101 protein-coding genes and 2 pseudogenes (2 of these 103 cut by a window edge) are annotated in these 115,343 nt (G+C 54.0%); 50 read left to right on the top strand and 53 right to left on the bottom strand.

Annotated features, from left to right (window positions below; translation table 11 throughout):
• The 8 genes from GW591_RS06950 to GW591_RS06915 all read left to right on the top strand — a co-directional run.
• Nucleotides 1–99 carry the final stretch of an ABC transporter permease gene (locus GW591_RS06950; RefSeq protein ID WP_013575674.1) on the top strand. The gene continues 609 nt to the left of window position 1, outside the view, so only the last 99 of its 708 coding nucleotides appear in the window; its start codon lies beyond the left edge, outside the window; the stop codon is at nt 97–99.
• Between the two features lie 34 nt (nt 100–133).
• On the top strand, nt 134–1,018 hold the full coding sequence (locus GW591_RS06945; RefSeq protein WP_119261693.1) for an ABC transporter substrate-binding protein: 885 nt from the start codon (nt 134–136) through the stop codon (nt 1,016–1,018).
• On the top strand, nt 1,015–2,559 hold the full coding sequence (locus GW591_RS06940; RefSeq protein ID WP_112198449.1) for an HAL/PAL/TAL family ammonia-lyase: 1,545 nt from the start codon (nt 1,015–1,017) through the stop codon (nt 2,557–2,559). Before GW591_RS06945 ends, GW591_RS06940 begins: the two co-directional genes overlap by 4 nt.
• The gene (locus GW591_RS06935; protein WP_013575671.1) at nt 2,556–3,758 is read left to right on the top strand and encodes a CaiB/BaiF CoA transferase family protein; all 1,203 of its coding nucleotides are present in this window, start codon (nt 2,556–2,558) and stop codon (nt 3,756–3,758) included. Before GW591_RS06940 ends, GW591_RS06935 begins: the two co-directional genes overlap by 4 nt.
• A gap of 15 nt (nt 3,759–3,773) precedes the next feature.
• The gene (locus tag GW591_RS06930; protein ID WP_112198448.1) at nt 3,774–4,667 is read left to right on the top strand and encodes a 3-hydroxyacyl-CoA dehydrogenase family protein; all 894 of its coding nucleotides are present in this window, start codon (nt 3,774–3,776) and stop codon (nt 4,665–4,667) included.
• Nucleotides 4,664–5,434 carry an enoyl-CoA hydratase gene (locus tag GW591_RS06925; RefSeq protein ID WP_013575669.1) on the top strand — a complete coding sequence of 257 codons (771 nt, stop codon included), beginning with the start codon at nt 4,664–4,666 and terminating at the stop codon, nt 5,432–5,434. Before GW591_RS06930 ends, GW591_RS06925 begins: the two co-directional genes overlap by 4 nt.
• Nucleotides 5,435–5,503: 69 nt before the next feature.
• Nucleotides 5,504–6,253: a histidine utilization repressor gene (gene hutC / locus GW591_RS06920; RefSeq protein WP_015689984.1), complete on the top strand. Its 750-nt coding sequence runs from the start codon at nt 5,504–5,506 to the stop codon at nt 6,251–6,253.
• 99 nt (nt 6,254–6,352) lie between these two features.
• A complete protein-coding gene (locus GW591_RS06915) occupies nt 6,353–7,411 on the top strand; it encodes an NAD(P)-dependent alcohol dehydrogenase (protein WP_013575667.1) in 1,059 nt (352 codons plus the stop codon).
• Between the two features lie 60 nt (nt 7,412–7,471).
• Here the strand turns inward: GW591_RS06915 and GW591_RS06910 are convergent, their stop codons facing one another.
• Both GW591_RS06910 and GW591_RS06905 read right to left on the bottom strand, forming a co-directional pair.
• Nucleotides 7,472–8,398 carry a DMT family transporter gene (locus tag GW591_RS06910; RefSeq protein WP_119261689.1) on the bottom strand — a complete coding sequence of 309 codons (927 nt, stop codon included), beginning with the start codon at nt 8,396–8,398 and terminating at the stop codon, nt 7,472–7,474.
• Nucleotides 8,395–8,982 carry a TetR/AcrR family transcriptional regulator gene (locus GW591_RS06905; RefSeq protein ID WP_166860392.1) on the bottom strand — a complete coding sequence of 196 codons (588 nt, stop codon included), beginning with the start codon at nt 8,980–8,982 and terminating at the stop codon, nt 8,395–8,397. Before GW591_RS06905 ends, GW591_RS06910 begins: the two co-directional genes overlap by 4 nt.
• 206 nt (nt 8,983–9,188) lie before the next feature.
• Between GW591_RS06905 and GW591_RS06900 the strand changes: the two genes are divergently transcribed.
• Nucleotides 9,189–9,620 (top strand): CopD family protein, encoded by a 432-nt coding sequence (locus tag GW591_RS06900; RefSeq protein WP_134705671.1) that lies wholly within the window; start codon nt 9,189–9,191, stop codon nt 9,618–9,620.
• Between the two features lie 47 nt (nt 9,621–9,667).
• On the opposite strand, the gene GW591_RS06895 is transcribed toward GW591_RS06900, so the two are convergent.
• Both GW591_RS06895 and yahO read right to left on the bottom strand, forming a co-directional pair.
• Nucleotides 9,668–9,814: a hypothetical protein gene (locus tag GW591_RS06895; protein ID WP_013575663.1), complete on the bottom strand. Its 147-nt coding sequence runs from the start codon at nt 9,812–9,814 to the stop codon at nt 9,668–9,670.
• Between the two features lie 70 nt (nt 9,815–9,884).
• Nucleotides 9,885–10,163: a DUF1471 family periplasmic protein YahO gene (gene yahO / locus GW591_RS06890; RefSeq protein ID WP_013575662.1), complete on the bottom strand. Its 279-nt coding sequence runs from the start codon at nt 10,161–10,163 to the stop codon at nt 9,885–9,887.
• A gap of 494 nt (nt 10,164–10,657) precedes the next feature.
• Here yahO and gntK point away from each other — a divergent pair, with 494 nt between their 5' ends.
• The 10 genes from gntK to efeB all read left to right on the top strand — a co-directional run bounded on the left by gntK (nt 10,658) and on the right by efeB (nt 22,000).
• Entirely contained in the window at nt 10,658–11,197 is a 540-nt protein-coding gene (gntK, locus tag GW591_RS06885) for a gluconokinase (RefSeq protein ID WP_015689980.1), read from the top strand.
• On the top strand, nt 11,194–12,531 hold the full coding sequence (gntU, locus tag GW591_RS06880) for a gluconate transporter (RefSeq protein ID WP_166860390.1): 1,338 nt from the start codon (nt 11,194–11,196) through the stop codon (nt 12,529–12,531). Before gntK ends, gntU begins: the two co-directional genes overlap by 4 nt.
• Nucleotides 12,532–12,547: 16 nt before the next feature.
• A complete protein-coding gene (edd, locus tag GW591_RS06875; protein ID WP_166860388.1) occupies nt 12,548–14,362 on the top strand; it encodes a phosphogluconate dehydratase in 1,815 nt (604 codons plus the stop codon).
• A 27-nt stretch (nt 14,363–14,389) separates the two neighbouring features.
• Nucleotides 14,390–15,028, top strand: coding sequence for a bifunctional 4-hydroxy-2-oxoglutarate aldolase/2-dehydro-3-deoxy-phosphogluconate aldolase (locus tag GW591_RS06870; RefSeq protein ID WP_112198389.1), 639 nt, complete (start codon nt 14,390–14,392; stop codon nt 15,026–15,028).
• Nucleotides 15,029–15,219: 191 nt separating this feature from the next.
• Nucleotides 15,220–16,380, top strand: a complete 1,161-nt coding sequence (locus GW591_RS06865) for a ceramide glucosyltransferase (protein ID WP_112198390.1) — start codon at nt 15,220–15,222, stop codon at nt 16,378–16,380.
• Nucleotides 16,381–16,387: 7 nt separating this feature from the next.
• The gene (locus GW591_RS06860; RefSeq protein WP_166860386.1) at nt 16,388–16,957 is read left to right on the top strand and encodes a DedA family protein; all 570 of its coding nucleotides are present in this window, start codon (nt 16,388–16,390) and stop codon (nt 16,955–16,957) included.
• Nucleotides 16,954–17,631, top strand: coding sequence for a glycosyltransferase family 2 protein (locus GW591_RS06855; protein WP_166860384.1), 678 nt, complete (start codon nt 16,954–16,956; stop codon nt 17,629–17,631). The genes GW591_RS06860 and GW591_RS06855 overlap by 4 nt, the downstream gene beginning before the upstream one ends.
• Before the next feature lie 227 nt (nt 17,632–17,858).
• Nucleotides 17,859–19,487 (top strand): iron uptake transporter permease EfeU, encoded by a 1,629-nt coding sequence (efeU, locus tag GW591_RS06850; protein ID WP_121019288.1) that lies wholly within the window; start codon nt 17,859–17,861, stop codon nt 19,485–19,487.
• 14 nt (nt 19,488–19,501) lie between these two features.
• Nucleotides 19,502–20,725 carry an iron uptake system protein EfeO gene (efeO, locus tag GW591_RS06845; protein ID WP_119261686.1) on the top strand — a complete coding sequence of 408 codons (1,224 nt, stop codon included), beginning with the start codon at nt 19,502–19,504 and terminating at the stop codon, nt 20,723–20,725.
• Nucleotides 20,726–20,728: 3 nt separating this feature from the next.
• Nucleotides 20,729–22,000 (top strand): iron uptake transporter deferrochelatase/peroxidase subunit, encoded by a 1,272-nt coding sequence (gene efeB, locus GW591_RS06840; RefSeq protein ID WP_015689974.1) that lies wholly within the window; start codon nt 20,729–20,731, stop codon nt 21,998–22,000.
• A 168-nt stretch (nt 22,001–22,168) separates the two neighbouring features.
• On the opposite strand, the gene GW591_RS06835 is transcribed toward efeB, so the two are convergent.
• Nucleotides 22,169–22,621, bottom strand: coding sequence for a GNAT family N-acetyltransferase (locus GW591_RS06835; RefSeq protein ID WP_013575652.1), 453 nt, complete (start codon nt 22,619–22,621; stop codon nt 22,169–22,171).
• Between the two features lie 793 nt (nt 22,622–23,414).
• Here GW591_RS06835 and GW591_RS06830 point away from each other — a divergent pair.
• Nucleotides 23,415–23,690, top strand: a complete 276-nt coding sequence (locus GW591_RS06830) for a hypothetical protein (RefSeq protein ID WP_013575650.1) — start codon at nt 23,415–23,417, stop codon at nt 23,688–23,690.
• A gap of 599 nt (nt 23,691–24,289) precedes the next feature.
• Here GW591_RS06830 and GW591_RS06825 read toward each other — a convergent pair.
• The gene (locus GW591_RS06825) at nt 24,290–25,699 is read right to left on the bottom strand and encodes an MFS transporter (protein ID WP_166860382.1); all 1,410 of its coding nucleotides are present in this window, start codon (nt 25,697–25,699) and stop codon (nt 24,290–24,292) included.
• Between the two features lie 94 nt (nt 25,700–25,793).
• Here GW591_RS06825 and GW591_RS06820 point away from each other — a divergent pair, with 94 nt between their 5' ends.
• Nucleotides 25,794–26,498 carry an ArsR/SmtB family transcription factor gene (locus tag GW591_RS06820; RefSeq protein ID WP_015689970.1) on the top strand — a complete coding sequence of 235 codons (705 nt, stop codon included), beginning with the start codon at nt 25,794–25,796 and terminating at the stop codon, nt 26,496–26,498.
• 799 nt (nt 26,499–27,297) lie between these two features.
• Here GW591_RS06820 and GW591_RS06815 read toward each other — a convergent pair.
• The 5 genes and pseudogenes from GW591_RS06815 to GW591_RS24070 all read right to left on the bottom strand — a co-directional run.
• The gene (locus GW591_RS06815) at nt 27,298–27,516 is read right to left on the bottom strand and encodes a DUF7661 family protein (RefSeq protein WP_013575645.1); all 219 of its coding nucleotides are present in this window, start codon (nt 27,514–27,516) and stop codon (nt 27,298–27,300) included.
• A 55-nt stretch (nt 27,517–27,571) separates the two neighbouring features.
• Nucleotides 27,572–28,090: a ClbS/DfsB family four-helix bundle protein gene (locus tag GW591_RS06810; protein WP_013575644.1), complete on the bottom strand. Its 519-nt coding sequence runs from the start codon at nt 28,088–28,090 to the stop codon at nt 27,572–27,574.
• A 193-nt stretch (nt 28,091–28,283) separates the two neighbouring features.
• Nucleotides 28,284–28,571: pseudogene (locus GW591_RS06805) on the bottom strand (DNA mismatch repair protein MutT); the annotation flags it as partial.
• Nucleotides 28,550–28,861, bottom strand: coding sequence for a PTS sugar transporter subunit IIB (locus tag GW591_RS06800; RefSeq protein WP_119261682.1), 312 nt, complete (start codon nt 28,859–28,861; stop codon nt 28,550–28,552). The pseudogene GW591_RS06805 and the gene GW591_RS06800, both read right to left, overlap by 22 nt.
• A gap of 271 nt (nt 28,862–29,132) precedes the next feature.
• Nucleotides 29,133–29,207, bottom strand: a pseudogene (locus tag GW591_RS24070) (glyoxalase); the annotation flags it as partial.
• 218 nt (nt 29,208–29,425) lie between these two features.
• Here GW591_RS24070 and GW591_RS06790 point away from each other — a divergent pair.
• The gene (locus tag GW591_RS06790) at nt 29,426–30,175 is read left to right on the top strand and encodes a hypothetical protein (RefSeq protein WP_166860380.1); all 750 of its coding nucleotides are present in this window, start codon (nt 29,426–29,428) and stop codon (nt 30,173–30,175) included.
• A gap of 122 nt (nt 30,176–30,297) precedes the next feature.
• On the opposite strand, the gene GW591_RS06785 is transcribed toward GW591_RS06790, so the two are convergent.
• Nucleotides 30,298–31,134, bottom strand: a complete 837-nt coding sequence (locus tag GW591_RS06785; protein ID WP_013575642.1) for a MipA/OmpV family protein — start codon at nt 31,132–31,134, stop codon at nt 30,298–30,300.
• A gap of 206 nt (nt 31,135–31,340) precedes the next feature.
• Between GW591_RS06785 and GW591_RS06780 the strand changes: the two genes are divergently transcribed.
• The 3 genes from GW591_RS06780 to GW591_RS06770 are packed head-to-tail and all read left to right on the top strand — an operon-like array spanning nt 31,341 to nt 33,894.
• The gene (locus GW591_RS06780; protein WP_013575641.1) at nt 31,341–32,018 is read left to right on the top strand and encodes a response regulator; all 678 of its coding nucleotides are present in this window, start codon (nt 31,341–31,343) and stop codon (nt 32,016–32,018) included.
• Nucleotides 32,018–33,406, top strand: coding sequence for a sensor histidine kinase (locus tag GW591_RS06775; protein WP_112152427.1), 1,389 nt, complete (start codon nt 32,018–32,020; stop codon nt 33,404–33,406). Before GW591_RS06780 ends, GW591_RS06775 begins: the two co-directional genes overlap by 1 nt.
• Nucleotides 33,407–33,456: 50 nt before the next feature.
• Entirely contained in the window at nt 33,457–33,894 is a 438-nt protein-coding gene (locus GW591_RS06770; protein ID WP_173362073.1) for a hypothetical protein, read from the top strand.
• A 219-nt stretch (nt 33,895–34,113) separates the two neighbouring features.
• Here the strand turns inward: GW591_RS06770 and GW591_RS06765 are convergent, their stop codons facing one another.
• Nucleotides 34,114–34,557, bottom strand: coding sequence for an Lrp/AsnC family transcriptional regulator (locus GW591_RS06765; RefSeq protein WP_013575638.1), 444 nt, complete (start codon nt 34,555–34,557; stop codon nt 34,114–34,116).
• A 124-nt stretch (nt 34,558–34,681) separates the two neighbouring features.
• On the opposite strand from GW591_RS06765, the gene GW591_RS06760 reads away from it, so the two are divergent.
• The 3 genes from GW591_RS06760 to GW591_RS06750 all read left to right on the top strand — a co-directional run bounded on the left by GW591_RS06760 (nt 34,682) and on the right by GW591_RS06750 (nt 36,367).
• Nucleotides 34,682–35,242, top strand: coding sequence for an RBBP9/YdeN family alpha/beta hydrolase (locus GW591_RS06760; protein WP_013575637.1), 561 nt, complete (start codon nt 34,682–34,684; stop codon nt 35,240–35,242).
• A 60-nt stretch (nt 35,243–35,302) separates the two neighbouring features.
• Complete coding sequence (locus tag GW591_RS06755) at nt 35,303–36,052, top strand: alpha/beta fold hydrolase (protein ID WP_166860377.1); 750 nt, start codon at nt 35,303–35,305, stop codon at nt 36,050–36,052.
• Between the two features lie 105 nt (nt 36,053–36,157).
• A complete protein-coding gene (locus GW591_RS06750; RefSeq protein ID WP_013575635.1) occupies nt 36,158–36,367 on the top strand; it encodes a DUF6434 domain-containing protein in 210 nt (69 codons plus the stop codon).
• A gap of 296 nt (nt 36,368–36,663) precedes the next feature.
• On the opposite strand, the gene GW591_RS06745 is transcribed toward GW591_RS06750, so the two are convergent.
• The gene (locus GW591_RS06745; protein ID WP_013575634.1) at nt 36,664–37,416 is read right to left on the bottom strand and encodes an SDR family NAD(P)-dependent oxidoreductase; all 753 of its coding nucleotides are present in this window, start codon (nt 37,414–37,416) and stop codon (nt 36,664–36,666) included.
• Between the two features lie 176 nt (nt 37,417–37,592).
• Between GW591_RS06745 and GW591_RS06740 the strand changes: the two genes are divergently transcribed.
• The gene (locus tag GW591_RS06740) at nt 37,593–38,450 is read left to right on the top strand and encodes an AraC family transcriptional regulator (protein ID WP_121019622.1); all 858 of its coding nucleotides are present in this window, start codon (nt 37,593–37,595) and stop codon (nt 38,448–38,450) included.
• Between the two features lie 68 nt (nt 38,451–38,518).
• Here GW591_RS06740 and GW591_RS06735 read toward each other — a convergent pair whose 3' ends face one another.
• Nucleotides 38,519–39,397: a LysR family transcriptional regulator gene (locus tag GW591_RS06735; protein ID WP_081481099.1), complete on the bottom strand. Its 879-nt coding sequence runs from the start codon at nt 39,395–39,397 to the stop codon at nt 38,519–38,521.
• 130 nt (nt 39,398–39,527) lie between these two features.
• Here GW591_RS06735 and gstA point away from each other — a divergent pair, with 130 nt between their 5' ends.
• Entirely contained in the window at nt 39,528–40,133 is a 606-nt protein-coding gene (gene gstA / locus GW591_RS06730; protein ID WP_121019309.1) for a glutathione transferase GstA, read from the top strand.
• A 564-nt stretch (nt 40,134–40,697) separates the two neighbouring features.
• Here the strand turns inward: gstA and GW591_RS06725 are convergent.
• The gene (locus tag GW591_RS06725) at nt 40,698–41,270 is read right to left on the bottom strand and encodes a cytochrome b/b6 domain-containing protein (protein WP_013575630.1); all 573 of its coding nucleotides are present in this window, start codon (nt 41,268–41,270) and stop codon (nt 40,698–40,700) included.
• 460 nt (nt 41,271–41,730) lie between these two features.
• On the opposite strand from GW591_RS06725, the gene GW591_RS06720 reads away from it, so the two are divergent.
• Nucleotides 41,731–43,359, top strand: a complete 1,629-nt coding sequence (locus GW591_RS06720; protein ID WP_126124907.1) for a dipeptide ABC transporter ATP-binding protein — start codon at nt 41,731–41,733, stop codon at nt 43,357–43,359.
• Here GW591_RS06720 and GW591_RS06715 read toward each other — a convergent pair.
• From GW591_RS06715 to GW591_RS06685, 7 genes are all read right to left on the bottom strand, one after another.
• Nucleotides 43,352–44,221 (bottom strand): sulfurtransferase, encoded by an 870-nt coding sequence (locus tag GW591_RS06715; RefSeq protein WP_166860374.1) that lies wholly within the window; start codon nt 44,219–44,221, stop codon nt 43,352–43,354. The genes GW591_RS06720 and GW591_RS06715 overlap by 8 nt on opposite strands.
• Complete coding sequence (locus GW591_RS06710; RefSeq protein WP_166860371.1) at nt 44,214–45,212, bottom strand: ornithine cyclodeaminase; 999 nt, start codon at nt 45,210–45,212, stop codon at nt 44,214–44,216. Before GW591_RS06710 ends, GW591_RS06715 begins: the two co-directional genes overlap by 8 nt.
• A gap of 1 nt (nt 45,213) precedes the next feature.
• Nucleotides 45,214–46,212: a 1-aminocyclopropane-1-carboxylate deaminase/D-cysteine desulfhydrase gene (locus GW591_RS06705; RefSeq protein ID WP_112198620.1), complete on the bottom strand. Its 999-nt coding sequence runs from the start codon at nt 46,210–46,212 to the stop codon at nt 45,214–45,216.
• A 63-nt stretch (nt 46,213–46,275) separates the two neighbouring features.
• Entirely contained in the window at nt 46,276–47,658 is a 1,383-nt protein-coding gene (locus tag GW591_RS06700; protein WP_166860367.1) for a M20 family metallopeptidase, read from the bottom strand.
• Complete coding sequence (locus GW591_RS06695; RefSeq protein WP_013575624.1) at nt 47,655–48,569, bottom strand: ABC transporter permease; 915 nt, start codon at nt 48,567–48,569, stop codon at nt 47,655–47,657. Before GW591_RS06695 ends, GW591_RS06700 begins: the two co-directional genes overlap by 4 nt.
• Before the next feature lies 1 nt (nt 48,570).
• Entirely contained in the window at nt 48,571–49,416 is an 846-nt protein-coding gene (locus tag GW591_RS06690) for an ABC transporter permease (protein ID WP_013575623.1), read from the bottom strand.
• Nucleotides 49,413–50,906: an ABC transporter substrate-binding protein gene (locus GW591_RS06685; protein WP_015689958.1), complete on the bottom strand. Its 1,494-nt coding sequence runs from the start codon at nt 50,904–50,906 to the stop codon at nt 49,413–49,415. Before GW591_RS06685 ends, GW591_RS06690 begins: the two co-directional genes overlap by 4 nt.
• A 187-nt stretch (nt 50,907–51,093) precedes the next feature.
• Here GW591_RS06685 and GW591_RS06680 point away from each other — a divergent pair, with 187 nt between their 5' ends.
• Nucleotides 51,094–51,759 (top strand): GntR family transcriptional regulator, encoded by a 666-nt coding sequence (locus GW591_RS06680; protein WP_013575621.1) that lies wholly within the window; start codon nt 51,094–51,096, stop codon nt 51,757–51,759.
• 65 nt (nt 51,760–51,824) lie between these two features.
• Here GW591_RS06680 and GW591_RS06675 read toward each other — a convergent pair whose 3' ends face one another.
• The gene (locus GW591_RS06675; protein ID WP_166860363.1) at nt 51,825–53,336 is read right to left on the bottom strand and encodes an anion permease; all 1,512 of its coding nucleotides are present in this window, start codon (nt 53,334–53,336) and stop codon (nt 51,825–51,827) included.
• 577 nt (nt 53,337–53,913) lie between these two features.
• On the opposite strand from GW591_RS06675, the gene GW591_RS06670 reads away from it, so the two are divergent.
• Nucleotides 53,914–56,691: a flavocytochrome c gene (locus GW591_RS06670; RefSeq protein WP_166860359.1), complete on the top strand. Its 2,778-nt coding sequence runs from the start codon at nt 53,914–53,916 to the stop codon at nt 56,689–56,691.
• Between the two features lie 73 nt (nt 56,692–56,764).
• Here the strand turns inward: GW591_RS06670 and GW591_RS06665 are convergent, their stop codons facing one another.
• Nucleotides 56,765–57,652: a LysR family transcriptional regulator gene (locus tag GW591_RS06665; protein WP_153375494.1), complete on the bottom strand. Its 888-nt coding sequence runs from the start codon at nt 57,650–57,652 to the stop codon at nt 56,765–56,767.
• A 105-nt stretch (nt 57,653–57,757) separates the two neighbouring features.
• On the opposite strand from GW591_RS06665, the gene GW591_RS06660 reads away from it, so the two are divergent.
• The gene (locus GW591_RS06660; protein ID WP_166860354.1) at nt 57,758–58,402 is read left to right on the top strand and encodes an NADPH-dependent F420 reductase; all 645 of its coding nucleotides are present in this window, start codon (nt 57,758–57,760) and stop codon (nt 58,400–58,402) included.
• A 133-nt stretch (nt 58,403–58,535) separates the two neighbouring features.
• On the opposite strand, the gene GW591_RS06655 is transcribed toward GW591_RS06660, so the two are convergent.
• The 7 genes from GW591_RS06655 to GW591_RS06625 all read right to left on the bottom strand — a co-directional run bounded on the left by GW591_RS06655 (nt 58,536) and on the right by GW591_RS06625 (nt 63,751).
• Nucleotides 58,536–59,213, bottom strand: a complete 678-nt coding sequence (locus tag GW591_RS06655; RefSeq protein WP_126124904.1) for a DUF1989 domain-containing protein — start codon at nt 59,211–59,213, stop codon at nt 58,536–58,538.
• Nucleotides 59,214–59,226: 13 nt separating this feature from the next.
• On the bottom strand, nt 59,227–59,892 hold the full coding sequence (locus tag GW591_RS06650) for an amino acid ABC transporter permease (protein ID WP_037034084.1): 666 nt from the start codon (nt 59,890–59,892) through the stop codon (nt 59,227–59,229).
• Nucleotides 59,892–60,545: an amino acid ABC transporter permease gene (locus GW591_RS06645; protein WP_013575612.1), complete on the bottom strand. Its 654-nt coding sequence runs from the start codon at nt 60,543–60,545 to the stop codon at nt 59,892–59,894. The genes GW591_RS06650 and GW591_RS06645 overlap by 1 nt, the downstream gene beginning before the upstream one ends.
• A gap of 3 nt (nt 60,546–60,548) precedes the next feature.
• On the bottom strand, nt 60,549–61,196 hold the full coding sequence (locus GW591_RS06640) for an urea carboxylase-associated family protein (RefSeq protein WP_166860351.1): 648 nt from the start codon (nt 61,194–61,196) through the stop codon (nt 60,549–60,551).
• Nucleotides 61,180–61,809 carry a DUF1989 domain-containing protein gene (locus tag GW591_RS06635; RefSeq protein ID WP_121019318.1) on the bottom strand — a complete coding sequence of 210 codons (630 nt, stop codon included), beginning with the start codon at nt 61,807–61,809 and terminating at the stop codon, nt 61,180–61,182. The genes GW591_RS06640 and GW591_RS06635 overlap by 17 nt, the downstream gene beginning before the upstream one ends.
• Before the next feature lie 3 nt (nt 61,810–61,812).
• The gene (locus tag GW591_RS06630) at nt 61,813–62,649 is read right to left on the bottom strand and encodes a transporter substrate-binding domain-containing protein (RefSeq protein ID WP_013575609.1); all 837 of its coding nucleotides are present in this window, start codon (nt 62,647–62,649) and stop codon (nt 61,813–61,815) included.
• Between the two features lie 250 nt (nt 62,650–62,899).
• Nucleotides 62,900–63,751 (bottom strand): MurR/RpiR family transcriptional regulator, encoded by an 852-nt coding sequence (locus GW591_RS06625; RefSeq protein ID WP_013575608.1) that lies wholly within the window; start codon nt 63,749–63,751, stop codon nt 62,900–62,902.
• A 139-nt stretch (nt 63,752–63,890) separates the two neighbouring features.
• On the opposite strand from GW591_RS06625, the gene GW591_RS06620 reads away from it, so the two are divergent.
• The gene (locus GW591_RS06620) at nt 63,891–64,892 is read left to right on the top strand and encodes a bifunctional helix-turn-helix transcriptional regulator/GNAT family N-acetyltransferase (protein WP_119261669.1); all 1,002 of its coding nucleotides are present in this window, start codon (nt 63,891–63,893) and stop codon (nt 64,890–64,892) included.
• On the opposite strand, the gene GW591_RS06615 is transcribed toward GW591_RS06620, so the two are convergent.
• Both GW591_RS06615 and GW591_RS06610 read right to left on the bottom strand, forming a co-directional pair.
• On the bottom strand, nt 64,838–66,388 hold the full coding sequence (locus tag GW591_RS06615) for a putative bifunctional diguanylate cyclase/phosphodiesterase (RefSeq protein ID WP_119261668.1): 1,551 nt from the start codon (nt 66,386–66,388) through the stop codon (nt 64,838–64,840). The two genes, GW591_RS06620 and GW591_RS06615, sit on opposite strands and share 55 nt — an antisense overlap.
• Before the next feature lie 303 nt (nt 66,389–66,691).
• Nucleotides 66,692–67,330: a nitroreductase family protein gene (locus GW591_RS06610; RefSeq protein ID WP_013575605.1), complete on the bottom strand. Its 639-nt coding sequence runs from the start codon at nt 67,328–67,330 to the stop codon at nt 66,692–66,694.
• A 343-nt stretch (nt 67,331–67,673) separates the two neighbouring features.
• On the opposite strand from GW591_RS06610, the gene GW591_RS06605 reads away from it, so the two are divergent.
• The 3 genes from GW591_RS06605 to GW591_RS06595 all read left to right on the top strand — a co-directional run bounded on the left by GW591_RS06605 (nt 67,674) and on the right by GW591_RS06595 (nt 78,264).
• Complete coding sequence (locus GW591_RS06605; RefSeq protein WP_166860347.1) at nt 67,674–76,223, top strand: GH36-type glycosyl hydrolase domain-containing protein; 8,550 nt, start codon at nt 67,674–67,676, stop codon at nt 76,221–76,223.
• 161 nt (nt 76,224–76,384) lie between these two features.
• Nucleotides 76,385–77,083 carry a response regulator gene (locus tag GW591_RS06600; protein WP_013575603.1) on the top strand — a complete coding sequence of 233 codons (699 nt, stop codon included), beginning with the start codon at nt 76,385–76,387 and terminating at the stop codon, nt 77,081–77,083.
• On the top strand, nt 77,080–78,264 hold the full coding sequence (locus tag GW591_RS06595) for a sensor histidine kinase (RefSeq protein ID WP_112198683.1): 1,185 nt from the start codon (nt 77,080–77,082) through the stop codon (nt 78,262–78,264). The genes GW591_RS06600 and GW591_RS06595 overlap by 4 nt, the downstream gene beginning before the upstream one ends.
• Before the next feature lie 74 nt (nt 78,265–78,338).
• Here GW591_RS06595 and GW591_RS06590 read toward each other — a convergent pair whose 3' ends face one another.
• From GW591_RS06590 to ychF, 3 genes are all read right to left on the bottom strand, one after another.
• Nucleotides 78,339–80,546, bottom strand: coding sequence for a TonB-dependent receptor (locus GW591_RS06590; RefSeq protein ID WP_112152453.1), 2,208 nt, complete (start codon nt 80,544–80,546; stop codon nt 78,339–78,341).
• A 210-nt stretch (nt 80,547–80,756) separates the two neighbouring features.
• Nucleotides 80,757–81,104 (bottom strand): HNH nuclease YajD, encoded by a 348-nt coding sequence (gene yajD / locus GW591_RS06585; RefSeq protein ID WP_013575600.1) that lies wholly within the window; start codon nt 81,102–81,104, stop codon nt 80,757–80,759.
• A 174-nt stretch (nt 81,105–81,278) separates the two neighbouring features.
• The gene (gene ychF / locus GW591_RS06580; RefSeq protein ID WP_112198685.1) at nt 81,279–82,370 is read right to left on the bottom strand and encodes a redox-regulated ATPase YchF; all 1,092 of its coding nucleotides are present in this window, start codon (nt 82,368–82,370) and stop codon (nt 81,279–81,281) included.
• Between the two features lie 218 nt (nt 82,371–82,588).
• Between ychF and GW591_RS06575 the strand changes: the two genes are divergently transcribed.
• From GW591_RS06575 to GW591_RS06555, 5 genes are all read left to right on the top strand, one after another.
• A complete protein-coding gene (locus tag GW591_RS06575) occupies nt 82,589–84,070 on the top strand; it encodes a SulP family inorganic anion transporter (RefSeq protein WP_112198686.1) in 1,482 nt (493 codons plus the stop codon).
• A 212-nt stretch (nt 84,071–84,282) separates the two neighbouring features.
• A complete protein-coding gene (locus GW591_RS06570) occupies nt 84,283–86,241 on the top strand; it encodes an SPFH domain-containing protein (protein ID WP_112198687.1) in 1,959 nt (652 codons plus the stop codon).
• On the top strand, nt 86,238–87,272 hold the full coding sequence (gene hflC, locus GW591_RS06565; protein ID WP_166860343.1) for a protease modulator HflC: 1,035 nt from the start codon (nt 86,238–86,240) through the stop codon (nt 87,270–87,272). Before GW591_RS06570 ends, hflC begins: the two co-directional genes overlap by 4 nt.
• Nucleotides 87,269–88,312 carry a protease modulator HflK gene (hflK, locus tag GW591_RS06560; protein WP_166860341.1) on the top strand — a complete coding sequence of 348 codons (1,044 nt, stop codon included), beginning with the start codon at nt 87,269–87,271 and terminating at the stop codon, nt 88,310–88,312. Before hflC ends, hflK begins: the two co-directional genes overlap by 4 nt.
• Before the next feature lie 11 nt (nt 88,313–88,323).
• Nucleotides 88,324–90,228 (top strand): heavy metal translocating P-type ATPase, encoded by a 1,905-nt coding sequence (locus GW591_RS06555; RefSeq protein ID WP_131637703.1) that lies wholly within the window; start codon nt 88,324–88,326, stop codon nt 90,226–90,228.
• Between the two features lie 91 nt (nt 90,229–90,319).
• Here the strand turns inward: GW591_RS06555 and pth are convergent, their stop codons facing one another.
• Nucleotides 90,320–90,910 carry an aminoacyl-tRNA hydrolase gene (gene pth / locus GW591_RS06550; RefSeq protein ID WP_166860339.1) on the bottom strand — a complete coding sequence of 197 codons (591 nt, stop codon included), beginning with the start codon at nt 90,908–90,910 and terminating at the stop codon, nt 90,320–90,322.
• 292 nt (nt 90,911–91,202) lie between these two features.
• Here pth and ychH point away from each other — a divergent pair, with 292 nt between their 5' ends.
• Nucleotides 91,203–91,481 carry a stress-induced protein YchH gene (gene ychH / locus GW591_RS06545; RefSeq protein WP_013575592.1) on the top strand — a complete coding sequence of 93 codons (279 nt, stop codon included), beginning with the start codon at nt 91,203–91,205 and terminating at the stop codon, nt 91,479–91,481.
• A 122-nt stretch (nt 91,482–91,603) separates the two neighbouring features.
• Here the strand turns inward: ychH and prs are convergent, their stop codons facing one another.
• The 3 genes from prs to lolB form a co-directional block, all read right to left on the bottom strand.
• Complete coding sequence (gene prs / locus GW591_RS06540) at nt 91,604–92,551, bottom strand: ribose-phosphate diphosphokinase (protein WP_013575591.1); 948 nt, start codon at nt 92,549–92,551, stop codon at nt 91,604–91,606.
• 162 nt (nt 92,552–92,713) lie between these two features.
• Nucleotides 92,714–93,577 carry a 4-(cytidine 5'-diphospho)-2-C-methyl-D-erythritol kinase gene (ispE, locus tag GW591_RS06535; RefSeq protein ID WP_166860337.1) on the bottom strand — a complete coding sequence of 288 codons (864 nt, stop codon included), beginning with the start codon at nt 93,575–93,577 and terminating at the stop codon, nt 92,714–92,716.
• A 1-nt stretch (nt 93,578) separates the two neighbouring features.
• On the bottom strand, nt 93,579–94,202 hold the full coding sequence (gene lolB, locus GW591_RS06530) for a lipoprotein insertase outer membrane protein LolB (RefSeq protein WP_013575589.1): 624 nt from the start codon (nt 94,200–94,202) through the stop codon (nt 93,579–93,581).
• A 262-nt stretch (nt 94,203–94,464) separates the two neighbouring features.
• Here lolB and hemA point away from each other — a divergent pair, with 262 nt between their 5' ends.
• The 6 genes from hemA to kdsA all read left to right on the top strand — a co-directional run bounded on the left by hemA (nt 94,465) and on the right by kdsA (nt 99,882).
• The gene (gene hemA, locus GW591_RS06525; protein WP_013575588.1) at nt 94,465–95,727 is read left to right on the top strand and encodes a glutamyl-tRNA reductase; all 1,263 of its coding nucleotides are present in this window, start codon (nt 94,465–94,467) and stop codon (nt 95,725–95,727) included.
• Between the two features lie 32 nt (nt 95,728–95,759).
• Nucleotides 95,760–96,842, top strand: coding sequence for a peptide chain release factor 1 (prfA, locus tag GW591_RS06520; RefSeq protein ID WP_013575587.1), 1,083 nt, complete (start codon nt 95,760–95,762; stop codon nt 96,840–96,842).
• Entirely contained in the window at nt 96,842–97,711 is an 870-nt protein-coding gene (gene prmC / locus GW591_RS06515; RefSeq protein ID WP_013575586.1) for a peptide chain release factor N(5)-glutamine methyltransferase, read from the top strand. The genes prfA and prmC overlap by 1 nt, the downstream gene beginning before the upstream one ends.
• Before the next feature lie 19 nt (nt 97,712–97,730).
• Nucleotides 97,731–98,120, top strand: a complete 390-nt coding sequence (locus GW591_RS06510; RefSeq protein ID WP_013575585.1) for a SirB2 family protein — start codon at nt 97,731–97,733, stop codon at nt 98,118–98,120.
• Between the two features lie 2 nt (nt 98,121–98,122).
• Nucleotides 98,123–98,932, top strand: a complete 810-nt coding sequence (gene sirB1 / locus GW591_RS06505) for an invasion regulator SirB1 (RefSeq protein WP_013575584.1) — start codon at nt 98,123–98,125, stop codon at nt 98,930–98,932.
• Between the two features lie 95 nt (nt 98,933–99,027).
• The gene (gene kdsA, locus GW591_RS06500) at nt 99,028–99,882 is read left to right on the top strand and encodes a 3-deoxy-8-phosphooctulonate synthase (protein ID WP_015689950.1); all 855 of its coding nucleotides are present in this window, start codon (nt 99,028–99,030) and stop codon (nt 99,880–99,882) included.
• A gap of 63 nt (nt 99,883–99,945) precedes the next feature.
• Here the strand turns inward: kdsA and dauA are convergent, their stop codons facing one another.
• From dauA to GW591_RS06440, 12 genes are all read right to left on the bottom strand, one after another.
• A complete protein-coding gene (gene dauA, locus GW591_RS06495; RefSeq protein WP_037034063.1) occupies nt 99,946–101,613 on the bottom strand; it encodes a C4-dicarboxylic acid transporter DauA in 1,668 nt (555 codons plus the stop codon).
• Between the two features lie 421 nt (nt 101,614–102,034).
• Nucleotides 102,035–102,742, bottom strand: coding sequence for a GNAT family N-acetyltransferase (locus GW591_RS06490; protein ID WP_013575581.1), 708 nt, complete (start codon nt 102,740–102,742; stop codon nt 102,035–102,037).
• 889 nt (nt 102,743–103,631) lie between these two features.
• Nucleotides 103,632–104,954 carry a c-type cytochrome gene (locus GW591_RS06485; RefSeq protein ID WP_166860335.1) on the bottom strand — a complete coding sequence of 441 codons (1,323 nt, stop codon included), beginning with the start codon at nt 104,952–104,954 and terminating at the stop codon, nt 103,632–103,634.
• A gap of 22 nt (nt 104,955–104,976) precedes the next feature.
• Entirely contained in the window at nt 104,977–106,581 is a 1,605-nt protein-coding gene (locus GW591_RS06480) for a GMC family oxidoreductase (protein ID WP_013575579.1), read from the bottom strand.
• Nucleotides 106,574–107,143, bottom strand: coding sequence for a sugar dehydrogenase complex small subunit (locus GW591_RS06475; protein ID WP_119261658.1), 570 nt, complete (start codon nt 107,141–107,143; stop codon nt 106,574–106,576). The genes GW591_RS06480 and GW591_RS06475 overlap by 8 nt, the downstream gene beginning before the upstream one ends.
• Before the next feature lie 78 nt (nt 107,144–107,221).
• The gene (locus tag GW591_RS06470; RefSeq protein WP_013575577.1) at nt 107,222–107,698 is read right to left on the bottom strand and encodes a GlcG/HbpS family heme-binding protein; all 477 of its coding nucleotides are present in this window, start codon (nt 107,696–107,698) and stop codon (nt 107,222–107,224) included.
• 417 nt (nt 107,699–108,115) lie between these two features.
• Entirely contained in the window at nt 108,116–110,095 is a 1,980-nt protein-coding gene (aegA, locus tag GW591_RS06465; protein ID WP_166860333.1) for a formate-dependent uric acid utilization protein AegA, read from the bottom strand.
• 209 nt (nt 110,096–110,304) lie between these two features.
• Nucleotides 110,305–111,858, bottom strand: a complete 1,554-nt coding sequence (locus GW591_RS06460) for a serine hydrolase domain-containing protein (protein ID WP_166860331.1) — start codon at nt 111,856–111,858, stop codon at nt 110,305–110,307.
• A gap of 83 nt (nt 111,859–111,941) precedes the next feature.
• Nucleotides 111,942–112,715 (bottom strand): ABC transporter ATP-binding protein, encoded by a 774-nt coding sequence (locus GW591_RS06455; protein WP_166860329.1) that lies wholly within the window; start codon nt 112,713–112,715, stop codon nt 111,942–111,944.
• A complete protein-coding gene (locus GW591_RS06450; RefSeq protein WP_131637695.1) occupies nt 112,712–113,542 on the bottom strand; it encodes an ABC transporter ATP-binding protein in 831 nt (276 codons plus the stop codon). Before GW591_RS06450 ends, GW591_RS06455 begins: the two co-directional genes overlap by 4 nt.
• On the bottom strand, nt 113,542–114,468 hold the full coding sequence (locus GW591_RS06445; RefSeq protein WP_013575572.1) for an ABC transporter permease: 927 nt from the start codon (nt 114,466–114,468) through the stop codon (nt 113,542–113,544). Before GW591_RS06445 ends, GW591_RS06450 begins: the two co-directional genes overlap by 1 nt.
• Nucleotides 114,465–115,343, bottom strand: the 3' portion of a protein-coding gene (locus GW591_RS06440; protein ID WP_013575571.1) for an ABC transporter permease. 135 nt of this gene lie beyond the right edge of the window; 879 of the gene's 1,014 nt are visible here — the last part of the coding sequence; its start codon lies beyond the right edge, outside the window — the gene reads right to left on this strand; its stop codon occupies nt 114,465–114,467. The genes GW591_RS06445 and GW591_RS06440 overlap by 4 nt, the downstream gene beginning before the upstream one ends.

Raw genomic sequence — 115,343 nt, 5'->3', positions numbered from 1 at the left:
GATGTGTTTTTCTCTTTTTTAATTCGTTTCATTGTTTCACCAGGATTACGGCAGCGTGAACGCCGCCGTAAAAAAACAATTCCTTTATCGAATAACTGAATTATCTACTTACTCATTCCGGAGCCTGACAAAAATGAAATTGAAAAATCTGCTCGCCGTTGCCCTGTTTTCTGCTGCCGTCGTGCACGCCCCTGCCGCTTTCTCCGCTGAGACGGGTGGCACCATTATTATCGGTTCGGCGGACTTCCCGGAAAGCCAGCTGATTGCCACTATTTATCAGCAGGCGCTGGCGGCGAAAAACGTCAAGGTGGAAACCAAACTTAATATCGGCAGCCGTGAGGTGTATATGCCTGCGCTGCTTGACGGCTCAATCAACCTGATCCCGGAATACAGCGGTGCCACGCTGAGTTATCTCGACGAAAAAACCCAGGCGCATTCTGCTGAAGATGTGGCGGCGGCGCTGGCGAAAGCGCTGCCTGAGAAAATCAAAATGCTGGATATTTCATCAGCGCAGGACAGCGATGTGCTGGCAGTGACTGAAAAAACTGCCAAAAAATACAATTTGAAAGATATCAGTGACCTGGCGCCGGTGGCGAAAACGCTGGTACTGGGTGGTCCGGCTGAATGGAAAACCCGTCGTGAAGGTGTGAAAGGGCTGAACGAAGTCTACGGCCTGACCTTTAAGAACTTCAAAGTGCTCGACGTCGCGGGTCCGCTGACGCTGTCAGCACTGACCAACAATCAGATTCAGGTCGCGGATATGACCTCAACCGATCCGGCGATGAAAACCAAGAATCTGGTGGCACTGGAAGATTCCAAACACTTATTCCCGGCGCAAAACATTGTGCCGCTGATTGCAAAAGACAAAGCCAGCGAGGTGGTTGAAACCACGCTGAACAATGTGTCCAGGCAACTGACCACCAGCGATTTGATCGTGATGAACGGCAAACTGGCGAATTTCGAAAGCGTGGATGCTGTGGCAAAAGAGTGGCTGACCGGGCACGGGCTGAATAAATGATGACGCGCACTGTCATCTTGGGCACGGCGGAAACCTCCGTCCGTGACATCGCCGATATCGCTTACGGGGCGCAGGTGCTGCCGGACCCGTCAGCATCGGACGCCATGCTGATCGTGCACGAGAAAATCAGGCAGGCGATTGATAACAATAAAGTGATTTACGGCCTGACCACCGGCGTGGGCGACCTGGTCACTCAGCGCCTGTCGCCGGAGCAAATTTCCGACGTGCAACTCAATATGCTGAAAAGCCATGCCTGCGGTACAGGGCCGGTTCTGGCGCAGCATGAAGTGCGGGCGATGATGGCGGTGATGATGAAATCCCTGTTGCAGGGATTCAGCGGCGTCAGCCCGGCGCTGGTGCAGACGATGGCCGATATGCTCAATAAGGGGGTGACGCCGTGGTCACCCGCCAAAGGGTCGGTCGGCTATCTGATTGCCACCGCACATATCGGGCTGTCAGTGTTCGGCTATGGAAAATCGTTCTATCAGGGCGAACTGTTACCGGCACGGGAAGCCCTGGAACGGGCGGGGATTGCCGTGCGCATTCCCGGCCCGCGCGAAGGCCATGCACTGGTCAGCGGTACGTATGAAATCACTGCGCTGGGTTGTCTGGCGGCGGAAACTTTCCGCGAATTGCTGCCGGTGGCGGATGCCGCGGGTGGCATGAGTCTGGAAGTGCTGAAGGGAAACATCCGCGGGTATGACGCCCGCCTTCATGCGCTGCGCCCGCACGACGGTCAGCAGGAAACCGCGCGGATTTTGCGCAGTTTACTGCGTGACAGTGAGATCCTCGATAAATACCGTGATTTTCGCGTGCAGGACGCGCTGAGCCTGCGCTGTATTCCGCAAATGCACGGCGCGGCGCGGGATGTGCTGAGTTATTGCCTGAAAACGCTGACCACGGAAGTGAATTCTGTCACGGATAATCCGGTGTTTATGGTCGAAGACGGCGAGCTGAATGTACTGCCGGGGGGCAACGGGCACGGTGCGCCGGTGGCGCTGTGTCTGGATGCGCTGGCGATTGCCATTGCGCAACTCAGCACCGGTTCGCAGGCCCGTTCTGACCGCCTGACGAACAGCCATCTCAGCGGATTGCCGGCTTTTCTGGTGGCCAATGGCGGGGCGCATTCAGGGATGATGATCCCGCCGTATGCAGCGGCCGCGCTGGCAGGGGAAAACCGTGCGCTGGCAGCACCGGCCAGTGTGCATACCGTGTCCACCTGTGCCGGACAGGAAGATCACATTTCCATGGGCGTGACGGCGGCACGCAATGCTATTGATGCCGTTGAAAATGCCATTGATATCGTGGCGATAGAAATCCTGTGTGCCACGCAGGCGGTGGAATTCCACCGGCCACTGCGCGCCTCGGCGGGCACGGAAACCGTGCTGTCTCTGGTGCGTGAGCAGGTGGCCTTCCGGCAGAGTGACGAGGAAATGTATCCGGATATGCTGGCCATCCGCCAGCTCATCAAACAGGGCGATATCTTGCGCGCGCTGACACCTTTGATTTTCGCAGACACCGTTGAGGGAGAAACCGCATGAGTGTATCAGCGACATCCCGGCCGCTGGAAGGGATCAAAGTGCTCGACCTTTCCCGCGTGCTGGCCGGGCCTTACTGCGCTTCGCTGCTCAATGATTTGGGTGCGGAAGTGATCAAAATTGAAATGCCGGGTAAAGGCGACGATTCCCGTGATTTCACTCCGCATGTTAATGGCGAAAGCACCTATTTCATGCTGCTTAATCACGGCAAAAAAAGCCTGACGCTGAACCTCAAATCACCGCAAGGCCGGGCCGTGCTGGAGCAACTGATCGAAAGTGCGGATGTGCTGGTGGAAAATTTCCGGCCCGGTGTGACCACCCGCCTGGGCATTGATTATGACGCCGTAAAGAAGATCAATCCGAAGCTGGTGTATGCGAGTATTTCCGGTTTTGGGCAGCAGGGACCGCTGGCGCATAAAGCCGCTTACGATCATGTGATCCAGGCGATGGGCGGCATTATGCAGGTCACCGGCTGGGCGAACGGCGAACCGACGCGGGTGGGGGATGCGATTGGTGATGTGGTGTCGGGTCTGTACTGTTCGTGGGGCATTCTGGCGGCATTGCTGCAACGGGGCATTACCGGCCTCGGGCAACATGTGGATGTCGCGATGCTTGATGCGATGGTGTCGATGCAAATGGTCTCGCTGACACAACTGCTGGGCGGTATGCCGCTGGCCGGGCGACTGGGCAATGCACATCCGATCAGCGCCCCCATGGACAGCTACCGTGCGGCAGACGGTTATCTGGTGATTGCCGTCGCCAATGACAGCCTGTTCCTCCGTCTGGCACAGGCCATTGGCAAACCGGAAATCGTACAGGATGCGCGCTTTGCGACGGATCCGCAGCGCCTGAAACATCAGTACGAATTACGGGTGCTGATTGAAGAGTGGTTGCACGACAAAACGGTGGCCGGGGCGCTCGCCCTGCTCGATGCCGGTGGTATTCCCGCCGCACCGGTCTGGGGGCTGGATGAACTGCTGCAAAGCCCGCATGCCGCCGAACGCGGATTACTGCATCAGGTGATGCATCCGGTCGCCGGTGAAATCAGTATCTTACCGCAGCCCGTGAAGCTGAGCGGCATGAACCAGCTACCCGATTTAATGCCGCCACAGCTTGGCGAGCACACCCGCGCCATTCTCAGTGCACAACTGGGGCTGTCTTCGCAGGAGATGGACACACTTGCGCAACAGGGCGTCATTTAACCGGAGGCAGATAATATGGAACCAACGCAGGTTGCAGTCATTGGCGCGGGCACGATGGGCGCGAGGATTGCTGCGGTATTTGCCGCCAGCGGCTTTAAGGTGGCGCTTTATTCACGCACTGAAAACTCGCTGCACAATGCGGCCAAAGTGATCGACAGTATCGACGCCGGGCTGACGGCGTCGGTCACGTTTACGACGTCCATGGCGGAATGTCTGAAAGGCGCGAAGATTGTTTCGGAGAATATCGCTGAGGTGCTGGCGCTTAAGCAGCAGATTTTCCAGGAGATCGAAAAACATGTCAGCGACGACTGTCTGCTGACCACCAACACCTCCAGCGTCCCGGTCGGGCAGATTGCCAGCGTACTGGCGGTGCCGTCGCGCTTTATCGGCCTGCACTGGTTTAATCCGGCGGATGTGATGCCGATGGTGGAAATTGTCTGCGGACCGCAAACCCATGAAAATACGCGTCAGCAGGCCGATGCGCTTTGTCAGCAACTGGGTAAACAGACGGTGACCATTCATAAAGAAGCGCCGGGTTTTATCGTCAACCGGTTGCAATACGCCATGCTGCGTGAGGCGTTGCATCTGGTCACAGCCGGAATTGCCAGCATCGAAGACGTGGACTTCGCTGTACAAAGTACGCTCGCCCCGCGCTGGTCGGCGATGGGGCCGCTGAAGCTGATGGATTTTGCCGGACTGGACACGGTGAAAAATGTCGCCGCGATATTACTGCCAGCCTTATCGCGCGACGAGGAGCTGCCGCCGTGGTTGCTGGCGCAAATTGAGCAGGGCAATCTGGGCACCAAAACCGGCGCCGGGTTTTATCCGTGGACGGCGCAGGCTATTGAAGAAGGTCTCGCGCACCGAAACGCCACAATCCTTGCCATCAGCGGGATGCAAAAACCATGAGCGAACTTATCCGCTGTGAACGTCATCAGGGCGTGGCGCATATCATTCTTAACCGGCCGGAAAAACTTAATGCGCTGAGTGCAGAAATGCTGACGCAATTGCTGGAGAAAATGCGCGAACTGGACGGTGATAAACAGATCCGCGCGATGGTGATTTCCGGCTCCGCGCGTGCGTTTGCTGCGGGTGCCGATACCGGCACGCTGGCCACCGCCTCAGCGATAGCCCTTTACACCAGCGGTTTCAGTGAAAAGTGGGATCAGATTGCCGCCATTGAAACGCCGGTTGTCGCGGCGTTATCCGGTTATGCACTGGGCGGCGGGCTGGAACTGGCGTTGCTGTGCGATATCGTGATTGCCGATGACACGGCCATCATCGGGCTGCCGGAAACGCACATCGGGATTATCCCCGGCGCGGGTGGCACGCAGCGGCTGGTTAAATCGGTGGGGAAATCACTGGCGATGGAAATCATCCTCGCCGGGCGAAAAATCACCGCCACAGAAGCGCTGGCCGCCGGACTGATCAGCCGTGTCACCACGCCGGAAACGTTAACGGAACAGGCGTTAAAGATTGCGCAGAATATTTCCCGTGCCGCACCGCTCGCCGTTAAGATGGCCAAAAAAGCCGTGCTGGCGAGTTTCGATATGGGCTTAACGGCGGGCATCAGTTATGAACGTTCGTTGTCGGCCCTGATTGCGGCCAGTGACGACCGCAGCGAAGGCATGCGTGCACTGGCGGCGAAAGAGCAGGCGGCGTTTACCGGCAAATAACGTCCGGTAAATAACGTCCGGTGAAATACGCCAGCCGCCGTGCGCCGTGCGACATACAAGGCAGGAATGATGTCATCAAACAGAACGCTATCAGAAGTCATTGCGGATGCCGGAGACGAGCCTTCTCCGCTGTATAAGCAGGTGAAACAGGGGATCATTAATCAGATCCTGCACGGACACTGGCAACCGCATCAGCGCGTGCCGTCAGAAAGTGAACTGGTCGCCGAGCTGGGGTTCAGCCGGATGACCATAAACCGGGCACTGCGCGAGTTAACCACGGAGGGCTATCTGCTGCGTTTGCAGGGCGTCGGCACCTTTGTCAATGAAATGAAAGCGTTCACGCCGATGCTGGAAGTGAATAACATTTCTGACGAAATTAAGAGCCGCGGGCACTTTCATACCTCCCGCGTGTTGCAACTGGGTAAGCAAATTGCCGGTGACAGCATGGCGATGAAATTTATGCTGCTGCCCGGCGTGGTGTTGTTTCATTCGGTGATTGTGCATTACGAAAATGACATTCCGGTGCAACTGGAAGACCGGCTGGTGAATCCGGACATCGCCCCCTTGTATTTACACCAGGATTTCACTAAAACCACGCCTTTCGCCTATCTGACCCAACTGGCACCGCTGACGGCGGGCGAACATACCATTGAAGCGGTGATGGCCAGCCACGACGAACAGCGCCTGCTGAATATTCATCAGACCGAGCCGTGCCTGCAAACCCTGCGCCGCACCTGGCATCATGAAAAAGTGGTGACCTGCGCACGGTTGTTGTATCCGGGCGGGCGCTACAAAATGTTTGGCAGCTTTAAGAAATAAACTGAACAGGATCAGGCAAGGATTCAGGAGGACTGTGGCTTGTGACTTCGGCGGTAAATTCTATAGTTAACGGGTCATTAACGACTCAGGAGTTTACTGATGAAAACTGTTGGATTTGCTGCTTACGATCCTAAAAAACCGCTGGCGCCGTTTACGTTTGAACGCCGCGGCCTGCGTGATAACGATGTCGCAATGGAAATTCTGTATTGCGGCGTTTGCCATTCCGATTTACATACCGCAAGAAATGACTGGGGCTGGAGCTATTATCCGATTGTTCCCGGCCATGAAATCGTCGGACGTGTCACCAGTATCGGTAAAGGCGTCACCCGCTACAAACCGGGCGATCATGTTGCCGTCGGTTGCATGGTAGACAGTTGTCAGGAATGCGATCAGTGTAAAAAAGGTGAAGAACAGTTGTGCCGCGAAGGTAACACCGGGACTTACGCCGGTTATGATCGTTTCACCAAAGAGCCGACGCAGGGCGGATACTCCAAGCATTTAGTGGTGCGCGAGGAGTTTTGTCTGCGTATGCCGGAAGGGTTAGATCTCTCCAAAGCCGCGCCGCTGCTGTGCGCCGGTATCACCACCTGGTCGCCGCTGAAAACCTGGAACGTCGGGCCGGGCAGCCGTGTGGGCGTGATTGGTCTGGGCGGTCTGGGCCATATGGCGGTCAAACTGGCGGTCGGTCTGGGTGCAGATGTTACGGTGGTGAGCCGTTCAAATGCCAAAGAAGCCGATGCGCTGGAATTAGGTGCAAGCCGTCTGCTGGTCAGCGCCGACAGTGACGCGATGGCGCAGGCACACGATCATTTTGATTTGATCATCGATACCGTGCCGGTCAAACATGACGTCACGCCGTACCTGCCGTTGCTGGATGTGGACGGTACGCTGGTGCTGGTCGGGCAGGTCGGGCCGATGGAAGAATTCAACACCGTACCGCTGTTGTTAGGCCGTCGTCGCGTGGCCGGTTCGCCAATCGGCGGCATCCGTGAAACGCAGGAAATGCTCGACTTCTGTGCTGAGAAAAACATTCTGCCGGATTGTGAAATGATCCGCATGGATGAAATTAACGAAGCGTTTGAGCGTATGGAAAAAGCCGATGTGCGCTATCGTTTTGTGATTGATATGGCTTCCCTGACCGCGCCTGCGGCGGTGTAATCTGCCGCAGCAATGAAGACAAAAATGGCTCCTGCGGGTACTCCTGCGGGAGCCATTTTTTCAGGCAGAAACCGGTAAGGTTGCGCGTCTTTTCAGCGGCACGGTGATAAAAATCAGGCAGGCAACCACCAGCCCGATACCTGTCCAGCCCAGCGGCGGCAGGCGTTCGCCCACAATCACCACCGCCAGCACGGCGGCGACCGCCGGTTCCAGCAGGGTGATGGTGGTGGCCATGCTGGCCGGAATGCGTGCCAGGGCATAACCAAAACAGACATAACCGACAAACATCGGGATAAGCGCCATGTACGCGCCGACCGCGGCGTTATTCCATGACGCCAGAAGGGGCGCGCCGGTCACCCACAGCACCGGCATCAGCAGTAAACCGCCCAGCCCGAACGTGGCGCCCATTGCTGCGCGGGAAGGGACGCCGCGCTGCATTAAATGACGCGCCGCCCAGGCATAAAGCGCGTAGGTCAGTCCGGCAATCAGCCCGAGTACCACACCGGCTATCGCGTGGTCGCCCTGACCGGCGGTGGAGTGACTGCCACTTTCACCGACGCAAAGTAACACCATACCCGCCACGCCAATGGCGGCGCCGGTCATCCAGCGGCGGGTGAGACGTTGTCCGTCGAGATAATATTCAATCAGTGCGGATAACAGCGGCGCAGAACCGAGGGAAATCACGGTACCGACCGTGACGCCCGCCAGGTGCATCGAGGCGTAAAACGCCAGCGGATAAACTGCGACCGCCAGTGCGCCGGTAAATAACATGCGTGCGTTGTTCACCAGAGTTACCCGGCTGGTGACTATCCTTCTGGCGGAAATCAGCGCCTGCAACAATCCGCCCAGCCCCATGGCCACTGCGCCGATCGCCAGCGGGCTGACGTCGGGCGCAAATGTCGCCGCCGTGCCGGTCGATCCCCACAGAACGGAAGCAAATACCACGGCGAGTACGCCCGTCATGCGTTCACGAGGCGTTATCGTCATGGCGCCTCCATCATTGAGGTCGCCATGTCCATCGCCTGACGGACACATTGACCGTTGCCTTCCAGACCTGCACGCGAAATCGCGCCTTCCAGTAAAAATGAAAAATGCCGCGCCATCAGGCGGGCTTTGGCCTCGTCAGTGGGGAACAGTTCGAGAAGATGCGCAGTCACGATAGCTTCAACATGTTCTTTATGCCCGCGCACGGCCTGCCTGCCGGGCGCTCCGGCGGGCAGTTCGGCGGCGGCATTCAGTAACCCGCAGCCACGAAAGCCGTGTTCATAGGCAAATTCAGCGTGATCGTCATACGCCTGAAACACGGCGAGCACTTTTTCTTTCGGTGTTTTAGCTTTTTCAACACGCCGGGCGTACAGCTCCAGCCATTCGTCATGACGTATTTCAATGTACGTCGCGACCAGTTCGGCCTTGGATTCGAAATTGTTGTAGAGGCTTTTTTTGGCGACACCGGCACGTTTGATGATTGCGTCAATCCCGGTCGCAGCAATGCCGTTGTTATAAAACAGAACCCGGGCGGCACCGAGAAGCCGGTCGCGGGCGCTTTCAGGAGAGGAGTCTGTGGTGGACATCTTTTTTACTCGTGTTGTTCATCTTGCTTGTAGGTATACCAGTCTACCTACTCAATGTAAACACCGGCTGAGAATAAGAAAAAGTGACGACTTAACCGTGCCTTTCGTGTGGGAAACCGCCATAATCCGCTAAAAGTTGTGGAGAGACAGCAGGTTGAGGTCATCTGCGGCAGGCAGAATTATTGTTAACTTCCGGAGGGATAAAAATGCTTCATGAATGGCTCAACGCCTTGCACGTGATTGCGGGCGTATTGTGGATTGGCGGCATGCTGGCGATGGCGCTGGTATCGATGGCCTGTTCGCGGACATCCGGTACTGCGGGAAGTGCAGGGCAGACGTTGTTACTGGAAACCGTGCGCAAATGGACGCGCAGTGTCACCAGCCCGGCGATGATCCTGTTGTGGGTGGCGGGCATCGTGATGATCGTCAGTTATGGCAAATTCCCCCATGCCTGGCTGCTGATAAAAATGGTGGTGGTGCTGGTTCTCTCCGCGCTGCACGGGCTGCTTTCCGGCGATTTACGTCGTCGCGCCACCGGTCAGCCGGTGAAAGATTTCGCGCTGGTGCGCAACGCCAGCGCGGTAATTATTGTCGGTGTGATCCTCATTGGTATTTTGGCGATAATCAGGCCTTTCTGACATCCGGTTTCCCGCAAAACTCAATCCACGTGAAAGCGTGGATTTTTTTATGACTCGCCGTTCACCAGCGCAATCAGGGTGCAGGGCACCGGCGGAATATTGCCTTCCTTTAAAATTGTCAGCGAATGGTTTTCGCGCACGGCAAACGATCCCAGCCCGATAATAACCAGCATCAGCGGAGCCGACAGCAGCATAATCGTCCATTAAAAAGCCCGCAAATTTGCAGGCTTCTTTTTATTGCTTATTGTGCAGAAAACAAAATACTTATTTTTTCTTATAAACGTCAGCAGTACCGTGAATTTTATTGTTGGTATTACCGGAGGTTAATACAAATACATCGCCGCCTTTTTTATCGGCTTTCTTAGAAAGATCTTCAATGGCGCCGGACTGCGAGGTTTTATTTGAGGTGGTCACAGAGCCGACTTTGGTATACTCAGAAGCCACTTTTTCAAAATCTATTTTCTTCATTAATTCAGCAGAATAAGTGCTGAAAGAGACACAGCCCATCACAGCCACTGCCAGCAGAGCTTTAGATATTTTCATGTAATCCTCAGATTTTAAATTGCCCAGTAAATTGAAGGAAAGTAATAGAAAGCTGTTTATTTAGTGAAACCCTGTTAATCAATAACTCACTGTTTAAAAGAGTGAGTTATCACTGCCATTTAGTAATAGACAAGGAAGTCAATAATTACAAGGAGGGAAGAAAAAATTAAGCAACCGGTGCGGTTTTTAGTCTTTTGTGCCGGAGGTTTTGTACACAGTAATAGCAATCACATACTTTTCGTTTCGCCTGCGCATGTTATCCATCTGTTAACCCCCGTCCGAAATATGTTTCATTGCTAATAATTAACTTTGAAGCAGATCACATTTATGCTTTTCCCCTGCACGGGCAGATTGTCACGCGTGAAAAAGCCTCTGATAATGTTACCGATAACATGTTACCGGTAACATTGCGGATAAACATGAACAGTGTGGACATAACGAATAAAACCACTGACCCGTCTTTCGCGTTTTTTAACCAGTCGAGGAGCGCAACCGTGAACAATGATCAGAACCGAATTTATGTGTTTATGGGCGTATCAGGCAGCGGAAAATCAGCCGTCGCCAACGCCGTGGCACACCAGCTTTCCGCCGGTTTTCTTGACGGCGATTTCTTACATCCCCGCAGTAATATCCTGAAAATGGCCGCCGGTGACGCCCTCAATGATGACGACCGCGCGCCGTGGCTGGCCGCCCTCAATGATGCCGCGTTTGCCATGCAGCGTACCAATAATGTGTCGGTCATCATCTGCTCGGCATTGAAAAAACGTTACCGCGATCGTCTGCGCGCAGGTAACGCCAACCTGTCTTTCATCTATTTACAGGGTGAATTCCCGGTCATCGAAGAACGCATGGCCGCACGCAAAGGGCACTTTTTTAAATCGCAGATGCTGATCTCACAGTTTGCAGCACTCGAACAACCTGGCGCTGAAGAAAGTGACGTGATCACCATCGGCATTCATCAGCCGCTTGATGCGGTGATTGCAGAGACCCTGCAACACATCCGTAGTTTTCAGCAACAGGAGCATTGCGCGTGAATACAGTAACTTTAGTCGGTACTGCAGCAGGCTCCGTGTTGCTGCTGCTTTTTCTGGTGATGAAAGTGCGTATGCACGCGTTCGTCGCGCTGATGCTGGTGTCGATTGCCGCCGGGATTTTCTCCGGCATGCCGGTCAATACCATTGCCGACACCATGCAGAAAGGCATGGGCAGCACGCTGGGTTTTCTGGCGATTGTGGTGGCGCTGGGGGCGATGTTCGGCAAGATCCTGCATGAAGTCGGCGCACTTGACCAAATTGCGGCCCATTTACTGAATCGTTTTGGCAAAAACAAAGCCCATTATGCTCTCGGGATTGCCGGGCTGGTTTGCGCCTTGCCGCTGTTTTTCGATGTGGCGATTGTGCTGCTGATTGGCATCGTGTTCGCGGTGGCGCGCCGTACTGACGGCAACATCGTCAGGCTGGCGATCCCGTTATTTGCCGGTGTCGCGGCAGCGGCGTGTTTCCTGCTTCCGGGGCCGGTCCCGATGCTGCTGGCGTCGCAGATGAATGCCGATTTTGGCTGGATGATCGCCATCGGTCTGGTGGCCGCGATTGCCGGCATGCTGGTCGCCGGTCCGCTGTACGGCAATTTTATCAGCCGTCATGTCAGCTGGCCGATGCCTGTTGAAGAAAATGCCCCGACGCTCAACAAAGATAACCTGCCGTCATTCGGTTTCAGTCTGGCGCTGATTTTGTGTCCGCTGGTGTTGGTGGGAATGAAAACCATCGGCGCACGCTTTGTCACGGCGGGTACGCCATTGCACGACTGGCTGGAGTTTATCGGCCATCCGTTTACCGCCATTCTGATTGCCTGCCTGATTGTCATTTACGGGCTGGCAAAACCACGCGGCATGACCAACGAACAGACGCTGGCCATTTGCTCAGCCGCCGTTCAGCCCGCCGGGATCATCCTGCTGATGACCGGTGCGGGTGGCGTATTCAAACAAATTCTGGTGGATTCCGGCGTCGGCCCGGCCATTGGTGACGCGATGATCGGCACCGGCTTACCGATTGCCGTGGCCTGTTTTGCACTGTCAGCAGTGGTACGGGTGATTCAGGGTTCAGCCACCGTGGCCTGTCTGACCACTGTCGGGCTGGTATTGCCGGTAACCCATCAGATGGGGCTCAACGGCGGTCAGCTGGCCGCACTCGCCATCTGCATTACCGGCGGTTCCATTGTGCTCAGCCACGTGAACGATGCCGGTTTCTGGTTATTCGGCAAGTTCACCGGTGCCAGCGAACTGCAAACGCTGAAAACCTGGACGGTGATGGAAACCCTGCTCGGCACGACTGGCGGGATCATCGGCATGATTGCTTTCACGATGCTTTAAGAAAGGGGACAACATTATGATTAACAACACCGTGGCCCGTGTCACGCAGCGGATCATCAACCGTTCCGCATCCACCCGTGAAGCCTATCTGGCGCGTATGAATGCTGCCCGTTCGCAAACCGTTCACCGCGCGCAACTGGCCTGTGGCAATCTGGCGCATGGCTTTGCCGCCTGTCAGCCGGATGAGAAGAATTCCCTGAAAAATATGGTGCGCAGCGATATCGCCATTATTACCGCCTACAACGACATGCTGTCGGCGCATCAGCCCTACGAGCATTACCCGCAACGCCTGAAAGACGCACTGAAATCGGTGGGTGCGGTCGGTCAGGTGGCGGGCGGCGTACCGGCAATGTGTGACGGTGTCACGCAAGGGCAGGACGGCATGGAGTTGTCGCTGATGAGTCGCGACGTGATTGCCATGTCGGCGGCCATCGGCCTTTCACACAACATGTTCGACGGGGCGTTGTATCTGGGTATCTGCGACAAAATCGTGCCGGGCTTAGTGATGGCGGCGCTGTCATTCGGCCATCTGCCTGCGGTGTTTGTGCCCGCCGGGCCGATGAGTACCGGTTTGCCGAACAAAGAGAAAGTGCGTATCCGTCAGCTTTATACCGAAGGCAAAGTAGACCGTCAGGCATTACTGGAAGCGGAAGCCGCGTCGTATCACGGCATCGGCACCTGTACATTTTACGGCACCGCCAACACCAATCAGATGGTGATGGAAGTGATGGGGCTGCATCTGCCGGGTGCATCGTTTGTGCCGCCGGATTGCGCGCTGCGTGATGCACTGACCGACTCGGCAGCACGTCAGGTCACCCGTCTGGCCGAAACCACCGGCAACTATCAGCCGCTCAGTCAGATGGTGAATGAGAAAACCGTGGTGAACGGCATTGTTGCGCTGTTAGCCACCGGCGGTTCCACCAATCTGACCATGCACATGGTCGCTATGGCGCGTGCGGCAGGCATTGTCATCAACTGGGATGACTTCTCTGAGTTGTCCGATGCGGTGCCTTCGTTATGCCGTATCTACCCGAACGGCCCGGCGGATATCAACCAGTTTCAGGCGGCGGGCGGCGTGCAACTGGTAGTGCGCGAATTGCTGAAAAATGGCCTGTTACATCAGGATGTCAACACCGTGGCTGGTTTCGGATTAGACCGTTACACGCAGGAGCCGTGGCTGGAAAACGGCGAACTGGCATGGCGCGAAGGCGCAGAGCATTCGCTCGACACAAACGTCATTGCCAGCGTGCAACAGCCGTTTGAGCATCACGGCGGCACAAAAGTGTTGTCGGGTAATCTCGGGCGTGCGGTGATGAAAACCTCGGCGGTGCCTGCGGATAATCAGATTATCGAAGCCCCTGCGGTGGTATTTGAAAGCCAGCATGACATTGTTCCGGCATTCGAGGCCGGTAAGCTGAACCGCGATTGTGTGGTGGTGGTGCGTTTTCAGGGGCCGCAGGCCAATGGCATGCCTGAGCTGCATAAACTGATGCCGCCGCTTGGCGTATTAATGGATCGCGGATTCCGTGTCGCACTGGTCACCGACGGTCGTTTGTCCGGCGCTTCCGGCAAAGTGCCTTCTGCTATCCACGTGACGCCGGAGGCTTTCAGCGGCGGCATGTTAGCAAAAGTGCGTGACGGCGACATTATTCGCGTCAACGGGCGAACCGGCGAACTCGAATTGCGTGTTGATGCTGACGAACTGGCTGAACGAAAAGCGTATCAGCCTGATCTGAGCGCAGAACATATCGGTTGTGGCCGTGAGCTGTTCAGTGCCTTGCGCAGCCAGCTTTCCGGCGCGGAACAGGGCGCCTGCTGCATTACTTTTTAATTTATCGAAACGGATGAGAAGACAAGAATGAAAAACTGGAAAACAAGCGCAGAACACATTCTGACGGCGGGGCCGGTTGTGCCGGTCATCGTTATCAATAAACTGGAACAGGCGGTTCCGCTGGCGAAAGCGCTGGTGGCCGGTGGTGTTCGTGTGCTGGAAGTGACGCTACGTACCGCCTGTGCGATGGACGCCATTCGTGCCATTGCCAGCGATGTGCCGGAGGCGATTTTGGGCGCGGGTACTGTGCTGAATGCGCAGCAACTGCAAGATGTCACCGACGCTGGCGCACAGTTTGCCATCAGTCCGGGGCTGACAGACGAATTGCTTGCCGCCGCGACCGCCGGTTCCATTCCGCTGATCCCGGGTATCAGTACCGTTTCTGAACTGATGCTGGGTCTGGATCACGGTCTGCGCGAATTCAAATTCTTCCCGGCGGAAGCTAACGGCGGGGTGAAAGCATTGCAGGCGATCGGTGGTCCGTTCCCGCAGGTGCGTTTTTGCCCGACAGGCGGGATTTCACTGGCGAATTACCGCGATTATCTGGCGCTGAAAAGTGTGCTGTGCATCGGCGGATCCTGGCTGGTGCCAGCCGATGCGCTGGAAAGCGGTGATTACGATCGTATTACTGCACTTGCCCGCGAAGCTGTGGCAGGGGCGAAATAGGTTTTAGCCGTTCGAAATAATAGCGATAAAAACCCACGTGAGTACGGATGCCCGTACTCACTCCTTTATTTCTTCCGCAGTGCCCCGTTTCCCCTTTAAGAATTCCTTAACGTAACGCCTGTAGGATGGCGTTTTGACTGCCGGAAGTCTGGAATTCTCATCGCAGATATTTTGAATGAAGGGGCATCGTCATGGTATTGAACACCGCAGTGATCGCCGCACTGGGCAGTGTACTGATCACCCTCCAGTTTTCCTCTCTGTTGATCGCCTGGTGGCGAATGCGCCGCGGTATCCTGCGCGATGAAGCGCATGAAACCTCGGAATTTATCGTGCTGGTCAGGCCTTTGTGCGGATATAACGCCTTTGAAGAGGAAACACTGCGCTCCAGTTTTTATCAGGACTATCCCGCTTACGAAATTGTGTTCTGCGTGGCGTCACGCTTTGATCCGGTGATCCCGCTGGTGGAAAAGCTGATGGCTGAATTCCCTGATAAGCCTGCACGCCTGCTGACTGGCGATGACAAAATATCCGCCAATCCGAAGGTGAACAATCTTAATAAAGCCTGGAGTCATACCACCGCAGGCGTGGTGGCCATGGCAGACAGCAACCTGTTGTTACCGCCGGATTATCTGCGTTCACTGATGAATACCTTTGACAGTCAAACCGGACTGGTGAGTTCTCCGGCAGTCGGGATGATCCCGGAGAATTTCTGGGGTGCCGTGGAAGCCGCCATGCTGAACACGCATCAGGCGCGCTGGCAGTATTTGTCGGATTTTCTCGGTAACGGCTTTGCGCAGGGGAAAACGTTGTGCTGGCGGCGCGAGGTGCTTGATAATGGCGGCGGAATGGCGGCACTGGGTAGTGAGCTGGCGGAAGATGTCGCCTCAACCAAACTGGTGCGCCGCGCCGGGCTGAAAGTCCGTTTACCCGCACAGCCTTTTGCGCAGCCCATCGGGCATCGCAGTCTGGAAGCGGTCTGGAGCAGACAACTGCGCTGGGCGCGTATCCGCCGTGCCGGTTTTTTCTGGCTGTTTGTGCCTGAAATTATCATTGGTTTCTTGCCCGTGCTGGCGGCGGTGCTGTGGCTGACTGCCCGCGGTGATTTGCCACTGTTTGCTCTGCCGGTGCTTTTTGTGCTGTGGTATGGCGGTGAATGGGGGCTGGCCAAAGCGCTCGGCTGGCCGCATCAGCTGAGAGATATTCTGGCAATGTGCATCCGCGATATCCTGCTGCCCGCCTTGTGGTTATGGTGCTGGACCGGGCGCGGCTTTACGTGGCGGGGCACTGTTTTAGGTGAAAGGCACGTAGATAAAAAACACCCCGCATCTGCCAGCCAGCCGTCGGGGAAATAAGGACAGTATGTTTTCTCTTGAAACACTCGAAACGCTTATCAGAGCCCACGGCCTGCTGATCATGACGCCGCTGGCTATCCTTGAAGGGCCGGTAGTGACGGTGATTGCAGGCTACTTCGTTCGTCTCGGCTATTTCAGTTTGTCCGCCATGTTGACCGTGGTGATGGTCGGGGAAGTGCTCGGGGATATTATTTTTTACTCGCTCGGGCGCTGGGTGATCAAAGCTGACGGCCAACCGCCCGCCTGGCTGGCCCGTCTCGGGCTGACCCAGCCGCGACTGGAAAAAATGGTGAAAAGTTTTGACCGCAAAGGCGGGCGGTTGCTGGTGCTGGCCAAACTGACTCATTCCGCTGGCGCACTGGTGCTGACCGGCGCGGGCATGGCGCGCATGCCGCTGGTGCCTTTTCTGTTCTATAACATCATCGCGGCTGTTCCCAAGAGCCTGTTTCTTCTGGGTATCGGCTGGATGTTCGGCGATATCATCGCACAGGTGAACAACTGGATAGCCTGGGTATCCCTGGGTTTGTTCATCCTGCTGGCCGTCACCGGTGTTATCTGGCTTAAGTCTAAACAATGATCACGGTGAGTTGCATTATTCCGGCACACAATGAGGGCAGCCGCATCGGCAGGGTGCTGGATGTGGTGCAGAACCATCCTTTACTGCGGGAGATTATCGTGGTGGATGATGGCTCCGCCGATAACACCGCACAAATCGCGCAGGGTAAGAACGTCAGGGTGATCAGCCTGCCTGAAAATCGCGGTAAAAGTTATGCCGTTGCCGAAGGCATTGCCGCAGCAACGGGCAGCCATCTGCTGATGCTGGATGCGGATCTTGTCGGGCTGAGTTATGACGATATAACCGCGCTCATCAGGCCGGTGATGGCGCATCAGGCGGAGGTCTCGATAAGCCTGAGGGGCAACAGCCCGTGGATCTGGCGGTTTATCGGGCTGGATTATATTTCCGGTGAACGGGTGTTTGCGCGCGAGTTAGTCGCGCAGCATCTCGCAGCCATCCGCCGGTTACCGCATTTCGGGCTGGAAGTCTGGATTAATCAGCAGTGGATTGCCGCCGGATTGCGCGTGCAGGTCGTTAGCTGGCAGGGCGTTATCAGCCCGTATAAAGCCGCTAAAATGGGCTGGTTGCGCGGATTAAAGGCCGATGTGTCGATGATGCGCGATATATTCCGTACCATCAGTTTGCGTGAATCCGTGCGGCAAATTATCTGTCTTAAGCGCAAAAGTCAGGTCTGAACAGGACAGAATATCAGTCAGCATTTTCTGTACTGTTGTCAGCCAGCGGCTATTTTTTAGTGAATTTTTTATTTGGTTACAAATAAACCACGCTTTACATCATATTCATATTTCTCCAGCACTCTGTTGCAAATCCTCATACTCCATTTCTTCCCTGGCGTTCAGTCAACTGATATCAATTATCATTAATGATTTGATAATGCGTCTTGTTGCCTGGAGTTTGCCCTTTGTTAGCCACATTTATTATCGGTCTTCGTGAAGGTCTGGAAGCGGCGCTTATCGTCGGGATCATTGCGGCATTCTTACGCAAAAACGGTAAAAGCCTTTTCGCGATGTGGATGGGCGTCGGGCTGGCGCTGATGCTTTCGGTGATGGTCGGCGTGGCGCTGGAGATGACCGAACGCGCGTTACCGCAGGCAAGTCAGGAAGGAATGGAGTCGGTGATCGGCCTGATCGCTGTTTTCTTTGTCACTGGCATGATCATGTGGATGAACACCCACGCTCACACCATGAAAAATGAGCTGGAAAGCGAAGCCGCGCAGGCGATAAGCCAGTCAGGCGCCCGGGCGCTGGCGAGTATGGCTTTTCTCGCCGTGCTGAAAGAAGGCTTTGAAACCAGCGTGTTTCTGCTCGCCACATTCTCGGTAGCGCAGTCAGCCATGTGGGCGGCGGCCGGCGCGGTAACCGGCCTGCTGGTGGCGGTGGGCATCGGCTGTGGCATTTATTTCGGCGGCATCCGCATCAATCTCTCGCGCTTTTTCCGCTTCACGGGGTTGTTCCTGATCCTGGTCGCAGGCGGATTAATCATTAACGCGTTGCTGACAGCACACGAAGCGGGCTGGCTGAATATCGGGCAGCAGCGCGTGGCGGATCTCGCCTGGCTGGTGCCGCCGGGCACTGTCCGCTCAGCGCTGATTACCGGCGTGCTGGGCATTCCGCCGGATCCGAACCTGATCCAGACTGTCGCCTGGCTGCTCTACATTGTCATTGTGTCGCTGCTGATTTACTGGCCTGCACACCGCCGTCCCTCCGCGATTAACGGTGCGCGGCTGCGGCTGGCATTTGCCGGTGTGATGGTCGTGTCAGCAGTGGGATTGCGCCTTTTTTACCCAAACTACACACTGCAACTGCCTGCCAGCGCACCGCTGGTAAGTAATGACACCCGGAACACCGCACCGGCGGGTGAGGTAAAACTGTTGTCTGATACGAACGGCTATCAGCTGAATGTGACGCCTGCGGACGGCAACGTGAGGGTGACCGTTCTGCCCGCCAGCGCCGCCATTGCCGGTCATCATGGCGGCCTGCAAACCCGCGAATGGCAAACCAAATCTCGCTTTACGCCTGCGGATGCGCCTGCCGTTCTGACGCTTGATCAACTGGTGGCATTCTATGGCAACCGTATTCCCATTGGTCTGAATCCGGCGATGCATCCGGGGCCTTATCAGGCGCAGTGGTCGGTCAGTTGCACTGTTCAGGCCTCTGTGGCGCAGGGCGTGTTGCTGGGGGCCAGTGCCCGGGCAGATGAGCTGATCACGCTTTCCGGCAGCGGCCTGCAATCCCCGCGAACCATCACCGTTCGTCATCCGACGGCGGCCGCTTCAGCCTGCAACTGGCAGGTGAGCGGGGCGTATCAGCAGACCGTTTCTGATGCCCTGCAACAACTGCAAATCGCACAAGATACCTACCGTTTCTGGGCATATATGTTGCCGGTCATTCTGGCCGCGCTGGCCCTGATTTTTGTTTTCTCAGCACGACGGGTTCTCCTGAAACACCGTAATGAAAGGCTGGCCGCTGCGGGTGAATACAGCCTGTCATTCGGTTCTCAACTACACACCAATTTGCCAAAAAATAAATAAAGGAAATGAAATTCATGCGTAAACCGAATTTTAAGAAAAAAGAATCTCTGATGACCACGGCGGGCCTGGCGGCGTTGCTGATGTTTTCAGTGGAAGCACCGGCTGATGCGGCGCAGGCAGCGGTAAAAAATGGCGTTTCACAAGTGAATATCACCATGACCGGAGACAACGGCGGTACGTGTGTGGTTGACCATAATTCAGCGAAAGCGGGGCCGGTGACGTTCAATGTGGTGAACAAAACGGCAACCGCCATCACGGAATTAGAGCTGCTGAGCAATGATCGTATTCTGGGCGAAAAAGAGAATCTGGCACCCGGCCTGCCGACGGTGAAATTCACCCTGACTCTCGACGGCGGCAAATATCAAATCTATTGTCCGGGCGCGCAACATGAAATGACCGACTTTACCGTCACCGGCAAAAGCGCCACACAACCTGCGGGCAGCGCCGGGACCATTCTGGCGCAGGGTACCAAAGATTACGCCACTTATGTGAATGGCGTGGTGGATGCGATGGTGGTCGGTGTGAACCGCCTGAAAGCGGATATTGATGCGGGAGATCTTGCTACAGCGAAAGCCGATTACGCGAAAGCGCGTCCTTTCTACGAACGTATTGAATCTGATGTGAGCGGGTTTGTATTGCCGGGCTTCAAAGCGACGGACAACGCCGGTAACCTCGATTATCTGATCGACATGCGTGCGTCTAACCTTGACCCGAAAGCAGGCTGGCATGGATTCCACGCCATTGAGCGTGACCTGTTCGGTCAGGGTAAAATCACGAATGAAACCAAACAGCTGGCTGCCGAATTACAGAAAAACGTCGCACAGCTCGACACCCTGACCAAAGCGCTGACTTACAAACCTGAAGATCTGGCGAACGGTGCCGCAGATCTGCTGGAAGAAGTGCAGAACACCAAAATCAACGGTGAGGAAGAAGCCTTCAGCCACTTCGATCTGGTTGATTTCGCGGGTAACGTAGAAGGTGCGCAACAGGCGTTCGCTTACCTGCAACCGGGGCTGGAAAAAATCGATCCGGCGCTGACCAGACAGGTTGCCGCGCAGTTCGCTGCCGTGCACGTTATGCTGGAAACCTATCGTGATCCTTCAGTCCCCGGCGGTTACAAATATTACACCGCAGAACTGAAAGCCTCTGATGCTGCTAAATTGAGCCGTACTATTCAGGCGTTGCAAGAACCCCTGTCTAAGATTGGTGAGAAAGTCGCGGCGAATAAAGGAGCCTGAGGAATGAGCGATAAACACCAACCGGCCAGGGAGGCCGGTAAGTTCTCCCGGCGTGATTTGCTCAAAGGTGCAGTGGCGGGCGCAAGTGCGCTGGCCATTCCTGCGGTCAGCCATGCGCACGGACAGACCGCCGCCCGTGACCCGGAAGATAAGGTCGATCTTTCACGTGAACACCTTTTTTACGGCACCGGCGGCCAGGCGGGGATCAGCACGCAGCCTCAGCGCCACATCATGTACATGACGTTTGATCTCACCACCACCAGCCGTCAGGATTTGCAGGTGTTGCTGGCGCGCTGGTCATCGGCGATTGCCCAACTGATGAAAGGTGGCACCATCGGTCAGATTGAGCCTCTGCGTAACAGTGGCGTCGGAATGGATACCGGCGAGGCGTTAGATCTGGGTCCGGCGTCACTGACCGTCACCGTTGGCCTCGGCCCGCGCGTGTTCAGCGAAACCTTTGGACTGGTGAAACAAAAACCGTTGCTGATGCGTGAACTGATGCAGCTCCCGAGCGATGACTTACAACCTGAAGTGACCGGCGGTGACCTCTCGCTTCAGGCCTGTGCGGATGATCCGCAGGTGGCCTATCACGCCATTCGTGATTTGGCGCGTATCGCCAAAAGTACCGGCGCTGCGCAGACCCGCTGGACGGTCATGGGCTTTGGCCGTGCGTCAGCCGGTAAAGGCCAGTCCACACCGCGCAATTTATTCGGCTTTAAAGACGGCACCCGCAACATCACCGAAAAAGCAGATTTTGACAAATATGTCTGGATCAACGATGGCGGTCCTGCGTGGCAGCAGCAGGGCACCTATCAGGTGGTACGCAAAATCAAGATGCACATTGAAAGCTGGGATACTGACCGCGTCAGCGACCAGAACAATGTGTTCGGCCGCCATAAAGTCTCCGGCGCGCCGCTGACCGGCACCAGAGAGTTTGATACGCCGGACTTTAAGAAAACGGCTGCGGACGGCAACTTAATTATTCCGGCCACTGCGCATATCAGCCTGGCCGCGCATGAAAATAATGGGGGGATTAAAATCCTGCGTCGTTCATATAACTACACGGACGGACTGAATAATATGGCCCAGCTCGATGCCGGTTTGTTATTCATCAGCTATCAGAAAGATCCGGCGCAGTTTGAAGCGCTTCAGAACCGTTTAGGCGCATCCGACGCGATGAATGAATATATTTCACATATCGGATCGGGTATTTTCTTCGTACCACCGGCACCGAAGGAAGGCGAGTATATTGGTGCTGATATGTTTAAGGTGTAAGCCCGCCGGAAGCACATACACTAAAAACCAGGCCAGCGCATTTGCTGGCTTTTTTGGCGTTATGCCGGGGGAGCGCCCTCGTTGTCATCTGAAAACCTTTACGTTCGCTTCCCGCGCATAATCGCGCGGAGCTTTGTGCCAGGCGGACGTCAGATCCGCTAGATACAATCAGCGCAATGGCTTTGAGAAACAGACAGCTTCAGTCCTGCCTATGTATGGGCCGTAATTCTCAATACGGATATAACCATTTTTCTCGTAGAAATTTACAGCCCGATAGTTCATGTGTCGGGTTTCCAGCCTAAGTTCTGTATATCCCATCTCTTTTGCAGATTTTTCAAGAAAAGTGAGTAAGGCACCGCCAATCCCTGACACACTTCGGTCTGAAAACATTCTTTTAAGCTCGGCGATATTTTGCGTTAATGGCCGTATAGCACCGCATCCTATAGCTTTGCCATGAGAATTCTTTGCTAATGCCCATAAAGCTTTGTCATCACTCATTGCTTCAACGGTGAAATTGCTTTTGCCATTATCACCAGTAATAGCGGCAAGTTCTGCTGACAGCATTTCGATTAAGCGATGAGATTCTGAAGAAAATGGATCTGATTTCTCTACTGTTATCATGGTTATACCCTGCAGGATGAGTGTGACCAACATAAAGCATTCTGTTAAGGAAAGCATCAGCCAAAACGGGGGATGGGACAACACTGTTTCCAAACTATCCCGAGGGTATCATGCCTGCTGCTCGCTCAACGTTGCCTGTCATGCCTGCTTAAAAAACAGGCTTAACGTAGGGTGTTGTCCGTTTTCCAGGCAGGCCCTACAAGAGCAGAGTTAGATCATTTGCGTTGAATCTCATAACTGCTGATTTTAAATTCACACGTAATCATTTCCCTTTATGTTTATTAAGTTTTTTTGACAAAGCAATCAATCTCCATATTGAATTTAGCTTTTACAATAACTGGAAGAACGGGTTGGAAAAAGATTATTTAACTGCCCACATAAACAATACATAAACAAAAAATAAAAATCGAAAAGAAATCACCTGCTCAACAACAATAAAAAAGTTGAAAGGAAATATAGTATTACATTATTAAATAAAGATATTACAAGTCGGTTGCTATATTTATTTTGCAAGATCATTAGGCATTCTTTTACCAGAAATAATAACCCCAACTTTTGACAATGAGGTTTTAATTATGAAAGTAAGTAGAATTGCAGCGTTGTTATTTATCTCCTTTACGGGTTTATCCAGAGCAGCGGAACCACTCCACCACTTCAATACATCTTCTGTTGACCATCTGATTATTCTTGCAGGCGATGGCGGAGCGGGTGGCGACTAAGATCATATAAATCCCATACTGCCAGATCACACGATCTGGCAGTTTTTATAACACGCAGTTGAGGAGACTTCTTTGTGAATATGAATCTTAAATTAGTAGCATTTTTGTTTTGTACTGAGTTTTGCTTGTCGGGTGTAGTACATGCTGAAAATGCGATAACGCCGAACAGTACAGCTACAATCCCTGTGTCAGCAGACCAGGCCAGTTCCCTTAAGGTAGTGACGGTAAAATGCGGGCATTCTGGTAAAGATGGGCAGCCAGGTAAGGATGGTAACAATGGGCAGGGTGGTAAAGGCGGTAAAGGCGGTGCGGCTGGTAAAGGCGGCGCGGCCGTCCCATGTAGCAATTAAGGTAAGCGCTCTCAGGCGAATAGTGTTTTTCCAAAAAGGTGCTGCTTATGCGTCTGAAACTAATCTATATATTTACAGCTCTCGTTTACTTGGCGTCAACATCGTTCGCCCATGCGGACGCATCGTCCAAATGGCCATCAACGCAACACAACGTTAATGGGTTCGTTCTGGTTGATGGTTCTCCCGGGGCAAATGGAGGGGACGGCGGGAACGGATGAACCAAGGTACGTTGCCCAGATGCGAACGAGATTATCAGGAAAATAAACTGCATGGTTCTTTTGCTCCTGTAAGAATCCCGCATAATCGTTCAATCCGCTTTTTAGAGGTTTTCTGTCATACGGATGAAGTGACCTTTAAAGCGAATGTCGCCTTCTCGCTCACAGTTGCCCTCTTTACTGTTAGGGCAACTGAGTGGCAGAAGCGGAAATATAAGTACATTACTGTGCACCAGTTTTGCATAAGTATGTGCTCATCACATCGCGTCAGAAGACTGTACCACTGGTGTATCTGAGCTCCTTGAATGTCCACTCATCGCGCTCGCAAATCACTTAATCAAGCTCACAAGAAAGACGGGGTTCGTCAGCAATCTGACCACGCTTTCACGGCGTATTCTTTTTATGTGTTGAATTCCTGCTTAGGATGATGATCCATAACAGACCGCCGAGCATTGAGAAGGCTATGCCGAGGCAGACGGCAACGTAAATACCCGCAGCGAGAGGTTTTACAGCGCTAAGTAATCCGCCAAAGATGGCGACTCCCAGCGCTGCTCCCGTTTGTCGGCTGGCGTTGAGTACCCCGGCGACAATTCCCGCCTGCTCTTTGACTATTGAGCCCATGACAGCTGCCGTGGCGACCGGTGTAATAACTCCTGCGGCAAGACCGAGAGCCGGAAAGCAAACCGCCACCCGCCAATAGGGTGCATTTTCTCTTAATATCAATAATCCTGCGAATCCGGCGACGTAGAGTCCGCAGCAGCCTGCTATCAGCCAAAAGGGGCCAAACAGGCGGTTAAGTTTTCCGGCGCTAAAACTGCCCAACGTGACCAGCAAGGTCAAGGGAAGAAAAGCGAGACCCGCGTCCAGCGATGACCAGCCGCGCACGGTTTCGAAGTACAGGCTGAGCAGGAAAAACAGCCCGTAAAACACTAACCCTGAAATAAGCGAGACGGTGACCGAGGCCGAAAAATCAGCAAGACGAAATAGCGTCATCGGCAGCATCGGCTGGCTGATTGTGCGCTCGGTAAAGATGAAAAGCCCCCAGGCCATGACCGCCACCAGTAATCCTCCGCAAATCCACGGGTCAAGCCATCCTCGATGGCCCCCTTCAATCAGTACGGCAATAGACGAGCCCAGCGCGATAATGGCGAATAACTGCCCTGCAATGTCCATCGTTCTCTCGTTGGCAGAGATTTTTATCGCAGGAATGCGCGTTGCCAGCACAATCCCGATCAGTGCGATTGGAACATTGACCAGGAAAATACTTCGCCAGCCTAAGAGTTGGATCAGCAATCCGCCAAATAACGGGCCGGCAGCCATCGCAATTCCACCGCATCCGGCCCAGATACCTATGGCTTTAGCGCGCTCCTGAGACTGTGGAAACTCACTGTTTATCAAAGCAAGAGAGGCGGGGACCAGCAAGGCTGCACCGATGCCCTGCAATATCCTCGAAAAGATCATAGAGGACAATGTTGATGAAAAGCCGCATCCCGCCGAAGCAAGTGCAAACAGCAGGAGGCCAGTCAGATAAACGTTTTTTGCCCCCAGTTTGTCACCCAAAGCACCACCGCTGAGCAGCAAACTGGCGAAAGTGACGGTGTAGGAACTGACGACCCATTGTAGTCCGCTAATAGTCGAGTGCAGAGCGGCTGCCAGCGGTGCAAGTGCAACGTTCACAATCGAGGTATCAAGAATCACGATGATGTAACTGATACTGGTTGCAGTTAACAACCATTTTTGAGCCGTAGAAGAGTTGTTCATTGGTAGAGGCAATTGTCCGAATAGGGGATTCATTGACTATACCTTGCGCACGCTAAATAATGGTTCGAGCCGTATCGAACTATCAACTCTCTGGTAAACACTGACTTCACTTTCAATGGCGCGCAGAATGAACCAATTTCATATTTCAGTCGTGGCACATCTCATCGCCGAGCCGGTGCGTTCGATAATGCTAATTAACCTGTCTGGTGGCGAAGCGCTTTCTGCCAGCGCTCTGGCCGAGGCGGCCAGCATTACAGCGCAGACCGCCAGTTTTCATCTCGCAAAACTGCGTGATGGCGGGCTGATTACCGTAGAGTCTGTGGGGCGCTATCGTTATTATCGCTTAGCCGGGCCGCATGTTTCCCAGCTCTTAGAAAATCTGGCCTCTGTCGGGCCAGTCACTTCTCAGTGGCAAACTACACCGAATCCTTCAGCGAAGGCGCTTCGTTTTGCGCGCTGTTGTTACGATCATTTAGCCGGGCAAATCGGCGTGGTCATTTCACAGGGGATGCTCAACCGGGGACTGATTGCCATGCAAGAAGATCGACAGTACGTACTGACTGTTCAGGGGCATCTCTGGTTTGAACAGCAAGGCGTGGAAATCAGTGCAGATCGCGCAGGAAATAACCGAATGTGCCTCGACTGGACCGAGCGACAGTATCACCTCGCAGGACCTCTTGGTTCCGCTCTGCTGGAGGCTTTTATCGCGTGGAAGTGGCTGAACTGCTCGAGTAAATCAAGGGCGTTGAATGTCACCGTGTCGGGGTGGAAAGCCTTAGAGCAACATTTTGGAATTCGCCAGCAGCAAGGGCTCCTCTTTGCGGAAGAATAATGCCCCTTTATTTCCTTTGCCAATAGCGAAAGTAAACGTCTTTGATTTCCACGACCTTGGCTAGCAGCCATGGCTGTTGGGATTTTACATTGCACTGCTGACTTCGATTTCGACAAATCCGAACCAATGCTTTCAGGGCATGAAAGTCTATATCTCGCTCAGAGCCGACGTTTCCAACGTAATGGGCCGGTTTGTGCCAAAAGCCGACGTTGCAGAATTTCGGCATTTGATGCTAGTTAGTATCCTAATTTCTAATCAACCTCTTCATCATAGGAGTGAGTAAATTGAAAATTGATTGGCATAGCTCATTACTGACCAGTGCCACTAGCATTGATAAAAACTACCAGGACCTGGTCAGGGATTGATTGTCCTCTAATATCATAGACGACCCGGCAAGTTCGAATGTGCGATGGAAGCTGTGATAGTCCGTAAGATATTCTGGCAATATTGTACGCAATACTGAGTCTTATAGATTCCGGGGATGCCAGGCTGTGGCTGGCTACAAGTAGAAACTCTCCATGTTCATCATTAATAAACTCTGGGGTAAACATCACACCTCCCTTTTATTACCTTCGCCTATTTCTGTCAATTGAATGCCTTTTCATCAAAAAATTATCATAGCAGGTATCCTGACCGAAAAACGATGTCCGCTTCTCACTGTGCCGGAGGCGGACATGACAAGCAGCACAGCGTATTAGTTGTCGATGGTGAGGAGGCGATGTCCGGATGGCGTGACAAAATATCTCTATTAGTGAATGCTCCGGTTAAGCGGGATACTTACGCATGCAAGCCAGATTTCTTATTCGACACGCTTCACCTCCGGATGACGCTCTGTTGCCGCCTCATGTAAAATGTCATCAAGCCAACCTGGAATTTCTGCCTCTGTCAGATCGTTCGGAATTGCGATGTCGTAAAGCCGGGAAAATTTTCGCTCTGTCAGGTCTGCGCGGAATACAAGCCAGCGCTCCCCCTCACGTTTGATCCCAAGGTGTCGTCCAAAAACGTTGTAGATCAGCATTATTAATCTCCTGGCATTTTCATCAAAGTAAAGGTGACAAATTCACAGAGTTTTTTTATTTTAAGCTGATACTATTATTTTTCGCCCATTTCCTTAATCTGCCATTAGCATTGGCATAGGGAGATGATGTGTTAAATGAGATCATTCGCCCCATAGTCCATTTTGTGTACCATGGTTTAGCATACAAAGCGTCATCAGTGAGCCCATCAATAAGTTTCACTATTTCATCTTTTACTTCCTCGAGCTCAGTAATTAACGCGTTATAATCCAATTCGCTATAATCAGAGTAAAATTTTTGCGCCAGAAGCCCAAGTTGATTCCACTTAAAACCGGTTTCTGGAAAATTAACAGGCAATCCTTTCCCGTCGGAAGTGATCCACTTTACAACCAGAGTGTTCCACCCGAGCAGATAGGAAACCAGATCGCGAACACTCATTTCCGTGCCCTTGCAGTGTCCATCCATTGAGTTATCTAAGGTGAGTTCGGGGGGGATGGCATTAAGATAACTGATTAATTTATTGAAATTTTTATCGATTGCTAAAAGCAATTCAGATTTTGTTTGCGGCACATTCATACAGCGTTACCCCGCACTTCAGAAGAGATCCATAAAGACGCCATGTGCTGTTTAAATATCAATCAATTATGTACTTCCTGGCACGAAAGGGGAAGTCCCTGTAAACAGCTCTCTCTTTGTTCAAGGCACATGAATCACCAGAGGTTTGAGGCTATCAGGGGCTGCGACAGCAGCCCTGTGCCAGAGGCGGAAATCAAGGTATTTTCGATACATTAAATACTAGGGAGTCGGTTAACTTGCTTTCAAGTATGTTAATGATCAAATCGAGTGGGAAGATTATTTCATCGGTATGTCTGAGCTCTTCTATTGTCCACCAGTAATGATCGCGAATAACATTTTTTTCGTTGCTACTCCACCTTGAGCGATCAATATCTGATTTATTTGTATTAATAATAAAGAAATGCTCTTTAGCAAGAACAGTCTCCCCACCTGGTAGCATCATTGTGAAGGTTCTGGATGCTATCTGCGGTCCTGCATCTGTTCCATCACAAACGCTAAAACTTTCTCCGCGTTGAGTGACGCATAGGGCAGACTTTCAATAATTGCAATTGAACGAGAGTCCCCGACAATTTTTTCAATCTCGGAGACCTTGTACTGAATGTGTGGCGCAATCAGAAAACCGTCGAAAGCGGGAGCTACACTGGCAAAATTATCCAGACCCACAGCGCTAATAATGAGATTGTAGTCCTTTTTTTCTGCCAGCAACTGCATCCTTTTGGCGAGAGAATTTGCTGTATTACCAAACAAACAACATATCAGAAGCTTTTTCATATTTTTACCTCCTGAGAATTGTTCACAGAATAATACTCGACATGCTCATAAAACGAGCTCTGCATCTTATTTGCATGACAAATCTCCAGCAGAGTTGATGTAACTCAGGAAAGACGAACCTGCCGTATTGTTGGACTGACGGGATGCATCTGGATCTTTTGTGCAGCCGCTTGTCTACGACGTTTCGTCATTGGGCCTTTTGTCAGCTGTTCGCTCGAAGCAGCCTGATGGGCTTCACCTACAGCAGTTTGGTGCCTAAAGCGGACATTGATTAACCCCGGAGCCAGGGGGTGAAAGTAAATCCGGTAAGCAACCCTTCAGGGCTGAGTAGCCGAGTGACTGTTTGCGCTCATAGTTCTGTGCAATCACTTTAGTTTTTTATTCAAAAAAATTGATGAAAAACACATTCACTTACATTTGTTTACTTAAAGCAGGCGATTTTAGAGAATACATTACACAAAGAAAATGTGGCTATCCTCCTGCCGTAAAGAAACAAAAAAATACGTGTCAAAATGATTTGCATATTTAATTTTCCATTTATGTTGTGAAAAGGAATTCAAAATAATGAGACATGTCCATTTTAGTATTTTTTCCATTTTTAATCATCAAGTGATGGCTTCAGCATTTTTGATTGTCTTTTTATTTTCCCCGGCACCATGTGGAGCATATGAGGAGATCGATCTCCCGGACGTGAAGGCTCTTTTAGATCCTCCTGAAATATATAGCAGGGGGGATGTGCTTTATTATAATGGAAAAATTACAGACACTTCTTACGTTGCTGTTTTGAATCTAACCATAAATCATGACATCAAAAAAATATCTATAAATAGCATTGGTGGTGATGCCAGAAATGCTATGGAGATAGGTGACTACATCTACAAAAATGGCCTCAGTGTTGATGTACGTAGTGTTTGCGCTTCTGCCTGTGCTAACTATATTTTCCCGGCCGGGAAGAATAAATATCTAGGTAATAATTCATATCTTCTGTGGCATGGTGGTGTCAACGGCCCTGAGAGAGAAGTAACAGTATCAGGAAATATTTCTAAAGATGATTTTTTTATACTTCAGGAATTTAAAAAATTAAAAAATGATGACATTGCATTCTATAGAAGAATTGGTGTGAACATCAGGGTGTCATTTTGTCCGCAATTAAAAGATGACTATAAAGAAAGATTTCCGGAGAAATGGTTTTCATACCCTCCGGAAGACTTGGAAAAATTTGGTATAAAAAACATTCACTACGCCATTTCAGCTTCTCAATGGGTTCTCTCCATGAGAAATAAGCACGTTATTTTTGCCAGTTACTGTAATTAGGAGAAACAACAATGCTTGAGCTTTCTTTAAGTGAAATCCTTACGTCCTTTGTGAGTACCGCCCCATCATCTGTATCGGGGCGGATCGAGTGTGTATTTATTGACAGTGCAATCGAACTACGTTCAGAAGCTATATGTCACTTTCAAGCTTCCAGTGGGCGATGCTTTTCGTTGAACAATCGGGCTGTTGCGTGCATCACCAGCCAACTGCGTAAAGCCTGTTGCGGCAACCACGCTCCAGTCTTGGTTGAACTTGTGTGTCCAGTCCATATTCAGTGAATAGGCATAAATCCCGGAACCGGCATCATATTGACTAAACCCCGATGCGGCTGACTGTGATGAACTTACCCCGTAGTAAGTTTGCATATAGTTGCCTGTTCCCCAACTGCTGGTCAGCGCCATCGTCACGGTATTTTCCGATGAGCTATAAAGCGGGCTGATAATGCCGAAATGCAGGGCCGCGCCATTGTCCCGCTGAGAAAACGGCACCTCAGCCTGCAATTGCAAATGAAGCCAGTCGGTGACCTTATACCCCAGACCCAATGCCCCGATAGCCGAGCCTTTGATATCGCCCATACCCCGCAAGTCGTCACTGCCATCGCTCAGTGAGTCGCTGTCCACGTCATGATCCTTACGGCCTGCGCGATAGCTCAGCGCAGTACTGTAATCCAGCTTGCCGGTGCTGTTGCCGTAACCGATACCCCGCGTGGTACTCACGAAGAACCCATTATGCATCGAGTAATCAAGCACCAGGGCTGTCGTGACGCGGTTTTCATCCGAACCAGAATAAAGTGGCGTAACATCCACGCCTCCTCCCAACGTTAAGGCGTTACCCTGTTGTGGTTCTGCCGCAAGTGTTGGGGTGGCCAGTAACGCCAGCAGCGCGCCCGGCAGCATTTTTATCAGGGTGCGTCCTGAGAGTGAATAGGGGAACTTATGACGCAGTTCGAAGTTGCTCATTAAAGAAGTCCTTATGGATTCAAACGATTACGATACAAGCGGGTTTTAAACGCCAGAACGCTCAGTTTGAATACGCACCCTAAAGTTCTCATGAGCTAAAAATGAAGAAATACTTAAGCACGTACCGGTGACACAAACCTGATAAATTTCCTGATACCGTTTTTTTCTTCAGACGTTCTTCATTCACTGTTGATAACGTAACTATTGTGAAAATTCTCCTCATCGAAGACGACCTGGATCTCGGCAACGGCGTACGTATTGCCCTTGCAGATCAAGGATTAGATGTCATATGGGTTCGCCGCAAAGTGGATGCGCTGCATCAACTCGATGCCTGCGTGCCGGAACTTGTGTTGCTCGACCTCGGACTGCCCGACGGCGATGGCATGAGCCTGATGGCGTACTTGCGCCAGCAGCTCAAGGGGATCCCCGTCATCATTCTGACCGCGCGAGGCACCCTGCAGGATCGCCTGTGCGGGCTGGATGCCGGTGCTGACGACTATCTCGTCAAACCTTTTGTTCTCGCCGAGTTGTTGGCCAGGGTAAGAGCACTTGCGCGACGCAGTTACGGTTTTGAGAATGAGGTGATAGAAATTCGTGGGTTATCTCTCCACGTGCCGACTCGTCGCGTGACAGTGAGCGCGCGGAATGTTGAGTTGACGGCAAGTGAATACGCGCTGCTTGAAACTTTAATGATGCGCACTGATCGCGTGCTTACACGAAGGTTTCTGGAAGAAAGGATATTCGGCGCAAAAGAAAATATGAGCAATGCACTCGATGTGCATATGGGTAATTTACGTCGCAAAATCGGCGACGGTTATGTCCGAACGGTGAGGGGCGTAGGGTATGTCATTGATACCGTACCGATTCAGAAAGGGGCTGGTTGATGCGAAATTTTTGGCGCCACCTGAGAACTCCAACGCTCGTACGGCGAATTATGATCGCCCAGATGCTACTGCTTACACTGCTTTGGTGTCTTTTTCTGACCTACATTTTGTGGGAGAACTTGCGTAGCCCCCCGATGCTAACGGGCAGCAATACCTACGAAACCATTCTTACATTGGTTGATCGTATGGATGATCGCCCGCAGGATCGCAACGCGGTGCTGGAAAAGTTCAGCACCGCGTTGCGGGAAGGTTATGGCGGAGGTGAAGATCCGAAACTGTCAATCAGCCTAATCGTTCGGAAGAATAAAGAGATAATTTATTCATCTGATGGCGCTCCGTCAGGGGTGACAAACACCCTGTATGGGAAAATTCAGAGCATTCAGAGTGAAGGTCGCACCTGGACTAGCCGTACTCTCAAGTCCGGGAGATCCGATGCGGAGGTAACACTTGTCACGCCTGCCGGAGGCTGGAACTTTTTTATATACCTGAACTCGCGTGGATACTACATATTGCCGCTACTGGTGTGCATTCCTTTTCTTTTGTTTCCCGCGTGGCTGTCAATCCGTATTGCAATGCGACCCTGGAACAAGGTGATAAATGAAATTTCCTTACGAACTTCAGAAGATCTCTCTCCCTTAAAAGAAGTGCCAAAGCACATGGAGCTTCGCCAAATGGTGGACGCTACTAATCTATTTCTTGCCAGGGTACAAGAGAGTTCTGATAGGGAACGGGTTTTCATTGCAGATGCCGCTCACGAACTGCGTACCCCCCTGGCTGCGATGCGAATCAATGTGGAGGCGTTGCAGTCCTATGTAAGCAGTAATAATCAACAGGAGTTGCTGGCAGGGATTATTCGCAGCAATAGCCGTGCAGCGCGTCTTGTCAATCAGTTGCTACTGATGATGCACAGCGAAGTGCGTATTGACACTGTTATGGAGCCTGTGCCGCTGACAACGCTCATACAAGAGCGAATGGCTGCACTGGCACCGCTGGCGGCTGAGCGCAGGATTGAGCTCGAATTCTACTCTGATGATGAAGTCTGGATCACAGGCGTCAGGGAACGCCTGATGTCGCTGATTGATAATTTAATTGAAAATGCCGTGAAGTACAGCCCTGAGGGCGGACGGGTTGAGGTAGATGTACGATCACTTGATAAATCTACTCAGCTGCGTGTTTCAGATGCAGGGCCCGGCATTCCATTTGAATTGAGGGAGCGCGTGTTCGATAGGTTTTTTCGCGATCCCAATCAGATACAAAGCGGGAGTGGACTGGGGCTTGCCATAGTCAAAGCGGTTGCGCAGCAACACAACAGCAGCGTATGCCTGAGTACGTCTGCAGAAGGTGGGCTCATGGTTACTGTTGACTTTCCAAACCACAAGTCCGCCTGAAAGAAAACATGATTTTGATACCAGCCCAGCGGAGGGCCTCTGTCAGAACAATGGAGTTGAAATTGAAATATTTGACGCTGTCTACACTATTATTTTCTATCTCAATCAGCGGGTGCGCCATAACCGTCAGCGAATTAAAAAGCAGTCAATCATCCTATGACGGCAGCTTCACGAGCAAGACGGAGCCCTCCGATACCTATCGAACCTTAAGGCACATGGCAAGGCAGTGCCTGGAATATGAGGCATATTCAGGAAATCCGGTCATCGTATTAAGCGAGTTTGACGGTGAGCGCAATGAAGGTGAGATCAATCAAAAGCTCCTTGCGCAGGGACTGTTGATTAACAACACGCTAATTGAAATAGAAAGACATGATGGGGACAAAGCACAGGTCAGCCTATACACAACCAAGAACATCTTGAGTGTGGGCATCAGGTCGCCAAATATAAGTGATATCAAGCGCTGGGCTGACGGCGATAGATCTTGCTAGAACGACACTCTCGTCAATACCGTGAAGCATCTCAGGCCATATGACTTAATCCCCCGTTGATTTACACACCGCGATTTAAGTAATGCCTTCATCAGTAATGAGAACAACTGCGAACGTCTGCTGTTCGCTCTCAGCAGCCTGATGGGCCTCACCTACAGCAGCTTGGTGCCTAAATCGGACCTTGCTAATATCCTGCCATGTCGATCAAATGTGAGCCGGTCACCCCGGGCGCACAGGCACCTGTTTACGCACTGCGTTAGACAGAACTAACGATGTGGTCACTGAACCATGAACCGCCAGGGCATCGACAACGGCTTCCAAATCAGCCGGTTGAGAAAAAACACAACGCACGATGAAGCAGTCCTCTCCTGTGATCCTGTCAGCTTCTATCACCTCAGGGATATCGTTAAATAACGCCAGATAGTGTTTGATGTATTGGTGGGTTGTGCGTACTCGCAGGATCGCCTGTAATCCCAGTCCAATCTCTCGCAAATTGACGCGTGCGCCGTATCCTTCAATGACGCCTGCACTTTCGAGTTTTTTGACCCGTTCGCTCATCGCTGGCTGCGAAAGGCCAATGCATTTGCCCAGAGAGGCCAGACTCTGACGTGCGTTCATTTGAAGTGCTTCCAAAATTTGCCGGTCTTTGTTGTCAAGCTCCATGCTAATCCTTTGCTCAAAATGTAGATGAATCATCGGTTAATCGGGCTGTATTTCGATGACTTGCCATTCAGGAACGATGTGTCATTCGCCTACATTATGTGAACACCTCTTTGGGAATCAAGACATGACATCTCCAATATTGCTTCTTCCGGGAATTGGCAACTCGGGCTCAGGACACTGGCAAACGCTATGGACACAAACTGACGCGTCAATGACCCTCATTTCGGGACAAGACTGGGATCATCCGGTTTGCGAAGAGTGGGTCGAAAATTTAGAAACTGCCGTCAGAAAGACCGGGCCAGACGTCATTTTAGTCGCCCATAGTCTTGGCTGCCTGCAGGTTGCAAACTGGGCACAATATAGCCGCACGGTGGTGAGAGGCGCGTTGCTGGTCGCGGTACCCGATCCCACACGCGATGTGTTTCCAGAAGAGGCTAAGGGGTTTAGTGTTCCCCGGAGTGAAAAGCGTTTCGCATTTCCGAGCATGATGATTGCCAGTTCCAATGACCCTTATGCCGATATCCATTACAGCCAGTGCTGTGCCGATGCCTGGGGCAGTAGTCTGGTCAATATCGGTGAGCGAGGGCATATCAACGCAGCCAGCGGACTCGGTGACTGGCCTCAGGGGCGTGCATGGTTAAAAGAGCTTATTGGCATGTCCATAAGCGCCTGCGGATATAAATAAATCCACTTAAAGGCTCGTTAAACACAAAAAATTCACGCCACACCTGTTACGGAAAGCTAAATGAACAATTCGTCCAACACGCCTGTCATATTTATCAACGGCTTAATAGGTACTTTGAATGATCCGAAATTTCACAGACCGCTGGGCGATCGGCCCGTTATTGCTCCTGACCTTAACGGCTACGGCGCACGCAGCGATATACCTGTAGAGAAAATAAACATCTGGGGGCAGGTGAAACGGATTTATGAGGTGATCCAGGCCGAATATCAGGGATCCGCCGTGAGCCTTGTGGGTCATTCTGTCGGGGGCGCTGTGGCCTACGCGTTTGCGCATAAATATCCCGAATGCGTTAAGGAGATTGTCAGTGTAGAAGGCAACTTCTCTCTTAAAGATGCGTTCTGGACATCCACCATCGCGAAAATGACATTAACGCAAGTCGAATCCATGTTGGCGGAGATGCAAGGTTCGCCAGAAACCTGGCTGGAGGGCTCCGGAATCGATCCGCAGTCTGACAAAATACAAATCGCGACAATCTGGCTTAAACATCAGCCAGCTTCAACGCTGCTTGCCATGGCCCGGTCAGTTGTCGAGGTCACCGGGGACCCTGGCTATCAAACTCTGGTCAAAACCGTGTTTACTTCTGTCCCTGTGCATTTACTGGCGGGTGAACATTCAGCGAGTGGCTGGGATGTTCCCGACTGGGCAACTCAGCACGCGAAAAGTGTCACTGTCATGCCTTCAACGGGTCATCTCATGATGTTACAGGATCCCACAACCTTCGGCCAAAGAGTGGCAGAAATACTGAGTTGATAGCAATTAACTTCAAAACAAGCTTATTCTTTCACTTAAACATATCTTTAAGCCCATTTAGTATCCTAATTTCTAATCAACCTCTTCATCATAGGAGTGAGTAAATTGAAAATTGATTGGCATAGCTCATTACTGACCAGTGCCACTAGCATTGATAAAAACTACAAAAATACGCAAAACGTTCGTCGTTTCATGATTAAGGAGTGTGGCGAAGATTTTCGATTCGATCGTGAATTTATGATGTGGATACGTAATGATGATCCAAAAACTTTGGGTGATGTTGTAAATGAGTGGAAGCGCAGACATTCGTTTTAATAAGCCGGGGTCAGCGCCTCGCTCACAGCGGACAGTCCGTCCGCGTCGGGCTGCTTTGTGCCAGGAGCGGACGTTGCTAACATCAGCAGGTCCATTGCGCACAGGTATTGTGCCGCGAGAACCATCACTAAACCAAGCGAGCGTCGCCCCGACAAAGGGGCAACGCTCTGAAGCGTTAAAGGTATGGGGATCTTCCAGAAACTGAATTGAGATTCGGGGGGTTGATTGGAAAGAAGGAGATTTCAGAAGTCACTCAAACGTTGAAAGCCACCGTATAGGCGGCTTAAATTCAAGGATTAGTAGCCCACACCGCGCACACCACCCGCAGCCCGGATGGATTCGCCTGTTACCCAATGTGAGTCTGCAGATGCGAGAAAAACGGCGACGGGTGCGATATCGCTGGGTTCGCCGAAGCGACCCAATGGTGTTCCTGCAAGCAGCTTCACCCCGAGTTCTCCCGCGAAATTTCCGTCGGTTGCCGGTGTGTTGGTATGACCAGGCAAAATTGAGTTTACGCGAATGCCGCGTGGTCCTAGCTCACGAGCCAGTGCAAATGTCATTGTGTCGACCGCCCCTTTGGTTGCTGAATAGACACTAGAGGCAAGGTAAGGGTCGGTGCTCAGAATGGAACTAATGTTTATGATGCTACCACCCGCATCACCAAAATGTTTTACCGCCTCCCTGATTGCCAGAAAGTAGCCCAAAACATTGACGTTGAATTGCTTGTGGAACGCATCTTCCGTCATATCGGAGATCATTTCGAATACGGCGACGCCAGCATTGTTGACCAAAACGTCCAGCTTGCCATGGTCCGCCTTAACCTTGTCAAACAAACGGACGACGTCTGCCGACTTGCTCATATCCGCTTGCACGGCAAATGCTTTTCCTCCCGCAGCCTCTATTGACGCGACGACGGTGTTGGCACTCTTTTCGCTACTGGCATAGTTCACGATGACAGTGGCACCCTCTGCGCCGAGTGCGTTTGCAATGCCAGCGCCAATACCGCTTGACGCGCCCGTTACAACGGCGACTTTTCCAGGTAACTTCATTTGGTAACCTCTTGTTTAACGTATGTGCCTGAGGCGAATCACCTCGGTTGACAAGCGTTATCTTAAGGCGGTCACTCGCTCATAGGCGTGCCTGATCTTCGCATATCGTTGCCTATTCTTCTCGTTTGATTGCAGCGCAGAAGCGTTGGCGTATATTGGACGACATGACTGATACAATGAACGAATTGCGCGACTTAGTGATGCGTGCTGAAAATGAATGGACCGCTACCGGTATTCCCCGCGTAAAGATGGTCAGAGCAGAGGCTTGCTCGGACCAGGTGTATGAACCGATGCTCCATCTGGTCTTACAGGGCACTAAAAACCTGTCCATTGGCAATCAGGTTCTTTGGTTCGAACCAGCGTCCTATACGCTTATCCCAATCGACGTACCAGCTATAGGACAGATTCATTCTGATGCCCCGAACCGGCCTTTTCTGGCTGTTGGCTTGACTTTAGACCCTGTGGTTATCGCGACTATGTTCGGTGACCTTTGCGATACCCGGCCAACCCTGCGTGAACCCGATTTCTCGGCTACTGCCGCGTCCCCGGAAATGATGGACGCCTGGCTCCGGATGATGCGGCTAGTTGATCGCCCGGACGAAGCGGGGATTTTGGCGCCGATGATCGAACGGGAAATACTCTTTCGGGTTTTTCAAGGTCCACACGGCAATATGCTCAGGCAAATCGCGCATGCTGATAGTGGATTGTCACAGGTTCGTCGGGCGATCGACTGGATACGCGTGCACTTTACCGAACCTTTCCTCGTGGAAGATCTGGCGGCTCTGGCTGGGATGAGCGTTGCCGCTTTGTATCGCCATTTCAAAGCAGTTACCGCCATGACGCCGATCCAGTACCAGAAAAAGCTTAGACTTTTGAAGGCTCGGCGGCAGCTCATATTCGAGCCAGACGCAGCGGCTGCTGTGGCCTTCTCCGTCGGTTATGAAAGTGCCTCCCAGTTCAGCCGGGAATATGCGCGTATGTTTGGCATGCCACCCGTACGTGATGTGACCCGATTCAAAACCCCGATAGTTTGAAACATGTTGATTAGGTTTTATGGGTGAAGTTTATGTGCTCCGCAGTGACGCCGTAGCCTGCACTTTACTCATCCTCCTCTTTTACGCAGCCCTTGCAGTAATGCCTGTGTCGCACCAGAAGACTTTCCGGATGGCGAACAAACAAGACAAAATTCACGGTGTATAGAAGGTGTCACCGGCAGCACGCACAGGGCTCGCAATTCAGCTGGCAGGGCAGATTCCGGAATCAGCGTCACACCCATGCCTTCACGCACCAGCATGCAGGCGCTGACCCAATCCCGTACTTTTACGCGTACATCAGAGAGCTGCAAGCCTGCCTGCTCCATCAGACTTTTTCCATTAACGACACATCCGCCTGTCGCGAGAATAAAGGGTTGGCCTGCCAGTGCCTCTAGCGTTATGCCATCCGCCTTTGCATTCTGTCCCTGCGGATGACGGGATGGCATGACCGCCACCCATGCATCCTGTCCCAATACAACGTCTGCTCGTCCCGGTTCGGGATTCATGACCACACCCAGATCCACAGTGTCTGCTGCAATCCATTCCTCCACTTCCTCGTCTGTACCTTCCAGTACCACCACGTCGATGCCCGGATGCAGACGCTTAAAGTCGCGCAGCAGCCCAGGCAAAAATGTGGACGTCACCGAGGGAAAACTGGCGAGGCGAATGCGTCCGCCCTTTAAACCGCGGCTCTCATCAGCCAGCACGCGGATGGCGTTCAGCCGTTCAAGCATTATCCTTGCCTGTTCGATAACCTGCTCACCCAGCGCGGTGACGCCGATGTGTCGACGCTCACGCGTGAACACCGGGAACCCAAGTGAAGCCTCTAACTGAGCGATAGCCTGACTGGCGCCGGACTGAGTCATTCCCACCTCTTCAGCGGCGCGTGAGATATTGCTGGCATCCGCCACGGCGACCAGTAAACGCCAGTGCAAAAGATTCATCATAGGTATCAGTAGCTCAGCTAATAGTTAATTTATGAATCATTAATTTTACAGCACGAGACACATTACGCACAGTGTGTTCAGGAACGGCCAGCACATTGCTAAAAAGCTTTTCAATTTTATCGGAGAGACCATGAAACTTTATTACGCCCCTGACACCTGTTCGCTTTCACCCCACATCGTGTTGCGTGAGCTCGGGCTTGAATTTGAACTGGTCAAAGTGGACAACAGAAGCAAGCTCACCGCAGACGGACGTGACTTCCGTATCATTAATCCAAAAGGCTATGTCGCCGCGCTGGAACTGGACAATGGTCAGATACTCACCGAAGGGCCGGCCATTGTGCAATACCTCGCTGACTTGAAGCCGGAAAGGGGGCTGGCACCGCGAGCGGACAGTTGGGCGCGAGTGCGTCTGCAGGAATGGCTAAACTTTATCACCAGTGAAATACATGCGGGCTCCGCACTGCTGTTCAACTCCACATTGCCTGAAGACGTCAGATCGCTCTTTCGTGAAAAGCTCTTCCGGCGGTTCGATTATCTGCAGGATACGCTCAATGAAAAAGCCTATCTGACGGGCCCGTCGTTCAGCGTTGCTGATGCTTACCTTTTCACTGTGCTGGGTTGGTGTAAATTCTTTTCCATCGAACTGAATCGCTGGCCTGTATTAACGGCGTATATGGCAAATATCAATGCGCGTCCTGCCGTGCAGGCTGCCTTACTTGCAGAAGCATCTCAATAAGCCCGATAAAGCTTATGGCGGATGCAAATGTCTGACAGGTGCAAAGTAAAAGATCCGCTTCCCGCTGCCCAGTGACATCCTTTTTGTGGGGCGTTCGTTTAGTGCCAGAGCGGACGTTACAGCTAAAACCCGTCCTGTTCTTGAAAACATCACTAATAAATGGTCGATTTTAATTCTCACGTTTATTGCATTGTACGAATGGGCGCTGGAGCATGGAGCAGAAATGGAACGGGCCCAGGAGGTGTACGACTCGTCCCGGGTGAAAGAGATTTAGAACTCTGCGGCCAGCGCGAGACTTTCGCGGGCAGAACGGGGGAATCTGGTCGCGTTACAGCTTCAGGAAGCCCCGGTACGGTGGAGCAGGTTTGACAGACAGCATTTGCCCGGAGGTCTCTTGAGGCCTGATGCATTCAGGCCGGAACAATAATTGCGCATTCATGGGGGGTAATAAACGACAGGAGATCGCCTCATCCGCGGCCAACCCCAGCGAGCGTGGCTTTTCGCGCCAAAGGCGATATCACATCATTAAAAATGATTAAATGTCATGACTCAGCCTGCAATAAGTTAATCATTAATAGCCGGTGAGTGGTTTTTATATCGTTCAATTAACAGGTGTAAAATCCCCATTGCACCGTGCGCATAAAAATAGACTTCAATAAAAGTAGTAAGGAACTTATGCCACCCGATAATTTTATCCGCTAAATCAGATTCAACAGTATTGAGTAAGAACCATAATCCACCCGATATGGCTACGCATAATAACGCCAGAACACCAAGCCCCTGAATAGTACTGGCAATGCCACCGGAATGGGCTTCAGGTAAGCGATATTTCATCAGCGTATTGATATCTTGTTTAATACCCTCAAAATCCAGCTTAGCCCAGGCAAAATAGTAAGTAAAACCTCTCTGGGTCATCATCCAGCCAAGCATCAGGAAGCCACAGATAATCAGCCCTGACCCGGAAATTACATGCACCCAGGTTATCACGCTGTCCAGGCCATGCCCGGCAAGCGCTTCAGTTTCAGTAAAGTTGGAGTTGATAATTTGTGAAAGTATTAAAAGTGCCACAACGATGTGCAGGGCACGAAAAAAAGGGGCGTACTCATGGGGTAACATATTCCAAATTCGTGATTTCATAGCGATTGCCTTAATGGATTGATCGACATTCTGAATCTTACGAAAGAATTATTAGCTTAACCTTAATTTTAAAATTATTTGCCAACACGTTCTCATTCCGTCAACGTGGCAATAAATATTGGGAAGTGATAACTATTATTATTACCATCGGAATTTTGGCCTATTAACTGAACCCATGGGCAAACGCGTTTTGCCGGGATTATTTATGCTATCTGGCAAATAACGCACCCCTGTTGCTGTCATTTCAGCCCGACGACATTATTTCCTCATGCATGCCCTTAACCTGCCTTTTCTGCGAATCCCTCCGGCAGGCAGCCGGCAGGTTTTTGTGACTGAGGGTGAAACCCTGATAAATCATGATTAATTAGCAGAAATTAATCTATCGACGGCGGTCTTTAAGGTTGTCGGCTGAGAATATACGATATATTCTCAATGCTTAATTCTTCGCCGGATCACCGCCATGACGACTGCCAGACCCTTGCTCGACGTTCGCCACCTCGCCATTCATACCGATGCCGGATTACCGCTGGTCAAACCGCTTTCCCTGCAGGTGAATTGCCGTGAAATGGTGGCGCTGGTGGGGGAATCCGGTTCCGGTAAAACGCTGAGTTCGCTGGCGCTGATGGGATTGCTGCCGCCGGGTGTGAGTATGACGGGCGGTGAAATCTGGCTGGCTGATAAACAGATTGCCAGCCCGCAGGGCGCGTTTGACACGGCTGTGCGCGGTAAACGACTGGGGATGATTTTTCAGGAACCGATGACCAGCATGAATCCGGTGCTGAAAGTCGGTGAACAGATAGCTGAAGTGCTGGTGCGCCATCTGGGATTGGGCTGGAAGCAGGCGCACCGTGAGGCCATCGCTTTGCTGGATCGGGTCGGGATCCAGAATCCTGAGCAACGGGCGAAACAGTATATCCACCAGCTTTCCGGCGGCATGCGTCAGCGGGTCATGATTGCCAGCGCCATCAGTTGCAAGCCGTCGCTGCTGATTGCCGATGAGCCGACCACTGCGCTGGATGTCACCATTCAGGCACAGATTCTGGCGTTGCTGCTGGAATTGCAGCAGGAAATGGAGATGGGCGTGCTGCTGATCACCCACGACCTGAGCGTGGTGGCGCGTTACGCTGACCGCGCTTACGTCATGCATCAGGGAAATCTGGTGGAAGCAGGGCCGGTGGCAACACTGCTGACCGATCCGCAGGAACCTTACACCCGCAAACTGATCGCCGCTTCCCAGCCCGAACCGCGTCCGTTCAGCGCAGAAATCAGCGCGGCATCGCCGCTGGTGCGTTTGCGTGAACTGACCAAAAGCTATCCGCAGGCGCAGCGTTTACCTTTCATACCGGCAAAACGGCAAACGGTGCTTTTTCCGACGTCGCTGGATATCCGTCGCGGCGAAATTCTGGGGCTGATCGGCGAATCCGGTTCGGGGAAAACCACGCTGGGGCGGGCGATCATTGGCCTGACGGAAACTGACAGCGGTGATATCGAATTTGATGGCGTTTCCCTGACCCGCGCCAGTCACGCCACGCGGCAGAAAATGCGCAGCCGCGCACAGATAATTTTCCAGGATCCGTACGCCAGTCTGAACCCTAAAATGACCATCGGTGAGCAAATTGCTGAGCCGCTTCGTGTCTGGAAATTGCGTCCTGCCGGGCAGATTCAGGCGCGGGTAGATGAATTACTCACGCTGGTGGGGCTGGAAGCGCACCACGCCAGCCGGTTGCCCGGCGCATTTTCCGGCGGTCAGCGTCAGCGCGTGGCGATTGCCCGTGCGCTGGCGTTAGAGCCGGAACTGCTGGTGGCGGATGAAGCCGTGTCGGCGTTAGATCTCTCGGTTCGCGGGCAGATCCTGGCATTGCTGGATGAGCTCCGGCGACAACTCGGTCTGACCGTGCTGTTTATCAGCCATGATCTCGCTGCGGTAAAACAGGTGTGCGACCGCGTGGTGGTGCTTTATCACGGCAAAATCGTGGAGAGCGGGCTTACGGCGCAGGTGCTGGGCGCGCCGCAGCATCCTTACACGCAAACTTTACTGGCGGCAGCGCCGGATATCAGGCAGGCGTTGCAACTGCGCAACGTCAGTTAAAACCCGTCAGCAGGGGCAGTTCAGGATGTTCCGCCCATTCATGCCAGGAGCCGACATAAATGGCCAGTTGCCTGTAACCCGCCAGTTGCAGGGCGGTGAATACCGTGGCGGCACGTGCGCCCCGGTGACAATAAATAATGATCCGCCGGTCGGGATGCAGTCCGGCTTTCTCCGCGCGATGGCGGATTTCTCCGGCATCCTGAAACGCGCCGTTATGCACCACATCCTCCCAGAACAGCAATCTTGCACCGGGAATTCTTCCTGCCCGGTGACAGCATTCATGCGCAAATTCACCGCTGAATTCGGACGGACGCCGGGCGTCGAGAATCTGTGCGCCTGACGCCTGTGCCGCAAGCACTTCCGTCCGCGTGGCCGTCAGCGAATTAAGTTGCGCGATCACCGTACTGTCTGGCGCACGGTAATCCGGATTTTCTGCGCTTATCACTGCGCTGTTGCCGGTTCCCGGCATCAGCTCGCCGCCTGCGCGTTGCCAGGCATCCAGCCCGCCATCGAGCACCAGCGGCTGGCAGATGCCGCCGCACAGCGCAAACCACGCACCGCGCGGGGAGCGCATGCCGACCTGTTGTTCAAAGAAAACAGGTGTGACGTTGTCACGGATGTCCAGCGACTGCCAGGCACGCTGAAAGGCATTGAACAGGCTGTTCACACCGGCTTCAGTGCTGTCGGGAATAAAGTAATCATAAACATTCAGATGATGCGCGCCCGGCAGGGTTGCGGCCTGCCACTGAGCGATCTCACGCACATCAATCAGCGCGAACTGTTCGCCATTTTTGTGGCGTTCACGCAGCTCTGCGGCGCTGATAATGATGCGCGGCAAGGGGAAAGCAGAGTAATCAGGCAAGGTAAAATGACTCCGGAAAAAGCGGTAACAGCGTGCCGGTTCCCCGCTGCTGCGCGAGTGCCAGCACACGGGCCGCCAGGGCGATGTCGAAAACGTTGAGGCCAAACGAGGAGAAATACACACTGTCATCCGGCGCAGGTCGCCAGCCATCGAGCAGCAGATTGCTTAAATCAGCATCAACGCGATCCGGCGAAAATTGCCCGGCGCGGTACATCTGGAAGAGGCTTTTGGCGCTGGTTTCGCAGAAATCTCCCCACAAATCGACCACCACTTTTGTGGCGAGGGCAATCGCCTCAAACGCGACTTCGTGATAACCCACCTGAATAACCAGCCTTCCGGGGCGGATTGCCTCCGCGCCCAGCAGCGGTTCGGCGGCGCTGGTGCAGGTGATTACGGCGTCGATGTCTTGTGCGCAGGCGTGCGGTAAACCGGTGATTCGGACCAGCGGCCACGGCAGGTTGTCGCTGTCTGGGGCAAAAGCAGATGCGCTGCGGCTCCACCAGCTGACCTGTTGCAGGTCCGGGAAAAGCTGACGCAGCATATCGAGATGCGCCGTGGCCTGCACGCCGGTGCCGAGCAGCAGAACGCGTTGTACGGGTCGCGGCGCGGCATGGCGTAACGCCAGCGCCGAGACGGCAGCGGTGCGGGTGGCAGTCAGCGCGGCGCTTTCCACCAGCCCGAGTGGCAGACCGTTATCTGCGCGGTTAATCAGCGTCATCGCCATCGCCTGCGGCAGCCCGTCGTGGGCATCGGGGCGATGTGCCGTCCATTTCACGCCAGCGGCATTGAAACGACCGCCTACGCAGGCGGGCAGCGCGTAGGCTTTTCCCCGCGCACCGGCAAGACTGACGTGGGTTTCCGCTGGCATCTGCGTCTGTTGCTGGCGCATTAAGGTGACAACGTCACGCACATCATCCAGCGCGGCCTGCGCCTGCGTACCGCCGAGCGCCATGACATCCCGCTGATTCAGATAGCGAAAACCCTGCGTCATCTCAGTGCTCCAGCAAGGTCTGTGCAAACGGATACAGCGCCGGTGAGCCGCCACAGTGCACGAAAATCACCCGTGAACCGGCGCTGATTTTGCCTTGCTCCACCAGACTGATCAGCCCGTGCATGGCTTTGCCGGTGTAGACCGGATCCAGCAGCAAACCTTCGGCCTGTGCAACGCGGTAGATGGCATCAATGCCGCCGTCAGAGGGCACGCCGTAGGCGGTGCCGACAAATTCGTCTTCAATCCAGATATCGTCAGGCGTCCAGTGTTGCGGCCATTCCAGCAAATCAGCACAATCCTGCGCCATGGCAGAAATTCGTGTCCGGAACCATTCCGCTTTGGCGCTTACGCTGATACCCACGATTTTGGTGTCCGGCCAGTATTTACGTGCGCCGACATACAGCCCGGCCAGCGTACCGCCGGAACCGGTCGGCGCGACAATCACGTCCGGCGGCAACTGATGACGTTCTTTAAGCTGGACGTCCATTTCTTCGATAGCGCGCACATAACCCAGCGCACCGAGCGGCGTGGCGCCGCCGAGCGGGATAATCAGCGCTTTTTCACCGCGTTCCTGTGCCGCGTCGGCATGGGCATTCATCGCCCCTTCAATCTGGGTGAAATAGCCGTCAGGGTCGAGAAACTCCAGCTCCGCGCCGAACAGTTTATCGAGCAGAAGATTGCCCTGATAGGTTTCCGGCTGATGGCCGCGCAGCACCAGCACCGGTTTCATGCCGAACTTACGCGCCGCCGCCGCCACCATCCGGGCATGGTTGGACTGATGCCCGCCGGTGGTGATAACCACATTGACCTGCTTGCGGCAGGCATCGGCCATCAGATATTCCAGTTTGCGGACTTTATTACCGCCGCCGCCGAATCCGGTGTAATCATCACGTTTGATATCCAGCGTGATGCCGAGTGAGTCGCCGAGTGTGCTCAGGCGTTCGAGCGGTGTGGGGAAGAATCCCAGTGAAACACGTTCAAAATCATCTGCTTGTTTCATCATAATTTTCCTGGTGATTATCTTTTAAAACATTCCCGGATGTTGACGCAAAGCCTCGCCGGATTATTCCGGCAAAGCAGAAAAAGGGGTGTCGCGGGCGTAAAAACGGATCCAGTCGGTGACGGATTGCTGAAAGCGTTCCAGCCCGCGCAGGGTGACAAATTCATTCACGCCGTGCGCATTGCCGCCGTGGCCGAGGCCGCCAATCAGAAAGGCCGGTGCGATGCGGGCAAAGGTATACGCCGGTGCGCAGCCGGGTGCCCACGGCCAGACCTGCGGTTGCGCGCCCTGAGCCTGATAGCTGGCGAGCAGGGCATCGACGCCGGGGCTGTTGCGCGGGAAACGGTGGCCGGGGTAACTGTCGTCCAGCTCAAGTTCCACGCCGTCGAATTCCGCCCGGCTGAGCGTCTGGCGGATTGCCGCCAGCAGGTTTTCACCGTCAATGCCAGGCGGTACGCGCAGCGCGAGTTCCGCGCTGGCGCTGTGCGGGATCACGCCCCGCGCCTGTTGCGGATCACTGCAGATTTCTGAAATGTTGAGCACCGCGCCGTTGATCAGTTGTTGCAGGCAGGCCAGCGTATCGCCGCTGACCGATAATTTTTCACTGCGGCGAAAGTGTAGTTCATCGCTGATGCTGAACTGTTGCGCCAGGGTATGCAGCAGCCGGTTTGCCGGTTCATCCACCGTCTGACGGGCGATGACGCCGCTGTTTTCGGCGGGTGCAATGGCATGAAGGGCATGAACCAGCCGCCAGACGGGATTGGCAATCCAGTTGGCGTTACTGGCATGGATAGCCGCGTGAGGGCCACCCCATGCGCCGCCGCTGACCCGTAAACGGCCGCCGCTCAGTCCGCTGAAACCGAGATACACGCGAGGTGCGCCGCCGCCGTATTCACACAGCGAAGGGAAAAATACCGCCCCGGCGGACGGCACCGGACAGGGTTCCTGCGCCAGGTAACGCCGTAACCGGCCACTGCCCGTTTCTTCCTCGCCTTCGAGAATGATCTCGAGATTAACGTCCGGCCCGCCTGCGTCACACAGCGATTTTATCGCCATCAGCATGCCTGCCAGTGGCCCTTTATTGTTCTCTGCGCCGCGTGCGATATACACCGCACCGGTGCCCGGCCATTCGGTAATACCGCCGGTAAAGGGCGGGAATTCCCAGCCTTCATCCGTGGCGGGCATGACGTCGTACATGTTGTACAGCACCAGCGTTTTTGCCGCCTGACGCTCAATGCGCATGTGCACCAGCGGCGGCGTGTTTTCGTCGTTCTGCTGGCTGACCGGCAATACCGGCACGCCGTGCAGATTCTGGTGTATCCAGTCTTCCAGCCACTGCGCCAGCTCACGCTGCGGGCTGAGCTGGCCGGAAACGCTGGCGAACGGCGTCATCGCATGGAGCAAATCGAGCGTCGGTTGCAGCGCCGGGGGAACGGGATGTGTCACAGGCGGATCCTCGGATTGAGTACCACATAGAGCAAATCGATAATCAGGTTGATGCCGACAAACACCAATGCAGCAAGCAGCACAATGGCCTGTACCAGCGGGAAATCACGGTTCTGGATCGCCTGAACGGCGAGGCGACCAATACCCGGCCAGGCAAAAATGATTTCGGTCACCAGCGCACCGCCAAGCAGCGAGGCGAAATACATTCCCTGCACAGTAATGACCGGGATCAGCGCATTGCGTAAACCGTGGCGAACCACAATCCGCCAGCGGCTCAGCCCTTTGGCGCGGGCGGTACGGATGTAATCTTGTTGCAGAACGTCAATCAGACTGGCGCGGATCAGCCGCGCAATGGCGCTCATGTAATACGCGCCGAGGCTGATGGCAGGCATCACCAGCTGACTGGCGCTGCCATAACCGCCGGACGGCAACCAGCGCAGGTTCAGGCTGAAGGCGATGATCAGCAGCAGGCCAAGCCAGAACACTGGCACCGCCTGACCGCTGAAGGCCAGCAGGCGTGAGACCAGATCCCATAGTGTGTTCTGATATAACGCGCTGACGATGCCGAGCAGCAAACCGGCGACGGTGCTCCAGAGCAATGCGGTAATGGCCAGCAGCAGGGTGGCGGGAACGCGCTGGCCGATGAGTTCGGTGACCGGCTGGCTGTAGCGCAGTGATTCGCCCAGATCGCCCTGTAAAACGCCGGTCAGATAATGCCAGTACTGCCACGTCAGAGAACGGTCAAAGCCCATGCTGTGGCGGAAATTGTCGATTTCCTGCTGGCTGGAGCCCGGCGGCATCATGACCGCAGCCGGATCGCCGGTCAGGTGCAGGCTGTAAAAAATCAGCAGCGACACGCCAAACATCACCAGCACTGACTGCCCGAGGCGTTGCAAGATATAACGCAGCATATCAGTCGAGCCTCGTGTGGGTTTTACGCAGCAGGCTGTCGCCGAGCAGGTTGCAGCCAATCACCAGTGCGGCAATCACCAGCCCCGGATACAGCACCAGCCACTGTGCGAGCAGCATATAAGAACGGCCTTCGCCGATCAGATTACCGAGCGTCGGCGTCGGCGGCTGAATGCCCATGCCGAGAAAACCAATCGAGGCTTCCAGCACGATCAGGCGCGGAATATCCAGCGTCAGCAGCACGATCAGCGGGGTCATCAGACTGGGCAGCACATGGCGCAGCAAAATGCGCGGAGTGGAAAATCCCATGGCTTTGACCGATTCAATAAATTCCAGCTCGCGGATTTCCAGCGTTTTGGCACGGGCGACACGGGCATAAATCGCCCAACTGGTCACGCCCATGATCACAATGATATTGGTGAGTGACGCGCCGAACAGCGCCATCACCAGTAAGATCAGCAGGATGAACGGCACCGCCAGCTGGATGTCCATCAGGCGCATGATCAGCGCGTCGAGCCAGCCGCCGGTATAACCGGCAATCATGCCCAGCGCCGAGCCCGTCACCGCCGCAATTAACGCTGCCAGCAACACCACCATCAGCGAAAGTCGCGTACCGGATAAAATACGCGACAGCAAATCGCGCCCCAGTTGATCGGTGCCCAGCAGATGATGGCCGCCCGGCGAGGAAAAGGCCGCAGCCAGATCATTGGTCAGCGGATCCGGCAGGGGCAGCCACGGCGCCAGCAGCGCCGGGACAATCACCAGTAGCAGCAACAGTCCGCCGAGGAGCCCGTCGCCGTAAAACCGGCGGCGGGATTTCCTTTGCAGGGTTGTACGCAGTGAAATCATTTCATCCTCAGGTCAAACAGCGGGATCCGCGAATCGGCGCGGCCGGTGAAGGTCACGTTGTCGGCACTGGCATACAGGGAATCTTCTTTGTACAGGGGAATAAGAGGTTGCTGACTGGCGACAACCTGCTGTATCTGCTGCAAAATCTTCTCACGTTTGGCCGGGTCGACCGTGGTACGACTGCTGTTCAGCAGGGCATCCAGTTCAGGCGAATTCACCGTAGAATACGGCTCGCCGGAGTGCAGGATCGGATAAAGCGCGGCATCGGCGTCCAGCGTCTGTGTTGATCCCCACGCCAGCATGTACATCGGTGCCTGTTTCTGCGCCGCGACCTGCTGGGTATAGACCGACCATTCCGGCACTTCGAGTTGCGCTTTCACGCCGATGGCTGCCAGATCCTGCACAATCGCCTGGGCGACGTCTGCACTGGCAATATAACGGCGGGGTGCCTGGAAGCGCAGGGTGAAGCCTTGCGGATAGCCCGCTTCTGCCAGTAACGCTTTGGCTTTGGCGATGTCCTGCGCCGGTGCAGGGATCGCCTCATAGCCAAAATCTTTCGGTCCGGCCATGGTGCCGGTCGGCGTGCCGAAACCGTGCAGTAAATCGCGGGTATAGGCCGTGCGGTTCAGCGCCAGTGATAACGCCTGACGGACGCGCACATCATTCAGCGGTTTCTGGTCGTTCTTCAGTCCGAGGTAAATGGTCAGTCCGCCATTTTTTACCTGTTCGAGATGCACGCCCGGTTTATTTTTCAGCGCCGGCACCAGATCGGCCGGTACGCCATCAACCAGTTGTACTTCGCCGGTCAGCAGGGCGGTGATGCGCCCGGTGGCCTCCGGGATCGGACGCCAGGTGACGGTATCGATGGCGGGCTTGCCGCGCCAGTAATCCGGATTGGCCTGCATCACCACTTTTTCATCGGGAATAAATGCGGTGAGGGTGTACGCGCCGGAACCCACCGGTTTGCGGGCAAATTCCGCAGCACCGACTTTGGTGACATACGCCGGTGGCACAATATAGGTCGGGTAGCGACTCATGCGGGTTGGCAGCAGCGGGTCGGGGCCGGTGGTGTGGATTTTCACCTGATAATCGCCGGTAACTTCCACGGATTTGATGGTGCGGATATACGAAATGGTCGGCGCGTGATTCGCAGGATCCAGAATACGGTCGATAGAGAATTTCACCGCCTGCGCATTGACCGGCTCGCCGTCGCTGAACTTCACACCCTGACGCAGGGTGAACTCCCAGGTGGTATCATCGGGTGATTTCCAGCTTGTCGCCAGCCCCGGTTGCAACTGCATATTGGCGTCGCGCAGCACCAGCGTATCAAAGAGGTTATCCACCAGTGTGGCAGACTCTTTCAGGAAACCCGGATCCATCGCCGTGGCGGAAGCTGGCTGGGCGATCACCAGTTCAGAGGCGAAAGCAGCCGGTGTTGTCAGGCTGATAAGCAGGGCCAGTGAAGCCGGTTTAAAGGCAGGTATTCTCATTACGGTCATTCCCAAAGTGAAGCCGCCAGAAGAGTTGACGGAATTAACGTGAAGGTTGTGCGTCACAAAAACGGTCAATCAGTATTCAATTCCTCAATACATGATATATCCTATATAATGTATTTTTGGCAAGCTACAGATTAAACCGCAAAAGAAAAGCCATTATTTTGCTAAAGGAAAACGTCAGATGTTTGAGATGGAAAAAGCGCAGCGTGTCAGCCTCACTATGCAGGTGGAGGCCAAACTGAAAGGGGCATTAATTGTCGGCGTACTCAAACCGGGCGCGCGGCTGGTGACCAAAGAAATTGCTGAAAAACTGGGCACCAGCGTGACGCCGGTGCGCGAAGCGTTGCTGCGTCTGGTGTCGGCGGGCGCGCTTGATGCGACACCGGCACAGGCTTTTCTGGTGCCTAAAATTGCGCTGGCGCGGTATCAGGAAATCACCCTTATCCGCAAAAATCTTGAAGGGCTGGCGGTATCGCAAGCCTGCGGGCAGATCACTGCGCAACACCTCGCTTTGCTGAAAACGCTGAATACCCGATTTATGGCGGCGAAAGTGGAAAATAACGTTGAGGACGCTTTAGAGGCTAACCGGGAGTTTCGTTTCACTCTGTATGAAATGGCCGCGATGCCCACGCTGACCGCGCTGATTGAGCAGTTGTGGGTGCAGATTGGTCCGTGTTTTAACTATCTTTATCCGCAGTCACCGCATATGGCGCAGGGCCAGCATAATTACGATCAACTGCTGGTGGCGCTGGAAGCGGGCGACGCTAAACGCTGCGTGAAGCTTATCCACAAATCGATTGATGACGGCGCAGCCATTCTCGGTAAGCATTATTTTCTACAGGAGTGACGGGCGGTTGCCGGGAGTCAGGAGGCATTGCCAGACTGCAACACGCAGTCTGGCAGAGTCGTTCATCAGAACATCAGCACCATCCACGGATAGGCAATCAGCATCATGCCGCCGAGGAAAATCGCGCCGAAGATGGTACCGAGGCGCCAGTAATCTTTGGTTGGCAGATAGCCGCTGCCGTAATAAATCGGGCTAGGGCCGGTGCCGTACGGGGTGATGATCCCCATCACGCCCAGCGAGGTCACCATCATCAGGCAGTAAACCGGCATATTGATGCCCGGAATAGCCGCCGCAATGGTCAGCATCGCCGGTAACAGCGCGGTGGTATGCGCCGTGGTACTGGCGAACAGGTAGTGCAGCAGGAAGAACGCAATCAGCAGCATAACTGCCGCGACCTGCGGGTCGAATCCGTCGAGTAACTGACCGCCTTCTTTACCCAGCCAGGCAATAAAACCAACGCGGGCCAGACCATCCGCCAGCGCGACCAGCGTCGCAAACCACGCGAAGGTGTTCCAGGCCGGTTTATTACTGGTGATATCGTTCCAGTTCAGCACGCCGGTCCACAGCATCAGCACCACGACCAGCAACGCAGCCAGCGCGGGTTCAATCCACGCAGCGGCAAAAATCCACATCAGCAGCGCAGAACACACAAAGATCAGCAGCAGGATTTCGTTACGCGACAGCTTACCCAGTTTGTCGAGTTCGCTTTTCGCCCAGCGCGGCACCTCGTCATTAATCTTCACTTCCGGCGGATAGAACCAGTAGGCCAGCAAAGGCATGGTCAGGATCAGCAGCACCCCCAGCGGCAGGAACGCCAGGAACCACATACCCCAGGAAATCGTAAAGCCGGTGATACTTTTCACCAGCGCCAGTGCCAGCAGGTTCGGGGCCAGCGCCGACAGGAACATCGAACTGGTGATACACGCGGCGGTAATCGCCACCCACATCAGATAAGAACCGATTTTGCGCGCACTAGGGTCATTGGGTTTGGAGCCGTATAACGGCGGCAGGTTGGCGATGATCGGGTAAATGGTTCCGCCGCTGCGTGCGGTATTGGACGGCGTGAAAGGTGCCAGCAACAGATCCGCAAAGGTAATGGCGTAACCTAATGTCAGGCTGCGACGGCCAAGATATTTCACCAGAATCAGCGCCAGACGGCGACCAAACTGCGTTTTGTCATATCCTGCGGCAAACATAAACGCGCCAAAAATAAGCCAGACCGTCGAGTTGCCGAAGCCGCTCACCGCCCATTTGAACGCCTCGGTGGGCATTTTAAATTTCGGGTTGGCGATTTCGGCCGGGCTGAATAACAGCCACTGACTGAAGAGGGCGATCACCACCACGCCGGTCAGGCCGATCACGGCGCCGGGCAAGGGCTCGAAAATCAGGCCGACAATCACGCCGACAAAGATGGCGAAGAAATGCCACGCATAGGGTTCAAGCCCGGTGGGGACCGGCGTCAGCAGTAAAAGCACCGCCACCAGCACCTGCAGGAACAACATAATCAGACGTTTTTTTAGTCCCCCGGAGGCCGGATCGGCCTTGCCGGGAACATTCAATGTCGATGTGGGTTTCATAAATTTTGTCTGCCCGTAATTGAGTGTGAGCGTTACGCCACGGTTATCAAAGATGGTGTTCTGATTCGGAAAACCATTAATTTCTTTCGAACTTAAATGCGTTAAGCGGTACGCAATGACAGCGGGTCCACTGTGACGAAATTAAGATGTTACTTTTATTCTTAGCCTGAATGACGCAATACATTCACTTATATCAATACGGTATCATTACAATAAGTGTGGTTATTTATTTATCGAAATAATCCGTTTAAGTGAATGTAGAGTAAATTTGCGTAAACGCCAGTTGTTGCAGTCAACTCTATGATTTTGAAGGTGAGATTTTTTATGTTATTCTAATGTTGATTTTTGTTAACTCATCATTAACAATTGAAGGTGGCATGGGTTTCTGTGTCGGATAAATAAACAACTCCTGTTTTCAGCACGTTTATAACGCCAATTTCATCGCCTGATGCAAATAAATTAGCTAACAGATTTCTATATTCGCCTGCTTCGGATTGCTTAATTAAACGTAGTTTTTTACGGTAAGTAATGCGGTCATGGAAAAATTCAAGACTTACAGATTTCGGAGTTGATCATAATGAATAAGCTGACACCGGTACTGAATCCGCTCACGCTGCCAAACGGTGCGGTACTGAAAAACCGTCTGCTGATGGCCCCGATGACTACCTGCACCGGCTTTTATGACGGTACCGTCACCAGTGAACTGGTGGAATATTACCGTGACCGTGCTGGCAGCATCGGCACAATCATCGTCGAATGTTGCTTCATTGACCGCATGGGCCCGGCGTTTCCGGGTGCTATCGCTATCGACAGCGACAATAAAATTGCCGGTCTGAAGAAAATTGCCGATGCCATTAAATCCAAAGGCTCGAAAGCGATTTTACAGATTTACCACGGTGGCAGAATGGTGGAACCGGAGCTGATCGGCGGCCGTACGCCTGTCGCCCCAAGCGCCATCGCTGCACCCCGTGAAGGCGCGACCCGGCCAAAAGAACTGACCGGCGAAGAAGTGGAAACCATGATCACCAAATTTGGTGATGCCGTTAACCGCGCCATTAAAGCCGGTTTCGATGGTGTGGAAATCCACGGCGCAAACACCTATCTGATCCAGCAATTTTACTCGCCGAATTCCAACCAGCGCACCGACAAATGGGGCGGAGACCGCGACAAACGCGCCCGTTTCCCGCTGGAAGTGCTCGACATCACCCACAAAATGGCAGAGCGCTTTGCCGACGCCTCCTTCATTATCGGCTACCGTTTTTCGCCGGAAGAGCTGGAAGTGCCGGGCATCCGTTTTGACGACACGATGTATCTGCTGGAAAAACTCGCTGCGCGCGGGCTGGACTATGTGCATTTCTCGGTCGGACAACTGTTGCGTCCCTCTATCGTCGATACGCAGGACCCGACGCCGCTGATCACTAAATTCCGTGCCATGCGCTCTGAAACACTGGCTAAAGTGCCGGTGATTGGCGTCGGCGGCGTGATCAATAAAGCTGATGCCGAAAAAGGGCTGGAATACGGTTTTGATCTGATCGCGGTGGGTAAAGCCTGTATTGCTTATCCGGACTGGGCTGACCGCATCGTCAATAACGATCATCTTGAGCTGTTTATCGACAGCCATAAACGCGAAGAACTGAACATCCCTGAACCGCTGTGGCGCTTCTCTCTGGTTGACGCCATGATCCGCGACACCAGCGTCACCGGCCGTAAATACAAAGCCGGGGTGTATCAGGAGAAAGTCGAAGCCGAAGCGCTGAAACTGAAAATCAGCGTCACGCTCGACACTGACCGTATTACCGATATCGCGCTGGTGAAAGACGACTCGCTGGACGTCGATTTCACGACCACCTTCGAAAGCCTGCGTACGCGCATGCTGGTCGCCAACAGCCCGCACGTCGATGCCATTACCGGTGCGACCACCCAGAGTGAGGCGCTGAAAAAAGCCGTTTCCCGCGCGCTGGCAACTTCCAGCAAAGAACACGTCATCGAAGAAGGCGGCAACCCGCAGGCACCGCAAAACTACGATGTCGTGGTGATCGGCAGCGGCGGCGCAGGGCTGGCTGCAGCGATTCAGGCGCACGACGAAGGCGCGCATGTGGTGATTATCGAGAAGATGCCCACTATCGGCGGCAATACCATCAAAGCCTCCGTCGGGATGAACGCCGCAGAAACCCGTTTCCAGAAACTGAAAGGCATCGAAGACAGCAAAGACCTGTTCTATGAAGAAACGCTGAAAGGCGGCAAGTTCAAAAACAACCCAGTGCTGCTGAGAGAGTTTGTGGAACTGGCACCGGAAGCCGTCGAATGGCTGGCGGCGAAAGAGATTGAACTGAATGACATCACCATCACCGGCGGGATGAGTATCGACCGTACACACCGTCCGGCGGATCGTTCCGCCGTTGGTGGTTTCCTGATCAGCGGCCTGGTGAAAAATATTAACAAGCGCGATATCGAAGTGCTGCTTGAAACCTCCGTCGCCGAAATCCTGTCCGAAAACGGCGTGGTGACCGGCGTGAAAGTGGTGGATGAATATAATGACAGCCGCATTCTGAATGCGAAAAGCGTGATTGTCGCCACCGGCGGTTTCAGTGCTAACCGCGAGATGGTGGTGAAATATCGCCCGGAACTGGATGGTTTTGTGACCACCAACCATGCGGGTGCGACCGGCAGCGGGATTGCCTTGCTACAGAAACTGGGCGCGGACACGGTGGATATGGGTGAAATCCAGATCCACCCGACGGTGGAACAGACCACGTCTTATCTGATTTCCGAAGCCATTCGCGGCGGCGGCGCGATCCTGATCAGCCAGGCCGGAAAGCGTTTCTATAACGAGATGGAAACCCGCGATAAAGTCTCGGCTGAAATTATCGCCTTACCGGAGAAAAGTGCGTGGGTAATCTTCGATGAACAGGTGCGGTCGAATAACAGAGCGGCTGACGAGTATATCGCCAAAGGCTTTGTGATAAGCGCGCCAACGCCGGAGAAACTGGCAGTAAAACTCAATATGGATCCTCACACGTTGTCGGAAACCCTGCTGCGCTACAATCTGTTTGTGGTGGAGAAAAAGGACGAAGACTTTGGACGTGCCACTGCGCTGCGCCATCCGCTCAATCAGGGGCCGTTCTTTGCTATCCGCATCGCGCCGGGCGTGCATCACACCATGGGCGGTGTGACCATCAGCCCGGATACCGCCGTGCTTGATGTGCAAAAACAGGTGATCACCGGTGCCTGGGCCGCAGGCGAAGTGGTCGGCGGCATCCATGGCGCAAACCGCATCGGCGGTAACGCTGTCGCCGATATTATTATCTTCGGCATTCTCGCCGGTAAGAATGCGGCGGCGCTGGCGAAGCGGTAAGCGACAGAAGGTTAATGCTTTAAAATGAAAAACCCACGTGTGAGCGTGGGTTTTTTTATGGGGAACGGATGCCTCAGCCGAAAGCCTCCCGCACCGCCTGAATAAAACTGCGGATCTTCACGGTCTGTCGCAGACCGGCGGGTGTGAGGATATGCATGGGTCTTGAAGGTCCGTCGTAATCAGGCAATACCTGCACCAGTCGTCCGGCGTTGATCTCCTCGCGCAGCACATCTTCCGGCCCCAGCGTCACGCCATATCCGCTGACGGCAGCATGCAGCAGTGCGCGCCAGTCATTCGAGCGCAGACGGCCCTGCGGATGGATTTCCTGCATTTTCCCGTCCTGGTAAAATTGCCAGCGGCAGGGGGCCTGTGGCGACCAGATTCCGTAAACCAGACAGGAATGCGTCGCCAGTTCCGCCGGGGTTTCCGGTGCGCCATTTTGTGCAAGATAGCCCGGCGAGGCACAGGCAATCAGCCGGTATGGCCGCAGCGGATAAGCAATCATCTGGCTGTCACTCAGTTCGCCAATGCGCAGGATCACCTCATAGCCTTCCTCGACCGGATCGACCATGCGGTCGCTGAGCGTCAGTTCGATCTGCGTCTCCGGATACTGCGCCAGATAATGCGTAATGAAAGGTGCCAGTGAGGAGGTGCCGAAGGTGACCGGCGCATTAACACGCAGCGTGCCGGAAGGCGTGACTTTCATTTCGAGGGCGATAGCATCCGCTGCCTCGGCTTCTGAAAGTACGATTTTACAGCGCTCATAATAACTGCGCCCGATGTCTGTCAGGTGCTGACGCCGCGTCGTGCGGTTGATCAGTGCCGTCCCCAGCCGCGATTCCAGCCGGGCGATATGTTTGGCCACCATCTGCGGCGAAATACGCAACGCTTCTGCCGCCGCTGCGAAAGAACCCAGATCAGCGGTTCTGACGAACACGTTCATGCTGGTTAAGCGATCCATGATTCCCTCTTGTTTGTTGTTTGTTTATGTCTGTGGTGGCGATTTATCAATGTTCAGTGTGGAATTATTCTTACCCTATCGACAACAAAATGAAAGGTAAGAATCATGAAAATAGGCATTTTGGGTGCAGGGTTCGTAGGCAGGGCGGTGGCAAAACTGGCGATCAAAGCCGGACATCAGGTGATGCTGAGTAATTCTCGCGGTCCTCAGACGTTGTTCAGCCTGAAGCCGATGATCGGTTGCGAAATCGGTACCGCGACGCAAGCGGCTGCTTTTGGCGATATCGTGGTGATTGCCGTGCCACTGACGGCTATCGGACAACTGCCCGTGGCGGAGATTGCCGGAAAACCGGTCATCGATGCCGTAAATTATTACCCTGAACGTGACGGTCAGGTGGCAGAACTGGACGATCAGACAACGACTACCAGCGAATATCTCGCGGGCTTCCTGCCGCATTCAGAAATCACCAAAGCATTCAATGCGATTCAGATGACCGATCTCGAAAACGACGGTTTACCCGCTGGCGACCCGCAACGTCGCGCTCTGCCCGTAGCCGGTGATGATGAGGAAACGAAAAAGGCGGTGATCGCGCTGTATGACGCCTTTGGTTTTGACGCCGTCGATGCAGGCGCTCTTTCCGAAGGCTGGCGCTTCCAGCGCGGCATGCCGTCTTATTGTGTGCGGATGACCGAAAGTGAATTACGGGCGGCGCTGGAAGGCGCAGTAAGGCCGGAACCCGCAGGAAGATAAAAGGGCGGTTTTATCCCTCTGAAATTTTAAATGTGCTTAGGCTGAGATAACGTTTAAAACCCTCTCCCAACTTCCCCCTTCACAGGGGGAAGCGTTGATCAAGCCATCAGCGAGCTTGGCTTTTCTTCTGCCTTTAAACCCCCTCTGGCACCCACGCGCCCTGCAATTTCACCTGCGGGAAGCCTGCGGTCAGAATGCGCAATTCGGCATCGCGCGGAGTGTTGTCGCCCAGGCCCTGAATGCTGACGATGTCCTGCGGGCAGGCGGAGAAGGCGACGTAGCAGTCCATTTCGGCGCGCAGGATAATGTAGTCGCCAGGGCGCGTCACCACCGGCAAGGTTTTCAGGGTACGGCCATCCGGCTGAACCTGAATGTTCATGAAGATGTTGAACGAGGCCAGATTGCCGTGCGGCAGTGTTACGCCCAGTTCCGCCATGCCTTCAAACAGGTTGTCGTGGCAGTTGCGGTGCGGTTCGGTGCAGCCGAGTAACTCGTAACGACGCGCATCGCACGCGGCCATAAAGGTGTCGTGCACGCCGGGTGAGGTGTCGGCGACCAGCGTCAGAATCGGGTGGCGCTGGCTGGTGATAAAGCTGTCGCCGACCTGCGGATTCAGCCGCTGGTTCCAGACACGGGTGGCTTCCATACACATATATTCACTGACGTCTTCGGCGTTATACGCCCAGCAATCCACCACCTGGGTGCCGTACAAATTCACCACCTGCACGGCTTCACCTTTCGCCAGACGCACGGCTTTACCGTGGCGGGCGGCAATCAACTGGATGTCACGATGCTCAAATTCAGCCGACATTTTTTTCTCCTGATTAATGTTGCATGCTGCGACGGTAGCGCGTCATGCGAAATTCAATATGGCGCGCCAGCCAGTCAATCAGACTGTTCAGCACCCAGTAACACAGCGCGACCGTGAGATAAATCTCCAGCGGCGCGTAAGTCTCAGAAATCGCCTGTTTGGCGGCGTACATAAACTCCTGCACCGATACAATCGACAGCAGGGCGGAGTCTTTAATCAGGCCGATCATCAGCCCGACCAGTGGCGATAACATCTGCGGCAGCGTTTGTGGCAACACCACGTCGCGAAGTTGTTCCGTGCGGCTCAGCCCTAAAACACGACAGGCTTCCCACTGGCCGCGCGGTAACATCTCAATCGCCGAGCGTACGACCTGCGCGATATACGGCGCGTAATATAACGTCAGTGCCAGCACGCCGACCTGCGGCGAGGTAAAGGTGATGTCGTATTCCGGCAGGACGAAATAGAGCAGATAAATAACGATCAGCAGTGGAAGCGCCAGCGTCAGGCTGGTGTAAAGATGCAGCAACCGTTGCCAGAATGGCGGGGCACGCATCAGCGCGACGGCCATCAGCGTGCCCCATAACAGCGAGCAGATCGCCGCAATGGCACAAAGTTTTAACGTGGCAATCATGCCTGCGCCGAGCGACGGTAATGCGGTAAGAATAGCCTGCCAGTCCATTACGCCATCCTCCGCTTGGCTTCCAGATGCCGTACCGCGCTGATCAGCGGCAGGGCGATCAGCAGATACCCGGCTGACACCAGCAACAGCACCTGAGTGGCGTCGTAAGTGCGGGCGATAACGATTTGTCCGGCATAGGTCAGTTCGGTCAGCGCCACCACGGACGCCAGCGGCGTAGTTTTCAGCAAAATCGTAAACTCGTTCACCAGCATCGGCAGGCTGGCGCGGATCACCTGCGGGTTGATCACATACCACCACGTCAGCCAGCGGTTCAGCCCCAGCGTGCGCGCCGCTTCACGTTGTCCGCGTGTCACCAGACTCTGATTAACCCGCAAGATTTCCGCGACGTACGCCCCGCTGTTCAGGCCAATCGCCAGCACCGCCGCCAGCATTGGCTGACCGCCGAGGCCGAGACGCGGCAGGGTGAAGAACACCACAAAGAGCTGCACGATAGCCGGTGTGCCACGCATCAGGCTGACATACAACCGCCCGGTGACGCGCCACAGCCAGGCATTGCGTAGCTGGATAAAGCAGATGATTTGCCCGCACACCAGGCTCAGCAGCGCCGCCAGTAAGGTAAGTGTCAGCGTCATCAGCAGGCCATGGCCTAATTCGGGAAGTGCTGCAATCACCTGGTCATCCAGCCCCAACATGCGTTATTCCTCGTCAAATGCTGACAGATTTTCCGCGACCGAAAGCTTCAGCGGCGCGGGTTTATCGTTGCCTTCAATACCGGTGCAGCAGGCAGAAACCACAAAGACGGTATCGGCCACCACGCGACAGGTAATGCTGTCGCCCGGCTGCGTGCAGTTGGTTTCCGGCAAAATATCACCTTCTCGCGTCAGCCGGACGTGCATGAACAGATTGATGGGATCCGGCAGTTTCGGCACATTCATGCCCAGCCGTGCCAGTTCACTTTTTACCGACTCAATGCAGCCATCCCCCTGATAACCACGCTCAGCCAGCCATGCGGTGGTCGAACCCGGCAGCAGCAGGTCGTGGCGTTTTACGCTGTCCTTGCCCAGCACCATTACCGGACGACGGCGGTTATTCACCAGACGCATCCCAGAACCCAGCAGATAGCTGTTGCTGAATACGCGGGTGTGATGAACCGACAGCCAGACAGCAGGGTCGCTCAGGCTGAAGCCAAACAGTGCGGCCACCGCACCTTCGCCCGCTGCCGTGATGCGCAACAGTTGCCCGCGCAGCACGCGAATGGAGCCCGTCTCACCGGCTTTGATATCCACCGGCCCGGCCAGCGGACGGACTTCACTTTCGGCCCAGGCCTCACGCATTAACAGCATGCTGAATCTCCCCGTGGTAATGATTGCTGACCTGAATATCAACCGGCGTGACCTGCAAACCGTTGCCGGGAATGATGTCCTGCGGGCAGGACGACACTGCGCAAATCAGGTCACACAGCGCTTCAAAGACAATACAGTCACCGGCTTTACTGTTCGGGTCAGTGACTTCCATGCGGCCATCGGCGGTGACCGGCCCGTTCTGGAACAGGTTGAACGGTTCCGGCAGGCTGAAATAGGTCACGCCGTGTGCCTTCATGCCCTCAAGCAGGTTATCGACGCAGTTGCGATGGCCTTCAACACCGAAATCGATACTGAAACGCGTGCGGTCGCAGGCCGGAACATTGGCGTCATGAATACCAATGGTGTCGGCGATGATGCGCAACATCGGGCGGTTTTCACTTGACCACAGCGCATCTCCGGGTTTGAAGAACAGCGAGCGCAGATGCTGACGCGTATGCACCGGCGACAGTTTTTCATTCAGATCAGCGGCATTCACGGCCACAAAATCGGCGGCCTGCTGACCTTCGGCATCAATGACGGTAATAAATTGCCCTTTGTTCACGGTAAAGGTTTTGCCGTGACCGGCGGGCACCGTCAGCAGGGATTGGCACATAACTTACTCCTGAGGAATGAAATCGCTGGCGGGCACGGTAAAGGTGGTGCCGAGATACTGTTTTTGCAGCGTGGTGAGTTCGCCGTCTTTCTGCATCGCCAAAATATGATCGCTGATGGCTTTGTTCAGGCGTGTGTCGTCTTTACGTGTTGCCCACGCCATCCACTGTGACGGGCCAGCTTCGCCAACCTGAGCCACTTTGTTCGGGTATTTTTTAACGATCGGTGCGAGCACCGAAATGTCGTCAAACACGAAATCAGCGCGTTTAGTCATCAGCGTGCTGACGGTCTGATCCAGCGTATCCACGCTGATGATGGTGATCGGCTTCTTGCCTTCTTTGGTCAGCGTTTCGTTAAAGCCCTTGAGCAACTGTTCCGGCACGCTGGCGCTTTTCACGGCTCCGCTCAGACCAGACAACTGTTCCGGCGACAACGTTTTGCCGCTGAATTTTTTCACATCGGCCTCGCGCACCAGCACACCATTGACGGTTTTGCTGTAAGGCACCGTGAACAGCACTTTTTTGGCGCGTTCGGCGGTGACGTTAAGAGAAGAACCTTCGGCATTGAATGAGCCGGAGATCAGGCCGGGCAGAATGCCGCTGAACGCGGTTTTCTGAAACTCCAGTTTCACGCCGAGGTCTTTGGCGAAAGATTGCATGATCGCCACGCTGTAGCCGGTGATCTCGCCTTTATCGTTGGTGAATTCATAAGGCGGGAAGGTCGGGTCGATGCCGACGGTGATTTTACCGCTGCTTTTGATGTCTGACAGGGTGTCAGCTTGTGCGGTGCCAGCCGCGCCAGCAGTGATTAAAGCGGCGATCAGCAATGCTATTTTTTTCATTATGGTGATTCCCTGGTGTTGGTGAAATGTCACTGACCACAGAGCAGTTTCCATGCCACTTTTTTAATCAGTCGCAGCCTGAATATGACGGGAAACATTTTTTTCTTCCATAATCAATGAGAAACAAATGTTTCTTGTTTTAATATTTATATTTCTCAGGTTTCATCAGGAGGCGTGAAAAAGCGGCGGAAAGATCCGCCGCTGCACTGATTTGGGGATAAGTGTTCAGCCGTTGCGCCAGTGCGGCGCATTACTCCAGTTCTTCGAGGCTCTGGTGCAGGGTTTCGATGGTGGCGAGATGGTAGCTGCCGGTTTTACCCATGCGACGGGCGACCAGTGAACAGAGCAGGTTACAGACGCCGGAAAGCGCCACGGTGCTGTCGAAAATCAGATTAACGTCGGTATGACAGCGCAAGACCCAGTTGGCATATTTCGCCGGTTTACCCGCCAGCACATCGGAGATATACAGCATCGGCACCTGCATGTCAGCCAGGGCACTCATGGCGGTTTCCAGTGCAGGCATACGACGGCGCAGCCCGACGCAGATCACCACATCCTGCGGGCCAAGCGCTGCCAGATGTTCTGCCAGCGAATCACCGGCGCGCGGCAGCAGGCGTACGTCGGGGTGAACGTGGATCAGGTCGCGGTAAATCAGCATGGCGATGGTCTGACTGTGACGCCAGCCCATCACCACCACACGTTTCGCGTTGGCAATGGCCTCCACGCAGGCTTCAAGCTGGTCATCTTCCAGTAAACGGAACGTGTTCACCAGGCTGGAGACCTCTTTTTCCAGATGATTTTGTATCAGCGTGCCCAGGGGCGAAGCGCTGGGTGCGGCCTGAAGATACAGAGGCGAGCCGCTGTTTTGCATTTCACGCGCCTGACGGCGGGCAGCATCGTAGCTTTCATAACCGATATGGCGAAAGAATCGCGTGGCAGTCGCTTTGGATACGCCCGCGCTCTGCGCCAGTTCAGTCGCGGTATTCATCGCCAGCTGGCCCGGCGCGGCTAACAGGACATCGGCTAAACGTTGTTCGTGCAACGAAAGCTGATCCCATTGCTGCCGGATACGGCTTTCCAGCGATGCCGTTTTTGCGCTCATGAATGATCCCCGGAAAGAAAAAACTCATCCTGCACAGAACGTGCCGGATTGTCATGCACAATCTTTATCGCGGTATTGACAGTGCACCGGGGATGATGGTTGTATTATACAACTATCAGTCAAAATCCCGGGTAAACGCATGCCAGATCACGCCTTAATCGAAGAAATCCGTTCCTCCTCGCGCCTTATGGTACGCGAGCTGGGTTTTATGAACGCCACGCTGGCGGCCACAGAATATTCACCTTCTGCCGTACACAGCCTGGTGGAAATTGAAAATCAGGGCGCCATGACCGCCGCGCAACTGGTGCAGATCCTCGGGCTGGAAAAATCCAGCGTCAGCCGCATGCTTGCCCGTTTGCTGGCAGCGGGTGAACTGCAGGAAGTGCCGTCGGAAAATGATGCCAGAGTGAAACAACTGATACTGACGGAAAAGGGCAAGCAGACGGTCGGGCGGATCAATGAGTACGGTGCGATGCGCGTGATCAAGGCGCTGGAAAATCTGGATGCTGCGCAGCAACAGGCCGTCGCAAAAGGCCTGACGGCGTATGCCCGCGCCCTTGAACGTTGTCGCGACGGGGACCCGGTCGCGCCCCAACACAACATTGAAATCGTCACGGGATATCAGCCGGGCATGATTGGCCGGATTGCGGAAATGCACGGCACGTATTACGCCAGTAATTACAACTTCGGGCATTTCTTCGAGGGAAAGGTTGCCAGCGGACTGGCCGAGTTCTGCGGGCGTTTGCATGAACCCTGCAACCAGGTCTGGCTGGCGGTCAGCAACGGGCGGGTGGTCGGTTCAGTGGCTATCGATGGTCAGGATCTGGGAAATAACGAAGCCCACCTGCGCTGGTTTATTCTTGATGACCGCTGCCGGGGAACGGGCATGGGCAGAAAACTGCTCAGTGAAGCGATAGCGTTTTGCGACGGGCGCGGATTCGACGCTGTTCAGCTCTGGACCTTCAGCGGCCTTCATGCTGCGCGACGTCTGTATGAATCCTTTGGTTTCGAACTGCTGAAAGAATGGCAGGGCGACCAGTGGGGCATGACGATGACCGAACAACAGTTCACCCGCCGGTCACCGCTTCATTCCGCTGTGACCTTTTCAGCTTCAGTTAAAGGCGATTTTATTGATTTATGAATATTTGCTGCAGGAACCGGTTTTCCGAGGAAATAGCCCTGACCAATATCACAGCCGAGTTCCTGTAAAATAATCAGCTGACTTTTATATTCAATGCCTTCAGCAACCACTTTTACGTTGAGGGCGTTGGCAAGGGAGAGAATAGAGCAAACAATCTTATTCTGTTTCTCATTAGTCTGGAATGTATCAATAAAACTCTTATCAATTTTTAATGTATCAAAGGGAAAGTCACAGAGCTGAGAAAGGCTTGAGTATCCGGTGCCAAAATCATCGAGAGCAATTTTAACGCCTGCGTCACGGAGTCTTTTAAGTGTATATCGGGCCAGATGTCTGTCGCTAAACAGCGCGCTTTCCGTGACTTCAATTTCCAGTTGTTCTGGCGGGAAACCCACATCATCAAGAATACCTATAATTCTTGATTTAAGATTTTTGTCACATAAAAGTAAAGGTGAAAGATTAAAGGACAACCGTTTGTCGGATGGCCATTTTAGCGCTTCAAGACATGCCTCCCGTAAGAGATATTCTGTCAGTTCTGTTATTGCTCCTGTGTCTTCAGCAAGCGCAATGAACTTCGACGGCGGGATGAACTTTCCCGCCGAGATTTCCCATCGGGCAAGGGCTTCAAAGCCTATGATTTTTTCTGATTTTAGATCCACCAAAGGCTGATAATGACTCACAAAAACTTTGTTTTTCAAGGCTGATTTAAAATCACGTTCCAGTTGTGCCATGGATAATAAAGATTCTTCCATGCTCGCAGAGAATGCCCTGATCTGCTCTCTGCCAGCTTTTTTAGCAACATGCATTGCACAATCGGACTGTTGAATCACTTTCTTAAGATCGCACGAATCTTCCGGGGATCGTGAAATACCAATATTGGCTGAAATATTGAAGGTGAATCCATCCAGATTAACCGGTGAACACAGGCTACGCATAACGCGCCCGGACAGCGAGGTCAGGTCGGTTTTGTCAATATTGGGTCTCAGGACAAGAAAATCATCGGCGGCTAATTTATAAACGCAGCCAGGGAAAATATTCAGCAGTCTTTCTGCTACAATCTTAAATATCTCATCATGATAGTCATGGCCGAAAATATCATTAATATCCTTCAGTCTGTTTATTTCAATGGTGAACACACCAAAACTACTTTTGTTTTCTTGGTTATATTGTGCGATGGTAGAGTTGAGTATGATTGTATTCGGCAGCCCTGTTACCGGATCATGACATTCAACCCAATGAAAATTCTTTTCAGCTTCCATTCGCCTTGCTATTTCCTTTTCCATTGCTTTTATTCTCATAAGAGAAAAAATAAGCCCAAGAAAACCCGTTATATTCAGGGTAATGAAAACTTCGTCTAAATTATAGACTTCATATGCTTTAAAAAAAGAATAGAAAACTTCATTCATATTAAAATACAGGGAAAATAAATAGGTTGCTATGAGTATCCCTATCCATACATAAAGCTCGACTTTTGCCTTATTGCGAAGCTTCTTTAACATATGCAACCTCAAAATAAGTTAACAGAGTCAGTAAAATCATTTATCTGCATGTGTTATCGGCATTCTGATGAGGCTATTTAGCCCGGATAAGGTTTTTTTTAAATAAAGGGGCTACTTATTATGATTTTTGCGGGGGTGATCACTCTGGGCAACGGCACAGCGGAAAGCTTTTATCGTCCGTAAATGACCTTATAAGCGTGAAGTCAGGGGGATTTATGATAATAAAATCAGGATGTCATCAGTAAGGTACGTCTGTGTTTAGGGTATGAAGGCCACCGGCCGGACAGGGCCGGTGGCCTGATATTACTTGATTTCGGTGACGAAGTTTTCACGGCTGCGGCGAACTTTCTTCAGGTTCACCAGCCAGTCGCCTTCGTGGGCGCGGTAGCCCAGCGGCAGGATCACCACGCTGCGCAGGTTTTTGTCTTTCAGGCCCAGGATTTCATCCACGGCAGCAGGATCAAACCCTTCCATTGGCGTCGCATCCACTTCTTCAAACGCGGCGGCGATCAGCGCGGCGCCCAGACCGATATAGGCCTGACGTGCAGCGGCCTGATAATTCGCTTCGGTACCGCGTTCAGCGACAATGCTCAGCAGTTTCTGGCGGTAGTTTTCCCAGCCTTCGTTTTTAAAACCGCGAACCTCGTTGGTCAGGTCGAACATCATGTTCACGCGTTCTGGCGTGATGTCATCCCATGCCGCGAACACCAGCAGGTGAGAACAGTCGGTGACCTGCGCCTGATCCCAGGCAACGGTGCGGATTTTTGCGCGGATATCCGGATTAGTGACTACCAGCAGTTCGAAGGGTTGCAGACCGCTTGAGGTCGGTGCCAGACGCACGGCCTCAATAATGTTTTCAATCTTTTCAGCCGGAACCGTTTTGGCCGCATCAAACTTCTTGGTTGCGTATCGCCATGCCAGTTTTTCGTTTAAGGTCGTCATCTTTTTTTCCTGAAGGATAAATTTGGAAGCGGGGGATTGCCTGTGACAATTATTCCCAAATAGCCGCCCGATAATCGCATGAACCGAATCCGGGAGTTTATACTTTTGAGCCTTGATAAAGACCGCCGTCAGTGAAAATTTGCAGGGTTAGCACACAGTTGTCAGCCGCTGGCGAAAAAATAAACTCAACGCTATCCCTGTAAACAGGCTACTATGAATCTAATTGCCCGCTGAGGGTGACTCATCTTTTCGGCCTCCCTGTCCCTTACCCATTTTCTTATCAAGTGAACTCTCATCGCAGCTCAGGCAACTGCCTTATCGGGTCCGCCTAAGGTATGCTGACATGAAAAATGCTGTGATTAACTGGTTCAAAATTAAAAGAGCACCCCCTGTTATTAGCCATACCCGGCGTCATCGCGCCAGCGCACTGGCGCACCCCGTACCGATCAGCGCCGAGCTTTTCTCCGCAGATCAGATGGAACGGTTCGGCGGCAAACTCGCACTCTCCCACAAACTCTCCGGCAAAAAACTTCCTTACTACCTGCTAAAGCGCCTCGACGATAACGAAAAGGTTTTAACGCGCAGTTGCCTGATCCTCAGCAGTGGAGAAAAAGCGGGCATTACCCCGGCCGGTGAATGGTTACTCGATAACTTCTATCTGATCGAAGAACAAATCCGTCTGGTGCGCCAGCTGTTACCGAAAAACTTTGGCAAGGGGTTGCCTTCACTGGGTTTACCGCATTCCTGCCCGCGCATTTATGACATTGCGACCGAGGTTGTCAGCCACAGCGACGGCCTGTGGGACATCAAAACCCTGACCCGTTTTCTCTCGACTTATCAGAGTGTGCGCCCGCTGACGCTCGGGGAGTTATGGGCGTTTCCGGGTATGCTGCGCCTGGCGCTGATCGAGAATTTACGCCGGGTCAGTATTGAAGTGGCGAATGCGCAGCAGGAACGTAATCTGGCCGATTTCTGGGTCAATAAATTGCAGGACAGCGCGGAAAACGATCCCGCCAGTCAGATCATCGTGATTGCTGATATGGCGCGCACCAATCCGCCGCGTAGCAGCGCTTTCGTGGCCGAACTGGTGCGCCGGTTGCAGGGGCACGGTTCGATGCTGGCGCTGCCGCTGACCTGGGTAGAGCAGCGGCTGAGTGAAGTCGGGCTGACCCAGCGTGAAGTGATCGATAAATTTAATCAGCAGCTTGCTGCCAGCCAGCTTTCTGTCAGCAACAGCATTATGGGTTTGCGGCAGTTGACCGAAATGGACTGGGCAGAATTCGCCGAAAACCTCAGCGTGGTGGAGAAAGTCCTGCGTGAGGATCCGGCCGGTATTTATGCCTCCATGCACTTTGATACCCGCGATAACTACCGCCATCAGATTGAACAGTTGTCGCGCCATTCCCTGCACGATGAGGCGTTTGTCGCCAGCCGCGCGGTGGCGCTGGCACAACAGGCAACGGATTCCTTTCAGCAACAACATGTCGGTTACTATCTGATTGATGCCGGGCGCAAGACGCTGGAGAAAGATTTGCAGGTGAGGTTTTCGCTGCAAACCCGCATCCGCAGCCGCCTCAGCCAGACACCGCTGCTTTCGTGGCTCGGCAGCCTGCTGCTGCTGACCACCGCCATCACCGCCGAGGTGCTATATCACACCGTGCATCCCGGCATGCACTGGGCGTGGTGGCTGTTACTGGGGCCGGTAGTGCTGGTCGCCAGCCAGTTTGCGCTGAATCTGCTCAGTGAAATCACCACCCGTAGCCGCACACCGCAACCGCTGCCCCGACTGGAATTCGTCGGCGGCATCCCGGAACACGCCAGTACCCTGGTAGTGATCCCCTGTCTGCTGGGTAGCCGGAAAAATATTGATGCACTGATCAGCAGCCTCGAAGTCTGTTATCTCGGCAATGTTCTGTCACACCTGAATTTTGCGCTGCTCACCGATTTTCACGACAACCCTGAACAGCACAACGAGGACAACGATGCGTTGCTGAGCTACGCCACGCAGCAGATCCAGACCCTCAACCGACGCTATACCGACGCACAAGGGCCGTTATTTACGTTGTTGCATCGCGACAGTGAAATGAATGCGGCGCAGAGCGTGTGGATGGGATATGAGCGCAAACGCGGCAAGCTGAATGCGCTGAACCGCTGGTTGCGCGGCGAAGGTGAGCCTTTCTCCCGGGTGGAAGGCCGCACACAGGCGCAACTGCGCCAGGTGAAATACGTGATCACCCTCGACAGCGACACGGTGCTGCCGCGTGCGACTGCACATCAGCTGGTCGCCGCCATGGCCCATCCGCTCAATCATCCGGTTTATGACACTGAACGCCAGCGGGTGATTTCGGGTTACGCCATTCTTCAGCCCCGCCTGGCCGAAGAAATCCCCGAAAACGGGCAGGGGCGTTACGCCGCATTATGCAGCAGCGTGCCGGGCAATGATCCGTATTCGTCGATGTCCTCCGATATCTATCAGGACTTATTCGGCGAAGGCTCATTTGTCGGCAAAGGGATTTACGACGTTGATATGTTCATCCGGGCAACAGAAAATACCTGCCCGGAAAATTTAGTGCTCAGTCACGACCTGCTGGAAGGGTGTTATGCGCGTTCGGGCATGCTCAGCGATGTGGTGTTATACGAGCAGTATCCGGATCATTATCTGGCGGATGTGGCGCGTAAAACCCGCTGGATCCGTGGCGACTGGCAATTGCTGAACTGGCTGGGTTTTCGTGTCACGCAGGAAGATGGCACGCGGACCCGCAACCCGCTGACCACGCTTTCCCGCTGGAAATTGTTCGATAACCTGCGCCGCAGCCTTATCGCTCCCGCGCTGCTGACCCTCATTTTTTGCACGCTGTTGCTGGTGCCGAACAAGCTTTACTGGCTGGGCTTTATCGCCAGTATGCTGCTTTTCCCGGTGGTGGTCGCGCTGGTGCTGGATCTCTTCAACAAAGGCTCACGCCGCAAGGTCATTGCCCATCTGAAAAGTGTGGCATCCGCTACCCTCAGCCGTTGTTCGCGGATTTTGCTCCAGTTAATGACTCTGCCGCACGAAGCCGTGTATTCAATACACGCCATTTTGCTGACCCTGTGGCGGCTGAATGTCAGCCACAGGATGTTGCATGAATGGGCGAGTGTGAATATCGGCGAAAAATCCCGTGCGCACTCGCAGGTCTATTTCTATCGCCGGATGTGGGCGAATCTGCTGGCAGGTGTGGCCGTGATTATGCTGGCCGCCGGTGCGCATCCGCCGTTACTGTGGTTTGCCTTGCCGCTGGGTCTGCTGTGGCTTGTCGCGCCGCTGGTGATGTGCTGGATGAGCCGGCCTGCTGTCAGGCAGAAACCGGGCATTGATGCGCAGCAACAGCGTTTCCTCCGTCAGACCGCACGTGAAACCTGGTACTTTTTCGAAACGTTCGTCAACGCTGAGGAAAACTGGCTGCCGCCCGACAATTTCCAGGAAATTCCGCAGCCGGTGATTGCGCACCGTACCTCGCCAACCAACATTGGTCTGTCGTTGCTGGCGAATATCACCGCGTGGGATTTCGGCTACATTACGCAGGGTGAGGTGCTGGAACGTACCAGCCAGACACTCGATACGCTGGATAAACTCGAGCATTTTCGGGGTCATCTTTATAACTGGTACGACACGCGCACGCTGGCACCGCTCAATCCGCGCTACATTTCCAGCGTTGACAGCGGCAATCTGGCCGGGCATCTGCTGACGCTCAGCAGCGGATTACGGTTATGGCGCACGCAGCCCGCGCTGAATATGACCGCGTGGCTGGCCGGGCTGGCCGATACGCTGAACATGGCGGAAAGCCAGACCGATGAACCGCTGATGACTAAACTGCGGGAAAGCCTGAAACAGGCCACCGCAGCCAAAGCCGCTGAAAGTATTACCTACCTGCAGGATATGCACGGCCTGATCGCTGCGTCGGCGCAGGGCTGGCAACAACGGCTGGCAACACAGCTCGCGACCGGCATTAAAGAGTGGTCAGATTTTTATGGTGCGCTGCCGGCGGAGGCTCAAAACCAACCTCTGCCAACGCTGCACTGGCTGGCGCAACAGGATGCCCGGACGTCACCGCTGTTATCCCGCACTATCGGGCTGGCGCGCCAGCGGCTGGACATCATCGGTGAACTCGAACAGCGCCTGAACGAGCATGCGCACATGGATTTCCGCTTCCTGTATGACAAAAATACCCACCTGCTGACCGTCGGTTACAATTGTGACGCCCATAAAATGGACAGCGGAAAGTACGATCTGCTGCCGTCGGAAATCCGTCTGACGAATTACGTCACCATCGCCACCAATCAGTTGCCGCAAAAAAGCTGGTTCGCCCTCGGGCGTCTGTTCACCGTGATCGACAAACAGCCGTCGCTGATGTCGTGGAGCGGCTCAATGTTTGAATATCTGATGCCACAACTGGTGATGCCAGCGTATCCCGATACGCTGCTGGTGCAGATGTGTCAGACCGCCGTTGACCGGCAAATTGCCTGGGGTAAGGAAAATAACGTGCCCTGGGGGATTTCTGAATCGGCGTATGCGGCCTTTGATCTCAACCAGAACTACCAGTATCACGCCTTCGGTGTGCCGGGCCTCGGTCTTAAACGCGGCCTGGGTGAAGATATGGTCGTCGCGCCTTACGCAACGATGATGGCGTTGATGATCCGCCCGCAGGAAGCCTGTGTGAATCTGCTGGAACTGGAGAATTGCGGCGCCCGCGGTGAATACGGTTTCTATGATGCACTGGATTACAGCCCGTCGCGTCTGGTGCGCGGGCAGATTTACATCGTGGTGCGTTCCTACATGGCGCACCACCAGGGCATGGGATTCCTGGCGCTGGCTAACGTGTTGCTCGGCGCGCCGATGACCGCACGCTTTGCGGCCAACGCGGCGTTCCAGTCCGCCCGTTTACTGTTACAGGAACGCGTGCCGGATGCCGTCGAGCTTTACAGCCCGCGTCGTCACTTCGAATCGCACGACAATATGCTGCAAAAAGTGAACGTGGAACTGCGTGAATTCACCGACGTCGACAGCCCGTCGCCGGAAATTCAGCTGCTTTCCAATACCCATTACCATCTGATGGTCACGCAGGCGGGCGGCAGTGTCAGTCGCTGGAAAGACCTGACCCTGACCCGCTGGCGCGAAGATGCCACCCGCGATAACCGCGGCATCTTCTGCTACGTCAGCGATCCTGAATCGGGTGCAGTGACCAGTAATACCTGGCAACCGCTCGGTAAACAGAAGGGAACCTACCACGCGGTGCTGACCGATTTTGGCGCAGAGTTTACCCGTACCCGCGGCCTGCTGACCCTGCAGACGCATATCGTGGTATCACCGGAAGATGACGTCGAAATCCGCCGTATGACGGTCACGCATAATGGCCGCCATTCGCGTACGCTGGATATCACCACGTATGCCGAAGTGGTGCTGGCACCCGCCGCCAACGACGCCGCCCATCCTGCGTTTAGTAATTTGTTTGTACAAACCGAACTGGTGCCTGCGCAGGAGGGGATTCTTTGTCACCGGCGACCACGCGAACCGGATGAGGCCTGTCCGTGGATGTTCCACATGATGGCTATCCACGGTGCGGTGGAACGGGAAACGTCATTTGAAACCGATCGCGCGGCCTTTATCGGGCGTGGCAACACCGCCGCCAGTCCGCAGGCAATGCAGAAGGGCGGAACACTCGGTAACAGTGCCGGTGCGGTGCTGGATCCGGTGATGGCGATTCGTCAGCGCATCCGGCTCAGACCCGGTGTGCCGGTGATTATCGACATGGTTTACGGCATCAGCGACACGCGCCTGCAAAGCCTGATGTTGCTGGAAAAATATCGCGACCATCATATTGCTGACCGGGTATTTGAAATCGCCTGGTCGCACAGTCAGGTAGTGCTGCGCCAGCTTAATGCCTCGGAAGATGATGCCGGGCTGTTTAACCGTCTGGCGGGGGCGCTGATTTTTGCCAGTCAGGAAATGCGCGGCGATGCACAGTCGGTCGCCGCCAACCGTCGCGGGCAATCCGGTCTGTGGGGACAGTCGCTTTCCGGCGATCTGCCGATTGTACTGCTGACCATGACCAGCAACGAAAATATCGGGCTGGTGACGTTGCTGATCCGTGCGCACCATTACTGGCGTCTGAAAGGATTAAAAGTCGATCTGGTGCTGTTGTGTAATGATTCCGGCGGTTATCAGCAGGCGCTGCAAAACCAGATCCTCAGCCTGGTGGCATCCGGCGCGGGGTCCAGCCAGACCGATATTCCGGGCGGAATTTTCGTGCGTAACGGCGAGCAGATGACACCGGATGACCGCATGCTGCTGATGAGCGTGGCGCATGTGGTGATCGACGACCGCCGTGGCAGTCTGGACGATCAGCTGAATCAGCGGACACAAACACCGCTCGTTTCCCTGCCCGCGTTGGTGCCGGTGCGTACGGTCAATGACAGTCAGCCGGTGATGTCGCCGCCACGTGAACTGGCCTGTTTCAACGGGCTGGGCGGTTTCTCGCCGGATGGTCGTGAATATCAGATTGTGCTTAACGAAGGTCAGACCACGCCTGCCCCGTGGTCGAACGTGCTGGCAAATGCCAGCTTTGGTACGGTGATTTCAGAAAGCGCGCAGGCGTATACCTGGTATGAAAATGCCCACGAATACCGCTTAACGCCGTGGGAAAATGACCCGGTCAGCGACAGTTCCGGCGAAGCCTTTTATCTGCGCGATGAGGACAGCGGCAGCGTCTGGTCGCCTGCACCGTTACCGGTTCGCGGCATCGGCGGTTACGTCACCCGCCATGGTTTCGGTTACAGTTGCTTCGAACATACCGAGCGGGGCATTTCCAGTGAAATGACGGTATTAGTTGCCGAACATGCGCCGGTCAAACTGATTATCATGACCCTGACTAACCTCTCCGGCAGGCCGCGCAGATTGTCGGTGACCGGTTATGCCGAATGGGTGATGGCGGATTTACGTGCCAAGTCCGCGATGCATATCGTGACTTCGGCCGCGCACGTGGTAAAAGGTTGCGGCGTACTGGCGACCAATCATTACACCAGCAACGGTTCTGAACGCACCGCTTTCTTTGCGGTCACCGGCGCACATTGCTCGGTCAGCGGTGACCGTCGCGAGTTCTTTGGTCGCACCGGTTCTGCGGCCATGCCCGCAGCCATGAAAAATCAGCGTCTTTCCGATAAAACCGGTGCGGCGCTGGATCCTTGTGGCGCGGTGCAGTCGGCCACAACGCTTATCGACGGCGACCAGCGCACCTTTATTTTCGCGCTGGGTCTGGGGCAGAATGCCGCAGATGCCGAAGCGCTCATTCATCAGTATCTTGAGGAAGGCGCGGCGCAGGCTGAGCTGGATCGCATTCATCATCACTGGCATCAGGTGCTGGATAAAATTCAGATCACCACGCCGGATAAATCGGTTGATTTGCTCGCCAACGGCTGGCTGATTTACCAGACCTTAGCCAGCCGGATCCTGGCGCGCAGCGGCTATTATCAGTCCGGCGGGGCGTTCGGTTTCCGTGACCAGTTGCAGGATACGCTGGCGCTAAGCCACGCGGCGCCGGAACGGATGCGCGAACAGATCCTCTTATGTGCGTCGAGGCAGTTCATTGAAGGCGATGTCCAGCACTGGTGGCATCCGCCAACCGGCAACGGCGTGCGTACCCGCTGTTCTGACGACTATCTCTGGCTGCCGCTGGCCATCAGCCATTACATCACGGTCACCGGCGATCATGGCATTGCCGAAGAATCCGTGCCTTATCTCGAGGCACGTTTGCTGGAGGCAGGTGAGGAGTCGTTCTACGAGCAACCGCAGGTCAGCGCAACGCAGGAAAGTCTCTGGCAGCACGGTGTGCGTGCGCTGAAGCATGGTCTGAAAATGGGTGAGCACGGACTGCCGCTGATGGGCGCGGGAGACTGGAATGACGGCATGAATCTGGTGGGGCTGGGCGGGCGCGGGGAAAGTGTCTGGCTGGGCTTTTTCCTCTACGACGTTCTGCAACGTTATGGCGCACTGGCAGAAGAGCGTCAGGACATCGCTATCGCCACCCTGTGCCGCGAGCAGTCGGCGCTGCTGAAGCAAAACCTCAACAAGCATGCGTGGGACGGTGAGTGGTATCTGCGCGGTTATTTCGACAGCGGTGAAACACTGGGTTCGCATATGAACGACGAATGCCAGATAGATGCTATCGCGCAAAGCTGGTCGGTGCTTTCCGGAGCCGGTACACCTGAACGCACCGCCAGCGCCATGCGGTCGGTCGATCAGCGTCTGGTCGATAACGATGCGGGGTTGATCAGATTACTGACGCCGCCATTTGACGGCAACGGCCCGAATCCGGGGTATATCCGCGGATATCTGCCGGGTGTGCGTGAAAACGGCGGGCAGTATACCCACGGAGCTATCTGGGCGGTGATGGCGTTTGCCCGACAGGGCAACACCGAACGCGCCTGGGAACTGATGTCGATGATTAACCCGATCAATCACAGCCTCACGCCGGAGGCGGTCAGCCGCTATAAAGGGGAACCGTATGTGATTTCCGCCGATATTTATTCGGTAGATCCGCACAGCGGTCGCGCGGGCTGGAGCTGGTATACCGGTTCTGCGGGCTGGACATACCGGTTGATCACCGAATCATTGCTGGGCATTACACGCCATGGCGATGCTATCGCCATCCACAGCAAATTGCCTGCGCTGTGGCCGGAAATCACGGTGACGTATCAGCAAGGCAGCAGCCGTTACCTGATAACGGTGCGGCACAACACCGGCGACTACTGTGTCACGCTGGATGGCCATGCCCTGGACGGTGATCTGATCCCGCTGACGGATGACGGTAACGAGCATCAGGTGGTGGTCGAACTGGGGAGCCGGGCAGAAAATGCGTAAACAGGTAATGTGAAGCATTAGTTTTATGGATATCATTGTGATTCCTCATCATCTAAACGTATGGTTCGTAGCGGATTGCAGCCGCATCTGAAACCGGAAGTCGGGAGAGGCAGGGTCAGTAAACTGCCGGGAATTTATGATGAAACAGCCAGGGCGACTCAATGCAAACAAAGCGGATCCTGATTATTGAAGATGATGCCGATGCGGCAGACGTTCTCGATGCGTATTTAAAACGCGAAGGATATGACGTACAGATTGCCGGTGACGGTGTTTCCGGGCTGGAGCATGCGCTGCGCTGGAAGCCGGATCTCATTTTGCTGGATGTGATGCTGCCCGGGATGCGCGGCACTGATGTGCTGGCATCGCTGCGGCGTGAAAGCAGCACGCCGGTGATTATGGTGACGGCGATGGGCGACATGCCCGATAAAATTGGCGCGCTGCGCTTCGGTGCGGATGATTATGTGGTCAAACCTTACAACCCCGGTGAGGTGGTGGCGCGGGTGCAGGCGGTACTGCGTCGTGTGGCGACAGACGAAAACAACACGTCTGCTGTGTTGCGCTGGCAGGGTCTCGACGTGGATGTCGGGGCGCTGACGGCGGCGGTTAGCTCTGCCTCGGGCGAACCGCATTATCTTGATTTAACCCCGACAGAATTTGGCGTACTGAGCACATTAATGCGGGCACCAACACGCCCGTTCTCACGTCAGTATTTGCTGGAGCATTGCCTGCCGGAAAGCGAGGCGCTGGAAAGGGTGGTCGATACGCATGTCTATAATTTGCGTAAAAAACTCGAATCCGCAGGCATCGTTAACGTGTTAGTCAATGTGCGCGGCGTCGGTTACCGGTTCAGACAGCCATGAACCACCACTCTCACTATCAGTCCCTGTGGCGCTGGATTTGTGTGCGGATCCTGACGCTGGCCATCGGCAGTGTCGTTGTGATTGCTCTGTGCATGTGGCTGCGTTTTGTCATTGAGAATCTTTGGGTATTGCACCATATGTCTCCCGCGCTCAGGGCAGAGTTTTACGTGCTGCGGGATAATCCGGATCTTAATCTTGCGCGGTTTCATGAGATTGTCGATCAGGGCTGGGGGGCGCGTTACTCCGATCCCTCCATCGCCTCGGCCGACTGGATCATGGTTGGCATCCTGGTCGTCGTGGTGACGCCGTTTATCGCTATTTTGGGATTAAAAGCCGCGCGACCGCTTTCGTCACAATTCAGCCGTCTGGCCCAGGTGGCGCGTGCGGTAACGCAGGGAGATTTTAATACGCGGGCTGAGCCGGTGAAAAATGCGCCGGCGGAACTGATTCAGTTCACCGATGATTTTAACGCCATGATGTTGCAACTTTCGCGTTATGAGCGGGAGCTGCGAGCCTCCCATGTGGCGATGGCACATGAACTGCGCTCACCGCTCACGGCGGCGGTGGGGCGTTTACAGGGCATGCTGGACGGTGTTTTCCGCCCGGAGCCGCAGCAATTGCAGATGGTGATGACACAGCTTTTGCATCTGAACCGTCTGATCGACGAACTGCATCTGCTGTCGCTGGCGGATGCCGGTCAGCTTAACCTCAGCAAGACAGAACTGGATCTGGCAGATCTGCTGCGCGAGCGGATGACCTGGCTGAAACCTCAGTCGACGAAAGCCGGTTTTGACATCGCCCTGACGCCGGAGACGCCGTGCCGTTATGTCGGTGACCCGTTCCGGCTCGGGCAGGTATTTACCATTCTGATGGAAAATGCGCTGCGTTATGCGCAGGAAGGACGGCGTCTGGACATCGCCATCGCGCCCCGCAATGGCGGTTATGACATAACGTTCCGGGACAAGGGTCCGGGTGTGGATGACAGTTTTCTGCCTGTTATGTTTGAACGCTTCAGCCGGGCGGACTCTTCCCGCGCACGACATTCCGGGGGCAGCGGATTGGGTTTATCCATCGCCCGTGCGATTTGTGAAGCGCACGGCGGGGGGATCCATGCGGAGAAGAGAACGCACGGCGGGCTGATGGTCACGGTCAGTTTACCGCTGCCGGAAAACAGCCAATAAAAAATTCGCACGGCAATAAAAAAGGGGATGCTGAATGCATCCCCTTTTTATATCCGTATCAGATTATATCCGTATCAGAAGTCGTACGTCATGGAGACTTTGAGCGCGCGCGTTTTTCCCTGATAAATATAGGTTCCGGTGCTGTCGATATTTGACCAGTATTTTTCATTGGTCACGTTATCAACACCGGCACGCCAGACCATATCATTCTGGTTGATTTTGGTGCGGTAACGCACGCCAAGATCCAGAACGGAATAAGCGTCGATTTTCTTCGTGTTGGCTGAGTCTGCCCACTGTGAGCCGGAATGGTTCACCAGCGCGGTGGCCGTCAGGCCGTCAACCGGTTTGATGTCATATTCCGCACCCAGCACCAGGTTGTAGCGCGGCACGCCAATCGCATCTTTACCGTTATAGGTGTTGTCTTCGGTTTTGGTCATTTCCGGATCAATCCAGGTCGCGCTGCCGTTGAGACGCAGGCCCAGCACCGGTTCGCCAAAGACGTTCAGCTCCACGCCCCGGTTACGTTGTTCACCGTCCAGATTGTAGAATTTATTGCTGTCCAAAATGCCTGACGGTTTTTTGATTTCAAATAATGCCAGTGAACCGCCTGCACGCCCGAAGTCCGCTTTTACACCCACTTCGTTCTGTTTTGAATGGGCAATGCCGGTGGTCGAACCGTAGTTTTTCGCGTTATTCGGTGCCACATCGCCCGGCTGTAAAGACTCGGTGTGGTTGGCGTACAGGGAAATCACCTGCCACGGTTTATACACAACCCCGTACGTCGGCATCCAGCGGCTGTCGCTGTAACGTGATGACACGTCTTCAGCGCCGGTCGCATTGCTGTAATTACGGACGATCACTTTCTGATGACGGGCGCCGACGGTGAACAACAGGGTATCATCCAGGATGCCCATCGTGTCGGTTAACAGATAGCCCTGAGTCCGGTTACGCCCGGTGGTCAGCGGGTCGTCATAATTACCGCCAGACAGATTAGGTGTCGGGTTCGGGACATTCGTGGTGTGATAAATATTGGTGTTTTCAGCATTGGCACCGTAGGCCATACGCCACGCCGTATTATTGCGTGAAGTCAGGGCGGAATAACCAAAATTCACCTTGTGGGTGATGAAGGCGGTATCGAAATTGCCGCGAATTCCCGCCATTCCGCTGAAATTATTGATGATGCGGTTGGTATCCAGACGACCAATCGTTGCCGTTCCGTCAGCATCTTTCAGCGCAGGGGAAGCATAGTCGCCGGTTTCATGCGAATGCTGTGCGCCAACGCCGCCATACACTGTCCAGTCATCAGTCACATCATATTCCGCTTTGGCCATACCAAATTCGGACTCAATATTGCTGTATACCCAGTCCTGACTGTAATTGTGACTGTTGGACGGCACTTTAGGGATGAAATCCACACCACTGATATTCACGCCAAGACGGGCGTCGTGGAAGGTTTTCTTTTGATAGCCCATGTCCACAGAGGTACGAAGGCGGTCACCGCGATAATCGAGGCCCAGTGAGGCTGCGGTGGTGCGTTTTTTCTCACCATCAATACCGGTTTCGCCTTCACGGTTAACGGCATTCAGACGGACACCGAACTGGTTGTCATCGCCAAAACGACGGCCCAGATCCAGGGTGCCACCAACCTGAGAAGAGGAGGTGTAATCCACGCCGACACGGGTCAGTGGCGCGTCATCCGCATGCTTCGGCTCGAGGTTGATCATGCCGCCTACGCCACTTGTCGCCGCGCCGTTCAGTAATCCGTTCGCACCTTTAAAGATTTCTACGCGGTCGATTAACGACGCATCCATCACCTGACGCGGCACCACGCCCGGCAATCCGCCATACGTCATGTCATCGCCATCGAGCTGGAAGCCACGAATGCGGTAGGTTTCGGCGAAGTTGCCGTATCCCTGCACGTTCTGGACGGTGGCATCATTGCGCACCACGTCAGCAATGGTCCGCGCCTGCTGATCCTGAATCAGTTTTGACGTGAAGCCGATGACGTTAAACGGCACATCCATTGCCTTCTGTTCGCCAAGCATGCCAAGGCGACCACCATGCGCGACCTGACCGTCCAGATAGGCCGGAACCAGCTCATTGCCGCCGGGTTTGAATTCATTATCCGGCGTACTGACGATAGTCATGGTATCGCCTGTCGCCGCCGTTGAGCTGGTCGCCGGAGCAGGGGCGGTGGCCGCCATCGCAGGCATGCAGCTTACGCTGACGAAGAGTGCCAGCAGGGTCGGTTTAAACCCTGTGGGTGAAATTTTTTCGCGCATAATGTAACCCTAATGTAAAAAGGACTGAGAATCATTATTATTTGAATTTGCGATTATGCGCATGGCGTTTTGGGATGCAAGAAAAATATCAGGGGACTAACTTATGTGGCGGAAATCGCCTCGTTCATCATAAAAAATCCACGGCATCGCGTGGATTTGGGTGAATACCGGGGTTTTTAGTTTTGCTGGAGGAGCGGAGCGGAATCGACCCTATTTCTTCTTATTCAGCATCGCCTGTAAATCGGCAAACGGGTTGTAGGTGGCGGCACCGACATCATCTTGCGCATCTTCACCGGCCACCACCGTTGAACCGTACTGATCTGCTTCGGTGTACTTCGAGTGTTCGTGGTCATGACAATACAGGCACAACAACTCCCAGTTACTGCCATCTTCCGGATTATTGGTATGATCATGGTCGATATGGTGAACCGTTAATTCACGCAGGTTTGAATACACAAACTCCCGCGAACAACGTCCGCACACCCACGGATAGATTTTTAGCGCTTTCTCGCGATATCCGCTTTCCAGACGCTGGTAGTTTTTTGGGATCAGTGCCATTGAGATGTTACCCGTTACAAAGAGAAAATTTACGATAGTGCCCTTAATATATCCCGTAACAGAGCGGAAGGAGAAATAAAAGAGGGAGCTGAGGGCGATTTTAGGGGGGGGGATAAAAAAGAAAAATCCACGCAAGGGCGTGGATTCTGTGTGGAGCGGAAACTGAAGTTCGGTTCAGACGTTGAACAGGAAGTTCATCACATCGCCATCTTTAACGATGTAGTCTTTGCCTTCTGAACGCATTTTGCCGGCTTCTTTCGCGCCTTGCTCACCTTTGTAGGTGATGAAGTCTTCGAACGCGATGGTTTGTGCGCGGATGAAGCCTTTCTCGAAGTCAGTGTGGATTTTACCTGCGGCTTGCGGAGCCGTTGCGCCGACAGGGATGGTCCATGCACGAACTTCTTTCACGCCAGCGGTGAAGTAGGTTTGCAGGTTCAGCAGTTCGTAACCGGCGCGGATCACGCGGTTCAGGCCCGGCTCTTCAATGCCCAGTTCAGCCATGAATTCTTCACGGTCAGCGTCGTCGAGTTCGGCGATGTCAGATTCAACCGCTGCACAAACAGCAACGACCACGGAGCCTTCGGCCTCTGCGATTTTGCGTACGACGTCGAGGTAAGGGTTGTTCTCGAAACCGTCTTCGTTAACGTTGGCGATGTACATGGTGGGTTTCAGCGTCAGGAAGCTCAGGTAGCGGATGGCCGCTTTGTCTTCCTCTGTCAGATCCAGTGCACGCAGCATGCCAGCGTTTTCCAGCTGTGGCAGGCATTTTTCCAGTGCGGCCAGTTCTGCCTTCGCATCTTTGTCACCGCCTTTGGCACGTTTCTGCACACGGTGAATCGCGCGTTCGCAGGTGTCGAGGTCAGATAATGCCAGTTCGGTATTGATAACCTCGATGTCATCAGCCGGATCCACTTTGTTGTTAACGTGGATGATGTTGTCGTTTTCGAAACAACGCACAACGTGGCCGATGGCTTCAGTTTCACGGATGTTAGTCAGGAACTGGTTACCCAGACCTTCACCTTTAGATGCGCCTTTGACCAGACCCGCGATGTCCACGAATTCCATGGTGGTTGGCAGGATACGCTGCGGTTTTACAATCTCGGCCAACTGGTCGAGACGCGGATCGGGCATTGGTACCACACCGGTATTCGGTTCGATGGTGCAGAACGGGAAGTTTGCTGCTTCGATACCCGCTTTGGTCAGCGCATTGAACAGAGTAGATTTACCGACGTTCGGCAGGCCGACGATACCGCATTTGAATCCCATGTTTTTCTCACCTTAATATCTTAATTATCAAACGATTAAATATAACCGCACGATGTAATGACCACAATTCCCCGCATTATACACGAGAACCGCATTTATCTCGATCCGCTTGTGGCCGCCACTGTTGTCAGTACACAGGATAAACCTTGCCTCGCCTGGTTCATTTTTAGATACTTGTCACAATTTTTTAACTGATCGGGAAATGTACCGGATGTTTTATGTTTAATCCGCGTGGTCTGAAGTTGTCTGAAATGAAGAACGAAACGCTGGCCGGATTTGTGGTGGCGGTATCAATGGTCCCCGAAGCGGTCGGGTTTTCACTGGTTGCCGGATTGTCGCCGATTGTCGGTTTGCACACGGCGTTTATTATCGGGCTGGTGACGGCACTGTTCGGCGGTAAACCGGGCATGGTGTCCGGTGCAGCGGGATCCATTGTGGTGGTGCTGATGAGTCTGGCGGCACAACACGGTATGGGATACGTGCTTTGGGCGACCATTTTTGCCGGGCTGATTCAGATTCTGATTGGTGTTTTCCGCCTCGGGAAATTTATCCGGCTGGTGCCGTTACCTGCGGTTCACGGCTTTGTGAACGGGCTGGCAATTGTCATTATGCTGGCGCAGTTGCACATGATTGCCGGGCAGGGACTGCTGATGTACGGACTGGTGTTGCTGGCGATTCTGGTGGTGGTGCTGTTCCCGAAACTGACCAAAATTATTCCTTCTTCGCTGGCAGCGCTGATCGTCGTTTCGGCCGTAGCGATCGGTTTTAACCTGCACACCTTGCGCGTGGGTGACCTGGCAGATATTTCAGGGGCGTTGCCGCACTTCAGCCTGCCGGTTGCGCCTTTCAATGTTGAGATGCTGAAAGTCGTGCTGCCCTATGCGGTAGTGATAGCGCTGGTTGGCCTGATTGAATCGCTGCTGACGATGACCGTGCTTGATGAAATGGGTCATCAGAAGGGCAACGGCAACCGTGAAAGTATTGCGCAGGGCGCGGGGAATACGATTTGCGGTCTGTTCGGTTGCTTCGCCGGTTGCGCGATGATTGGGCAATCGATCATTAATTTCACCTCCGGCGGTCGGGGGCGAATTTCCGGTACAGTCGGCGCCATTTTACTGATCCTGTTTGTGGTCAGTTTGTCCGGTTATATTGGCTTGCTGCCGGTCGCAGCGCTGGCGGGCATTATGCTGGTGGTCTGCTACAACACCTTTGAGTGGAGTTCGCTGCGCCGTCTTCGCCGCATGCCTAAAGCTGATGTACTGGTGATGCTGATTGTCACCGTCATCACGATTTTCACCGATCTTGCCGTGGCGGTGATCAGTGGCGTGATTATCTCTGCGCTGGTTTTTGCCTGGCAGCAGGCGCGTATCCGTGTGCGCGAGCATAAAACTAAAGGCGACCTGGCAGTGTATAAGCTGGACGGGCCGCTGTTCTTCGGATCTGCCGCGACCTTTGCCGAGCTGTTTAATCCTGAAAACGATCCGCAAAATGTAGTGCTGGATTTTGCCGGTACGCGGGTCATGGATTCGAGCGGAGTGGAGGCGATTGATAAACTGACCACGCGCTATCTCGATGCCGGTAAAACCATTCGCCTGCGTCATCTGAGCAATGATTGCGTGAGTTTGCTCAAAAAAGCCGGGCCATTCTGTTCTCACGAACTCGACGATCCGCAATATTACGTGGCTGAAGATAATCTCTGAAACCTCAAAGGTGTCGCTTAAAAACGGCACCTTTTTCGTTATTCACCCGCTTGTGGCCCTTTAAAGATAAATGCTTACAATTCGGGGCAAAAAAGCGGCCAAATTCATATCGCTGAAAATTCTGTAATGTTATACCGTTACGCCCGGTCAACTTCGCACTAACTGGCTTCAGGCCTGCGCTGCGGGGTATTTTTTCCACTGCCGGAGCGGACATGAGTACAGACAAAGTATCCGGGACGGATAACGCCAGTAAACAGCTGCGCTTTCAGTCTGCCGCCACCCACACGCGTTGGCTGAGCGGGCTGATCAACCCCATTATGGTGATCAGCAGCGTGATGTATCTGATCTTGCTGATGCTGTATCTGGTCTCTCCGGCATCGGTGTGGCCATGGGTGACCGGCAATATCATGGCGGCGATGTGGGTTTGCGCTGCCTCCCTGCAATGTGCCCGGCGTATCTCCCGCTGGCGGACGCAACAATTTGCGCCTGCTGTTGAAACCGCCATGCCGGAAGCGTCTTCCGGATTTTCCCAACGTCTGATTTCCCGCCCCTGGATGCGTCCTGTTTTACGTTATGTTGACGCGCATGTGTTCTTCCAGGCGCTTCCTGCATTTGCCGCAATTGTGCTCATCAGTGTGTTATGGCAGTTGCCAATACCGGCCAATGACGCCGGTGAGGCGGGGTATTTTGCCGGTTCGGTATTCATTCTCTGCGCCTTTGCTGTACTGGTTCTGGAGCGTCACTGGACGCTAAAAAACCCGCTGGAATGGCCGGAAGCGGCAAAGCTCGCACCGATGATGCGCATGATGATTGGCGTGTTTTTGCTGAGTGCATTAGCCCTGATGTTTGCCCGTGAGGCTTCGGTGTGGCCTGCTCACCTGCTGATGCTCACCGGATTATTACCGGGGTTGGTGGCGCTGGAGCTTTTCCTGCGGGCGCTGATGGCGATGTTTTCGCCGCCGCGTGAGGATAAAGAGCCGGAGTTTATTGCGGGCAGCCTGCTGGCCGCGCAGATTTGCTGGCCGCCGCGTCCGTTACAGTTTGTGCAAAACGAACTGCATCAGCATTTTGGTATCGATCTTCGTCAGATCTGGGCGTTTCATTTTATGCGCCGTGCACTGTTACCGCTGGCCGCAATCTTGTTGCTGACCGGTTGGCTGCTGACGGGCATCAGCGAGGTGCCGCTGACCCAGCGCGGAATTTATGAATCCTTCGGCAAACCGGTGGCGGTCCGACAACCCGGTTTACATGCGGGTCTGCCGTGGCCATTTGGCCGTACGCGGATGGTTGATAACGGCGAAGTACATGAACTCACCACCGGTTCCGAAGAACCGGTCACCACCACACCGGTCACGGTGGCTGATACCGCCGAAGGCCCGGCGCCTGAAAGCGCAAACCGTCTGTGGGACTCCGGCCACAGCAGCGATAAATCACAAATCATCGCCAGTGCCACCCGTGACAGGCAAAGTTTTCAAATCATGAATATGGATGTCCGCTTTGTGTACCGCATCGCCATGAATGACGGCGCGGCGATGGCGAGCCTCTATCACACCGACAATATGCCGGTGCTGATCCGCAGTATTGCCAACCAGGTGCTGGTGCATGATTTTTCCTCGCGTACGCTCGACAGCCTGCTGGGAAGTGATCAGACACGCCTTGCCGCAGATATTGGCCGGAAAGTACAGAGCCAGCTTGATCATCTCAACAGCGGCGTGGAACTGCTGGCTACGGTGATTGAATCAATCCATCCACCTGCGGGTGCGGCGGATGCTTATCACAGCGTACAGGCGGCACAAATTCTGGCACAAAGCGCCATTGCCGGTGAGAAAGGGCAGGCCGCGCAGCAACTGAATGCGGCACAGCAATTTGCCCGTCTGGCGCAGGATACCGCCAGTGCACAAAGCCACGAAAATCTCGATCAGGCGCAGGTCATGGCGTTGCGCTTTAACGCAGAAAATCAGGCGTATCAGGCTGGCGGACAGTCGTTCCTGACCGACCGTTATTTTAGTCAGCTGATTCTGGCGATGCAGCAGCATCCGGAAGTTCTGATTGTTGATCACCGTATTGGCGGCGGGACTTCGCCGGTGCTGGATCTGAGAAATTTTACCCTGCCATTTACGCCCGGAGCGGATAAAGCGGCGCATTCTGTCAACGCGGAGACTACCCGGTGAATGATTCCCAACAACCTGAAGCCCACGGACACGATCACGATGCACATGGCGGACATCATCACGGTGCCGGACATCACCATCATCATTCCGGCCCGGCGGCCCCTGGACTCTGGCGACGGGTTACGATTGCTATCGTACTGGTGGCCCTGATTGCCGCCACCGCCTGTCTGGTGCAGGTGCGTTCCGGCGAAGCGATGGTGATCACGCGCTTTGGTAATCCGGTGCGTGTGCTGTTGCAACCGGGGCTGGCATGGCATCTGCCGGTGCCGCTGGAGACCGCGATCCCGGTGGATTTACGTATCCGCACCACGTCCAGTGGGTTGCAGGATGTCGGCACCCGTGACGGTCTGCGGATCATTGTTCAGGCTTATACTGTCTGGCAGGTGAAAAACGATCCTCAGCATGTGCAGCGTTTTATCCGCGCGGTACAAAATCAGCCGGATATGGCCGCCGCGCAGATACGAACGTTTATTGGTTCGGCGCTGGAAACCACCACCAGCGGTTTTGCACTGGCTGATCTGGTGAACACTGATGCCAGTAAAATCCGCCTTTCCGGTTTTGAACAGCATTTGCATGATCAGATAGCCCGCCAGTTGCTCGACAGCTATGGCATTGAACTGGTGCAGGTCGGCGTTGAACGGCTGACATTACCGTCGGTGACGTTAGATGCCACCGTGGATCGCATGCGGGCAGAACGGGAAACCATTGCCACCGAGCGGTCCGCCGAAGGTAAGCGTCAGGCGGCTGAAATCCGGTCTTCCGCCGAACGCGATGCCCGTGTGATTAAGGCCGATGCGTCGGTCAGCGCAGCCAATATTGAAGCGCAGGCGCAGGTTCAGAGCGCGGCGATATACGCTAAAGCCCGGACCAGTAACCCCGAATTGTACGATTTGTTGCGCTCTCTTGACACGCTCAACAGCGTGATCACGCCGGGCATCCGGCTGGTGCTGCGCACTGATGCCGCACCGTTCCGGCAACTGGTTGAAGGTCCGCCCGCCTTGCCCGCCGCCAGCAACGGGCTGCGGCCATGAATCCGTTGTCCCGCTTTCAGGGGAATGCGTGGTTTCAGGCAGGACGCATAGCCTGTCTGGCGCTGTTTGCCATGACGCTGATTGCCGCCGCGAACTGGCTGTTCTCCAATGTGCGGCAGATAGAGCCGGATAAGCGCGCGGTGGTGATGCGCTTTGGTGCGGTTTCCCGCACGGCGGGAGCCGGGTTGTTGCTGGCGTGGCCGGAACCGCTGGAGCAGGTAGAAATTTTACCCGCCGCTGACCGGGTAATCGAGCATCACGTGACCGCGTTGCTCAGAGAAAACATTGTGCCTGCGTGGACCAATACCGGCGGCGAGAAAAGTGATGCCGTCGCGGGCGCTGGGTATTTGCTGACCGGTGATTCCGGCGTGGTTCAGCTGGATGTGCAGGTGTATTACGTGATTACCGATCCGGTGGCGTTTGTGTTGCAGGGTGAACACGTGTTACCGGCCCTGGATCGTTTAACCGAGCACGCGGCGGTGGCGATTTGTGCCTCACGCGATCTGGATACCATTCTGGTCGCGCGGCCGGAAATGGTGGGTAACGACAGCCATATCGCCGAACGACGGGAACGGCTGCGTGGCGATTTACGTCAGGGCATTAATCAGCAACTCGCCGCCCTGAGAGCTGCAGGCAGCAACTCCGGTATCGAAGTCCGTCGCGTTGACGTGCAGTCTTCTCTGCCACCGTCGGCGGTTGAGGCGTTTAATGCCGTACTGACGGCCAGTCAGCAGGCGGATCAGAACATCGCCAGCGCGAGTAATGAGGCTGCCAGTGCGCATCAGGAGGCGGTTCAGGCGGCAGATCGCACCTTACAGGTCTCCCATGCCAAAGCCAGCGAACAGATAGCCCAGGCTTCCACGGAGACTGCAACCGTGGTGCAACTGGCGAATGATCATTCACCTGAATTACTGTGGCGTCTGTGGCGTGAACGGATGCCGGCAATCCTTGCCCATGCGGGCGGCGTCACTGCCGTTGATCCCCATGACGATGCACATCTGATCCTGCCGGGGCCAGACCGTCCATCCTCTCAACCCTGAGGTATTGCCCTGTGACTTCTTTTACTTCTGAAGAACCGGCAGCGAAAAGCGTGCTGTTAACGCGCCATGAACAGCGAAGCATGGCTGTACAGCTGCTTCTGGCGATGGCGGCGTTTGGTCTGCTGCTGTGCGGCTGGATCTGGCAATGGTTGTTTCCACAGCAAAGTGATGTCGGGCAAATTCTGTTTGGTGTGGCGTCATTGCTGGTGGCAGTTCCTGTGCTGCGCTCGGCAATTTATAGTTTGCGCAGCCCGAGCCTGCACGGCGTCACCGATCAGTTGATTGCGCTGGCGATGCTTGGCGCGTGGGCCACGGGAGACCTGATGACCGCCGCGTTGCTGCCGGGCATTATGATTTTTGGTCATATTCTGGAAGAGCGCAGCGTTATCGGTTCGCAGGAAGCCATCGATGCGCTCAGCCATCTGACCCGCAGCCGCGCCCGGCGGGTTTTGCCCGATGGTGAGATTGAGGAAATCGATAACCACCGGTTGCGAACCGGTGACCGGATTGAAGTGCGCGCCGGTGACCGGTTGCCCGCCGATGGCCGTGTGTTATCAGGTCGTGCCAGTCTCGATACTGCACCGATCACCGGCGAATCGGTGCCACAGGAAGCCTGCGCGGGTGACGATGTGTTCGGCGGTGCCATCAACCTCGACGGATTGCTTTGCGTTGAAGTCACGCGCACCGGTGCGGATGCTACGCTCGGAAAAGTGATTGCGTTGATGCAAAAAGCGGAGCATGCCAAACCGCCGATCACCCGTTTGCTTGAGCGTTATGCCGGGCAATATCTGGTGCTGATTTTGCTGATTGCGGCGGCGACCTGGTTTATCACCCGTGATGCTCACGCCATGCTGGCGGTACTGGTAGCGGCCTGTCCGTGTGCGCTGGTGCTTTCCGCACCGGCCACGGCAATCGCCGGTATTGCCGTGGCCGCGCGTCACGGCATTCTGATCCGCAGCTCCGCTTTTCTTGAGGAACTGGCAGATCTGAACGCTATTGTGGTGGATAAAACCGGCACGCTGACCCACGGTGAACTGCATCTGCAACGCACGGTGCTGGCAGAGCATCAATCCTCTGACGCCGTGCTCAGTCTGGCGGCCAGTCTGGGCGCGGCGAGCAGCCATCCGGTCAGCCGTGCGCTGTCTAAGTTACTGCCGCGTGAACAATACTTACCGCTGGAAGACGTGTCGGAACAGCAGGGTATGGGCGTGCGGGCGCAAACTGCGCAAGGCGAGGCGTTGTTAGGGCGCCCGGCATTCTTCAGCCAGAACACTATCGCGATGACCGTCGTACCTGAACATGACGGGCCGCTGGTTGGTCTGGCGCTGAACGGGCATTTTCTCGGCTGGCTGTTGCTGGCAGATTCATTGCGGCCTGAGGCGCACACGGCGTTAGCTGAACTGCGTCAGCTTGGCCTGCAGCGACAACTGCTGCTGACCGGCGATCGCGCCAGCGTGGCTGAGCGTATTGCCGGAGAACTGGGCATCAGTGATGTGGTGTCGCAGGCTTTACCGGAAGATAAACTGCATCAGGTCTCCGCTGAAATTGTGCAGGGTTACCGCCCGATGGTGGTCGGTGACGGCATTAATGATTCGCTGGCGCTAAAGGCTGGGGTGGTGGGGATTGCGATGGGGGCGGGCGGCAGTGATATCGCGCTGGCCTCCGCCGACGTGGTGCTGATCGGCAGCGACTTACGCCGTCTCGGCACCTGTGTTCGACTGAGCCGTGCCTGCCGCAGGACGCTGAAAATCAATGTGTTCATCGGGCTGGGCTGGACGCTGGTGGTGATGGCGGCGGCCGCGATGGGGTGGTTAGGCGTGGGGGGCGTACTGATTGCCGCGTTGCTGCATAATCTCAGCACTTTGCTGGTGCTGGGGAATGCGGGGCGTTTGCTGCGTTTTGATGAGCCGCTTTAAATAAAGTCGGTTAGTTATATTTCTAAAATTTCAGGTGTTAGCCGGGCTCGATTCTTTTGCACCCGGCTAACACTCTTGTCAAAAACGGCGGTTAAAGCTCAGCTTTGAAGGTATGCAGGCGACGCATGGTTTTTTCCAAACCTTCTTTCATCAGCAACTCAGTACAGCGCAGCGACTCATCAATCGCGTCGTCAATCAGCTTTTGTTCACTGGCTGGCGGCTTGCCGAGCACAAATCCCACCACTTTGCTTTTATCGCCAGGATGCCCGATACCGATACGCAGACGGTAGAAGTTCGGGTTGTTACCGAATTTACTCTGAATATCTTTCAGGCCGTTGTGGCCGCCGTTACCCCCACCCAGCTTGATTTTCGCCATGCCCGGCGGGATATCCAGCTCGTCATGCGCGACCAGAATTTCATCTGGCTCAATGCGATAGAACTGCGCCATCGCCAGAACCGCTTTGCCACTCAGGTTCATAAAGGTGGTCGGCACCAGCAGACGGACGTACTGACCGGCCAGAGAAAGGCGGGCGGTATAACCAAAAAACTTACTTTCTTCTTTCAGTTGCTGGTTGTGCTGGCGGGCGAGAAGGTCGACGTACCAGGCGCCGGCATTATGGCGGGTCTGGGCGTATTCTGCGCCGGGATTGGCCAGTCCAACGATCAATTTAATGCTGCTCACGATGTTCGCTTCTTTATCCGGTGAGGTTTAGCGCGCTAGTTTACCTGTCACTTTGGGCTGTGCCAAATATCAGACAGGGCAAACCCGCCTGATGTGCCAGATTTTGAATAGTTTACGTGTCTGACTATTCACTTTCCGAACGTATCTGACTGGAAAACGTAAAGATTTGTCATTCAATGTTCTCTGTCTGTGATCGTGACCGCAAAGTGAACCGGATGGGACGTCTATAGTTAAAGGCAGGAAAAGACAAGACAGCAGTGATGCTAAGACTATCGACAACTGGAGGTGACTTATGAAACGTAAAACCGCAAGAATAATCGGCAATGGCCTGATGGGACTCGGTTTGCTCACAATGGTCGGTGGTGTTGGTTATTCCATCCTGAATCAGATGCCTGAACTGGGGTTACCACAATTTTTAGCGCATGGCGCAATTGGTAGCATCTTCGTCGGCGCCATTTTATGGCTGGCGGGAGCCAGAGTCGGTGGACAGGAGCGTGTTGCAGACAGGTACTGGTGGGTTCGTCACTTTGATTCCCGCTGCACGAACGGTAAGTCACACCGTCATTCCTGAGTTTATCAGGCTGTAATCTGGCTTCTTTGGTAATAAAAAAACCGTTGTCGCTCACACGATAACGGTTTTTGCATTTCAGGTTCTGTCAAAACAAAATGCCCCTGAAAACAGGGGCATAATGATTAATGCTCGAACATCGCAGAAATGGATTCTTCATTGCTGATGCGGCGGATAGCCTCAGCCAGCATGCCTGACAGGGTCAGGGTACGCACTTTTTTCAGTGCACGGATTTCAGCGGAGAGCGGGATGGTGTCACAGACAATCACTTCGTCGATGACGGAGTTTTTGATGTTTTCCACTGCATTGCCGGAGAAAATCGGGTGGGTGGCATACGCGAATACGCGTTTAGCACCGCGTTCTTTCAGTGCTTCGGCAGCTTTACACAGCGTGCCGCCGGTATCGATCATGTCATCAACCAGTACGCAGTCACGACCAGCGACGTCACCGATGATATGCATCACCTGAGAAACGTTTGCGCGTGGACGACGTTTATCAATGATAGCCATATCGGTATCGTTCAGCAGTTTTGCCACAGCACGGGCACGAACAACACCGCCGATATCCGGAGAAACCACAATCGGGTTTTCCAGGTTCTGTTGCAACATGTCTTCAAGCAGAATAGGGCTGCCGAACACGTTGTCTACCGGGACATCGAAGAAGCCCTGAATCTGCTCTGCATGCAGGTCTACAGTCAGAACACGGTCAACACCGACGCTGGACAGGAAGTCAGCAACAACTTTAGCGGTGATAGGCACACGGGCAGAACGAACCCGGCGATCCTGACGTGCATAGCCGAAGTAAGGAATAACGGCTGTGATACGACCAGCGGAGGCGCGGCGTAAGGCATCAACCATTACGACCAGTTCCATCAGGTTATCGTTAGTAGGCGCGCAGGTGGACTGGATAATGAAAATATCTCCGCCACGTACATTTTCGTTAATTTGCACGCTTACTTCACCGTCGCTGAAACGACTGACGGCGGCGTCACCAAGGCTGGTGTATAAACGGTTGGCAATACGTTGTGCTAGTTCCGGGGTGGCGTTACCAGCAAAAAGCTTCATATCAGGCACGAGAAGAACCTCAGGCTTGCGTCCAGGGAAGACATTGGCTTTTGGCACCACCGGGCGGTGAGCGGTACCAAAGCATTATGCTCACGATACTTCTAAATCTTACTACTTAAATCTGTTGAATAATTGGCTGGCAAAGAACAGACACAAAACTACCGTGACTCTCTACGCTTTGCCCGCAGTTCTCAACCAGACGTCACGAAAACGGTGCAACGGCGAGATATTAACACCTTGTGCGACAAAACTCCGACTCCACGATGGTGTTTTGTCTAAAACCTGACGGGCGGCAGACTCGGTGTCGAATTCCGCAAACACACAGGCACCCGTTCCGGTCAGTCGCGACGGCGCGTATTCTAACAGCCAAGAAAGTAGCTGTTCAACCTCGTAAAAACGTTTTCTCGCAATCGGTTCGCAATCATTTGCGTAAGGCGTGTCTAAAAGCACATTTACAGTGCGTTTTGGTGTATTTCTGGTCAGTTGCGGATCGCTGAAAATCACCGGCGTCGCAATGCTGACACCCGGATGGGCGATCAGATACCATTTTTCCACCGGTTCGACCGGCTGCAAAATCTCGCCAATCCCTTCAGCAAAGGCAGCATGGCCCATCACAAAGACCGGCACATCCGCGCCCAGCGTCACACCCATCTGAGCCAGTTCGGTATCAGAAAGGCCGCAATTCCATATCGCATTCAGTGCCACCAGCACAGTGGCGGCGTTGGAAGAACCGCCGCCCAGACCGCCGCCCATTGGAATTCGTTTTTGCAAGGTAATGTCTGCCCCCTGAGACGTGCCCGCGTGCTGTTGCAGAAGACGGGCGGCGCGTACCACCAGATTCTCGTCATCTGCAACGCCTTCAACTGGCGTGGTCAGCACGATATCGCCGTCGTCGCGGACTTTAAAACTCAGGCTGTCACCGTAATCCACAAACTGAAACAGTGTCTGCAGATCATGGTAGCCATTCGGGCGCTGGCCGGTGATATAAAGGAACAAATTGAGTTTAGCCGGAGAAGGCCACCATTGCTGCGTCATCTCAGTTTAGCGTCCAGTTATCCATTTTCAGCTTGATACGCTGTTCTCCCTGGGTCATTTCCAGACGCTGCGGCAGGGACGGTTTGGCATCCTCGTCATAGCTCTGATACACCACGGTGCCTGGTTTTCCGTTCTGCGTGAACTTAACTTGTGACAGGCGGTACTGACTGTCGAGGGTGAAATCGGTGCCGTCACCCGGCAAACCGAGCATCCACAAACGCAGATTAGCCAACGGAATCGACATGCCGGTCAGTTTCTGGATCATGTCATCCGGATTATCACTGGTGTAATGCTTGCCTTCATTGTTGGTCAACTGCGCAATACCGCTTTGCACTTTTAATTCCATTTCCGTGCTGCCAAGCGGATTGGTCAGCAATAAACGGTAGCTGTCAGGGGAATATTGTTGCCAGAAGAAGCGGGCATAGACTTTCTGTTTATCGGAAAGATAAGCGAAAGAACCGCGGGTCTGATAATGCTCGAGCTGTTTAACCTGAGCTTCGTGTTCACGCCACTGCGGTGAAGTCGGGCTGGTCGCCGGGCCTTTCGGCGCGTTAATCGAACAGGCGGCAAGGACTAAGCTTGCAAGAGGAAGAAGGCGAACAAAGTGTGCTTTACGCATTGGCATAACAGATAAAATCCTTTGTGCTTTGGCGAAATGGGATGCCAGGGCAAATGTGGCGTGCGTCAGTTTAGCACAGCCCGCGCGAGGGGTGATCTCAACCCTGTGCAGATGATCGGCGATTGAAAGGTTTTGGGACAATGCTGATGTGTAAAAGGATTTAACCGAAGATGCTGTTCGCCTTTTATTGATCTCGCGCATCTTGTAGAATGCCCAACAGACGTAAACCCATACTATTATAAAGTATAAGCCGATAATCGCTCTCCCTATGACCCTGCTTGCATTAGGTATCAACCACAAAACTGCCCCGGTGTCTCTGCGTGAACGGGTAACATTTTCACCCGAGACTCTCGATCAGGCGCTCTCCAGTCTGCTCCAGCAACCGCTGGTGCAGGGCGGTGTCGTGTTGTCTACCTGCAACCGCACTGAGCTGTATCTGAGCGTTGAGCAACAGGAAAACCTGCAGGAGCAACTGGTTAAGTGGTTATGCGATTACCATCATCTGAGTGAAGATGAAGTGCGCAAAAGCCTGTACTGGCATCATGATAATGAAGCCGTCAGCCATCTGATGCGCGTGGCAAGTGGACTGGATTCACTGGTGTTAGGCGAGCCGCAGATTTTGGGGCAGGTTAAAAAAGCCTTCGCCGAATCGCAAAACGGACGGGCGGTTTCCGGTGAACTGGAGCGTCTGTTCCAGAAATCGTTCTCCGTGGCCAAGCGTGTGCGTACTGAAACTGATATTGGCGCCAGCGCCGTTTCTGTTGCGTTTGCGGCCTGTACTCTGGCACGCCAGATTTTCGAATCCCTTTCTGAGCTAACCGTTTTGCTGGTCGGTGCGGGTGAAACCATCGAACTGGTGGCGCGTCATCTGCATCAGCATAATGTCCGCCACATGATGATTGCCAACCGTACGCGTGAACGTGCGCAGGTGCTGGCGACGGAAGTGAACGCAGAAGTGATCAGTCTGCAGGATATCGATTCCCGCCTCGCTGAAGCGGACATTATTATCAGTTCTACCGCCAGCCCGCTGCCGATTATTGGTAAAGGCATGGTCGAGCGCGCGTTAAAAGCCCGCCGTAACCAGCCGATGCTGATGGTGGATATTGCCGTTCCGCGTGATATCGAACCGGAAGTCGGCAAACTGGCGAACGCCTATCTGTACAGCGTCGATGACCTGCACAGCATCATTCAAAACAATCTTGCACAACGCAAAGCGGCGGCCATTCAGGCTGAAACTATCGTTGAGCAGGAGAGTTCAAACTTCATGGCCTGGCTGCGTTCGCAGGGAGCCGTTGAAATTATTCGTGATTATCGCTCGCGTGCTGATATTATTCGCGCCGACGCACAAGCAAAAGCTCTTGCCGCCATTGCGCAGGGCGCTGACGTCGAAGCGGTGATCCATGAATTAGCCCACAAATTGACAAACCGCCTTATTCACGCACCAACCCGTTCTCTGCAACAGGCAGCCAGCGACGGTGATGTGGAGCGTTTGCAAATTTTACGCGACAGCCTCGGGCTGGGTCAGCAATAGTTCTCCTTTTCTCACAGGGTTAAACACCACGCATGAAGCCTTCTATTGTTGCCAAACTGGAAGCGTTACAAGAGCGCCACGAAGAAGTGCAGGCGATGCTTGGCGATGCCGGCGTCATTGCCGATCAGGATAAATTCCGCAGTCTTTCCCGCGAATATTCACAGTTAACGGCTGTTTCTGAATGTTTTCTGGCCTGGCGTCAGGCACAGGAAGATTTAGAAACCGCTGAGATGATGCTCGACGATCCTGAGATGCGCGAAATGGCGCAGGATGAGATCAAAGAGTGCAAAGCCAATATCGAAGAACTCGAAGAAAAATTACAGGTTCTGTTACTGCCAAAAGATCCGGACGATGAACGCGGTTGTTTCCTGGAAATTCGTGCAGGAACCGGCGGTGATGAGGCGGCTATTTTCGCCGGTGACTTATTCCGTATGTACAGCCGCTACGCCGAAATGCGTCGCTGGCGTGTAGAGATCGTGAGCGCCAGCGAAGGCGAACACGGCGGTTATAAAGAAGTGATCGCCAAAATCAGTGGTGAGGGCGCTTACGGCCAGTTCAAATTTGAGTCAGGCGGCCACCGCGTTCAGCGTGTACCGGAAACCGAATCTCAGGGGCGTATTCATACCTCCGCCTGTACCGTTGCCGTGATGCCGGAAATTCCGGAAGCCGAGCTGCCGGAAATCAACGCTGGCGATTTGCGCATTGATACTTTCCGCTCATCCGGCGCTGGCGGACAGCACGTTAACACCACGGATTCCGCGATTCGAATTACCCACATTCCAACCGGTATCGTGGTGGAATGTCAGGATGAACGTTCACAGCACAAAAACAAAGCCAAAGCGATGTCCGTGCTGGGCGCGCGTATCCGTGCTGCGGAAGTGGCAAAACGTCAGGCAGAAGAAGCCTCGACGCGCCGTAACCTGCTCGGCAGTGGCGACCGTTCTGATCGCAACCGTACCTACAACTTCCCGCAGGGGCGTGTTACCGATCACCGCATCAACCTGACGATTTACCGTCTGGATGAAGTGATGGAAGGTAAACTGGACAGTCTGATCCAGCCGATCGTGCAGGAATATCAGGCCGATCAACTCGCCGCGCTATCTGAGCAGGACTGATGGATTTTCAGTCCTGGCTGCGTGATGCCACCCGCCGTCTTGCTGCGGGTGAAAGCCCGAAGCGGGATGCTGAAATCTTGCTTGGTTTTGTGACCGGCCGGGCAAGAACTTTTATTATGGCTTTTGGCGAAACGCTGCTGACAGCCGGACAACTTCAACAACTGGAAATTCTGCTTGCGCGACGTGAGCAGGGCGAACCCGTTGCCTATCTGACCGGCGAGCGAGAATTCTGGTCGCTGCCACTGTCTGTTTCTCCCGCGACATTAATTCCCCGTCCTGATACCGAATGCCTGGTGGAACAGGCGTTGATCCGTCTGCCTTCTCAACCCGTCAGCATACTGGATCTCGGCACAGGAACTGGTGCGATTGCACTGGCGCTGGCCAGTGAACGCCCGGATTGCAAGGTTACCGGTGTCGATCTGCAACCGGATGCTGTACGCCTCGCCCAACACAACGCGCAAAAGCTGAATATCCTGAATGCGCGATTTTTGCCGGGCAGTTGGTTTTCACCGGTAGCCGGTGAACGTTTCGCGCTGATAGCCAGTAATCCGCCGTATATCGATGCCGCCGATCCGCACCTGGCGAAGGGTGATGTACGTTTTGAGCCCGCCAGCGCGCTGGTGGCAGAAAATGCCGGTCTGGCTGATCTGGCGCATATTATTCAGGCGGCACCCGCGTATCTTCACAAAGGCGGCTGGTTACTGCTCGAACATGGCTGGCAGCAGGCGACTGACGTGCAGGCGTTATTGCGCGATGCCGGTTATCAGCATATCGCGACGGTAAAAGATTATGGCGATAACGATCGTGTCAGCCTCGGGCAGTGGGAGCCGCTACACGGATCAGAAGAAAATCAATTGGTTAGAATTTAAATTTCAAAGGAAACGGACAATGGTATATGTCTGGATCAAGAATCTGCATCTGCTCACTATAACCCTGAGTATTGCATTGTTTGTTTTACGATTTTTTTGGAAATGGGCAGGTTCTGCTATGATGCAGAAACGCTGGGTGAAGACTGTTCCCCATATTGTGGATACAGTGCTGTTATTAAGTGGTATTTCGCTTATCTTCATCACACACTTTTATCCGTTCAGCCCTCAGGGAACCTGGCTGACCGAAAAGATTTTTGGCGTTATTATCTATATCGCGCTGGGTTTTGTGGCCCTGAGCAAGCGACCAGTCAGTCAGAACATCCGCTGGCTGGCCTTTATTCTGGCGCTCGCTTGCCTGTATCTGATTCTTAAACTGGCGCTGACGAAAATACCGCTGCTAATGGGATAACTATGAGTACCCTTGCTGATTTTGAATTTAACACCGCCCGGCTCAGTACCGGGGTGATCAAAGTAACGGAAGCCGTGCGTTTCGATTTCAATGCGGACGACGTTCGCCACCAGTTACAGTCACTGGTCGATGAAGCCCGCCGTGTCGTTCCTGAAGAGCTTGATCAGGATCAGCAGCTCGAAGTGTTGATTGAACTGTTTTACCGCACCTGGGGTTTTGGGGGCGCTGGCGGCGTTTATCGTCTGTCTGATGCTATCTGGATCGACAAAGTGCTGTCTTCGCGTCAGGGCACACCGGTTTCACTGGGGGTGATTTTTCTGCACATTGCTCATGAACTGAGTTTGCCGCTGATGCCGGTGATTTTCCCCACTCAGCTTATCTTGCGTGCTGACTGGCTCGACGAAGAAATGTGGCTGCTTAATCCGATCAACGGCGATACGCTCAATGAGCATATGCTCAGCGTATGGCTGAAAGGCAATCTGGGCGTAATGGCGGAAATAGAAGATGACGATCTGGAAGAAGCGGAAAACACGCTGATCGTCCGCAAAATGCTTGATACGCTGAAAGCCGCGCTGATGGAAGAAAAACAGTTCGAACTGGCTCTGCGCGCCAGTGAAACGGTATTGCAGTTTGACCCGGAAGACCCCTATGAAATCCGCGATCGCGGGCTGATTTATGCTCAGCTGGAATGCGACCATGTGGCGATTTCTGATCTCAATTATTTTGTTGAGCAGTGTCCGGAAGACCCGATTTCAGAAGTGATTAAAGTGCAGATCCATTCGATTGAGCACAAACAAGTTACGTTGCACTAATTTATACTTACCTTACGTCACATCCGCAAAGTTATGACAGAACAATGAGTTATGTTATTTTCGGGTGAAAGATTTATCACTAAAAAGGCCAAAGCATGAAACATAAAGTGGTTAGCATTCAGGACATCAAAGTCGCCAACGATCTGCCGTTTGTATTGTTCGGCGGGATGAATGTACTGGAATCGCGCGATATGGCGATGCGTGTGTGCGAGCATTACGTCACTGTGACGCAGAAACTCGGCATTCCTTACGTGTTCAAGGCGTCTTTCGATAAAGCCAACCGCTCATCTATTCATTCCTACCGTGGTCCGGGCCTGGATGAAGGTATGAAAATTTTCCAGGAGCTGAAAAAAGCATTTGGCGTGAAAATCATCACCGATGTGCATGAATCCTGGCAGGCGCAGCCTGTATCTGAAGTGGTTGATGTGATCCAGTTACCTGCATTCCTGGCGCGTCAGACCGATCTGGTTGAAGCCATGGCGAAAACCGGCGCAGTAATTAACGTGAAAAAACCACAGTTCGTCAGCCCCGGTCAGATGGGCAACATCGTCGACAAATTTAAAGAAGGCGGCAACGATCAGGTGATTCTGTGCGATCGCGGCAGTAACTTCGGTTATGACAATCTGGTTGTCGACATGCTGGGCATGAATGTGATGATCAATGCTACGGGCGGTCATCCGGTGATTTTCGACGTGACTCACGCACTGCAAACCCGTGATCCTTTCGGCGCTGCTTCTGGCGGTCGTCGTGCTCAGGTTGCTGAACTGGCTCGTGCCGGTATGGCGGTAGGTATCGCCGGTCTGTTTATCGAAGCGCACGAAGATCCTGCTCACGCGAAATGCGACGGTCCGTCAGCCTTGCCGCTTGATAAACTGGAACCGTTCCTGGTTCAGATGAAAGCCATCGACGATCTGGTGAAAAGCTTCCCGGCGCTCGATACCAGCAAGTAATCTGACCTATTCAGATAAAACAAAGGCGACCTCCGGGTCGCCTTTTCCGTTTACCGCGCAGGTTTATAACGCGTCGTGCAAAGAACTGTGGAAACTCAGTTTGCCTTCCACCGGCTGCATTCTGGCGCGGGCCAGGGTTTTCAGCGGCTGGAAAGGGATCTCAGCGATTCGCAGTTCTGTGCCTTCCGGCAAGGTATTGATGAAGTTGCGTAATGCACTGACGCCACCGGCATCGAGTACGGCAACGCGATCCCATACCAGAATGATCACTTTCTTGCCTTCGCTGCGCACCTGCAATTCACTGAAGATACGTTCCGCCGCAGCAAAGAACAGCGGGCCATTGATACGCAGCACCAGCGTATCTTCCGGTATGTCGGCCATCACTTCCGTCAGGCGGGTGAGTTTGGCGATACGGCGCATAAACAGCAGCGACGCCATCACGATACCTGCGGTAATCGCAATCACCATGTCGAACAGTACCGTCAGGCTCATGCAGGTCAGCATCACCAGAATGTCGTCTTTCGGTGCACGGCGCAGTAAATCCACCACTTTATGCGCTTCGCTCATATTCCACGCCACCATCAGCAATAACGCCGCCATCGCCGCCAGGGGCAGCCATGAAAGCAACGGTGCGAGAATGAGCAGGGCGAGGATCACCAGCAGCGAGTGAATAATGGCCGAGACCGGAGATGTTGCACCGGCGCGAACGTTAGCCGCAGAGCGCGCAATCGCCGCTGTAGCGGTGATGCCGCCAAAGAAAGGGCTGACCATGTTGCCGATACCCTGACCGATCAGTTCGTTATCCGAATGGTGTTTTTTGCCGGTCATGCCATCGAGCACCACGGCGCAGAGCAGGGATTCAATCGCGCCCAGCATTGCCATGGAAAACGCAGCAGGCAGCAGCGCCTGCACCAGAGACCAGCTCAGTCCGCTGCCATCGGATTGAGTCCACGGCAGGGCGAATTGCGGCAAAATAGGCGGAATGCCGTTGCCCTGCGAACCGTCAGGCAGCAGGAAGTGAAAGCGTGAACCTATGGTGGCGACAGGGTGTCCTGCCTGCATGAAAATGGCCATCACCGCGCAACCCGCCAGCAGAGCCGGAAGATGGCCGGGCACGCGCAATCCCAGTTTTGGCCAGAGGATTAATATACCGAGCGTCACGATCCCTATCGCGGCATCGCCGATATCCAGCGTTGGCAGCGCCATGACCAGCGCCGCAACTTTACTCAGATAATGTTCCGGCACCGTTGCCATCGTCAGGCCAAAGAAATCTTTAAATTGCATGGTGCCAATGGTGATCGCAATACCGGACGTAAAGCCGAGCGTGACAGGCAGCGGTATGTATTCGATCAACCGGCCAAATCGCGCCAGCCCCATGAAGAGGAGCATAAAACCAGACATCAGCGTAGCCAGCAATAAACCGGACAAACCGAACTGTTGTGAGACTGGATAGAGAATGACAACAAACGCCGCCGTCGGGCCGGAAACACTGAAACGTGATCCTCCGAAAACAGCGATGACAATCCCGGCAATGGCCGACGTATACAGCCCGTATTGCGGCGGTACACCGCTGCCAATGGCCAGCGCCATGGCCAGCGGGATGGCGATGATCCCCACGGTGACGCCAGCAATGGCATCTTTGAGTAAGCGTTGAAGCGTATATTTTTCACGAAAACAGGCGTCTATCAGTGCGCTGAAAGGCCTGATATGGCGTCTTCCTGAAGTATTCATAGGATGTAAATCACCTGACAGAAGAATGGATATTAACCCGGTATTCCTTCACCGGAAAAACGGTAGCCTACGCCTTTCAGGGCCACTACGCGTAGACATAAATCAAGCCTTGCTTACACAAAGGCGTGTTGCCGCCCTTATAGTGTAATTGTTCGCCATGTGATGTGCCGCCAGATATTTCATGCGTGAATATAATTATGGCATTCATCATCTGTATTTAACTTAATACCCGAAATCAGCCTGAAAAAGCCCGGGAGGATGCATTTATCTGTGCCGGACATACGGTAATGATGTAGTTAAAAATAATCCCGGCAACCGGATAGGCTGTTGATGAATCAGCGGATCTACACGAAAAACGCCCGATGCAGACGAAGGCTATAGTCTGCATCAGGATTGGTTTTGGTCTCTCCCCATTTACCTGCTACGGGTGAGGCATAAACTCTGCCAGCGGATACTTTTGCTTTCCTCGGTCATCAAGGTTGGAAGGGCTTAACCAACTTTCCATGGCCCGACGGATCCCATCCCACTCCTCGTCAATAATGGAGTACCAGCGGATGTCACGGCTATGCCCCTTCGAGACTTGTGTCCGTCTGAGCGTACCTTCATAGGTAAATCCAAGTCTTTCAGCCGCACTGATGGCGGCCTGATGCAGGCTGTCACATTTCCAACCGCACCGGCGATACTGGAGTGTTTCCAGGGTGTAAGAGAGTAAAAGAAATATGGCTTCTGTGCTGCACAAGGTCCGTTTCATAAGTGGTGACCAGTTAACCCAGCCAATTTCTACAGATCCGTTATCAGGGTCCATTCGTTGCAACGCGAGAAAGCCCGTGGCCTTACCCGTGGACAAATTAATCACCGCGTAAAAAAGCGGATCTTTGCTTGCGGAAAGTGAGGCGATATAGTGATCGCACTGTCTGATCGTGATGGGGCGTTTAATATGAAAGTATGTCCAGTCACGTTCGTCATCGATACTGTGCCAGGCGTCAAATAAATCCCGGCTATGTTTGAGATCAATCGGCTCAAGCAGACAATATTTCCCCCTAAGTATAACTTTTTGCGGGAGCGAGCGTGGCTGCCAGTCGGGGAGTGATTGACCCAATTCTTGTCCGTAAACATTTACTTCCGTCATTATAAACCTTCATGCGTGGTTAAATTTATAAAAGTGTCGCCGGGTGACAGTAGACAAAATGAACTCAACCTGAATACAGCAAAGTGACACACCAGTGATGATAATAATCAATACGATAAATCTGGAACGCCATACATTCTTTTTGAAAGATTTCTGAAAGTCAGTTTGGTTAACATAATAAAATCCTTATTTAACATATCCATATGTTTTCTTATATTATTTTAGCATTCCCTGGTGTGGGTGCATTGTAGCTGAAATATTTATCGGTAAAAAAATAATTTACCTTAGGTCGAAATTCATTAATTATCACAAATCAAACTCAATAGTTTGATTTATATGTACTTTAATTTTCACGGCGTTATCGGGTACTATTCAAAATAGTGCGCCAGATCACAGGGATGTATTGATGTTGTGACTAGCAGGCTAATGTTAAATGACGTTGTTATTCCTCGTTTTATTATAATTTCCCTCTGCTTTATTCTGGTTTCATCATATTATTTTTAGGTTTTTATGATTTGCGTAAATTATTTGTATTCGTTTTTTGAGTTTTCCGCGTAATGACATGTTGACAGGGCTAAATAATTAAATTGATCAGGATAATGAAAATGAGGCATACAAATTATTAAAATGTAGACTATGCTTATTAAGTTCAGGAACGTCTGGATGCAGTAGTATAAATAATGAAGTTTTTGGCGCTGATAGCCTGATGTATCAGCGCTTTTTTTTATTTTCTATCATATTTTTATTTATTGCTCTGCCGTACGAATAAGTCTCATTCAGTCGAATATTTGGACAGTGGTAATATTATTGGTATATCAAAATCTTTAACCTTCTCACAATTAAAAGGAGCCTTGTGCGGCTCCTTTTGTTTAGCTTTCACCGTCGTGAATTATTTTTGCGTGCCATCTTCAATTTTCGGCGGATAGGGCAGGTCAGCGGCTTTACGCATCTTCGCCACATCTTTCGCGGTGACCGTGGCTCCCGCCGGATTGCCAAACTGTGTGCTGACGTAATGACTCAGCGTCGCAATCTGGTCATCATCGAGCTGACTGGCAAACGACGGCATCATGATTTCGCCTTTATCCATGTGGCGCTGGACGCCGTTGAGGATGATCGAAACCTGATTGCGGCTGTCGTAAGAACCGGTGCTGGTATGGCTGAACAGTGACGGATAGGCATGGAATCCCTCGCCGCTGCCTTCACCGCCTTTGCCGTGACAGGCTGCGCAGCTGGCATTAAACAGGGCGGCGGCTGACTGGTCGATTGTCTGGCCTTCGGCGCGCAGTGGGTAAATATCCTGATTCTGCTCACCCCATGCATCTCGCGGTTTGGTTTGCTTGTCATCTCCGATTGCCGGGACGGAACGGATATAGGTGGCAATCGCGTTCAGGTCACTGTCTGAAAGATGCTGCAGACTGTGCTCAATGGCTTCTGACATCGCCCCTGACGCTGACGCCTTACCGGCAACAAAACCTGTTTTCAGGTAAGTCACCAGATCCTGCTGCGACCAGTTGCCGATCCCGGCATTTTTATCCGGCGTGATGTTGAAAGCTACCCATGAGCCTAAATCGCCACCGGAAAACGCTTTGTCGGTGTCCATGCCCATGGTCAGCGTGCGCGGCGTATGGCAGGTGCCGCAGTGTTCCAGCGCTTCCACCAGATAAGCCCCACGGTTCCAGTCCGCTGATTTGGACGGATCGTTTTTCAGCTCACCTTTGTCGAAGTTAAACAGCTTCCACACGCGCATGCCCCAGCGCTGGTTGAAAGGGAAGGACAAATCCGTCTGCGGGCCAGCGGAATGTACCGCTGGCAGCGACATCAGATAAGCTTTGATCGCTAAAACATCTTCACGTTTCATTTTGGTGAAGGAGTCGTAAGGCATAGCGGGATACAACTGTTGTCCGTCTTTGCCGACACCGTCACGTACCGCGCGCACGAATTCATCGTCCGTCCAGTTGCCAATACCAAACTGTTTGTCAGAAGAAATATTGGTGCCGTAAATCACCCCGAAAGGCGACGCCAGCGGATAACCGCCGCCGAATTTTGCCGTTTTATCCGCCCCCGGCGCAGTATGGCAGGCGGTACAGTCACCGGCTGTCGCCAGATATTCACCGCGCTTAATTAAATCTGCGTTGCCCGCTGTGTCATCAGCCCGGGCGGCGTTAGCCGCGACCATTAACGGCAGCAACGCCAGCATGAATTTCATTTTCATTACTCAGTCCTCAGAAAATCAATCAGGCCAGGCTTTTCAGCACCGTATCAGCCATACGCAATGCCAGCGCAGTTCCCGACAGCGTGGAGTTCACCGTTGAAGCAGAGGGCATAATGCCGGTCCCGGCGATGAACAGGTTCGGGTGGTCATGCGTACGGCAATCACCATCCACCACGGAATCTTTCGGGTCGCTGCCCATGATCATGGTGCCGGTAATATGCTGGTTGTTGTCGTACACCCCACGCTTGCTGTACACCACTTCGGTGCCGCCCATTTCTTTGACGATTTTCTGAAAATCAAGCATCGACTGGTCATAACCGCGGTGAACGTAGTCCGGGAATTTGTAATGCACTTCGAGGCGCGGAATACCCCATTCGTCTTTCTCGGTTTTGCTCAACACCACACGGTTTTCCGGTTCCGGCAGCATTTCCAGCAGGCATTTCAGCTGAATAAAACGCTCGGACTGATAGGTCAGTTTGTCGTTCAGCGCTTTACCGTAATAACCCTGACGCACCAGACGTTCAGTCAGATAGCGCACCGGCGAGGTATTGGCGACGTCGATACGTAACGCAGAGCGATCGCGACGGAAATCACCATCACGCAGATTATTGATACTGCCCGGGCGCATCGGGCCGCGGCCGAAATACACTGGCTCGTCGGCGTAAAACTCAACAGAGGTGCCGGGGTGATCCATCAGATTTCGACCCACCATGCCGGAGCTGTTGGCGATACCATTCGGGTATTTATCGCTGGTGGACATCAGCAACAGTTTCGGGCTTTCGATGCCGTTGGCGGTCAGCACGAAGCGTTTACCGGTGACTTTATGGGCCACTTTGTCAGCATCCAGATAGTGCACAGCCACGATCTCGCCGCTGTCACTGGCTTCGATGTTGTACACCACGGCGTTGGCAATCACGCGCACACCGGCTTCGATGGCTTTGCGCGCCGAAATACCGCCGTGATACTGCGCATCAATCGGGCAAACAGGCATACAGTTATTGTTGCCGCAGCAGGCAGGACGACCGTCATAAGGAATACTGTTACGCGCCTGCGGGCCGATACCTAATACGTAACCGAGTTTGGCAATGCGTTTGCTGATGCGGTCAAAACCGTAGGGCAGCGGAATACCCGGCAGCGGATAGGGTTGTGAACGCGGTGAATCCAGCGCGTCGTCACCGGAAACGCCCATCTGAATTTCGGCTTCGGTGTAATACGGCTCCAGATCTTCATAACTGATTGGCCAGTCACGACCCACGCCATACAGCGTTTTGATTTTCATATCATTTGGCAGCAGGCGAAACGCCTGTCCCGCCCAGTGCCAGGTTGTGCCACCGACACCGCGCAGATACTGAGCAGCGTAGAGGTCCGGGCCTTTCTGGATCAGATAATTGTTATCTTTCGGCTGGAATTTCGGTTGCGGTGCCCAGGGTTTCGGCGGATAGGGTTCGGTAAAGTCGCCTTTGAGCGGTGACTGACGGAACAGTTCTACCGCTTCGTCTCGTTTGATCACTGGCCCGGAATCGAGCATCAGCACGGAAACGCCGGCTTTGACCATTTTCAGCGCAGCCAGCGAACCGGCGATACCGGCACCAATAACAACGACATCTGCATTCAGTGCATCAGCCATGAGCAATCACCTCCGTGGAATTTTGTTGCAGTGCAGCAGGCTTGTTGACCCAGAAATTCGGTTCACCCGGCGCATAACTCGGCGGCAGCAGGTTATTTTTCAGCAACTGATAGCTGACGATATTTTCAAATCCGATACATTTCTGACTGCCGGGTTGACCGACCACACCGAGATACCAGCCACTGACCAGTTGCTGATACAACTGCGCCAGCTCTGCCGGTTGCTGTGCAAGAAGCTGATGTAAATCATCACCCACCACGCCGCGGTGTGCGGTGATCAGTGCTGAAAGGGTATCGAGTTGTGAGTCGAGCTGCGCGTTGTTCTGCGACTGATGCAGCCAGCTGTAAAGTGCCTGAGCGAGGTGCGGTTCGAGCCTGTCCATGCCGGTCAGCTGTTTAGAAAGTGCCATAAAACTGTCTGGCATTGTCACAGCTGAAGCCAGCGGTGGCGCGGCATGGGCGAGGGTAGCAAATACGCCACCGCCCAGCATCTGGCTACCGATACCCGCAACCATGACGCCCGCAGTGCCGAGTATCCACCGGCGACGAGAGAGATTGATCATGCTGAAAGTCCGTAAATGTTCCGTATAAAACGGCCATGGGCGTGGCCGTCAACAAGAAGGAGTAATTGAAAGTGCCTGTTATTTCAGGACGCTGGCTGCTTTTTCTGATGACTGATTATCGATGTCCTGCTTCGGTGTGCTGACACCGACTGCGCCCACCACTTCACCGTTAATCGTCAGCGGGAATCCACCACCCAGCGGCACGGCATTTGGGATCGCCAATACGGTGGTTTCGCCACCCTGCAGGCGTTGCATGAATTTCAGCGAAGGAGTGTGGTAGAGCGCGGAAGTGCGCGCTTTGCCGATGGACGCATCAACACAACCGGCCGGAGAACCGTCAAGGCGCTGGAAGGCCAGTAATGAACCAGATGCATCAACTACCGCGACGCAACCGGTGCTGTGTTGTTCTGCAAGAGTGGATTTCACACTGTCGATGACTTTGGCTGCCTGCGCGTTATCCAGCGGAGGATGTCCGGCGGCGAAAGCGGAAGTGGCGGAGAAGAAAAGCGTGGTGGCACACAGTAAAGCCTGTGTGGTGGTTTTTTTAACAGACATAGACTCATCCCTTGTAGCAGTAGCAAAACATGACTTGACGTATTTTTCGAATAAGATTTTTTAAATAAGTGTTTTAAATCAATAGAATTAAAAACAATAACGTTAACGGGGGGAACACTCTGGTGTGTTTCTTAATGCCACACGAACAAAGGCGTTATTGGTTTTTGTTTCGCGGATGTTAATTCAATTAACAAAACAGCAAAAGTGACGGTTGCGCTGGGAAATTAATTCCCGGGAGATTTTGTGCGGATATTATGAGCAAAGCGGGCCTGCAGGCCTTGTTGGATAAGGACTGAACATTTTGTGCTGTTACGAACCAGATGATCCGTTTATATTAATTAAATGTGATCCTGTTAACAAAAAACCTCCCGAAAAGGGAGGTTTGTATTTTGCCGACAGCGCAAAGAAACGGGAGGGCTAATGGGCCGCCGGTCTGAGAGCCGGTGTACGGAAATCCAGCGATGCAATAATGCTGTTTGCTGCCTGTCGTCCGTCCGACATAGCTGTCACCACCAGGTCGGCGCCCCGCACCGCATCGCCGCCTGCAAATATCTGCGGGTGACTGGTCTGATACGGGAAGCGGCTGTGATGCGGGGCCTGTAACAATCCCTGTTCGTCGTGCCTCACCGACAGTTCATCCAGCCACGGCATAGCATGCGGCAGAAAGCCAAATGCCATAATGACCGCTTCCGCTTCGAGCAGGAATTCAGAACCGGCAATCGGTGTGGGTCTGCGTCTGCCGCTGGCATCCGGTTCTCCCGGGGCGGTACGGACTAAGCGGATACCGCAGACTTCGCCCCGGTTATTCAGCTCAATGCTCACCGGCTGAACGTTAAACATAAACTCAGCCCCTTCCTCGCGTGAGTTTTTCACTTCTTTCTTCGAGCCCGGCATGCTTATTTCATCGCGGCGATACGCACAAATCACGCTTTTGGCATTCTGGCGCAGCGACGTGCGCAGACAATCCATCGCCGTATCGCCGCCGCCGAGCACGACCACGCGTTTTCCCGCCATGCTGACATAAGGCTCATGTTTCAGTTCGGGCAGATTCATCAGATGTTTGGCGTTCGCAATCAGGAACGGCAGGGCGCTGTAAACGCCCGGCGCGTTTTCATTTTCCAGCCCGGCTTTCATCGCTTTATACGTACCCACACCTAAGAATATTGCATCGAACTCTTCCAGCAGTTGTTCCGCCTGAATGTCGACGCCGATTTCGGTATTGAGCCGGAACTCAATGCCCATTTCAGTGAAGATTTCCCGGCGTCTGACCAGCACGTTTTTATCCAGCTTGAACGCCGGAATACCAAAGGTCAGCAGGCCGCCGATTTCAGGGTGACGATCAAAGACCACGGCTTTTACGCCATGCCGCGCCAGCACGTCAGCGCAGCCCAATCCGGCCGGGCCTGCACCCACCACGGCTACGCGATAATTACGCGGAATAACCTCTGAAAGATCGGGTTTCCAGCCTTGTGCCAGCGCGGTATCGGTAATATAGCGCTCAATATTGCCGATGCTCACTGAGCCTTGTTTATCAAAAGTGCAGGCGCCTTCGCAAAGCCTGTCCTGCGGGCAGACGCGGCCACAGATCTCCGGCAGGCTGCTGGTGCGGTGCGAAAGCTCTACGGCTTCCAGAATGTGTCCCTGTTTCGCCAGCGCCAGTAATTGTGGGATATCGTTATGCAGCGGGCAGGTCCAGGCGCAGAAAGGGTGATCACTGCAATGCAGACAGCGGCCAGCCTGTTCTTCAACCTGCATCGGTGTAAAGCGCGCATAGATCTCATTAAACGTGCTTTTACGTTCGGTTAGCGGGGCTTTTGCCGCATCGAGGCGCGGTGGTGACAGGGCGGCGGCGAATACGGCTGCTGATTTGCTGGTCAGTGAAACCTGAGGATTCCGGCCCATGGCGGCGCGGTATTGTTTATCAGCACGGTTCTGAGCAATGACCTGATCGGTGATGAGATGCAGTGCCTGTGTCGGGCAGGTATTGACGCATGCCTGTCCGTCCGGGCTGTCATTGCACAGATCACATTTATGCACCACGGTTGCCGCGGCGGGCAAGCCGGTCAGCGGATAGCTCCCATGCCGTACGATATCAATGGCACCAAACGGACAGGCCACGGCGCAGGTTTTACAGCCGATACAGCGTTCTTCCAGCAACTGAATGCTGTCGTTACGACGAACGAATGCGTTTGTCGGGCAAACCTGCAAACACGGGGCATCTTCGCACTGACGGCATAGCACGGCGCTATGCCGATCGTTTTGCCGGATGACATGAATGCGCGGGGTAAACTGTTCTTTCGACGAATAACATTGTTCATTGTGAGACAAGACGCAAGCGACCTCACAGGCGCGACAACCTATGCAAGCCTGAGAATCAGCAATAATAAATTGGTTCATTTTTACCCTGTCGGCATTTTAGTTTGCTGTGGTCTCTCATAGACCACACAAATACTATGGGTTTGTTTGTCATCCTAATGGATACAAACACAGGGTTTATTTGAGGTGCGTCACAGTTTGACGTGTTGTTACAGTGAGGGAGTTTAAAAAAACGCCGCCAGACGTGGGCCGGGGCGGCGTTTTGCAGGACAACGCTTCGCAGGTTATTTTTACGGATGCCAGCTGCTGCGGCATTCATCACGACGGAAACTCAGCACGCGGCTGCGGTTGGAAATCAGCCGGACGTTGTAGCCCTGGAAATAAAGACAGAAGTTTTTCTTCCACGGTCCGTCAGGGAGTTCCACCAGCAAACGCCCCGCACCCAGCGATGTTAACTGGCCGCTGGCACGCAGCGTGCCGACGCCCATCAGCAACTGATCGCCCTCAATATCAAAGGCGGCTTTCGATTGGGGATGATACCAGCGCCCCTGAACCATTTTCAGGCAATCATTGGTTTCCACCGGGGTAAAGTAACGCGGCGCGTGTCCGATTTCACCCTGAATGGCGGTGCCGTCCCAACGCAAACGCATCGGCATGTGCGCGGATAGGGTGATGGCTTCGTCGGCGTCCGCGCCCTGATAGAGGTTATCGGCAGCGCCGAGATAACTGGCCGTGCCGTTGCTGACTTTTAGCCAGTACGGCTCGGCAACGCTGGCGTATACACCATCCGGCAATGCATGGCTACGCGCCGGGAGCGGCGCAGCTAACAGTGACGACATGACTTCCAGCACATGGGTAAACGCTGTGGTGTCTTCGCGATTGGAGACCAGCGCAATGCCTGCATCAAGCTCAGGATGAAGCAGGAAATAGGTTTTATAACCGGCATGGGAGCCGCCGTGGCCGTAAACCGTATGTTCACCGATTTTCGTCGAGGTGATGCCCAGCCCGTAAGCGGAAGGAATGTCGCCTTGCAGATAACGTTGTTCTGTCAGCGTTTGCAGTACGCCCGCGCCCGGTCCGTTTTGTGAAAGCAGGCTTTGCAGCCATACTGAAAGCGAACGTACGCTGCCGGTCAGGCTACCGGATGCTGACAGATGCAAACCTGCGACGGCTGTTTTCCAGCCGGTGGAGTCCTGCCAGTAACCGGGCACCAGGTCCTGGACGATATCGAACCAGGTTTCCGGCGCATGGAAAGCGATATCCAGCGGCTGCGCGATATACTTTTGCAGCAGATCCTCAAACAAAATGCCTTTTTGTTTGAGGATTTCTTCCACCAGCCGGTAACCGGTGTTGCTGTAGGAAATCTCAGTCCCTGCTGTGAAGTTCAGAGCGCCGTCCTGCGCCAGAAATTCCATAATGGCACTGGCTTCGCTGACGTTGTAAACAGAAATCCCCAGCAGCGAAAGGGTTTCCCGCACGTCCGGCAGGCCTGCGGTCATGTCCAGCGCCTGCCCGAGGGTCACTTGTGACATCGGCGCTTTCAGTTGCGGTAAATGCTGACCAAGGGTATCACTCACCGAAAGACTGGCATCGCTTTTCAGCAAGGCCAGTGTGGCGAAAATATGTTTTGTGACAGAGGCATAGCGGACAACAGAATCGATGCTGAAAGGTGTCGATATGCTGAGGTTTGCCAGCCCTCCGGTCGCGAAACTGCGGAGAGTTTTACTGTCAAAAAGGGTGATCGCGCCGCCCGGTTCTCCGGGTTTATCCCAGTTTTTAGTTATGCATTTTGCTGTTTCTTCAGCCGCCTGCCACTGTAATGCAGACTGTTCGGTGGATGTCATTAACGTCTCCTGACTGTCTTTCAGTGAAAAAGTGGGCAGCCCGGGCTGCCCGCGAAACCCAAATACGTTCACGGCAGGAACGATTATCCGGGCTCCTCTAAACTGAGACTTAACGATCGTAACTCGGCTGTGTGCGGATGGCTGACGTTGCCCATCCGTAAATCGTCTGCGCTCAGAAGTTCGACCATTTCACCACCAATCATTACGCCAATGCTGGTGCAAAGATGCGTAACGACGGCCAGATTGTGACTGACCAGAATATAAGTCAGTTTCCGGCGTTCACGCAGGTCGCTTAGCAGGTTGAGGATCTCCGCCTGCACCGAGACATCCAGCGCCGAGGTCGGCTCATCGAGCAGTAAAATTTCCGGTTCTGAAATCATCGCCCGCGCGATTGCGACCCGCTGACGCTGACCGCCGGAAAGCTGGTGCGGGAAGCGAAAACGCACCGTCTGCGGCAGGCCGACTTCGGCCAGCGCATCAGTGATACGTTTTTCGATATTCAGAAAACCGTGCACAATCAGCGGTTCGCTGAGAATGCGGTCAATGGTCTGGCGCGGATGCAGCGAGCCGTACGGATCCTGAAATACCATCTGCACGCGGCGGAAAAAGCGTTTCTGGCGCACCGGCACCTGATCTTCGCCGCCAATCACCATCCCGCCGGACCAGGACTGATTCAGCCCGGCCAGTGCGCGTAAAATGGTGGACTTGCCCGAGCCGCTTTCTCCCACGATGCCGAAACATTCACCGGGCGCGACACTGAAACTCACGCCTTTCACCACTTCGGTATCGCCGAACGCGATGCGCAGGTTATTGAGGATTATTTTGCTGTTATCCAGAGGAGGGCGTTCTGCTGTCATGAGGTTTTCCATGCTTCGTCACGCACCAGCACTGGCAGTCTGTCCCGAGGATGTTTCAGCGACGGCAGACATTCCAGCAGCCCGCGGGTGTAAGGATGTTGAGCTTTCAGTAAATTACCGGCTTGTAACGTTTCGACGATACGCCCGGCGTACATGACGGCCACGCGGTCACAGAATTTCGATACCAGTGGCAAATCATGGCTGATCAGAATCAGCCCCATGCCGCGGCTGGATACAAGGTCATCGAGCAGACGCAAAATCTCAGCCTGCACAGTGGCATCAAGGGCGCTGGTCGGTTCATCGGCAATCATCAGTTCCGGATCAGGAGCCAGCATCATGGCAATCATTACGCGCTGACCCATGCCGCCGGATACCTCATGGGCATAACGCTCGGCCACTTTATGCGGCTCACGGATACGCACCTGATCCAGCAGTTCAATTGCCGCATTCATGGCCTGTTTTTTCGAGCCGCCTTTATGCGTTTGCCAGGCTTCAGCCACCTGTTTACCGATCGGCATCACCGGATTGAGCGAGTATTTCGGATCCTGCAAAATGAAACCTACCCGCTTGCCACGGATCTGACGCATTTGCTTCTCGCTGGCATTGCGCAAATCGATGCCGTCGAAAGACAGCGCTTCGGCGCGACACCTTGCGCTGGAAGGCAGAAGGTTCATCAGGCAACGTGCTGTCAGGGATTTACCCGAACCACTTTCGCCTACGATGCCAAATTTCTCCTTACCCAATGACAGCGATACGCCGCGAACGGCATCGAAACTGCCGCTGTTGGTCTGAAACGTAATATGCAGATCTTTGATATCAACCAGCATTATTGCTCCTTAGGATCGAGGACGTCACGCAGCCCGTCGCCGAGGAAGTTAAACGCCAGAGAGGTCACAAAAATGGCAATGGCCGGAATTAACGGTACCCACCATTCACTGAACAGGAAGCGGCGGGCAGTGGCAATCATCGCCCCCCATTCCGGCGATGGCGGTTGAGCGCCCATACCTAAAAAGCCCAGACTCGCAGCGGTGATAATGATCGAACTCATGTCCAGCGTGATACGCACCACCAGGCTCGGCACACACAGCGGCATGATATGGCGCAGCACGATGCGGGCAGGTGTTGCGCCAGTCAGACGGCAGGCGGCAATATAATCCGTGCCGCGTACCTGCATGGTTTCTGCACGTGCAAGGCGGGCATACGGCGGCCAGGCGGTGAGGGCGATCGCCAGAATAGCGCTCTCGATGCCGGGTTTCAGTGCAGCCACAAAGGCCAGTGCCAGAATCAGACGCGGGAAGGCCAGAAAAATGTCGGTGATGCGCATCAGAATACGGTCAAGTAATCCGCCCGCATAACCGGCCACGCAGCCAATCAGCAGGCCGAGCGGGGCGACAATCGCTACCACGATAATCACCATTCCGAGCGTGATACGTCCGCCATAAAGAATACGGCTCAGGGTATCACGGCCCAGTTCATCTGTTCCCAGCCAGTGCAGGGAAGACGGTTTTGCCAGACGATGCGCCAGATCCTGTGCGCCCGGGTCGTAGCTGGTCAGCCACGGCGCGCAAAGGGAAATCAGCAACACAATCAGCACGGTAAACAGGCCGGTTACTGCCAGCGGGTTTTTACGCAGACCGAGCCAGATGCGGTAACGACGGCCCCAGACGGCTTGCGTGCGGGTGTGCGGTGTGTCGGCCAGCAGCCAGGCGCGGCTGCCCGCGCGGGGTTGAGGTATGACAGGTAAAGTGCTCATTTTACACGGGGATCCAATAGTCGGTAGAGAAGGTCAGCCAGCAGGTTGAGCAGCACATAAATCGCGCCAATCAGCAATGTTGAGCCGATCACCGGATTCATATCCGCATTCATCAGCGACACGGTGAGATATTGTCCGAGACCCGGCCAGGAGAAGACGTTTTCTGTGACCACGGCGCCTTCGAGAAGGCCCGCGTACGTCAATGCCAGCACGGTGATCAGTTGTACACCGACGGTGGGGAAGGCATGTTTCCAGATAACCCGTTGCGCCGAGAGCCCCTTGGCACGGGCGGTGATCACGTATTCCCCGCCCAGTGCGTTGAGCATGAAAGTACGCGTCATGCGGGTGATATAAGCCATGCTGAAATACGCAAGGATCAGCACCGGCTGCACCATATGGGCGAGGGCATCCCAAAATGCGCCCATGTCACCGGCCAGCAGAGAATCCACGGTAAGCAAGCCGGTGACCTGCGGGATCATGTCCTGATAAATGATGTCCTGACGTCCCGGCCCCGGCGCGATACCCAGCGCAGAGTAGAAAATCAGCAGGCTGAGCAGCGCCAGCACAAACACCGGCAGCGAGTGACCGGCCAGACATACCACGCGGATAGTCTGATCAATCCAGCTTCCCTGACGGGTGGCGGCCCAGACGCCCAGCGGAATACCGACAATGGCGGCGATAATGATCGCCGCCGTGGCCAGTTCCAGCGTGGCGGGGAAAAACCGGGCGATATCCGTGGTGACCAGATTGGAGGTCAGGGCAGAGCGCCCTAAATCACCGTGGAATACCTGACTGAGATAATGGAAAAACTGCAACCAGAGGGGCTGATCCAGCCCCATTTCATGACGAACCCGTTCGACCACTGCCTGCGGGGC

It is taken from the genome of Rahnella aceris (assembly GCF_011684115.1).
Classification (GTDB): Bacteria; Pseudomonadota; Gammaproteobacteria; order Enterobacterales; family Enterobacteriaceae; genus Rahnella; species Rahnella aceris.
This window is presented reverse-complemented; position numbering and strand designations above follow the sequence as displayed.

Excerpts from the sequence above, each read along its gene's own strand:
- GW591_RS06945 (WP_119261693.1), top strand. The coding sequence starts at position 134 with ATGAAATTGAAAAATCTGCTCGCCGTTGCCCTGTTTTCTGCTGCCGTC.
- GW591_RS06940 (WP_112198449.1), top strand. The coding sequence starts at position 1,015 with ATGATGACGCGCACTGTCATCTTGGGCACGGCGGAAACCTCCGTCCGT.
- GW591_RS06935 (WP_013575671.1), top strand. The coding sequence starts at position 2,556 with ATGAGTGTATCAGCGACATCCCGGCCGCTGGAAGGGATCAAAGTGCTC.
- GW591_RS06930 (WP_112198448.1), top strand. The coding sequence starts at position 3,774 with ATGGAACCAACGCAGGTTGCAGTCATTGGCGCGGGCACGATGGGCGCG.
- GW591_RS06925 (WP_013575669.1), top strand. The coding sequence starts at position 4,664 with ATGAGCGAACTTATCCGCTGTGAACGTCATCAGGGCGTGGCGCATATC.
- hutC (WP_015689984.1), top strand. The coding sequence starts at position 5,504 with ATGTCATCAAACAGAACGCTATCAGAAGTCATTGCGGATGCCGGAGAC.
- GW591_RS06915 (WP_013575667.1), top strand. The coding sequence starts at position 6,353 with ATGAAAACTGTTGGATTTGCTGCTTACGATCCTAAAAAACCGCTGGCG.
- GW591_RS06910 (WP_119261689.1), bottom strand. The coding sequence starts at position 8,398 with ATGACGATAACGCCTCGTGAACGCATGACGGGCGTACTCGCCGTGGTA.
- GW591_RS06905 (WP_166860392.1), bottom strand. The coding sequence starts at position 8,982 with ATGTCCACCACAGACTCCTCTCCTGAAAGCGCCCGCGACCGGCTTCTC.
- GW591_RS06900 (WP_134705671.1), top strand. The coding sequence starts at position 9,189 with ATGCTTCATGAATGGCTCAACGCCTTGCACGTGATTGCGGGCGTATTG.
- GW591_RS06895 (WP_013575663.1), bottom strand. The coding sequence starts at position 9,814 with ATGCTGCTGTCGGCTCCGCTGATGCTGGTTATTATCGGGCTGGGATCG.
- yahO (WP_013575662.1), bottom strand. The coding sequence starts at position 10,163 with ATGAAAATATCTAAAGCTCTGCTGGCAGTGGCTGTGATGGGCTGTGTC.
- edd (WP_166860388.1), top strand. The coding sequence starts at position 12,548 with ATGATTAACAACACCGTGGCCCGTGTCACGCAGCGGATCATCAACCGT.
- GW591_RS06870 (WP_112198389.1), top strand. The coding sequence starts at position 14,390 with ATGAAAAACTGGAAAACAAGCGCAGAACACATTCTGACGGCGGGGCCG.
- GW591_RS06865 (WP_112198390.1), top strand. The coding sequence starts at position 15,220 with ATGGTATTGAACACCGCAGTGATCGCCGCACTGGGCAGTGTACTGATC.
- GW591_RS06860 (WP_166860386.1), top strand. The coding sequence starts at position 16,388 with ATGTTTTCTCTTGAAACACTCGAAACGCTTATCAGAGCCCACGGCCTG.
- GW591_RS06855 (WP_166860384.1), top strand. The coding sequence starts at position 16,954 with ATGATCACGGTGAGTTGCATTATTCCGGCACACAATGAGGGCAGCCGC.
- efeO (WP_119261686.1), top strand. The coding sequence starts at position 19,502 with ATGCGTAAACCGAATTTTAAGAAAAAAGAATCTCTGATGACCACGGCG.
- efeB (WP_015689974.1), top strand. The coding sequence starts at position 20,729 with ATGAGCGATAAACACCAACCGGCCAGGGAGGCCGGTAAGTTCTCCCGG.
- GW591_RS06835 (WP_013575652.1), bottom strand. The coding sequence starts at position 22,621 with ATGATAACAGTAGAGAAATCAGATCCATTTTCTTCAGAATCTCATCGC.
- GW591_RS06825 (WP_166860382.1), bottom strand. The coding sequence starts at position 25,699 with ATGAATCCCCTATTCGGACAATTGCCTCTACCAATGAACAACTCTTCT.
- GW591_RS06820 (WP_015689970.1), top strand. The coding sequence starts at position 25,794 with ATGAACCAATTTCATATTTCAGTCGTGGCACATCTCATCGCCGAGCCG.
- GW591_RS06815 (WP_013575645.1), bottom strand. The coding sequence starts at position 27,516 with ATGCTGATCTACAACGTTTTTGGACGACACCTTGGGATCAAACGTGAG.
- GW591_RS06810 (WP_013575644.1), bottom strand. The coding sequence starts at position 28,090 with ATGAATGTGCCGCAAACAAAATCTGAATTGCTTTTAGCAATCGATAAA.
- GW591_RS06800 (WP_119261682.1), bottom strand. The coding sequence starts at position 28,861 with ATGAAAAAGCTTCTGATATGTTGTTTGTTTGGTAATACAGCAAATTCT.
- GW591_RS06790 (WP_166860380.1), top strand. The coding sequence starts at position 29,426 with ATGAGACATGTCCATTTTAGTATTTTTTCCATTTTTAATCATCAAGTG.
- GW591_RS06785 (WP_013575642.1), bottom strand. The coding sequence starts at position 31,134 with ATGAGCAACTTCGAACTGCGTCATAAGTTCCCCTATTCACTCTCAGGA.
- GW591_RS06775 (WP_112152427.1), top strand. The coding sequence starts at position 32,018 with ATGCGAAATTTTTGGCGCCACCTGAGAACTCCAACGCTCGTACGGCGA.
- GW591_RS06770 (WP_173362073.1), top strand. The coding sequence starts at position 33,457 with ATGGAGTTGAAATTGAAATATTTGACGCTGTCTACACTATTATTTTCT.
- GW591_RS06765 (WP_013575638.1), bottom strand. The coding sequence starts at position 34,557 with ATGGAGCTTGACAACAAAGACCGGCAAATTTTGGAAGCACTTCAAATG.
- GW591_RS06760 (WP_013575637.1), top strand. The coding sequence starts at position 34,682 with ATGACATCTCCAATATTGCTTCTTCCGGGAATTGGCAACTCGGGCTCA.
- GW591_RS06755 (WP_166860377.1), top strand. The coding sequence starts at position 35,303 with ATGAACAATTCGTCCAACACGCCTGTCATATTTATCAACGGCTTAATA.
- GW591_RS06745 (WP_013575634.1), bottom strand. The coding sequence starts at position 37,416 with ATGAAGTTACCTGGAAAAGTCGCCGTTGTAACGGGCGCGTCAAGCGGT.
- GW591_RS06740 (WP_121019622.1), top strand. The coding sequence starts at position 37,593 with ATGAACGAATTGCGCGACTTAGTGATGCGTGCTGAAAATGAATGGACC.
- GW591_RS06735 (WP_081481099.1), bottom strand. The coding sequence starts at position 39,397 with ATGATGAATCTTTTGCACTGGCGTTTACTGGTCGCCGTGGCGGATGCC.
- gstA (WP_121019309.1), top strand. The coding sequence starts at position 39,528 with ATGAAACTTTATTACGCCCCTGACACCTGTTCGCTTTCACCCCACATC.
- GW591_RS06725 (WP_013575630.1), bottom strand. The coding sequence starts at position 41,270 with ATGAAATCACGAATTTGGAATATGTTACCCCATGAGTACGCCCCTTTT.
- GW591_RS06720 (WP_126124907.1), top strand. The coding sequence starts at position 41,731 with ATGACGACTGCCAGACCCTTGCTCGACGTTCGCCACCTCGCCATTCAT.
- GW591_RS06710 (WP_166860371.1), bottom strand. The coding sequence starts at position 45,212 with ATGACGCAGGGTTTTCGCTATCTGAATCAGCGGGATGTCATGGCGCTC.
- GW591_RS06705 (WP_112198620.1), bottom strand. The coding sequence starts at position 46,212 with ATGAAACAAGCAGATGATTTTGAACGTGTTTCACTGGGATTCTTCCCC.
- GW591_RS06695 (WP_013575624.1), bottom strand. The coding sequence starts at position 48,569 with ATGCTGCGTTATATCTTGCAACGCCTCGGGCAGTCAGTGCTGGTGATG.
- GW591_RS06690 (WP_013575623.1), bottom strand. The coding sequence starts at position 49,416 with ATGATTTCACTGCGTACAACCCTGCAAAGGAAATCCCGCCGCCGGTTT.
- GW591_RS06685 (WP_015689958.1), bottom strand. The coding sequence starts at position 50,906 with ATGAGAATACCTGCCTTTAAACCGGCTTCACTGGCCCTGCTTATCAGC.
- GW591_RS06680 (WP_013575621.1), top strand. The coding sequence starts at position 51,094 with ATGTTTGAGATGGAAAAAGCGCAGCGTGTCAGCCTCACTATGCAGGTG.
- GW591_RS06675 (WP_166860363.1), bottom strand. The coding sequence starts at position 53,336 with ATGAAACCCACATCGACATTGAATGTTCCCGGCAAGGCCGATCCGGCC.
- GW591_RS06670 (WP_166860359.1), top strand. The coding sequence starts at position 53,914 with ATGAATAAGCTGACACCGGTACTGAATCCGCTCACGCTGCCAAACGGT.
- GW591_RS06665 (WP_153375494.1), bottom strand. The coding sequence starts at position 57,652 with ATGGATCGCTTAACCAGCATGAACGTGTTCGTCAGAACCGCTGATCTG.
- GW591_RS06660 (WP_166860354.1), top strand. The coding sequence starts at position 57,758 with ATGAAAATAGGCATTTTGGGTGCAGGGTTCGTAGGCAGGGCGGTGGCA.
- GW591_RS06655 (WP_126124904.1), bottom strand. The coding sequence starts at position 59,213 with ATGTCGGCTGAATTTGAGCATCGTGACATCCAGTTGATTGCCGCCCGC.
- GW591_RS06650 (WP_037034084.1), bottom strand. The coding sequence starts at position 59,892 with ATGGACTGGCAGGCTATTCTTACCGCATTACCGTCGCTCGGCGCAGGC.
- GW591_RS06645 (WP_013575612.1), bottom strand. The coding sequence starts at position 60,545 with ATGTTGGGGCTGGATGACCAGGTGATTGCAGCACTTCCCGAATTAGGC.
- GW591_RS06640 (WP_166860351.1), bottom strand. The coding sequence starts at position 61,196 with ATGCTGTTAATGCGTGAGGCCTGGGCCGAAAGTGAAGTCCGTCCGCTG.
- GW591_RS06635 (WP_121019318.1), bottom strand. The coding sequence starts at position 61,809 with ATGTGCCAATCCCTGCTGACGGTGCCCGCCGGTCACGGCAAAACCTTT.
- GW591_RS06630 (WP_013575609.1), bottom strand. The coding sequence starts at position 62,649 with ATGAAAAAAATAGCATTGCTGATCGCCGCTTTAATCACTGCTGGCGCG.
- GW591_RS06625 (WP_013575608.1), bottom strand. The coding sequence starts at position 63,751 with ATGAGCGCAAAAACGGCATCGCTGGAAAGCCGTATCCGGCAGCAATGG.
- GW591_RS06620 (WP_119261669.1), top strand. The coding sequence starts at position 63,891 with ATGCCAGATCACGCCTTAATCGAAGAAATCCGTTCCTCCTCGCGCCTT.
- GW591_RS06615 (WP_119261668.1), bottom strand. The coding sequence starts at position 66,388 with ATGTTAAAGAAGCTTCGCAATAAGGCAAAAGTCGAGCTTTATGTATGG.
- GW591_RS06610 (WP_013575605.1), bottom strand. The coding sequence starts at position 67,330 with ATGACGACCTTAAACGAAAAACTGGCATGGCGATACGCAACCAAGAAG.
- GW591_RS06605 (WP_166860347.1), top strand. The coding sequence starts at position 67,674 with ATGAAAAATGCTGTGATTAACTGGTTCAAAATTAAAAGAGCACCCCCT.
- GW591_RS06600 (WP_013575603.1), top strand. The coding sequence starts at position 76,385 with ATGCAAACAAAGCGGATCCTGATTATTGAAGATGATGCCGATGCGGCA.
- GW591_RS06595 (WP_112198683.1), top strand. The coding sequence starts at position 77,080 with ATGAACCACCACTCTCACTATCAGTCCCTGTGGCGCTGGATTTGTGTG.
- GW591_RS06590 (WP_112152453.1), bottom strand. The coding sequence starts at position 80,546 with ATGCGCGAAAAAATTTCACCCACAGGGTTTAAACCGACCCTGCTGGCA.
- yajD (WP_013575600.1), bottom strand. The coding sequence starts at position 81,104 with ATGGCACTGATCCCAAAAAACTACCAGCGTCTGGAAAGCGGATATCGC.
- ychF (WP_112198685.1), bottom strand. The coding sequence starts at position 82,370 with ATGGGATTCAAATGCGGTATCGTCGGCCTGCCGAACGTCGGTAAATCT.
- GW591_RS06575 (WP_112198686.1), top strand. The coding sequence starts at position 82,589 with ATGTTTAATCCGCGTGGTCTGAAGTTGTCTGAAATGAAGAACGAAACG.
- GW591_RS06570 (WP_112198687.1), top strand. The coding sequence starts at position 84,283 with ATGAGTACAGACAAAGTATCCGGGACGGATAACGCCAGTAAACAGCTG.
- hflK (WP_166860341.1), top strand. The coding sequence starts at position 87,269 with ATGAATCCGTTGTCCCGCTTTCAGGGGAATGCGTGGTTTCAGGCAGGA.
- ychH (WP_013575592.1), top strand. The coding sequence starts at position 91,203 with ATGAAACGTAAAACCGCAAGAATAATCGGCAATGGCCTGATGGGACTC.
- ispE (WP_166860337.1), bottom strand. The coding sequence starts at position 93,577 with ATGACGCAGCAATGGTGGCCTTCTCCGGCTAAACTCAATTTGTTCCTT.
- lolB (WP_013575589.1), bottom strand. The coding sequence starts at position 94,202 with ATGCCAATGCGTAAAGCACACTTTGTTCGCCTTCTTCCTCTTGCAAGC.
- hemA (WP_013575588.1), top strand. The coding sequence starts at position 94,465 with ATGACCCTGCTTGCATTAGGTATCAACCACAAAACTGCCCCGGTGTCT.
- prfA (WP_013575587.1), top strand. The coding sequence starts at position 95,760 with ATGAAGCCTTCTATTGTTGCCAAACTGGAAGCGTTACAAGAGCGCCAC.
- prmC (WP_013575586.1), top strand. The coding sequence starts at position 96,842 with ATGGATTTTCAGTCCTGGCTGCGTGATGCCACCCGCCGTCTTGCTGCG.
- GW591_RS06510 (WP_013575585.1), top strand. The coding sequence starts at position 97,731 with ATGGTATATGTCTGGATCAAGAATCTGCATCTGCTCACTATAACCCTG.
- sirB1 (WP_013575584.1), top strand. The coding sequence starts at position 98,123 with ATGAGTACCCTTGCTGATTTTGAATTTAACACCGCCCGGCTCAGTACC.
- kdsA (WP_015689950.1), top strand. The coding sequence starts at position 99,028 with ATGAAACATAAAGTGGTTAGCATTCAGGACATCAAAGTCGCCAACGAT.
- dauA (WP_037034063.1), bottom strand. The coding sequence starts at position 101,613 with ATGAATACTTCAGGAAGACGCCATATCAGGCCTTTCAGCGCACTGATA.
- GW591_RS06490 (WP_013575581.1), bottom strand. The coding sequence starts at position 102,742 with ATGACGGAAGTAAATGTTTACGGACAAGAATTGGGTCAATCACTCCCC.
- GW591_RS06485 (WP_166860335.1), bottom strand. The coding sequence starts at position 104,954 with ATGAAAATGAAATTCATGCTGGCGTTGCTGCCGTTAATGGTCGCGGCT.
- GW591_RS06480 (WP_013575579.1), bottom strand. The coding sequence starts at position 106,581 with ATGGCTGATGCACTGAATGCAGATGTCGTTGTTATTGGTGCCGGTATC.
- GW591_RS06475 (WP_119261658.1), bottom strand. The coding sequence starts at position 107,143 with ATGATCAATCTCTCTCGTCGCCGGTGGATACTCGGCACTGCGGGCGTC.
- GW591_RS06470 (WP_013575577.1), bottom strand. The coding sequence starts at position 107,698 with ATGTCTGTTAAAAAAACCACCACACAGGCTTTACTGTGTGCCACCACG.
- aegA (WP_166860333.1), bottom strand. The coding sequence starts at position 110,095 with ATGAACCAATTTATTATTGCTGATTCTCAGGCTTGCATAGGTTGTCGC.
- GW591_RS06460 (WP_166860331.1), bottom strand. The coding sequence starts at position 111,858 with ATGACATCCACCGAACAGTCTGCATTACAGTGGCAGGCGGCTGAAGAA.
- GW591_RS06455 (WP_166860329.1), bottom strand. The coding sequence starts at position 112,715 with ATGACAGCAGAACGCCCTCCTCTGGATAACAGCAAAATAATCCTCAAT.
- GW591_RS06450 (WP_131637695.1), bottom strand. The coding sequence starts at position 113,542 with ATGCTGGTTGATATCAAAGATCTGCATATTACGTTTCAGACCAACAGC.
- GW591_RS06445 (WP_013575572.1), bottom strand. The coding sequence starts at position 114,468 with ATGAGCACTTTACCTGTCATACCTCAACCCCGCGCGGGCAGCCGCGCC.